Below are 113,984 nucleotides of genomic sequence, written 5' to 3'. Positions count from 1 at the left end.
AGCGGGCCTCCTGTGCGTGGCGGCATTGGCATGCCCCAGCGCATCAGCTTATCTCGGTTTCGGCTCCTGTTACGGTCCATCGGCGTCGCGCAGGGGGCCGCGCGGGGGTAGGATGGAAGTCGGGCTTTGTCCGCCAAGATGCGAGGGTCTTGACACATCCGCCGGGTTCGCTTTCCGAACGGGCGCGCCGATTATTCGGACCACCTCGATCAAGAGGAAAGGTTCAGAACGCCGCGGCTTCGGGCGGAACATGGCGTCAGGCGAACGCGGTGAGCGTGCCTATCCCCTCGGTGCGCTGGCTGCCGAAAGTCCCGCGGCTTCGGCGAAAGCGAGGAACAGTTCCAGAGTTCCAGGCTTCGTAAGCGAGCCGGTCTGCATGTTTTCGCGCTTTGTGACCGCGCCGCACCGCGCGCCAATACGGCGCGCTGGGGGCTGAAATCGCCGCTGAAAGCTCTTCCGGTTCAAGGTAGCGCTTAGAACAGGAACGTCGCGCGCCCGCCACTGTTGACCCCTGCACGAGCCGCGCCCACGCCGCCATACCCGTCATTGCCCGCGGCGGCAATCGGAGCCGGCTCGTCGCAGACGTTGCACAGGCTTACAATCAGGGAAGTGCTCCATGTTCAAGATTGCGTTAGCAGCCATGATAACCGCTGCCGCTCTATCGGCCCCGCTCGCCGTTCCGGCCAGCGCGGCCCAGGGCCTTCAGATGGCACAGGGCGTCGACGTTCAGGTCGGACGTGACCGGGACCACTCAAGTGATCGCTACCGCTACGACCGCGACACCACGGTCGGCGTCAGTCCAGGTGGCGTTACTGTTGGTCCCCGCGAGCGCTGTCGCACAGTAACGACGCGAGTGGAGGGCGATAACGGCCGCATGGTAATGCGGAAAGAGCGGCGCTGCGACTGAGATGCCGACCTTTCCCATTGAGCAAAAACCGGCGGGCGGCGTCTTTGCGCTCGCTCGTCCGCAGAGGCCGGCCTGAGGCGTCCCGAAACGGTGTCGCGCCGAGCGCACCGTCGAGAAGATCGTCGGCGCCGCCGCCGAGAAGGACGCCGACCTCAAGACCTGCGTTACGCTCTGGCGAGCGCGTCAATGCGCGGACACGCTTGATGGGAATAGGGCCGACGAGTTGCACGGTGCCGGCTGCGGGCACGCCGACCTTTTCGCTCGCCGAGGACGAGATGGAGATCGGAGTGGGCATTCGCGGGGAGCCCGGGCGTCGTCAACCTGGAGCGAGCCGATGCGATCGTCTTCGAGATGACGACCGCGATCACGGAGGATCTCGACCCGCGCGAAGGCACTGATGCCTTCTTCTCGTCAACGGATTTGGCGGCATGCCCGCGATCGAGCTTTGTCTGATGTACAACGCGGCGCGCAGGGCGCTCGAGAAACGCGGCTTGCGCATCGCCCGCTCGCTGGTCGGCAGCTACGTCACCTCGCTCGACATGGCCGGGTGCTCGCTCATATTAAGCTTGCTCGATGCCCAGACGACGGCGCTCTCGAACCATCCCGTGTGTACCGCCGCGTTGAGGTGGTGATCGCGTTATGATCGGCGAGCAATCGCGTTCCGCCCGGACGCGACGTCGGCCTGGGCGACGGTGCACTCAAGCTCCAGGTCCTTTCCTCCCTGAAATTGGCCGTGTTCCTTGGACGCGGCATTTCTTTTGCCCCGGTTGTGAAGCGCCAACGCGAAGATCGCGTTTTTGCGCGGTGGAGCCGCCGGATCTACGAAAGCGAAGGTGAGACCATGGTCAGATCGGATGTGGCCCCGTAACCGACGTTGATGGCCCGATCGACGGTCGGCGATGGGGTCGATCGGCCCTGGTCGGTCCACATCCTCTCATTCAACGATTCGCAGAGCAGCTTGTCGGCCTGACGGATGAGAGCCTCGCGCCTTTGGTGCGGCTTCGGCGGCCCGGCCCGCGAGAATCGTCGTCATCGTGCGCGCCCTCTCCAATTCCTTGGTGAGCGCCTTGCGGTCGCTGCCGCTAAGAGGCATCGGGTGATGCTTCGCTGCCATGACAGCATCCAGTTCCGGCCGCGCCGGCGACCACTTGAAACGCAGGCCAGCAGCCGTCTTCCTCGTGGCGCCCGGTCCGCTGCGCGCAGGTATTGTCCAAAAGTCGTCTGACATCCTTCCAGAGCGCCTCTCGACCATAGAGGCGGACGGCATCGACCTTCTGAATCTGCAGGATCCTGGCGCAGCGCCGGCACCCCACCCTCAGAATATGTTGAGGAATTTGGCTCAGCCGCAGCACCCCTACGGAGGGGCCCGACCTGCTCTCTGCGCGAGGTCGTCCAGAAGCGCCTGCCAGTATTCCGCCAGCAGCCGCCATGTCGCGGTCGAACATAATAAGAACAAAAGAGTCGATAGCCGGCGTGAAAAAGTATCCTCTTTTGGCCGCGTCCATGCTGTCGGAACGATGACCTGCCGTTCGTTCTTGAATCCGAGCCGCCGCGAGCTGGAGTTCTGCGTACCATGGCCCCGAGAGCCAACTGGAAAGGCTTCTTGCGTCTGTCGCTCGTCACCTGTCCAGTGGCTCTCTACCCAGCGACATCGGAATCCGAAAAGATCTCGTTCAACCAGCTCAATCGCGCGACCGGTCACCGGATCAAGTACGTGAAGGTCGACGCCGATACCGGTGACGAGGTCACCAACGAGGACATCGTGAAAGGATACGAACTCGAAGGGCAGTTCATCGAGGTCACTAAGGAGGAACTCGAGGAGATCGCGTTGGAATCAACGCGCACCATCGAGATCGACGAATCCGTCGACAAGTCCGACATCGACCCTCGTTATCTGATCCGGCCCTACCACCTGCGCCCTGATGGCAAAGTCGGCCACGACGCCTTTGCCGTAATCCGCGAGATGGACAAGGTCGCGATCGGCCGGGTGGTGCTGACCAACCGCGAGCATATCATTGCGCTCGAGCCGATGGACAAAGGCCTGGTCGGCACTCTGCTGCGCTATCCGTATGAGGTTCGCAGCGAGCAGGAGTATTTCCATGAGATCCAGGACGTGAAGGTCACCAAGGACATGCTCGATCTCGCCAAGCATATCGTGAACCAGAAGGCGGGCGCGTTCGACCCCGATAAATTCGAAGACCACTATGAGGCCGCGCTGATCGACCTGATCAATCAGAAACGGGCCGGCAAGACCATTCGGCCGAAGGAGCGACCAAAGGGCGAGAACGTGGTCGATCTGATGGAGGCGCTGCGGCAGAGCGTCGGTCGGGAGGCTGTGCCGGCGAAAGCAGCAAAGCCCGCCAAGAAGCCGCGCAAGGCGGCGGCGGGCCAGAAAGAGATGTTGATGCCGATCCAAGGCAAGAAGCCGGCCAAGGAAGCAGCGGCGAAGAAGCCGGCGATGGGCCAGCGGCGGAAGTCGGCTTAGGCGGTTGATGTCCGGGGCAGCGGCGGTGCATCAGGAAGACGCGGCCCAACGCGCGATAAAGTGCGTCAACCGGACGCTTCGATGACCTTCACCATCGGCATCATCTCGGATACGCACGGTCTACTTCGGCCGGAGGCTCTTCGCGTGCTGGCCCAGGTCGACCACATCATTCACGGCGGCGACATCGGTGATCCCGAGATCATCACCGCGCTGCGAAGAATTGCTCCCGTCACGGCGATCAGAGGGAACGTGGACACGGACGAGTGGGCCACCAAATTTGCCGAAACCGAGTTCGTGCGGCTCGCGGGACGGCTGTTCTACGTTCTGCACGATCTCAACAGTCTGGAAATCGACCCCGTAGCTCAGGGCATTGACGTCATTGTTTCCGGCCACTCCCACGTGCCGAAGATCGCTAACGTCGACGGCTTACTCTACGTGAATCCCGGCAGTGTCGGGTGCCGACGCTTCAAGCTACCGATCACGCTTGCGAGCCTCGAGGTCACGCCCGACGGATTGCAACCGATCATGCACGATCTTGAAGTCGGATAGGCCGCGCCGCAGCACGTGCAGCAGGCGAAGCTTTCGGCGTCATCTCGGCCGCCAGGCTGTAAGTCACATCGAAGGGCAGCGCCAGATAGGCAGATCGAGCTGTGGTTCGACATCGTCGTTCCACTGCGTTTGCAGCGAGGACAGCGACGCGCCTAGCAGGCGAACCGACTTCGGGAAAGGTATCTCGGCCTGCAGCAGGGATATCGCCAAACTCTCCAAATCGTCCCGGCTCGACACGATCGTCGGGACAGAGCCGGCTCCGAGTGATGATCTCGAAATCGAAGAACTTGACCTTGAGAGTCACGGTCCGTCCCTGGTTGCCGGTGCTCTCACAGTGACGCCAGACCTTGTCGATCAGTGGCCGGAGCTCGGCGGCCATCACGTCGAGGTCCGCCGAGAACGTGTTCTCGGCGCCGATGGACTTGCAGATGCGGTTGGTGCGGACGGGGCGATCATCGATGCCGCGCGAGATCCAGTAGTAATAGGCGACGGACTTGCCGAAGTTGGCATTCATGAACTCGAGCGTCTGGTTGCGGATTTTCATTCCGGTGAAGATGCCGAGGCCATTCATCTTCGCGCTCGTCGCCGGACCGATGCCTTGGAATTTGCCGACCGGCAGCGACTCCACGAACGTGGCGCCGTGCGGCTTCCGGTGATCCGAAGCGAGCTTCGACAGGAATTTGTTGTAGCTGATGCCGGCCGAAGCGTTGAGGCCCGTCTCCGCCGTGATCTTCTCGCGGATCCGAAGTGCCACGTCGCGGGCGAGGGGATGCCCTGAAGGTTTTCGGTGACGTCGAGACAGGCCTCGTCGAGCGACAAAGGCTCGATGATTGGCGTGTGTTCGGCGAAGATCTCGCGGATTTGCCGGCTGATGACCTTGTAGAACGCGGCTTGACGAAGATCAGATCGGGGCACTGCCGCTTCGCCGTGACCGAGCGCACGCCGAACGTCCTGGCTTCGTAGCTGGCGGCCGCCACGACGCCTCGTTGCGCCGAACCTCCCACGGCGACTGGCCTACCGCGAAGCTCTGCTCTGGGTTGTCGCGCTGTTCAACCGATGCAAACGCATCCATGTCGATATGGATGATCTTGCGACAGGGCGCCGTCTAGACGGCTTGCTCCGGATCGGGTCTCGCCATTCGCAAATTATAGACCCGCCAGGACGTCGCCGTCGTTAGACTTCGGTGGCGGGCGGGCACTGCGGGCAGGTATCGCCGATCGAATTCAGGACCTCCGCCATCGCGGCCACGGCCGCCTCCGACGATGCGCCGGGCGGCGGATCCGCCGCGCGATCTCCAAGACGCGGTCACGTGCGTGTGGATCGGCGCGATCCTGCATCCAGCCGTGCGCCTCGCACTCGCGGGATGGCGCCAGCCTCCTGCAGCACCGAGATGACCCAGCCGCGAAGCGTTCGAATCGCGGACCGTTTCTCCTTGAACATCAGCATTGAATGGTTCCTGCCAGGGCGAATCCGAGAACGCCATGGTCCGTTCCGGTCGGTTAGCGCAGGCCAGCAAATTGCGAGAGCTGCGGTTCGTCCCGATGTTCACGTTCGCCTGTGCAAAACGCTAGGCGCGGAGGGTCTTCCTTCTCGCCGCTCACAACGATCTGGAGTGTGCCGTCCGGCAGAGGGCGCTACAGCGCTTTGGCCTCGTCCCAGGCGGCGCGTAGCCAGACGTCGTACTCTTCGCTCGTCGTAAGGATTGCCGGCATCGCCCTGGGATTGATGCGCTTCAACTCGACGATTGGGATCGCAGTCAGAAAACCGAAGACGTCGGCGGTAACTTCGTCTTCGCCTTGCGGACACTGGTCCAGTCGGTCCAGAGGCGGGCGATGGCGAGAAGGGGCAGGACTCGTTGGGTGCGAACCAGACCGGCGTCTTCTTGCCGCGTACTCGCCGAACGAGGTGAGCGTTTGTGCGGCCCGAGCCATCGCTTCCAATGTTTGCTCGCCACGTTGCGAATATCGTGATCCTGCTATCGGGCTCCGCCCGCAGAAATTCCCTGAAGTCGACCGGTTTGCCTTGGCCTCGAGCTTCTCGGCTCGCTTTTTTTGTTGCGTCCACTAACGCCCGCTGCGACGACGGCATGCCCCATCGCGCCATGGCGATCTCGCGGCCGTCCTGACTATTGCGAATGATCGGTGCCGGTAGTCAGGAAAAATGCCGGGCACGGAAGGCAGGTTGGCAACTCGGTTGTTGAGAGCATCGAACAGGCGGCGGATCGCATCGACGTTGCGAAGCGATTCACAAATCCTTCCGCCCGGGCGGCAATTCGACGATTGAAACTGTTCAAAAGGCGATCAGGGTGCTGGACCTGAAACTGCAACTCGCGCCGAAGTGACCTGATTGAGGTCTCCTACAGGTCAGTGGCGCAGGGTCGCACCACACCGACGACCTCTTAGTCCGAGGGCAATTTAGCACGAAAATCCGGATGGTCGAAAAGCTTGGACCGCTGCTTCCTCGATGTTCTGAGCGGCGTCGATCAGGCGGCGGAGGCGGTGCGACCCATTTTGCAAGCGGTTCGCCGCGTCGAGAGAGGCTCTCGCCCTCCGCAAGTCGGCGAGCCATACAAGCGGAACGTTGGGTCAACGATGGGTTGGCCATCATCGCCTCGAGTTCGGCGCGCGGTGGAATGCCGGTCGAACGATGTCGGATTGATGCATCATGTCGGGATCGCGAGACACAATTTGATTCCAGTACCTGTCTATCCCGATTCGCGGGGGCCGCGGCGGAGATGGGCGCCTCTCGTTGGCGCGAGGCGAGAAGTTGTCCGCGAGCCACCCCGGCGGCCGCTGTTTCTTGTGATCAGGACACGTCTTGACGTATTTAACACTTTAAAGCGTGTTTTGTTCCTGCCAGCGGGATGCATCATCCTGCCGGATGAGGCGGCGAGAGCGAGATCCGGAACGCACCAGGCGCTTGCTTGCGCGCAACCTTCGACAACTTCGTCTGGAGCGATCATGGTCCCAGTACGATCTCGCCGACGAGACCCGTTTGCGCCAGGCGCTGATCAGCGCTCTCGAGCTTGCGACCGCAAATCCAACGTTGGAATCGCTAGACAAGATCGCGTTCGCACTCAATGTGGAGGTCGCGGCACTGTTCGCTGCGCCGCCAGTGAAGTCGCGGTAACGCATCCGCCGACGCGCCCTTTTGGCGGCCGCTCGTCGGCCCGGCGCGCTTCCGGTGGTTTGGCCAGCATCTTCGTCGTGATTCTCGGATGGGTCGGCGCGCGACCACGCGCGTCCTGACCGTTCGCGCTTCGGTAGAAAGGCGCATTTTTGCGGCCGAGTGAATACTCCTTGGAAAGTATGATCGAATCCTTTGGACAGGAGTTGCGGGTCCGATTGCAGGACTGCGCGGCTCCCGCCGGGAGCGGGGGCGGCGGCGCGCGTTCCGATCGGGGCGCGAATCCTTGTGGCGACGCACACATTGCCACAATGGCGCGCCGCGATGCGGGCCAAGGATTTGAAAGCGGCCGGCGTGCCGGCCCGAGGGTTTGGCTGCGGCGTGGTCGGCGCGAAGGTCGGCGCAGCGCCTCGCATCGGCCGCGCGAACGCGGCTCTGCGCGAAGCGTGGCAACACCGACAACGGCTTCGACCGCGGGCCGTGCTGAGCGTTTTCCCGTTAACGCGGTGCGTAGGCACCCTAGACGTCGCGGCCGGCAATTTTTTGGAAATCAAGAAGTGTAGGGGGGAACCGGAGCTCGTCACAAATGCGTGAACCGAACAAAACGGCCGATAAGGGACGCGGTCTTGCGCCGCATCGAACGCCTCGGCTCGTGCCATCGCGCGCACGCTCGGAGCCGGCACGGACTAAGCTGAGTAAAGCCGCTCTCGTGTGCTCCCGTGACCGATCAACGAGAAGTTCCGTCGATCCGAGCACCGCAGCGAGGCCAGTGCGCGTTTTGCCGAGCTCGATGCCAAGTGCTCGCCTGTAGGCTGGACGTGTCGCCTCTCTCGAGAGGCCCGCGGATGCACGGGTGTTGCAATCTGGTTCGCACGCACAGTCCACCAAACGGATCTGACTATACTCGACGAGGTGGGCGACTGGAGCGTGAGGTGGTTGAGTGTGAGCGGCAGCTTGCAGCAAGGGAAGAAAGAAGGACAGCACTGTTCCGATCAGAAATGCTGCACCCTCGGCGGCCCCGGCTCACGATCCCTAAAACCCCCAGCCGCGGCAGCCTCATCGATCTGGCGCTCGTCACGGGCCGCATACGGGAGAAATGAAGCGCTCGTTTAGAAGTTCCAAGGTGGGCGCCGGCGGAGCCAAGACACGGAGCGACCTTTACCTTTTGAGACGGCTCCGCCTCGAACTGCATCCAGATTTACCTTTCGTCGGAGCTTGCTCCTAATGGCCTACTGGTCATCGGTACCTTGCGGGATGGCCTAGCGCGAACTTGCTTGCCGCACGGCGATGCTACTTCCAGGTCTTCGACGGTTCGGATCTGCCGGGCACGACGAGCTAAATCGTCGTAGGCCTGCGCCACCTTGCGTAAGCTGTCCTTGGTCTGGCGATGCTCGCAGTTGTCTGCCTTGGCATGGAATTCTTCGGCGCGCATCTGCCAGTATTTCGGCCGGTGCATACGCTCAACTCCCATGGGAGTCCTCCACGGCCGGCTGATTGATTAACAATCCGAAGCCCGTAGGGTTCGAGCGTAATTTGTACTGTCCTAGTTTAGAGCGCGCAAATTTGCATTTAGGATATTGCGGATTCACGTATGTATACGCCGGAGCCGGGCGAGACTGCCACTCCGTGCCCCAATGAGCTGGATCCAATTGAAATGAAGGCAATTCCACTTCACCAGCATGTCGCCGAGACAAGAGTGGAGTCGCGAGCTGTTTCTGCCTAGGTGCTAAAACTGGAGCCAGCAAGCATCACCTCGATTCCGCGCGGATCGATCCCAAGTTCGCGGAATCCTGAACTGCCGGGCGAGGGAACATTGTCTGACCGCATGAGCTCGACCTGGTTTCGCGTGATAGGCGGCTGAGGCAGAAGCTCGGCGCACGAGGCCAGGATCTGCCAAACGGTAAACGGCACGGGAAGCAGAACGCGTCGTAGATTGAGATGATTGCTGATTGTCTCCAGCAGGCTCTTGTAGGAGTAAGCCATGGGGCCGGCGAGTTCATAAACGGTCGCGGGATAACTCGCTTCGAACGCTCGCGTGATTGCCTCTGCCACATCTTCAACGTAGGCCGGTTGCAGCACAGTTTGGCCCAGGCCGAACACCGGAAAGACAGGAAAGCTCCGCAGCAGTCCGCTCAGAGGAGTGAGAAACGAATCGTCGGGTCCAAACAGGACGGCGGGGCGAATGATGGTCGCAATCGGGAATGCGGCGCGTACGGAATCTTCGCCCCGCCCCCGGCTGCGGATATATCGCGAAGACGAATTGGCATCGGCGCCGATGCCCGAGACGTGTACCAGCCGGGCCACGCCCAAATCGTGCGAACGCTTCGCGAGCCTGGCGGCGGCATCGACATGAACGGCATGGAACGTGCGGTTGGGACGCTCGGTGTAGAGACTTACGGCGTTTACGACCCCGAATACGTCTGCCAAGGTGGCACTGATCGATCCGTCATCGTCCACGTCCGCCCGGATTTGCTCCAGGCCGGGCGGTCCCTCACCAAAGACCGACTTGCCGGTTTCGGGATGTCGAGAGGCGGCCCGCACCGCAAAGCCTCATCGAGGCCGTGGAGGCGTAGTGGGCTACGTGCGAGTAATCGTTTCCAATATTACAAAGGAAGAGTTGCGGCGGCCGTTCGCTTATCGCGAGCTAACGACGCGCCTGCTAAGGATCGACAGACACTTCTTCACCATCATCCCACGTGGCGGTAGCTGACGCTACAGCCTGGAGCCCGGCAGTTCTTCGAAGCAGAAATGGTTAATCTTACATGTCGTCGCGCTGGCTTTCGCGCTGGCGCGACATTGGCCGAAGGTCTGGAGCAATGCCGTGGATCCCGGTTGGGCGCGCACGAAGATGGGCAGCCCGGGAGCCCCGGTGGACCTCGACACCGGACCCAGATCTGGCTGGCGGTCAGCGACGACGCCGCCGCCTTGGTAAGCGGCGGCTGCTACTGGCACCACCTTCGACAGGAGCAGCCGGCCAGTGAGGCCTCCGATCCCGAATCCCAGGATCACCTCATCGCCAGATTGGGCGAGCTGACGAGCGTTGCGCTTCCTCTTGGTTAGAGATCACAGCCTGTCGAGCCGAAGAAGCGGAGAGTGCCAAGGTCAAGCGATGCGAGTCCTGCCTGCCGCCGCGGAAGATGGATTGAGGGGCAGCACTGATGAAGCGCCCCTCTGCCGGTGTATTTCTAACCTGGGCTTGGCCGCGCGGACGAAGTTCGCTTCAAGCGCGCCACAGCGCTCAGCCTAGTTTGGCGATTGCTCCGCAGGCTCGGCCGATGATGGGGATTCCCTCTGAAACGGGCATTGCTGCGGAAGAAGGCGCCATGGACAAACCTTCTTGATCTGGCCGTGGCTACAGGATCTCGAGTCCGAAGCTGGGACGCGTTGTGGCCCGATCTCCATATCGTCCGTCTCTACGGCAAGTTGCCCGTCGACGAAATGGACGACCGAAAGATGAGTTTCGTCGGAGGCGCCGGCTTTCAGAGCGGCAGTCGAGCCAATGTGCAGGTGTTCGGACCCGTACTCTATCGTCATCTTTCCAAATTGGCCTCGAGCGCTCCAACATTCGCGCCATGCACTGACCGAGTGCCAGCAACCTTCGGCGAGCCGAAAGGCACATTTCGCCTCGGCCACAAACAACGTACGGCAAGCTCCCGTGTGCGTGCATCGGTGGTGCTAGATCCACCCTATTTGCAATTGCTTAGGCTGTCCCTTAGAGATCGTTCGGAAATATGTGATAAATCATATGGACTGCATTGACGCGATCGTCTGACCGTGCTGCTCATGGGGCGGTCAGGATTCGATCAGCGGTTTCCCGCTCGGACCTCGCAGATTGCGAAAGCGCTGGGCCGCAACGTCCGGCGGCTGAGGAAGGCGAAGGGCTGGACGCAGGACGAACTGGCCGCCAAGGTGAGAATCGAACAGACGGCTGTGTCGCTGATCGAAAACGCTCGCTCCAATCCCACGCTTCAGACCCTGGAGGCTATCGCAGCCTGTCTGGAGGTGAGATTGGTCGATCTGTTCGAGACGCGCGTCACGAAATGAGCGCCGGTCGCCGCGCGAACGAGACCCTCGTATTTCAAAGGGACGCCGCGTTTGTTTCGTTGGCGCAGCTCGGCGCTATGGCTTCTTGGGCTTGGAATGGCGAGCGGACGGACCGCAAATTCCCGTTCCGACCGTTCCCTGAAATCGAAAGTCGATCCCCGCCGCCTCGAATGCATTGCGGATGCTGGTCAAGGTGTCGGTGTGAGGGACCGAGCGTTCGAGTTCAAAGCGGGCGATCGACGTCTGTGACACGCCCGATCTGATGGACAAATCTCCCTGGCTCCAGAAGAGCCACGCACGGGCGGCGCGGACCTGGGCTGGAGAAACGGGCGGCGCGTTAACCATAATTCGATCTTGCAATAGTCGCCTGCATCCTTAGGCGGGACAACTGCCCCCAAGTCATGCTACATTAAGCAAATGTTAACCATCGCTTCGGCGCACATCCGAAGTCGGTTCAACATCGGGAGTGACTGCTCCGGTCAGAATGTACAGTTGAATCCTTGAAAAGGATTAAGCTGCCTGCGACCGCGAGCTTGATGCCGCCGAAAGCTAGCGCGGCATTTTCAGGGCTTCAAAACGTTCGCACCTGCATTCCAGTCCTTGGGCTGGAAACCTCGCGCGCGCGACCTTCAGGGCTTCGAAAACCGAGATCGCGACCGGACGCCGTCCGGAAAGGCGGCAGTCCTTCCGCTGGCGCGATCTCATATGATTTATCATATGCCACGAGTCTCCTCCGATGCGTGTTGGTATCTCGCCGAACCCTCCGAAACGATCGGCCGGGCACGCCCGGTCCTCTCCAACGCAAGCCGCCCTGTTCGCGCGTGCGCGCAGGAACGTTCCGGTCGTCCTGACCTTTCCGCACCCGCTGGCCTGGTGGCGAACGCTTCGCGCCGAACAATTCAGGGAACGTCATATCCGAGTTGTTCGGCGCCTCCTCTCGCAGTCCGCCATCATCGGAGAACCACACTGGTTTCTGGCCGCGGCCGGCGATGCAGCCGTGGCTATCGGCGTGGCGCTTCGCGTTCAAAAGAGCGGCACCAGGACACTCGTGCCGCTCGATTTGGCCATGAGCGCCGTCTTGTGCATCGCCCTGGACGGAAACGCGACTGCGGCTCTCGTGATGGCTTCCACTCTCAAGCGGCGAAGCGAGATCGATGCACGTTGCGCGGCGCTTTCGGACAGCTGGCTCGCCCACAAGGGCCGCAAGCGTCCGCCGTGAGCCGACAGGAGCCGAACGACCGTGCATTTCCGAGGAGAGCGAGATGGATTATCGCAAGTACATCACAAGTCCCGCCTGGCGCTGCAATCCCGTCCGGCTGCGCGAATTCGAGGCGGCCGGATTCCAGTGCCGGCTCTGTCCGAACTCACCTGCCCGAGGCTACGCGCTGCAAGCCCATCACAGGACGTATGAACGTGTCGGCTGCGAAATCGACGGCGACCTGACGACACTCTGTCAGCCGTGCCACGACGGCGTCACTTCGATGCTGCGCGCGCGCCGCTACCACGAGCTCGCAGCCATTCCGATCCCTGATGTCGAACCCCCAAATCCGAATGCCCAACCACTTTTCGATCCTGAAGAAGCTGGAGTGAACACATGAGCGTCGAACATATCGCCCTTAGGCTTGTCGGACTAGGTCCAATGTTGATGCATTCCGCGCGACTCGCCGATCCTTGCGATGCGGTGACAAGAGCGCTTGCCGCAATCACCGCAAAGGTCGACAAGACCGAAGCGGACCACGCACGCATCGCGGAGCTCGAGTGGCACGGCGGACTGTGGTTGTTCGACGGCCAACCCTGCTTGCCGGCGCAATGCATCAAGCGCGTGCTGGTCGATGCCGCGAAGAAGCGCAAGAAGGGCCATGTCGCGAAGGCCGCTTTCATGGCAGATCGTCCAGCCATGCTGCAGTATGACGGTCCGAAGTCGGTGGCGGAACTCTGGGCAGATGGACGTTTCCTCCATCGCGAAATGGCACGTGTTCAGGGATCACGGACGGTGCGGACGCGCCCATGTTTTCCCGACTGGAGCGCAACATTCAGCGCAACATTCATTTCCAGCATGATGAGCCGCACTGACGTGATCCAGCTGTTCAAGCTCGCGGGACCATACGGTGTTGGCGATCACAGGCCCGAATACGGGCGATTTCTCGTGGAAGAAGTCGAGCTCGAACCGCAGTAGTTCGCCACGGCTGGGCACGGCGTGGCGGGACGTGGCCCGGCGAGGCATGGCGCGGCCCGGCTAGGACTTTCAATACTGATCGAGAAGTTGTCCCTTCGCACGCGAATCCAGCGTGAGCGATGGAGTCCGTTCGATGCGCAGGAACGATGATGGGCAACTGAGCCGGATCGTTTCGGCAGCGCGTGCCTGAAGCGCTCCCCCAAAAGCCGACTCGGGATCATGAACAGGTGGTGAGAACATGAGTGAAGAGAACATCACAGCGCCAGAACTGCCGGTGCGGCCGCGGCCGCTGCCCAAGATCGGAGCCTTGGCATCACCGCAGCATCCACCCTCCGCGCCGACAATCGGACCTATGGGCTCGCTCGAGTTGGCCGCTTACCGGGCCGACTGGCGGGCCTCTTTACGCTATCGCCTCCACATCGCCGAAGTCGCCGCCGCGCGAGAGCACGAACTGCTGGTCAAGAAGCTTGAAGAGGAGGCGCGTGTTGCCGCCGAGAAAGCGATGCGCGCGGCTCGCAAAAAGACGGCCGTTCGCGCCGAGGTGCACAAGGCAATCGCAGCAAACTCGCGGACTCAGGAAGAGGAGCCGGACGAGGAATTCGGATCGTTCTTTACCCGGCATCGACCTCGGCCACCGTCGCATCCGGTGACCCCGGCGAGAGCGGCGGCGCGGCTCCTGGTCTCCCGCATGTTCGACTCCAGACCCGAGCTATGGCAAGCGATCCGCTCGTCTGCGCCGGTGGTCATCATCGACGTGCCCGATCCGGAGATGCTCGACCGCGCCGTCGCCATTTGGCAAGACACGCTTTTTCCGGCGACAACCCGCGTGATGAAGGTCGGCGCTTCCAATTCCGGAAAGCGGGACGACTATGACATCATCTATCTCGCGGCCAAGGAGCGTCCACAGCCGAAGGACAGGAGCGCGCGGGAAAGCGAGGCATTGTCGGCGCTGTCGCTTGCGCTTCCGTTGATTGCGATATCGCCCAACGCCGACACGCACTTGCCCGAAGTCCTTTTAAAGTCTCAGCGGATCCGCCTCACTTTTCCACCGCTCGATCCGGTCACCATCGGGCGCGTGATTCGCATCGTGACCGGAAAGGGCTGCCGCGAGCTGCTCGACGCCCAGACTGTCGCCCCTGTGACGCTGGTCGACCTGATCGTTGCTATCCGGTTCGATCGCAGCCCATCCGAGTGTCTGGCCGAGCTGCGCCGGCTTGCCGCGGAGAAGTTGGAACGCAAACGCGGACGGGACATCTCCTTGGACGAGCTGCACGGGATGGACGAGGCCGTTGCATGGGCCCGCTCGACCATACGCGACCTCGACGCATGGCGGCGCGGAGAGCTTCCCTGGTCGGCGCTGGACCCCGGTGCCTGCCTCGTTGGCGCGCCGGGCACCGGGAAGACGCTGTTCGCCGAATCCTTCGCCCACGCTGCTGGCCTGCCGCTGGTGGCCTGCTCGCTGGCCCAGTGGCAGTCGGCGGACGAAGGGCATCTCGGCCATCTGTTGCGAGCCATGCGGCGCGATTTTGATTCCGCTCGCGCGCAAGCGCCGTGCGTTCTTTTCACCGACGAAATCGATTCCTTCGCGGACCGCAGCAAGCTCCGCCACGCCCACGCCGACTACGTCGTGGAGGTCGTGAACGCCTTCATCGCGCATCTCGACGGCGTCGCCGGCCGCGAAGGACTCATTTATCTAGCAGCATCCAACGATCTCTCCCGTTGCGATCCTGCCATCGTGAGGTCCGGTCGACTCAACCGGATCATCCGGATCGGGCTGCCCAACGCGTGCGATCTCGAGCGCATGTTTCGCGTCCGCCTCGCGGGCCGGCTCGCGGGCGAGGATCTGGAGGAAATCTGCTTGCTCGCGTTGGGCTCCACTGGAGCCGACGTCGAAAGGATCACGAACGACGCCCTGCGCTTCGCGCGCCACGCCGACCGCGCGCTCGAGCTCGCCGATCTCCGCCGGGCGCTGGTGAATCGGGAGGACCGCGACTGCTCGGAAATCCGGCGCTGCGCTGTCCATGAGGCAGGCCATGTCGTGGCGGAGATCGTTCATTTCGGTCACGAAGCTGACGTACGCGCGTCGATCGTCCGGTCGGGGAACAGGGGCGGGGCGACGGTGAGGAGCAAGGCGCCGCCGTTCGCAGGCACCTATTCGGATTACCAGCACCGTCTTCAGGTGCTGCTCGCTGGCCGCATCGCTGAAGAAATCATGCTCGGCGAGGCGTCGCACGGTGCCGGCGGCACGCGCGGGTCCGACCTGCAGCAAGCGACCGCCCTTGCTGCAGCCATGGTTGGATCGCTCGGGATGGGCGGACCGAAACACCTCCTATTTTTCGCGTCGCACGAGGACACGGATGAACTGCTCTCGTATGTCGACGTGCGGATCGCGGCGCACGCCGAGCTCACGCGGGCTGCCGAAGCATGCCGTTCGACTCTGCTCGAGCACCGGGCCGCGCTCGAGGCGATCGCCTCGACGCTCCTGCGATCCAGCCGGATCGACGGAATTAGCGCGGCCGATATGATTCGCGCGCGCCGCGACATTGAGGAGGGACCGATATGATTGGCGCGATAGGCATTCCGGCTGCTGGTGCGGCGGTCGCCTCCACGCAGCCGCTACAGCACGAGCGCTGCCCGCCCTTGAGGCGGCGGCTCGAGGGCTCTTGGAACAGAGCCACCGGCGCGGATGTTGCCGAGTGCCTGCGGCAGCTCGGAGCTGTGTGCGCGACGCCTTGGCCGGGCCAGGCCGCCAGCAAAACTGCGCCGGACGAGCGATGAACACGCCGAGTAGTGAATCCTTGGTCCCCTTGGCGGAAAGCGGCGTTGCCGCCCCAGGCCTTCTGCGCAACGCCAAACCACGCTCGAGCGCACTCGACAGCGCACGGCCAGCGGATCCGCTCTCGAAGGATCGCGGCGGAATCCTGAAGGTAGGGCGACTGCCTTCGCCCGCACGCGCTCGGGGCAGGTGGGTGGCGGCTCTGCGGGCCGAAACCGAGCCACCGGATTCAGCATGAATATTGTCAAGGTCGGGGACGCGTACAAGCTCGGCTCCGACGAAGTGCGCTTCGTCAGCCCCAAGCGGGTCCGCCGCTCGCAGCCGGAGGCTACGTTTTCCATCCACCCCGCGCAAAAGCGCACGCGCGGCGCGCAGCTCGTTCAGCCCCCATCGCACTCCGTACCCGTCCACGTGCCAAACCGTCCCGCGCGCTTCCCTCCGCTGTGGCCGGAAGAGATGACGGCCGAGACGGCCGCTGCGTTCATGAACTTCGCGACTACGCGGCAGCTCTGCCAGGCGATCGCGCGCGGGGAGGCCGCGCCTCCCACTTCCTATCGGCACAGCGGCGGCAGGATCGAATGCCTCTGGCACATTATCGAGATTAGGAAGTTCGCCGCCCAGCGGCACGGCTCGGGCTAGAGATCGTCGAGTTGAATCTCTTTGGTGACGAAGGGGCCGAGGATCTCCAGGAGTTGCTGAAACTCCGGCTCCTCGCGGAGCTTGTCGAGCTTGTGCGCGGCGATGAGTCCTTGGATCACCTCAGTCCGCTGCGCGATCCGCTTGCGCTGCGCATTGCTGACCATGCGCATCGTTTCCGTGATGTAGACACGCGCCGTTCGCGGATCGAGATGACCACTGAGGCACATCAATTCGTTCTCTGTGCAGCCTGCCTCGGCGGACTCGGTGATGCCACCTCGGCGGAAGCTGGACCACTTCAGCGCGTCGGGCAGTCGGACCTTCTTTTTGACCCGGTCGAACAAACTGTAGAACTCGTGAGTCAGCTGACCGTCGTTCCGCAGCCCCCACGGCGTATCATGTGTTCCATCCCGCGGGATCAAAATCCCCGACTTGCGTTCACCCTTTATGGCATCCACGCGCGCCTCGAGCGCCGGGAAGTAAGGTTCTCGACGTACATCGTGCAGGTCGATCCACCTGGAGTTTCCGACCTTGGGCCGCACCAAATAAACCTGATTGTCCCGGCCCGTGGGCTTCCAGTGTTCGCAGAGCCAGTGGGCGAGCACCGCGGTCGAGCGCAGCTGAAGTTCGAACGTCGCGAGCGCGGCAGTCCCAAGATTCGGAACACCTTCTAGCCTCGCTCCGTAATCGAAATAGGCCAGGTGCAAGATCGAGGCGCCGAGCTTCTTCTGCTTGTTCTTGTCCCGCAGGTGCCGGGTGTGCCTGATAGGATTGTCGAGGGGGACTCCCTCATACTCGCCAACCATGTTGTTGAACACCAGGCGCAGCAGTTCTCGGCATCTGTTGTAGCCCTTGACGTCAAACACCCCGAGGCCCAGGTCGAATAGGTCATACAGGATCGCCTTGGCCGCGGGCACCGTCAGTTCGGCGACCGGTACCTCGCTCAACCGCAGACCGCGGAACCTCTCAACTCGAAGGATTCGTTTTCCGTCGCGATCGAGCTGCTTGCCGTAACCCTTGCAGGTGCTGGGCGTGACGAGCTTGGTGAAGGTCGGATGCTTCTTCTGGGCCTCGAACAGGCCGCCGAGGGTGCCGGGCCGATGGTTGGCAAGCACAATCGCCGAACCCTGGCGCGCCCGGGCCTGCAACAGCTTCTCATACAGCTCCCGCCCCTGCCGAAAAGCGACCTCCCAGTTCGGGTCGAGGATCTGTGTCTTGGGTTCGAAATCGTCCGGTGCGTGCGCGCTGCAATCCCAGCGCAGTCGCAGGCGGCCCTCACGACGCATGTAATAGGGGCGCGTGTAGTACGGTCTCTCGATTTCGATCGTGGCCATACATCAATGTAGCAAATCTGTATTGACATTTACAGCGGTGTCTACGAGCTTGCCCAGCGCGACTCCGAAAAAGAGGCGGGCCGCGGTCTAGGTACGATCGCGGGAAAAAATCGCGGGTCTACGTAGGTTTGTCGGAAAATGGCCGAATCTGGTCGTCGGAAAATTCGGAATTGTTCCGTGATGTCAGATACTTGGAAATTTGGACAGACAAATACGAAGCCCCCGCGGGCGGCGCTCAACCCGAGCGAAATCAATAGGTTGAGGGAAATTTTCCGACACTGGCGCCCGCAATTGGCGCGCGGTTCTCCTTGCGTTTCTGGAGCGGCGTCGGAAAAATTTCCCGTTGAATCAGATGACCGTGCGGGGCCGAACTCGCACCCGCCGGCGACGCTGACCGCGTCCCGTCAGCAATTCGGGCCCATCGACGAGACGGCGCTCGCCGCGATGGAATCGCTGGCCCGCGCGGCAGGCGGCTACGATCCGAAGCTCGTGACCGTTGCGAAGCTCCGACCGCTGCTTCGCCGCGGCCAGGCGCCGGTCACACGTCTGCTGAAGGCCTGGAAGCGGGACCACCGCTGTGCACCGGTCGAGGCCACATCCGACGATTCGGCAGGCCTTCTGTTCCCGACTGCCGAACCGAGCCGCGGGGCCTTCGAAACCAAGCCGTCGGACCTCGATTTTCGCGGCACCGCCGACTTGCTCGCGCCGGCACGAGCGGCTGTCGTCGACGCCAGTGTGGTGAGCCCGGAAACGCGCGATCGGCTCGCAATGCTCCTGCCCTTTGATACCCCAGCAGATAAAGCCGCTGCGCGATGTGCGCTTGAGCGGGCCAGATTCGCGGCGTTCGCCGCCGCATATGTCGAGCTCGTGGGCCGGCCCGCCGGAGCCATGGAGATCTACGACGGCGCGGCCTTGGTGTACGGGCCTGGCCTGAGCCGCGCCTACGCCCGCCAGGCGCTGCAGCGCTCTGCGCCTTCGGACCTGGAGCAGCTCTCAAACGGGCTGTTCTGGCGGCGGGGGAGGCCGGTCCCGGACAAGGCACCCGCTGTGGGCTATCACTCGCGGCAATCCCTCAATCCGCATGCTGGGCGCCGCGGCGAGGGCACCCCGGCCCAAGTCAGGCGCGCGCGCGACAAGGCTCGGCGTGATCTATTCTCGGGGTACGCCGTCGAATATGTCGAGCGGGTCGGACGCCCAGCGGGGCCCACGGAAATCTACGACGCGGCGGTCGAGGCACGGCTGAAGCTCGATTTCCGGCGTCACAACGCGCACGTGGTGCTTGCCAGGGCCGATAACCCCAAATTGCGCAAGCTGGCGGACGGCGGCTACTGGCTGGCAGATCGCCGGCACGTACCCCGCCATACCCGGGGGCGCTACTGGTCGCGCCGGGGCCAGATGGACTACCGCGCGCTCGGCCGCGAACTCGTCGAGATCCTGAGCGCCCGACGGTGTGCCCTCAGGGCCTTTGAACTGCGGGCGAGATTGTCGGAGCCGCTGCGCGCGGCATTGCCGGCGCGCCAGCCCTCCATCCCCTTCATGACGGCCGCCCGGCACTACCCGCAGCTCAGGCACGATAAGGGTTGGTGGTCACTCATCGGCGTCGACGAGAACCGGCCTCGCGGGTTGTCGCTGGACGAGGAGACCGCCGTCTACGCCATCGACATCTGCAGCTTGCGCGGTCCGACCAGCACGGACGAGATCGCGGCGATGCTGCCGAAATATATGCGCGCGCTGGTGGATGTCGCGGAGGTCCTGCCGCGCGTCGCGCCCTCGTTCCCGGCGCTGGTGCGCGCAGGCGAGACATGGTCGTTCAATCCGTACCATCCTGTGTTTGCCCGCCGTGGTTAGGCGGGCAGAGCGGCGAAAGGCGATCCGGGTGGCCGTCAGGAGCGTGATCGCGGCCGAAAGGCGCGCGCTCCAACCCGCACAGATTTACGATCTCCTCGCCGAGCCGCTCCGGAAGGAGCTGAAGCTCAGGCGACGGCGCATGGCGGTCCAACTGTCGCCTGGCGACGGTCTCATCCAGCGCCCCGACGGCCGCTGGACGGTGGACGTGCGCGAGCTCTGGGAAATGGCCGCGCCACCGGATGCGAAAGTCCCGGACGCCGCGCCACCCAAGCCCCGGCTCAGGGGGGTGGAGAAGGATGTGTTCTTGATGGTCGAGCGTTACGGCGCCCAGCTCGTCGCCGACCTCTACGCGGCGCTCGCTCCCGCTGCGCCGTACGACGAATTTCTCGCCTATCTGGAACACGCAGTGCGGCGCTGCGCCGATCAACGCTTCGTCCTCAAGGACGGCATTCTCTTCCGTCGATGAGGCCGACCGGGTCGAGGATCCGCTCACTTGCGCACCGCGCGCCGGCTGAACCCCGCGATCCGTTCCGGCCGTGGCCGGGCGCCCTTCACCGGTTCGCGCAGCGACCCTATCGCAGCGCGAAGAACCCTGCCGCCGACGTGCATGGCGGACAAGGCGCCGCCCTCCGGGCCGAACAACCGGGCGACGTCGAGGTCCCACGGCCCGGACGGCCGCAGGATGGTCCACGTGCTGTAGATGTTGGCGATCTCGCGCGAGGCGGAAGAACTTCTGATCACGGCGAAGCCCCTCGATCTGCTGGCGTCGGCGCCGATTGTCAAAGACAGCCGATCAAGCCAGTCGAAGGGGCTGACCTGGATGCGGTTGTCCGCGTCGGGTTCAGGCGCTTGGTCGTCCGCATCCAGCAGCAGATTTAGCGCCTCGACGAACGAGTGCGGTTGCAGGAAATGGTAGAACCGATGCTCGTGGTCGCGCCCCTTCTCGAAGCCGACCACTGCTGGGCGCAAGGCGTGACGCAGCGGCATCGTCATCAGGCTACGGGTGATCGGCCCGACGTGAGCGGCGGCCGCCCCCGATCCGATTCCGATCAGCAGCGCGCTCGCATCCGTGCTGGACATGGCCGTGGCGCTCGGCCCCCGCCCGCGCGACATAATCAGTCCGGCGGACCGCAGCCCGCCCAGAATATGCATCACGGTCGGGGCCGGAATCCCCAGCGCGGCCGACAGATCCTGGGCCAACTGTATCGAAGTCGCCATGTGTGCTCCCCGTACGCGAGGTCAAGGCCTCGTGAGTCCTTCCGTCCTAACCCCTCGGGGGCGTGAGCCCCAGTTCTGGTCGCCCTGTCGACGACGGTGTTTTTGAGCCAAGCCTTGCGCCTTGCAAGCAAGCCCGATGCCTGCTTGCCTGCTGCGGGATTTGCAAGCGGCATTTCCGCGAATCCAGTTCACCATTCGGTCAATCCTTGCTCCTGTCGTCCCGCGCATGATTGCCCGCAATCCTGGACCACACGGGCGCCGCCGTCCTCCGGCATTCTAATCCTTGGGCGGCCTCTCTTGAAGTCGAACTCGGCGCGTATCCTCCGCGGTGATGACCGCGGCGGGCACGGCTGGCGCCGCCGCGGCGAAACCGCCGCGCGCGCCTCCAAACGAATCCTTTCGCGAGTCCACTTCCCCACGGCCATTGTGGTCGACTGTCGGCGGCGCGCGCGGCGCCTACGCTGCGGCGGCGGCCCCGTCGCCCAGGGTTGTGCTTTCGCGGCGCCACCGTCGCGAGGGTCATTTGATGTACCGGGCCGAACCGCACGATCGAAATCGCGCATCCTCCACGACAGAATGGACCTTCAGCGCCACTCCAATCTGCCCCCGACGAGAGCGCCCATACAGCGGCAGCATCGACCCAGCTAGGCGCGAAGCAGAGCGACTTTAGGTCAAACAGCGACTTACTGGAAACAGCAGCTCATGGCGCAAGGCGCACGGCCGTCGGACACTCATGTCTGAGGGCCAGACGATTCTCCCGTTCACTGTGCCCGGATGCTCCAGAAGCTTTGCATACGTAAGTATACTCGTGACGCGACAAGCTTCGATTGATCATATTGCAAGGTGAGGCTATCGACCGACGGTCAACCGTTCCACGACCGCTGGGGTTATCCGCGGGTTCGTAAGGCGCAACAGCCCGGCACCTGCCGCAAGAATGAGTTGATTGTATCCATTGCTCATTGGCAACAAGGTCGGCCATGCAACATCCGGCTCAAGTACCCTCTGAGATCGTAGAGGCGTTGCGCGAGAGCGAGGAGCGCTTTCGCACCCTTGTGCAATTCTCCTTTGATGTGTACTGGGAAACCGACGCGCAGCATCGCTTCATCCGGCAGGAGTTCGCTGAGATGCTTAGCGAGGCTCCGGTCTCCGAGATTGGTAAGACGCGCTGGGAGGTGCCCTACCTCGAGCCTGATGAAGAGGGCTGGCGTCAGCACCGGGAGACGCTCGATGCCCATCTGCCGTTCCGCGATTTCGAACTCGCGCGGCCTACGCCCGACGGCGGCAAGCGCTACGTGTCCGTCTCGGGGCTGCCCGTTTTTGACCAGACGGGGCGCTTCATAGGCTACCGCGGGGTCGGACGCCACATCACGGAGCGCAAGCGCGCCGAACAGGCGCTGCGCGAGAGCGAGGCCCGTTTCCGCACCTTCGTAGACCACGCGACAGACACGTTCATGCTTCACGACGAAGACGGAACCGTTCTCGACGTGAACCGAAATGCTTGCGAGAGCTTGGGTTACGGCCGCGACGAACTGATTGGGAAGAGGCCGTTCTTCTTCGATCTGGACTTGGATGCAGCGGCTTGGGAGCGTCACCGCCAGCACCTCAAGGGCGGGGGTGTTGCAACGCTGGAGAGACGCTATCGTCGAAAGGACGGCACCGTGTTTCCCGTCGAGGTCCGCATGCGAGCGTTCCAGCAAGGCCGGCAGCGGCTGATCGTATCGCTGAGCCGCGATATTACCGAACGGAAGCGCGCCGCTGAGACTCTGCGCGAGATGCAGGCGGAGCTGACGCACGCCAACCGCGCAGCGGCCATGGGACAGGTCACCGCTTCGATTGCCCACGAAGTAAGCCAGCCGATCGTGGCGATGCTTTGCAACGCGGAGGCCGCACTGAGCTGGCTAGGCTCTCAACCTTCGAATGTCGCGGCGGCGCAGCGGGCGCTCGCGTCCATTGTGACCGACGGCAATCGAGCCGGCGAGGTTATTAATTGGATCCGCGCCTTGATCAAGAAAACGCCAGCACGGAAAGAAACAATTGACGTTAATGATGCGATCCTGAACGTCGTCACCATAGCCCGGAGCGAACTGCTCAGACATCGCGTTTCGCTGCAGACAGATCTGGCCACGGGCTTGCCGCTCATGGAAGGCCATCGCGTCCAGCTGCAGCAGGTCGTTCTCAACCTGATCCTCAACGCAATCGAAGCTATGTGCAGCCTCGACGAGGAGCCGCGGGAGCTGCATATCAGCACGACCGCGAATGCCTCAGGCGGGATTCTTGTCGTCGTGCGCGATAACGGCCCGGGGATTGACCCGACAATGATCAACCGTCTATTCGACCCCTTCTACACCACTAAGCCGGCGGGCACCGGCATGGGCCTAGCCATCTGCAATTCAATCATCGAGGCGCACGGAGGACAGCTTTGGGCGGCCGCGAATGAGACACGGGGCGCTGTGTTTCAGTTCACTTTGCCTCCGGTTCGAGGTTGTCGCGACTGGCCCGCGCCGTCGGTGGACCGATGATGAGAAGCTCAAGATCATTTTGGAGAGTTTGGAGACCCCGAGCGCCGTCTCGTCGACAGCGCGGCGATACGGCATCTCCCGTTCGCTCTTGCTGACTTGAAGTTACGGCCTCTTCCGAGGGCGTCAAGGCGGCCGCCGCGCTGCTTGACCAGCAGATCGGGAAAACCAACGACCACTATCGGACGCAAATGCCGATGGCGAGGTACCCTGTCGAGCTCCCGCGCACGAATCGACGATGGCGCGGACTCATATCTCATTCGCAACGGACGTATTGAAGCGATGACGATCCACTACGGTGCAAAGTAAAGCATAATCGGTCCACATCACCACCGCGGGCTTATTCTTCACTCGGGGAAAGGATGGCAAGGTTTTGCTCGGCTCTGGTCCAAGCCCGCACCTCATACCGCCAACAAATAAAAACGCTCCCGACAAAACCGGTGACACCGCCTAACGTGAACGCCCATGGTGGCAAGCTGATCGTGGCTTTGATTGCCAAGCCTACGAACACGCCAGCAATGACGCTGATGACGTTCACCATTCCGGCCGTAGTCATAAAGGATTGGAAGGCTGTTAGTCTGAGACCGAAGCTGTCGAGCGTGCCTCTGTAGTCGTCGTGAGGCGAATGCATCAAGTATGATCGCACTCCCGGCGATCGTTCGACAAAGTAGTGTCGGATCCGAGCCATCCCCCGTGCGTGGACCATATCTTCGATAGCCACCTGAACTGAACGCACGAAACTGACTATTCCGATAAAGTAGAGGGACGGCAGAATGATGAGGGCGAACACAAGAACGAAGTTGCGGCTTTCATCGACGAAGCCGCCCAAGCCACGACGTGACGGTTGCGCGTCCCTGAGGAAACCCGTGCCTTTGGGGGTTTCCTCAGGCGTCCCGGGAGCATCTGAACTGCGTGGCGAACCGGGACCATGCGGACCGTTCATCACAACGGACGGAACGGCCCCCGAAAACGACAATCCCTCGGATCACCCTCGGAGTTAGCGACATTGGCCCGTTCGTGCTCACGGCGGGGTGATGATGTCGGGCGGATGGCGTCAGCCATCAGGTGTTTCTCTCAGTAGCGCGGGCGCTCAACCTGGTGATCACCGCGTCAAGGACCTGGCGGCGGCTCAAAACCACAAATCAGTTACCGAAGCTCATCGCAGGTTTCAGATTCAACGGCATCGAGGTCAAACTCGACGCGTGCTGGTTTCGACCAAATCCTCCAAGCTTATGCCAAGCTCGGTACCTGCTCGCGCGGTTCAAGCGTCTGCCTCAGGAGCTTGGCAAATTTCGCAGGAATCGATCCAGATCACTCTCGAGCACGAGGGTCCGGTCACCGCATTTCTTGACAATCAAGCGGTTCGCGTCCCTTTCCTTGTAAAGCGTGCTTCTCGACAATCCAGTGCGCTCGGCTATTTCTTCGAGGGAAAATGCGACAGTGTCACGCACGATCTCGGCTTCGTGGCTGGCCGCTCGTTGAGTCGTAACCGCCAGCTGCTTTTCTGTTCCTAGCCAATTCTCGAATGCTTCTTTCGAGAGGAAAATGGGATGTGGAACTCCGTCTAGCTGGCAGTCTGGTCCGAGCATATGGTCGTCGGTATAGTCGCTGTGGAGGCCGACACTCCGTCCCATGCGCCACCAGTCTGGCTTGTAGAGCTCGAGATCGACCCCCGTATGTAAGTGATGGACGCAAGCGCAAAGCTCACCATCGAAGAGCGCCCAACGCAGCATTCGCTCCGCACGGAATTCGATCTCGAGCATATGATGGTACGGATTTCCGCCGAGGTCCTCGTCGCCTCGGGCGATGCGCTCATCCCATTGTACACATAGTTCGGGTAGGTAGGCCCATTCGGGGTCAAGCCGCGCGCACAGGCGGTCGAAGGCTTCACTCAGCCGTATCGCGCCGTTCGGTACCAAGTTAGGTGCTCGCGTTGCGGCGACCATCAATGGCGGTCCTTTTGAGCTGGCGGAGCCTGGGAGCGCCGCGCTCTATAAACTTTCGCTGCTTGTCAGCGAGCAGCTTGGCGTAGGTAATTTCGATCATTCTGATGCTCGTCCCGCAATTTCGAGCGATCACGTTCAACGGGACGTTCTCTTCGATGGACTCGGAGATGTACGCGTGACGCAACAAGTAAAAGCAGCCCTTGGGATCCAATTTCGCCTTCAGAACGGCTTTCTTCATCTTGCGGATCTGGTCCGACGGCTTCCATTTCGATCCGTCGGACTTCACGAAGATGTAGTCATCTCGCGACCGCTTCGCCGTAATCCGCTTCAAGAGCTTCACGGCGCTGGGCTGAAGGATGACATGCCGCGCGCCGGTCTTCCCGGAAACCTTGAGGGTCTTTCCTTTCACATCGAAGTCGCGGATCTTGGCATCCGTCAGTTCCTCATAGCGAGTTCCTGTCGCGTATCCGGCTTGGACCAATTCCTGCAGCTTGCCGTCTTGGCAGTTCTCGATCAGATCGCGCATGTCCGCCGGTGAAAAGCGTATGTCGCGTGGACGACCGACGTTGTGAAACGGTTTAACTCTGCGCCAGGCCTCGTCGCTATGGATACCGTTCTTCTTGTCGTCATAGGCATGATTCAGAAACGCTTTGAACATCGAAAGCACGCGGTTGGCAGAATCTTTGGATTTCCTTACATCTTCCTTGTCTTCGGACTCTCTGACCATTGAAGCTTGCCAATGCTCCATCTGCGTCTTCGTCAAATCCGCGACTTTGGTGTCGCCCAACTTCGAAAGGATATGCTTTTCGACGCGTCCCTCCGTGGTTCGCGCGCTGCGGGCATTTTTGCCCTTCAACTTGGGAAGATAGTCTTTGAATGCCTGCCGGAGCGTTATTGAGCCTCGGATGGCACCGGCGCGATGGGTACCCATCCGCCTGACCTCTTCCAGGGCCCTCCCGTAAGTCAGAACGCGTTCACCGTCTGCTTCCTCATAGTCATCCGCAACCCCGATGACCCTCGTTGCCATCCCTCCCTTGCCGTCAGCCTTTCGAAATACCCATTTGCCGGCGGTCTTGTTGCGCCGATAGCCGACAGACAGCCCTTCTCCGATCGAGACAAAGTAGGGCTTCTTCCGCATGTCTAGCTTCAGCCGCGGCGACCGCGTCCGCAAGTCCCACTTGTCGTCCGTGATGAGTCTTGCCATGGCCATTCAGCCCGAGCTTGCGTCATCGACAGAAAGTGTCTCGCCGGTGTCCAGTAGACGTGTATTTATACAGGTGGACGCGAGCGAACGCCAGCCTACTCGAATCCTTGCTTTAGTTCACATTTACAAAGGCATAGGCGAGCGCAGGCGAATGTCAGCAAACACGTTGTTTGCACGTGCCGAGCCCTCTCAAGGCTGAAACAGGGGTTCGATTCCCCTAGGGAGCGCCATTGCCTTTTAGGCCTCACCTCTTCTTCGATTGATTGTTCGACCTGCCGGGTGAGCCTGTGGCATTGGCGATCAACATCCGGACTGACAACAACTCGGCACTCGAAATTGAGCGCCTGTGGGACCAGGTCGGCGCGTTCGAGGTCGAGCCGTCGATGCGCAAGCTCGGCTACCGACCGCATTTCACGTTCGCGATCTACGACTCGCCCCAAATCGACGAAAAGACTGCGTGGGATGCGATGCTCACGGCCGTCGCTGGCCAGGCGCAAATTGCCGTCGAATTCGGGCGTATCCGCTGGTTCGAAGGCAGCCCTCTTGTGCTCTGGGCGGAGCCGACCGCCAACGACATCCTCAGCCGAATCCACAGCTCGATCAGTGCCGCAATCGATCCCGCGTACTGTCGACCTCACTACAGGCCCGAAGCGTGGACACCGCACTGCACGCTCGGCATGGACATTGCCGATGAACGGCGCGATGACGCCCTCGCGTTTGCACGGTCGTTCGATAGAAAGATCGAAGTGCTGTTCGACGTCGTCGATTGCCTCACTTTTCCGCCGGTGCGTATCATTTCAGAACGGGGATTGCCGCCGTAGCTCGAAGGATGTGTCTCGCCGCCGCCACGGCGTCACTCCCCCTCCGGTTCGGGCGGCTTCTCAACCGCCTCGTCGGCCTGGACCTGCGGAGCGCCTTGCGCGCCGCGCAGACGGATCATCGTCTCGATCACGTCGACGTCGATCTTCAGCATGTCGAGATCGCGGTCATCTCGCGCACCTCCTGGCCCTTGCGCGCCAGCTCTTCCGAGACATCGACCGACGTTGCCCGGCGTGTTGACGAACAGCTTTGCGCGCATCCATTCGAGCCGCGCCCGCTGGGTGTCGCGCTCGAATTTCTTCTCCGCGTAGCGGCGGCGTGCCTCGGCGTAGGCGCCGATGAGGGCGGTTTCCGGCAGGCTCCATAATTGCTCGACCGACATGGTCATGCCGCTTCGGGGGTCCCGAGGCTTCGGAGGGTTTAGTCTACCTCCGCCATCAGAGCCTTCCAGCGGTCAATTCTCAAGGGGCGCGTCGCGGTGGCGTCTTGCGATGATGGCCGTCACGCAAACTGCGCGAGGCCGTGGCCGACGGACCAGTTCTCCTTCGGTGCATCGAGAACGTTCACGAACACGTCCTCGGGCCGGATGCCCGGGCTTTCGCCGAGCAGGTCCGCGATCCGCCGGTACAGCGCCTTCTTCTGCTCGGCGGTGCGCGTGGCGAACACGGTGATCTGGATCAGCACGGCGCTGTCGCTCCGCGTGACGCCGTAAGCGTTGCCGCAGCGGAAGTTCGCTGCCTCAAGCTCGGTGATGGTCATGAACTCGTCGCCCCTCGGGCACGTCGAGCGCCTCGCGCATGGCGCGGTAGAGGCTGTCGAGAATCGCCTGCCGGTAGCTTTGCGGCTTTCCGGCCCGCAGCGAGATGTGAAGGAGAGGCATCGGCGCATTCCTTTCCATGCCGGCTTGAACCGTTGCGGCGCTTGCCGCACGGCGGCTCCGCGCATTGACGAAACCAGTTATCGGCCCCAATTAGTTTTTGACACGGTGTCGAGAAACCATGTTTTTGACGTCCTGTCAAATATTTTGTGTCGCCCCGGCGAACGGGGACCATATCGTCGAGCAGAGGAGAGATGCTTGAGGCCACGCGAGTTCGACCACGACGATGTCCTGCGCATCGCCTTCGATCAGTTCTGGCGTAAGGGCGTGCGCGGCACGTCGCTATCGGACATCGCGCGCGATGCCGGCGTTCAGCGCGGCAGTCTCTACAATGCCTTCGGCAGCAAGGAAGCGCTGTTCCTGCGGGCTTACGAGCGCTACGCAGGCGATTACCTTGGCGCCGTCCAGGCGGCGCTCGGGACCGGCAGCTTGCGAAAACGCCTCACGGCTTTCTTCGATTTGACCATCACCAACTTCCAGTCCGGGACACCGCCGCGGGGATGCCCGACCACGCGCGGACTGATGGAGCTTGGCTCGGTCGAAGGCGAGGGACTGGACGAGGAGGCGCGCCGGACCTTTGCGGATCTGGTGACGCGCATCACTGGACTGGTTGAGGACGCGCTGTCGGCCGGCGCCAAGCGCGGTGAGTTCAGCGGTGCGCCCGAGGCTGCAGCATTGCATATCGTCACCGTGACGCGAGGCCTTGCTGTGCTCGAACGTGCCTTCGGCGACGAAGCCCAGCTTCGCAAGATAGCCGCCCACACCATCGATCTCGTTCTCGGTGCGACCAAGCGCTAGGCGCCCCGGGCATGCCGCATCTCCGCTCCTGGCGATGTCGGGCCGTGCCGACTCGCATCGCGCGCTAGGGGCGCCAATCGAATCCGAATGCTTAATTCTTTGCTAAGGCGTTCGCGATAAACTGGCATATCTGCATTGCCAATTCCTGCGAGCCCCGATGATTTTCTCCCGCATCAGTTTCAAGCTGGTTCTGATCGTCGCCATCAGTCTTCTCGGCATGATCGCGCTGGCGCCGATCGCGCTCTCGACCCTGCGCGCGCAGATGGTCGCCGACCGCCAGGCCCAGACGCAGCAGATGGTCGACGTTGGCTACGGCATCCTGGCGCACTATCAGAAGCTCGAGAGCGAAGGGAAGCTGACGCGGGAGCAGGCGCAGGCGGCGGCTCAGGCCGAGATCAAGAGCCTGCGCTACGACAAGGTCGAGTATTTCTGGATCAACGACATGACCCCAAAAATGGTCATGCATCCGATCAAGCCCGAGCTCGACGGCAAGGACCTCTCCGCGATGAAGGATCCCGCGGGCAATGCGCTGTTCATGGGCTTCGTCGATGTCGTGACCAAGCAGGGCGCGGGCTTCTACGGCTATCTCTGGCCGAAGCCCGGCTTTGACCAACCCGTGCCGAAGATTTCCTTCGTGAAGGGCTTTGCTCCCTGGGGCTGGATCATCGGCACCGGCATCTATCTCGACGACGTAGGCGTCACCTTCCGCCAAAACGCGATGACGTTCGGTCTCGTGTGCCTTGCGGTGCTCGTGCTGGTGCTCGGCGCGTCCTTCGTGATCGGCCGCAGCGTCACCCGGCCGCTCGCCGGGATCACGGCGCTGACCGAGCGTCTTGCATCCGGCGACAGCGCGTTCGAGGTGCCTTACACCAATCGCCGCGACGAGGTCGGCGGGCTCGCCAAGGCGCTCGCCGTGTTCAAGGACAACGCCTCGGCGGTGCGCCGGATGCACGCCGAGCAGGAGGAGCTGAAGCACAAGGCCGACGGCGAGAAGCGCAAGGCGATGGCCGATCTCGCCGGCAGGTTCGAGGCGAGTGTCCAGGCAGTCGTCCGCGACGTCTTCAACGAGGCGCGCGAGATGCAGCAGGCCGCCAAGGGCATGTCGGAGACCGCGAACCGCGCGAGCGAGCGCGCCTCTTTCGTCGCGAGCGCCTGCCAGCAGGCCTCGAGCAACGTACAGACGGTGGCTTCCGCCGCCGGCGAGTTGTCGTCCTCGATCACCGAGATCAGCCAGCGCGTCGCGCAGGCGGCTGAGGTCGCCGACAAGGCGGCCGCCGACGGCCAGCGCACCAACGACACCGTGCAGGGGCTTGCCGCCGCCGCGCACAAGATCGGCGAAGTCATCGACCTCATCAACCAGATCGCCTCGCAGACCAACCTGCTCGCACTCAACGCCACGATCGAGGCGGCCCGCGCCGGCGAGGCCGGCAAGGGCTTTGCGGTCGTCGCGAGCGAGGTGAAGTCGCTGGCGAGCCAGACCGCGAAGGCGACCGACGAGATCGGCGCGCAGATCTCGGCGATCCAGGCCGAGACCCATCAGGTCGTCGGCAACATCGAGAGCATTCGCGCGACCATCATGGAGGTCAACGAGATCTCCTCGTCGATCGCGGCCGCGGTCGAGGAACAGGGTGCTGCCACGCAGGCGATCGCACACAGCGTGCAGGAGGCCGCGTCCGGCACCAACCAGGTCTCGCAGAACATCTCCGGCGTGACCAACGCGACGTCGGAGACCGGCCATGCCGCCGGCCTCGTGCTGCAATCGAGCGGTCGGCTGACGCACAAGCTGCAGTCGCTCCAGGACGAGGTCAGCGCCTTCGTCGCCGGCGTGCGCGCGGCATAACCGAAGCTCTCGGCGCGCCCTGTTGCTTTTTCCGCGTCACGGCATCGGCCGTGATGCGGAAACGCTGTTTTCCTTGACATGAAGTCTGCCGTGCTCGACCTGTAACGATGTCGATCGACGGCATCGCGCGTGCCCTCGCGAAAAGAAAAGCAACACGGGAAGGACGTCATGAGCGCAGGCCTCAACGAGAACGACTACCTCGCCACCTTGCGCGGCCTGTGGGACAAGGCCTGGCCGAAGGGCATGCCGCGCTCGCCGAACTATCTGCACGGCGAAGTTCCGCTGACGGAATATCTGCGCGCCTGGGCGAAGCGCAGCCCGGAGCGGCCCGCGGTGATCTTCTACGGTCACGTCACGACCTACGCGGAGCTCGACCGGCAGAGCGACCGCTTTGCCGCGCTGTTGCAGGCCAAGGGCGTGCGCAAGGGCGATCGCGTCGCGGTGTTCCTGCCGAACTGTCCGCAATTCCACATCGTGTTCTTCGGCATCCTGAAGCTCGGTGCGATCCACGTGCCGGTGAGTCCGCTGTCCCGTGCCTTCGAGCTGTCCTACGAGTTGAATGACACTCAGGCCGAGGTGATCGTGGCGCTGGACCAGCTCGTGCCCGTCGTCGAGCAGGTGAAGGGCGAAGTCCGTTTGCGCGAGATCATCGTGACGAGCTTTGCCGATGTCGTTCCGGCGGCGCCGGCATTCCCTGTGCCGGACTCGATCCGCACGCCGCGCGTGGCGGTGCCCGGCGCCACCGACCTGTTGCCTGCGCTTGCTGCAATGTCTGCACCTACGCCGCTGCCGTCGCCGGGCCTCGATGATGTCGCCGCGCTCAACTACACCGGCGGCACGACGGGCATGCCGAAGGGGTGCGTTCATACCCATCGCGACATGGTCTACACGGCCGCCGCTAATTACGGCATCTCTGTCCAGTCGGACGAGAGCAGCGTGTTCCTGTCGTTCTTCCCGGAGTTCTGGATCGCGGGCGAAAATTTCGGCCTGATTTTCCCACTGTTCTCCGGCGGGACGCTGGTGCTGCTGGCGCGCTGGGACGCGGTCGGCGCCATGGCCGCGATCGACAAGTACAAGGTCACGATCACGGCGATGCCGGTCGACGGCGCGGTCGAGCTGATGGACCATCCGCGGTGGAGCGAGTTCGACCTGTCGTCCTTGAGACAGGTGCGCGTCGTCTCCTTCGTCAAGAAGCTCAACGCCGACTATCGCAAGCGCTGGAAGGATCTCACCGGCACCATCCTGATGGAGGCGGCCTGGGGCATGACGGAGACCCACACCTCCAACACCTTCACGGCCGGCTTCCAGGACGACGATTTCGATCTCAACAACCAGCCGATCTTCGTCGGGCTGCCGGTCCCCGGCGCCGAGTTCAAGATCACCGATTTCGAGACCAGCGCGCTACTGCCGCTCGGCGCGGAGGGCGAGATCCGCGTGCGTACACCGTCGCTGCTCAAGAGCTACTGGAACAAGCCGGAAGCGACCGCGGAGTCGCTGGTCGATGGCTGGCTGCGCACCGGCGACATCGGTACCATCGACAAGGACGGCTTCCTGCACTTCCTCGGCCGCCGCAAGGAGATGCTGAAGGTCAAGGGCATGAGCGTCTTCCCGCCGGAGATCGAAGCGCTGCTCGGGCAGCACCCGAAGGTGCTGGGCTCGGGTGTGGTCGGGCGCGATGATCCCGACAAGGGGCAGGTGCCGGTGGCCTATATCCAGCTCAAGCCGGAGGCGGTCGGTACCATCTCCGCGGAGGACTTGCGCGCCTGGTGCGCCGAGCGGATGGCCGTCTACAAGATTCCGGAGGTGCGCATTATCGAAGCCTTGCCCCTGACCGCGACGGGCAAGGTGAAGAAGCAGGACCTCAGTCCGAACCTGCCTGCTGCAGTCTGAATGAGAGACCTCATGTCGTTCAAAAAACTCCTGATCGCCAATCGCGGTGAGATCGCTATCCGTATCGCGCGCGCGGCGGCCGACGCCGGTATCGCGACGGTCGCGATCCATCCCGCCGACGATGCGCTGTCGCTGCATGTTCGCGTCGCGGACGAGGCGATTGAAATTCCGGGTCGCGGCGCGCGGGCCTATCTCGATATCGAAGCCGTGGTGAATGCGGCCAAAGCGGCCGGCTGCGACGCCGTGCATCCCGGCTACGGCTTCCTCAGCGAGAACGCGGCGTTCGCCAAGGCGTGCGCCGACGCGGGCGTTGTCTTTGTCGGTCCGAAGGTCGCGGCGCTCGAGCTGTTCGGCGACAAGGTTGCGGCGCGCCAGCTCGCCAAGCGCTGCGGCGTGCCGATCATTGCCGGCACCAGCGGGCCGTCCTCGCTGGGGGAGATTTCGGCGTTCTTTGCCTCGCTCGGCAGCAATGCGGCGATCGTGATCAAGGCCATGGCCGGCGGCGGCGGCCGCGGCATGCGCGTCGTCGAGAATGCCGCCGATCTCGCGGAGGCCTATGCGCGCTGCCAGTCCGAGGCCAAGGCGGCGTTCGGTTTCGACGGTGTCTATGCCGAGCGGCTGATCCGGCAGGCCCGCCACATCGAGGTGCAGATCATCGGCGACCACCATGGCGCCATCTCGCATCTCTGGGAGCGCGAATGCACCGTCCAGCGCCGGCACCAGAAGCTGATCGAGGTGGCGCCGAGCCCCTCGCTGAGCGAGCCCCTGCGCGGCCGCATCATCGAGGCGGCGAAGCAGCTCGCGAGCGCTGCCGCTTACGACAATCTCGGCACGTTCGAGTTCCTGGTCGACGGCAACGCTGACGACAGCTTCGCGTTCATCGAGGCCAATCCGCGGCTCCAGGTCGAGCACACCGTCACCGAGGAAGTGCTCGGTGTCGACCTCGTCCGTGCCCAGCTCGCGGCGGCCGCGGGCGCCTCGCTGGCCTCGCTCGGGCTGTCGCAAGAAGCGATTCCGAAGCCGCGCGGCCATGCCATGCAGCTTCGCGTCAACATGGAGACGCTGGACGAGACTGGCGCGACGCATCCGACCGGCGGCGTGCTCGCCGTGTTCGAGCCGCCGTCGGGGCCGGGCGTGCGTGTCGATAGCTTTGGCTATGCCGGGTATAAGACCAGCGCGGCTTTCGACTCGCTGCTCGCAAAGGTCATCGTGCATACGTCAGGTGAAGCCTGGCACGACGTTGTTGCCAAGGCCACGCGCGCTCTGCGCGAGTTCCGGATCGACGGCGTCATCACCAACATCGCTTTCCTCCAGGCGGTTCTCGCGCATCCCGATTTCAGGACCAACCGCATCGCGACCGATTTCATCGATCGCAACATCGGCAAGCTGGTGGAAGCGGCCGATGGCGCGGCAAGGCCGCTCTACTTCGCCGCAACTGAACGAGCTGGCGGCCCTGGCACTGAGGCGCACATCGCGCAGGAGGTGCCCGAAGGCACCGTGATGGTCGCGGCGCCCTTGCAGGGCACGGTCGTCACCATCCAGGTGAAGGAGGGCGAGATCGTCCGCCCGGGCCAACAGCTCGCCGTGATCGAGTCCATGAAGATGGAGCATCTGGTCATGGCCGAGCAAGGCGGACGGGTCACGAAGCTCGTTGCCGGCGACGGCGTCACGCTGATGCACGGCGAGCCGATCATGTATCTCGAGCCGCTCGACGTCGCGGCCGATATGTCGGCGGCGGAAGCGGATGTCGATCTCGACCACATCCGCTCCGATCTCGCCGAGCTGCTCGAGCGCCAGGCCAACACACGCGACGAGAACCGCCCGGCCTCGGTCGAGCGCCGCCGCAACACCAACCAGCGTACCGCGCGCGAGAACGTTGCCCAGCTCGTCGATGACGGCTCCTTCATGGAATATGGCAGCCTCGCCATCGCAGCCCAGCGCCGTCGCCGCAAGCTCGACGATCTCATCAAGAACACGCCGGCCGACGGCCTCATCATGGGCGTCGCCACCGTCAACGCCGACAAGTTCGGCGCCGAGGGCGGGCGTTGCATCGTCGTGGCCTATGACTACACCGTGCTCGCGGGCACGCAGGGCCATATGAACCACAAGAAGATCGACCGCATGCTGACGCTGGCGGAAGACTGGCGCGTCCCGCTGGTGTTCTACGCCGAAGGTGGCGGCGGCCGGCCCGGCGACACCGACCGGCTCGGCATGACCGGCCTCGACGGCCCGTCCTTCGTGCAGTTCGCAAGGCTCTCCGGTCTCGTGCCGGTGATCGGAATCGTCTCCGGCTATTGCTTCGCCGGCAATGCCGCCATGCTTGGCTGCTGCGACGTTATCATCGCGACGAAGAACGCCTCGATCGGCATGGGCGGCCCCGCCATGATCGAGGGTGGCGGCCTCGGCGTCTATCATCCGGCCGAAGTCGGTCCTGTGTCATTCCAGGCGCCGAACGGTGTCATCGACATTCTCGTCGAGGACGAAGAGGAGGCGACGCGGGTCGCGCAGAAATACCTGTCCTACTTCCAGGGCGCAGTCACGGAGTGGCAGGCCGCCGACCAGCGGCTGCTGCGCCGCGCGATCCCGGAGAACCGCCTGCGCGTCTACGACATTCGCAGCGTGATCGACCTCATCGCGGACACGGACTCCGTGCTGGAACTGCGCCGTGACTACGGCGTCGGCATGATCACCGCGCTGATCCGCATCGAGGGCAAGCCGTTCGGCATGATTGCCAACAATCCGCGCCACCTCGGCGGCGCGATCGATGCCGATGCCGGCGACAAGGCCGCGCGCTTCCTCCAGCTCTGCGACGCCTTCGATCTGCCGATCGTCTCGCTCTGCGATACGCCCGGCTTCATGGTCGGGCCCGAAGCGGAGAAGACCGCGATCGTGCGCCATGTCTCGCGCATGTTCGTCACCGGCGCGAGCCTCACCGTGCCGCTGTTCGCCATCGTGCTGCGCAAGGGCTATGGGCTGGGCGCGCAGTCGATGATCGGCGGCGGCTTCCACGCCTCCTTCTTCACCGCGGCTTGGCCGACCGGGGAGTTCGGCGGCATGGGCTTAGAGGGCTATGTCCGCCTTGGCTTCCGCAAGGAGATGGAGGCGATCGCCGACGCCAGCGAGCGCGAGACCTACTATCGCAACAAGGTCGCCGAGCTCTACGCCAACGGCAAGGCGGTCTCGATCGCCTCCGTGTTCGAGATCGACAACGTCATCGACCCCGCCGAGACGCGCCGCTGGATCATGGCGGGCCTGCGCTCCGTGCCGAAGCCGCCGCCGCGGACGGAGAAGAAGCGGCCCTGCATCGATACGTGGTGAGGGCAGCGCAGCAATTTTGATCGCGCCGTCGTCACTTCGAGCTGCCCCCCGGAATGACGGCGCCGAGGGCGTGTTCCCGGTTCCCGATTGACATCCCCGCCCGCGGTGCCAGACTTTGCACAATAATACAGGGTGGAGACGTCCGCGATGGCCAGCCTTTCGGCCTCGAACCATGTCGCCCGTGTCTTGTCCGTCGCCAACCATGTGGCCGACGTCGATGCCTCCTCGCGGATCGCCAACTCCTGGCGGCGCTGCCTGATCAGCCACAAGCTCGATCCCGCCCGCCAGGGCCCGCCGCAGACCCTCACCGAGGCCGAGGTCCGCCACGTCGCAGAGCCGATGGAGGAGACGATCAGGCTGCTTACGCCCGAGCTCGACGATCTCGCCCGCGTGCTGCGCGACGCCGGCTACTGCGTCAATCTGGCTGACGCGAACGCGACCATGCTGTTCAGCCGCCTGCCGGGCCAGGCCGACGCAAAAATGTTCCTGGACTGGAAGATCTACACCGGCTCGAATTTTGCCGAAGCCTTTGAAGGCACTAACGGCCTCGGCACCGCGCTTGCCGAGGAGAAGCCGATCCTGGTGCATCGCGACGAGCACTTTCGCGAGCAATGGCACATGTTCTCCTGCGCCGTGGCGCCGCTGTTCGACCAGGCCGGGCGCCTTGCCGGCGCCGTCAACATCACCTCCTGCCGCAGGGATCTCGAACGCACCGCGCACCAGCTTGCGCTCGCCGTAACGATGGAGGCGACGCGGCGGATGGAGGGTGCGATCTTCCGCGATCATTTCCGCAACGCCTGGATCACGACCGTGCCGGGCGACGGCGGCAGCGGCCTGCTTGCTTATGACCACGACCGTCGCATTGTCGGTGCCTGCCGGTCGGCGCGGGCGATGCTGGGCCTCACCGACGGCATGATCGCATCCGGCATCGATCTGTCGCGCTACATCAATTTCGACCATCACGCCGCGCGCGGAACGGATGACACCGTCGCGCTGCGTCGTGCCGATGGCAGTCCGTTGGGACAGGGCCGAGTCGCGCCGCCATTGCGCGCGCGGTCATCGCCGCGTGCGTCGTCCGCGCGCCGCGACGGGCCGGTCGACCGGTTCGATGCTCTGCGTCGTCTTGCCGGCGGCGATCCCGGCCTGGTCAAGAGCGTGAGGCGGCTAAAGAGCATCGGCGACCACAATCTGCCGGTGCTGCTGCATGGCGAGACCGGCGTCGGCAAGGACGTGTTCGCGCGCGCCATTCACGCGGCGAGCAACCGCGCGCGCAACAACTATGTCGCGCTGAACTGCGCGGCGATGCCGGAGAGCCTGATCGATGCCGAACTGTTCGGCTACGAGGCCGGCGCCTTCACCGGCGCGCGGCGCGAGGGATCGAAGGGGCTGATCGTGCAGGCCGACGGCGGCACGCTGTTCCTCGACGAGATCGGCGACATGCCGATCGCGCTCCAGACCCGGCTGCTGCGCGTCCTGGAGAACCGCGAGGTCTGGCCGCTCGGTGCGCTCAAGCCCGTGCCCGTCGACATCCGCCTGATCAGCGCCACCCATCGCGATCTCGGCTGCATGGCGGAGGAGGGTGCCTTCCGCGCCGATCTCTATTTCCGCCTGCGCGGCATGGAGGTGCGACTGCCGGCCCTGCGCGAGCGCGCCGACAGGGACGACGTCATCCGCCAGATCGCGTGCGAGGAGGCGCCGAATTGCCGCTTGTCGGAGGAGGCCTGGTCGCTGCTGTCGGCATATCCGTTCCCAGGCAACATGCGCCAGCTTCGCCATGTGCTACGGCTTGCCGGCTGCACGGCGGAGGACGGCGTCATCACCGACGCCGATCTCGACCTGCCGCCATTCGGCGGCCGCGCGGCGGAGCCCGATCTCGCGGCGGCTGAACGCGCGACTATTGTCGATGCGTTGCGCAAGCATGGCGGCCGCGTCACCGAAGCCGCCCGCGCGCTGAAACTCAGCCGCGCCACGCTGTATCGCAAGATCAAGGCGATGAAGATCGAGACGGCGCAGTAGGGCTTTCCTTCCCTCTCCCCTTGTGGGAGAGGGTGGCTCGCCGCGATAGCGGCGAGACATGTGAGGGGTCTGCTTCCGCATTCACCTCGCCATCTGCGCACGCTGAAAGAAACCCCTCATCCGGCGCTTCGCGCCACCTTCTCCTACAACAAGGGGAGAAGGGAAGGCAGCGAGAGTGGGGCCCTTACGAAAAATCCGTCCAGCTCAGATGCCGCGCGTCGAGGTCGCCGAGCGAGACCGTGTCGCGAATTTCCTGCGGCGTGTGGAAGTTGCTGCGCAGATAGACCAGCGGCGTGGCCGTCGCCGCATGCGAGACGCCGCGCACCTCGCCGACGAAGATCGAATGCGTCCTGGTCTCAAATTCCTGCGCCAGCATGCAATCGAACGCGGCGACAGCATCCGTCAGCACCGGTGCGCCGGTCACGCCGCGCGTCCATTCGCCGAAAGCAAAGCGATCGTCACCGTTGACGCCCCTCTGGCCGCTGAAGGTCAGCGCCAGCAGCGCGTGATCCTCGTGCAGGAAGTTGATCGCAAACGCGCCTTCCTCGCGGATCCGCGCATGAGCGCTGGCATTGCGGTTGACGCAGACGACCAGCGAGGGCGGATTGTCCGACAGCGAGCAGGCCGAGGTCACCGTCAGCCCCGTACGCTTGCCGTGCTCGGCCCCCACTGTGACCAGCGCAACGGCACCGGCGCATTGGCGCATCGCCTGCTTGAAATCCTTTGCGTCGACCGTCACGCGGAAATCTCCGAAATTGAGGCGGGTGCGGCACGATCGCGCCGCACCCGCTGCGGGTCAAGCCGCCTTCTTTGCGGAGCCGAGATGCTTCAGGCGCGGCATCACTTCGTTCTTGAGCAGCGAGAGCGAGTGGTGCCAGGCTTCCGCCTTGTGCTTGTAGTCGAAGCCGAACACCAGGAGCACGCCGAAGCCGCCGACCTCGTCGTAGATCTTCTCGATCTTCTCGGCCACGGTCGCGGGCGAGCCGACGATCCAGTTCCGCTTGGCGCAATATTCGACGGTGACGTCGCTGTCGGGCACGTCGGGTGCGTGCTTCAGATAGTCCTTGAAGCCGAAATGGCCGAGCAGCGGCAGGAAGTACTCGTGCATCATCCGGCCCATCATGTCGCCGGTCGAGAGCTTCCAGGCCTCCTCGTCGGTGTCGGCGACGAATACCTCGCGCACCAGCCGCCAGTCCTGCCGGTTCGGCTTGCGTCCGGTCTTCGCCGCGCCGATCTCGACCGAATCCCAATGGCTGCCGACATAGGCCGGGTTGAGGTTGAGGCTCATCGGGATGAAGCCGCGTTCGCCGGCGAGCTTCAGCGTGTCCGAGTTCTTCGACAGGCCCGCGACGCCGATCGGCGGATGCGGCGCCTGCAACGGCTTGATGTGGGGTTTGAGGAAGTCGAACATCGTGTCCGGCTTGGTCACCGTCCAGTACTTGCCCTTGTGGGTGAACGGCGCAGGCTCGGTCCAAAGCTTCAAGATGATCTCCAGCGCCTCGCGGGTCATGTCGCGGTTCTGTCCGCTCATGCCGTCGACGTTGAACATCGCCCAGTCACTCGGCAGGCCCGAAGCCGCAACGCCGAAATTGAGCCGGCCCTCGGACATATGATCGAGCATCGCGACGCGGTTGGCGAGCTCGGCCGGGTGGTGATAGGGCAGGAGAAAGCCGCCCGGGCCGATGCGCAGCTTCTTGGTCTGCATCAGCGCCTGCGCGATCAAGAGGTCCGGCGTGGGATTGGGTTCCCAGGGGGCGGTGTGGTGCTCGCCGACCCAGGCTTCCTGGTAGCCAAGCTCGTCGAGCCAGCGCATGACCTGGAGGTCCCAGTCGTTCCCCTCCTTCAGGCCGCACTCCGGCGGATGCGAGGGCATCGTGAAATAGCCGATCTCCATGTGTTTCCTCATCTGATGTTGACGCGTCTTGGCGCGCGTTGATGGACTCGAGTAGCAGAGCTTGAGCAAGCCGTGTGCCAGCACGGCAGTGGTTCAAATCGGCGAGAAAGGACTGGTTTGCCCGCGCAATAGCCGGTATCTCGACGCAAACACGCAAAGCGATCGTCTCATTGTCGCGAGACGGCGTCTTGCCGGTGAGACGAGGACAGATTCGATATGAACGAACCCGCCTATGTCGCGGTGGATTGGGGCACCAGCAGCTTCCGGCTTTGGCTGGTCAACCAGGCCGGGCAGGTCCTGGCCGAACGCCGCAGTGGCGAGGGCATGCTGGCGGCGGCCAAGGCCGGGTTTGCCGCCGTGCTGCAATCGCATCTCGCCGCGGTCGAGGCGCCCGATCATCTCCCGGTTCTGGTCTGCGGCATGGCAGGCGCGCGGCAAGGCTGGGTCGAAGCCGGCTATGTCGACACGCCGGCGCCGCTCGCAGCAATCTTGAAGCAGGCCGCGCGGGTGCCCGGCGAAGCGCGCGACATCCGCATCCTGCCGGGCATCGCGCAGCGCGACGCTGGCGCGCCGGACGTGATGCGCGGCGAGGAGACCCAATTGCTCGGCGCGCTCGGCTTCGATGCCGCAGGTGAGGCGGCGGTCTGCATGCCTGGCACGCATTCGAAATGGGTGCGGGTGAAGGACGGCACGGTCGAGCACTTTTCCACCTTCATGACCGGCGAGCTCTTCAGCGCGGTCTCGCGCGAGACGATCCTGTCGCTCGCGGTCGCCGGCGCCGATGACGCCGATGACGTCGCGAGCTTCAAGTCGGCAGTGACGGCCGCGTTCGAGGCGCCGGCCTTCGCCGCCAACCTGCTATTCGGCGCGCGGTCACGACAACTCCTGTTCGGGGGCACGCCGGCGGCGGCGCGCGAGACCTTGTCGGGCACTTTGATTGGAATCGAGTTGGCAGCGGGGCTCTCCGGCGCCGTGCCGAAAAGTGGCATCATGTTGGTTGCGTCGGGGCGGCTCGCGATGCTGTATCGGCTCGCCTTCGATGCGCTGTCGGTGAACGTGGTGCCGATCGATGCGGATGAGGCTGTCCGTCGCGGCCTGTCGATGGCGGCCTCCGCGATCTGGACGAAGTAGAAGGATTCTTGAGATGAGCGTTCCCTTTCCGCCGATGAAGCGACCGCTGGTCGCGATCCTGCGCGGCGTCAAGCCCGAGGAGACCGAGGCCATCGTCGGCGTGCTGATCGAGGCCGGCATCACCGCGATCGAGATTCCCTTGAACTCGCCGGATCCGTTCCGCTCCATCGCCAGCGCCGTGAAGCTCGCGCCCGCCGGCGTGCTGATCGGCGCCGGCACCGTGCTGACGGCCGAAGACGTCGACCGGCTCGATGACGTCGGCGGCAAGCTGATGGTCTCGCCGAATATCGACACGCAGGTGCTGGGGCGCGCGCATCAGCACGGCATGGTGACGATGCCCGGCGTATTCTCGCCGACTGAAGCGCTGCTCGCGGCGCGGTCGGGCGCATCGAGCCTGAAATTCTTTCCTGCGAGCGTGCTCGGCGCGTCCGGCATTGCCGCGATCCGCGCCGTGCTTCCGGCTGGCGTCATGATCGCCGCCGTCGGCGGCGTCTCCGACCAGAATTTTGCGGAGTATGTCAAAGGCGGCGTGACCGCGTTCGGGCTCGGCAGCAGCCTCTACAAGCCCGGCATGACCGCTGCCGATGTCGCGGCTCGGGCCAAGGCGACGGTCATTGCCTACGATCGGGCGATTCCGAAAGATTGAGCCGGCAATAAACCAGCCGTGATCCCGTCACGGCCGGTCCGTATCCTATCTTGCGGGATCAGCGAGATCAGGAGACCGACATGGCGATCAACAATGTAGCCGACCTGTTCGTGGCCACGCTCGAGCAGGCCGGCGTCAAGCGGATCTACGGAATCGTCGGCGACAGTCTGAACGGTCTTACCGAAGCGCTGCGCCGCCGCGGCACCATCGAATGGGTGCATGTCCGGCATGAGGAGGTTGCGGCGTTCGCCGCCGCCGGCGAAGCCGAGATGACGGGGAGTCTTGCGGTGTGCGCGGGCTCCTGCGGCCCGGGCAATCTGCACCTCATCAATGGACTGTTCGACGCGCATCGCAGCCGCGTTCCCGTGCTCGCGATCGCGGCGCAGATCCCGTCGGCCGAGATCGGCGGCGGCTATTTCCAGGAAACCCATCCGCAAAATCTGTTCCGTGAGTGCAGCCATTATTGCGAGCTGATCTCGGACGCGAGCCAGCTTCCTTACGTGCTGGAGAACGCCATCCGTGCGGCGGTGGGTCTGCGCGGCGTCGCGGTCGTCGCCATACCGGGTGACGTCGCTTTCCGTGCGCCGCCGAAGCGGCCGCTATCGGCGACGCGCGGGCTCGCGCTGTCAGCGCCGAAGGTCGTGCCGAAGGCGGACGAGCTGAAGGCGCTTGCGGAGCTCCTCAACGGCGCCGAGCGCATTACGTTGTTCTGCGGCCGCGGTTGCGCCGGCGCGCACGCGCCGCTGATGCAGCTCGCCGAGACCCTGAAGAGCCCGATCGTGCATGCCCTCGGCGGCAAGGAGCACGTCGAATACGAAAACCCCTACGACGTCGGCATGACCGGCTTCATCGGCTTCTCCTCCGGCTACGCCGCCATGCACGCTTGCGACGCCCTGCTGATGCTCGGCACCGATTTTCCCTACAAGCAATTCTTTCCGACCGACTGCCAGGTCGCGCAGGTCGATATCAGGCCGGAAAATCTCGGCCGCCGGTGCAAGCTCGATCTCGGCCTCGTCGGCGACGTCAAGCTCACCATCGAAGCGCTGCTGTCGCTGTTGAAGACCAAGACGCAGCGCAAACATCTCGACGATGCGATCGCGCATTACAGGAAGGCGCGCGAAGGACTCGACTCGCTCGCCAGGGGGACCCCGGGCAGCAAGCCCATCCATCCGCAATATCTCGCCAAGGTCATCAGCGATCATGCTACGGAAGATGCGGTGTTCACCGCCGACGTCGGTACCCCGACGGTGTGGGCCGCGCGCTATCTCAACATGAACGGCCGCCGTCGTCTGATCGGCTCCTTCGTGCACGGCTCGATGGCCAACGCGATGCCGCAGGCGATCGGCGCGCAGGCGGCGCAGCCCGGCCGTCAGGTGATCTCACTGTCGGGCGACGGCGGCTTCACCATGCTGATGGGCGATCTGATCACGCTCACGCAGATGAAGCTGCCGGTGAAGGTCGTCGTCTTCAACAATGGCGTGCTTGGCTTCGTCGCGCTGGAGATGAAAGCGGCGGGCTTCGTCGACACCAATGTCGATTTGGAGAATCCGGATTTCGCGGCGATGGCGCGTGCGATGGGCATCTTTGCCCGCCGGGTCGAAGATCCCGGCGATCTCCCTGGCGCGATGCAGGAGATGCTGGCGCACAACGGACCGGCGCTGCTCGACGTCGTCACGGCCAAGCAGGAGCTGTCGATGCCGCCGACCATCACGCCCGAGCAGATCAAGGGTTTCAGCCTGTGGGTCCTGCGCGCCGTGATGAACGGCCGCGGCGACGAGGTGCTCGATCTCGCGAAGACGAACCTGTTGCCGCGCTGAAGCGCGATCAAGTTATCGCGCTTCAGTTTCTTGTTTGAGCATGATCTCCGCGCAAACGCCACGCGTTTGTCGCGAGGGAAAACCGATTCACACTTTTCCGGGTCATGCTCTAGCCCCGCTTGATCGAAGGCCAAGCGAACCGCTCGTGGCGGCGCTGGAAGCGCTGCCAGTGCAGGACGAGGCCGACCAGCAGCGCCGGCACGAAGCCGAGCACGATCAGGAAGTGCGGCAGCGGCATCGGCGAAATGAAGCCGATGGCGATGTCCGAGATCAGCCACAACGCAGAGAACAGCACCGCGAAATCCGTGCGCGGACAACGCAGATAATAGAACACGGCGGTGACGACGATGGCGGGTCCGATCGCAATGCCGATCATGACCGCCGTCAGCTCCTTCGGCGTCAGCGCATCGAGCACCATCGACGCCAACAGCCAGAGGGCGGCAAACATGGCGATGATGTCGATCGGATGCCGCAATCCAATACCTCTCGCGCGGAACGCGCTATCGTTGTGGCATAAGCCTTCGCCGTCAAGCCTTGGCCGTCAAGGCTTGGCCGTCAAGTAAATATGCCTATTCCTCGTCGTTCCCAGGCGTCGGCCGCAGCATGAAATGGCCAAAGGCTGTGGCGATCGGCTTGGCGGGATCGTCCTGCCAGGCCCGCGCCTCGAAGGCGACGATGCGCCGTCCCTGCTTCACGATCGAGACATTGGCAAAGCTGTCGAGCGCGCGGCCGGAGCGCAGGTAATTGATCGTCAGCCCGATCGGCTTCGGCAGTGCGGCAGCGCCGAGCTCGCGCGTCACGCCGACGATCGCGGTGGTCTCGAGAAAGGCGCCGGTCATGCCACCATGGATCGCGGGCAGGATAGGGTTGCCAATAATCTTTGGCGAGAACGGCATCACCAGCGTGCCGTCGTCGCTGACGCCGATGCCGAGGCAGCGCGCGAATGGGCTATTGGCGAACGGGCCTGCCGGATCCTCCGGCGCCTCCAGCGTCGGGGCGGCGCGCGTATCCATTCTTCGGTCCGCGAGCATGTTGGTGCGGTTGGCGCCGATCATGAAACAGGCGGTGGCGGTTGCGACCGGATCGTCCTCGGAGTCCTGATAGGCCGTAGAGCGCACGAAGGCGATCGAGCGGGTGGTGCGGTAGCAGACCGAATGTGCCTTGATGTCGAGACCGGGCGTCGCGGGCTTCTGGTAGTCGATGCGCAGATCAAGCGTTGCGATCGCGCGCGTGCCGTCGAGCGCGAGCTGCACCGCCATGCCGCAGCTCTCGTCCAGCATCGCCGTGACGACCCCGCCGTGCAGCACGCCGGTCTCGGTATCGCCGACGAAGACCGGGCGGTAGGGCAGGCTGGACCAGGCCTCGCCCGGCGCAAAGCGATCGAGCTGCAGCCCGCTGATGTGGCCATAGTCGGAGCGGCGGCCCCTGATGGCCTCGGCAAGTTCCTCGAACGGCAGCCCGGTGCTCTGTGAAGTGGACATGGCGAGGTTCTAGACCAGTGGCGCCCGTCGTGCAAAACATCGCACGCGCCGCTGCGGGACAGGTCTGCCGGCCGGTTTGGCCTCGACAGAGGCTGGCCAAGCGCCGATGCTGGCCGTTCCGCTTGTCCACTGCCTGCAGGAGTGCCCATGGCCGACCCCGAAACACCCGCCACCAACCAGGGGCCCGTCACCATTTCGACCTCCAGCGCCGAGCGCGCTCCGGTCATCTATTTCGACGGCGCATCCTGTTTCGGGCACCACAACGGGGCGATCCAGATCGAGCTCGCGGCGAACCTGTTGATGCCGATCGGGGCCGCCGTCAGGGTCGACGTGGTTCAGACCGCACATCTGCGCTGCAGCCCGGCCGCGGCGCTGGCCTTGCGCGAAGCGCTCGACAAGGCGCTCGCCATGTATCAGCAGGGTCAGCAGCAACCGTCCGAGACGATCCCCGACGTGAAGAATTGAGGCCGATGGCGCGATCGCAAGTCGATGCGATCGCGCCCTGCTTAACCGACGTGCACCTTCGGCTTCTTGCCGCCGTTCCACTTGCCGTCGATGGCGCGCTCGATCTGGGCGGCGAGTTGCAGGAGCAAGCCATCATTGGCCTGCTTGGCGATCGCCTGGATGCCCAGCGGCAAGCCGTGTTCGTGCGTGGCCATCGGCAGCGAGATCGCGGGCATGCCGCAGAGATTGGCGAGCGGCGTGAAGGCGAAGTTGCGCCAGAGATTGCCGAACCAGTCCAGTACGTCCGGATTGTCGGAGATGGTGAGATATTCCTTCGTGCCGACCTTCGGCGTCGGCAGCGCGGTGACCGGCGTCAGGATGACGTCCCACTGCTCGAAGAACGCGCCGAAGCTGCGCGATGTCGTGTTGAACACGCCTTGCATCTTCGCCCGCTCGGCGAAGCTCGTGTGCCGCCCGGCTTCCCAAATCCTGATGTTGACGGGCTCGACCAGATCCTCCGGCGGCCGCTCCAGCCCACGTGTGGCGAGCATGTTGGAGATCACAACGGCAAAATTGGAGATGTAGCAGGTCGTCTGCGCATCGAAGGCGGCGCGGAAATCGAGCTCGGGCAGCGCGTAGTCGACGTGATGGCCGAGTCCTTCGAGGAAGCGGCCGGCCTTCTCCAGTTCGGCGGCGATGTGCGGCGTCGCGGTGTAGTCGCCCCAGGTGTGCGACAGCGCGATCCTGAGCTTTGCCGGATCGCGCTTGATCATTTCGCCGTAAGGCTGCGCCGTGGTCCAGAACGGCATGAACTCGCCCGGCGCCGGCCCGCGGGCATGATCGACGAAGGCGGCGGTGTCGCGGACGGAACGCGACTGGCAGCCCTGGATCGAGACGAGCCCGGTGAGATCGGACATCAGCGGCGCGAGCGAGAACACGCCTCGCGAAACCTTGAGTCCGATATTGCCGTTGACGCCGGCGGGAATGCGGATCGAGCCGCCGCCATCGGTCGCATGCGCGATCGGTACCACGCCGGCCGCGACCATCGCGGCGCTGCCCGCTGACGAGCCGCAGGTGGTGTAGTCGGTATCCCAGGGATTGCGCGTCACATAGACCGCCGGATTGTCGGCCGAACTGCACACGCCGAACTCCGGCGTCGTCGTCCGTCCGATCAAGTTGAGTCCCGCCTGGCGAAACTTGCCGGTCAGGAACGTATCTGCCGCCGCGCGATTGCCGCGCATCAACAGCGAGCCCATCTCCTGGAGCCGGCCCTTCATGGTCGGGCCGAGATCCTTCATCAGGAAGGGCAGGCCGGCGAACGGTCCGGAGAGATGGGCACCGTCCTTGGCCGGATCGATGATGACGTCGTCGAACAACTCGACCACGCCGGACAGCGCCGGATTGACCTTGGCGACGCCGGCAGCGGCCTGGCGCGCCAGTTCCTTCGGCGTCAGCTCACCGTTGCGGACGCGCGCCGCCAGCGCCATGCCATCGTGCTGCGCCCATTCACTCCAGCTCATCGGCAAAGTCATGCGATTCAATCCCTCTATGCGGCGCCACCCCGCACGCAGGGCTGCTGCGCTGATTCCGGCATGTTCGCAATTGCGGCGCCTCTGCCCTGGCGTCGCGCTTAGTTTTCCGCGAGCCGCGCGATCACCGCAACCGGCCCGCCGCCGGGCGGACCCTGGTGCTCGGCCCCGCCGGAGACATAGACCGCGCCGGTGCCGGCAAGGCCGCCGATCAGGCCGCCGACCGCGGCGCGGGCGTGGCGGGTCGAACTGATGTCGGTGTCTTCCAGCATGGTGTGGCGAAAGCCGCGTACGCTGCCGTTCGGCGACGCCTCGGCCTTGGCGAAGATGTTGACGAGCTCGCGGCCCGCGGTCGCCTGCGGCGCGATGCCAAGTCCCACGCTGTTGAGCGCTGAGATCACCGCGGTGGAGTCGATGGCGTCGCTCATCACGGCATGGCCGATCTCGAACTCGCTCGCCGATGAGGCCGAATTGCCGAGCACGATGACGACGTTGTGCATCAGCTCGATCCCAGCCGAGGTGGAGGCGACCGACGAGAACAGGTCGTAGCGCCGCAGCACGTCTTCGTCACGGATCTCGGACGCGATCTCGCCGAGCGCGACCGCGACCCCGAGCGCGGAGGCGCCGCGCGAATAGGCCATCGAGCCATAGGCGCTGGTCGTCGCCGTTGTGTTGCCGCGCGCGCCTGCGGCCTCGATGCGGTCGCTGGTGAGCAGCGGACACTTGATCTGCACGAAATGCACATCAGTGGGATCGACGATCCCGGCATCGTCCATCGCGGCTTTCACAGCCTTGGCCGTCTCCGCGATCTGCGCGGAGCGTCCGAGTTCCTCGGGAAGAAAATCCCGCGTGTGCGCCATGCCGATGCTCAGCCGTTTGCTGGACACGCCTGCCGTTCCTTGCTCGGCTTCGCGTCGCGTAAACACAGTGATGTGCGGGCTGAGCACGCCCTCGGTACCGCCGGACATCACGAAGGCGATGCGCTGCTCGACCTCCTCTGGGGACAGGTGGAGACAGGGCGCCAGCGCCGTGCACAGCGCGGCAACCGCATATTCCCGCGTGAAATCGTTGACGCCGCCATTGCCCTCGGTCTTGCCGAGGATCGCCAGGATCGATGTCGGATCGATCGCGCCGGACTCGATCATGGTCATGAGGCCGGAGGCGTCGCCGGGGCCCTTGGTGGCAATCCGAACGACGCCAACCGATGTGGTGCGCATTGCAGTCCTCGCATGCTGTTCTGGTGCCGGCGAGTCAACCAGCCGCGGAACAGAGGCGCCTGTCAAGATGTCGAGAAGATCCCCGACGTTCGTCCTGCCGAAAGCCAGGACGACAGCGGAGTATGTGCGCCGTCTTCGTCCATCCAAACGAATGTGGCGAGATCGCATCAAAGCAACAAAAAAATCCCCTGTCGACGGTTCTGCGCTGTACCTTGATGAATCAACCTCGATTGGTTCATAAGCGGCGTCCCGCGGCCGGTGGTTCGGTTCTGGCCGCGTGCTTGGAGAGGGATTCTCGCGTGGCGAATATCAACCAGAAGATTGCGCAGGAGCTTGGGGTTCGAGCGGAGCAGGTCGAGGCGGCGGTGACGCTGCTCGACGGCGGCGCCACGGTTCCCTTCATCGCCCGCTACCGCAAGGAAGCGACCGGTGCGCTCCACGACACGCAATTGCGCACTCTGGAAGAGCGTCTCGTCTACCTGCGCGAGCTCGAAGACCGCCGCAAGGCCATCCTCGAATCGGTCCGCGAGCAGGGCAAGCTCGATGCTGCACTTGAAGCCGCCATCCTCGCCGCCGACAGCAAGGCGCGCCTCGAAGACATCTATCTGCCGTTCAAGCCGAAGCGCCGCACCAAGGCCGAGATCGCCAAGGAAGCGGGCCTCGAGCCGCTGGCCAACCAGCTCATGGCAGAGCCCGGAGACGATCCGAAGGTCGTTGCGGAAGCCTACGTAAACGCCGAGAAGGGTGTCGCGGATGCTGCCGCCGCGCTCGACGGTGCCCGCGCCATCCTGGTCGAGCGCTTCGACGAGGACGCCGACCTGATCGGAAGCTTGCGTGAAGAGATGTGGACAAACGCGCGCATGGCTTCCACCGTGCGCCAGGGCAAGAAGACCGAGGGCGAAAAATTCGCGGACTACTTTGAGTTCTCCGAGCCGCTGACGAAGCTGCCCTCGCACCGCATCCTCGCGATGTTCCGCGGCGAAAAGGAAGAAATCCTCGATCTCCAGATCCAGGCCGAGGCCGAAGCGCCGCCGCCGGGCGTGCCGAGCGCCTATGAACTGAAGATCATGAAGCGGTTCGGTATCGCCGACCTGAAGCGCGCGGGCGATCGCTGGCTGATCGACACCGTGCGCTGGGCCTGGCGCACCAAGATCCAGGTGCATCTCAACATCGATCTGCGCATGCGGCTGTGGAACGCGGCCGAGACCGAGGCCGTGCGCGTATTCGCCTCGAACCTGCGCGACCTGCTGCTGGCCGCACCCGCCGGCACCCGCGTCACCATGGGCTTGGATCCCGGCTACCGCACCGGCGTCAAGGTCGCCGTCATCGACGCGACCGGCAAGGTGGTCGATACCACCGCGATCTACCCGCACGAGCCGCAGCGGCAGTGGAACGAGTCGCTCGCAACCCTCGGCAGGCTCGCGCTGAAGCATCGCGTCGAGCTGATCGCGATCGGCAACGGCACCGCCTCGCGTGAGACCGACAAGCTCGCGACCGAGCTCGTCAAAGGCCTGGCCGAACTGAAGATGACCAAGATCGTGGTGTCGGAAGCCGGTGCGTCGGTCTACTCGGCCTCCGCCTTTGCCTCGCAGGAACTGCCCGGACTGGACGTCACCCTGCGCGGTGCGGTCTCGATCGCCCGCCGCCTCCAGGATCCGCTCGCCGAGCTGGTCAAGATCGAGCCCAAGGCAATCGGCGTCGGACAGTATCAGCACGACCTCGGCCAGGCCAAGCTCGCCAAGTCGCTCGACGCCGTGGTCGAAGACTGCGTGAACGCCGTCGGCGTCGACGTCAACACCGCCTCCGCGCCGCTGCTGGCGCGGGTGTCGGGCGTGGGCGCTGGCCTTGCACAGAGCATCGTGCAGCATCGCGATGCCAATGGCCCGTTCAAGTCGCGCAAGGCGCTCAAGGACGTCCCGCGGCTCGGGCCGAAGGCATTCGAGCAATGCGCCGGCTTTTTGCGCATTCTCGGCGGCGAGGATCCGCTCGACGCGTCCGGCGTGCATCCGGAAGCCTATCCGGTGGTGCGCAGAATTCTCAGCGCCACCAAGAGCGACATCAAGGCGCTGATCGGCAACAGCGATATTGTCCGCACGCTGAAGCCGAAAGATTATGTCGACGAAACCTTCGGCCTGCCGACGGTCACCGACATCCTGCGCGAACTGGAGAAGCCCGGCCGCGACCCGCGCCCGGCATTCAAGGCGGCGGTGTTCAAGGACGGCGTCGAGGAGATCAAGGATCTGAAGAAAGGCATGATCCTCGAGGGCACCGTGACCAACGTCGCCGCCTTCGGTGCCTTCGTCGACATCGGCGTGCACCAGGACGGCCTCGTGCACATCTCGGCGATGTCGAAAACCTTCATCAAGGATCCGCGCGAGGTGGTGAAGCCCGGCGACATCGTCAAGGTCAAGGTTCTGGATTTCGAGGTCGCGCGCAAGCGCATCTCGCTGACGCTGCGTCTCGACGACGAGGTCGGTGCAAAGAAGGACGCCCCTGGCATGCAGCGCGACAATTCGCGCAACACCGCTCGCATGACCTCGTCGGCGCCGCGCAAGCAGGAGTCTTCCGGCGGCGGCGCGCTCGCCGAGGCGTTGCGCCGCGCAGCCGAGAAGAGCGGACGCGGCAAGCCGGTGTGAGGAGAGCGTTGCTCTCAACCTCGCCCCGTACCACCGGGAGAGGCCGTCGTTTCTGACTTCCGCGTCATAAACTGGCGCATTTGTAATTTGATGGAGACGGCATATTCGCCTCTCCTGATCCTCCTCGTGCGGCGAGGCTACCGCTGCACTGCTAGGAGGATTTTCCGATGAACAACAGGCTTCTCACAGGTCTCGTCGCCGCGGCAGTTGCTGCGACGCTGGCGGTCGCGTCGCCCGTTCTCGCGCGCGGCGGCGGCGGTTTTGGCGGTGGCGGTGGCGGCCATGGCGGCTTTGGCGGTGGCGGCTTTGGCGGCGGCCATGGCGGCTTTGGTGGCGGTGGGCATTTCGGTGGTGGTGGCATGCACGTCGGTGGTATGGGTGGCGGCATGCATGTCGGCGGTATGGGGGGCGGCATGCGAGTGGGCGGTATGGGCGGAGCTCGTTTCGGTGGCGCCCGCTTCGCCGGTGCGCCGATGGCGCGTTTCGCGGGTTCGCCGATGGCCGCCCGCGCCGCCATCGGGCCGCGCTTTGCCGGTGCGCCGTTCGCGACCCGTGCGGCCTTCGGCCCGCGGTTCGCCGGCAGGGCATTTCACGGCAGGCCCTTCATCGGCCGCCACGCCTTCTTCTTCCGCCATCATCGCTTCCACCGGTTCGCCTTCTTCGGCGCGCCCTTCGTCTACGCCAGCTATTACGACGACGGCTGCTGGCGGAGGAGCTGGACGCCCTACGGCTGGCAATGGGTCAATGTGTGCGGGGATTATTTGTACTAACATCGCCGTACCATTGTCGCGATCGCCACCGGGCAGTTCCGCTCAGCCCCAGACCGGGATAGTCTGGTGGCGACCGTCGCGCGGAGTTCGTCATGACCGGAGGTCACCGCCGCATCCTGGTCGTCGAGGACGACCCGGAAACCGCAGGCCAGCTCGCCGAGGAGCTGACGACCTCGGGTTATGAGGTCGATCTCGCCGCGACCGGCCGCGAAGCGCTGAGCCACGGTGCCGCGCGCGACTATGCGGTGATCACGATCGACCGCATGCTGCCCGATATCGACGGCATCACCGTGATGCGGCAGTTGCGCGACGACGGCGTTGCCGCGCCCTTCCTGATCATCTCCGCGCTCGGTGAGGTCGACGATCGCGTGCGGGGCCTGCGCGCCGGCGGCGACGACTATCTCGTCAAGCCGTTTTCCTTCGTCGAACTGCTGGCGCGGCTCGAGGCGCTCGGCCGCCGCAGCGAGACCATCGCCAAGGAGACGATCTTGCGGGTCGGCGATCTCGCCATCGACCTGATTGCGCGCTGCGCCAGCCGCCGCGGCCGGAAGATCCCGCTGCTGCCGCGCGAGTTCCAGCTCCTAGAATATCTCGTCCGTAACGAGGGCCGCGTCGTGTCCCGTGCGATGCTGCTCCAGCACGTCTGGGACCTGCATTTCGATCCCTCCACCAATATCATTGACGTCTATGTCGGCCGCGTCCGCCGCAAGGTCGACGATAGCCAGGCCTATCCGCTGATCCACACCATCCGCGGCATCGGATATTGCCTCCGTGCTCCTGGCTAAGACGCTCCGCTCCTCGACCTTTCGCCTGGCGCTGATCGCGATCGCGGCGTTCGGGCTGATCGTCGCGGCGATCATGGCCTATGTCTATTTCGGAACGCTCGGCTATGTGCGGAGCCGGCTCGGCGAAGTCGGCGATCACGACGGCTTCACGGCGATGATCGAGCTCGCAATGATCGCGGTCGCGATCCTGCTCCTGGTGCTGGCCGGGCTCGCCGCGGTGCTGGTGACGCGGCGCACGGTGGGGCGGATCGAAGAGATCAATGCGACCAGTCGTGCCATCATGCTCGCCGGTCTCGACCGGCGGATTCCCCTGCGCGGCAGCCATGATGAATGGGACCGCGTCGCGGAGAACCTCAATCTGATGCTGGATCGCATCGAGACGCTGATGGGCGAGGTCAAGCAGGTCAGCGACAACGTCGCCCACGACCTGCGCACGCCGCTGACGCGCATGCGCGGCCGGCTGGAAAAGGCCTATCACACCCCGCGTAACAGCGAGGCCGACGCGACGTTGATCGGCGACACCATCGCCGATCTCGACGCCGTGCTCGGCATGTTCGCTTCGATCACGCGAATATCCGAGATCGAGACTCGCGCCCGCAGGAGCGCCTTTCGCGCGCTCAACCTCGCCGAGCTCGCCGGCGAGGTCGTCGAACTCTATGACGCCGCTGCCGAGCAGGTTTCGACGCGCCTTAGCCTGGTCGGTGATCGCGAGGTGTCGGTCACGGGCGATCGCGACCTCTTGTTCGACGCCATCGCAAATCTCGTCGACAACGCGATCAAGCACGGCCGCGCGGGTGGACAGGTGACCGTGACCTGCCGGCACTCCGGCGGCGGTGCGGTGATTGCGATTGCCGATGATGGCCCCGGCATTCCGCCGGACCAACGCGACCACGTTTTCAAGCGCTTCTACAGGCTCGAGCAGAGCCGCTACACGCCCGGTAACGGCCTGGGCCTAAGCCTTGTTGCCGCGATTGCGCGCCTGCATGGCGCCGAAATTGCACTGCGCGACAGTACGCCAGGGCTGACGATCCAGCTTCAGTTCCCGGTACCGTCAGCGCAATAGGTCCCGATGCGCCTACAGATTGATCACGCCGCGGCGCGCTGCATGAGCGACCGCGTCGGTGCGGCCGGTGGCATCGAGCTTGTCGAGCAGCGAGCCGACATGGAATTTCACGGTGTGAACGGAAATGCCGAGCTGGCGCGCGATCATCTTGTTCGAAGCGCCCTCCGCCATCAGCGCCAGTACGGCGAGCTCGCGCTGCGTCAGCGCGAAGTCGTCGGCCATGCCGGGCGCGGTGCGCGCGACCACGGTCGCGGTGGCCTGCTCGCCGGGACCGGCGAGCCGCAGTCCCGCGACGCCACCGAGGATCGCGGCAAGGCGATCGGCGAGGGCGGGATCGTCGATCGCAAGCGCCAGCACGATCTCCGGCGTGATGTCGTCGCTCACGCCTCGGGCCTTTCGCCGACGGTGACCTTGAAGTTGACCGGCTCACCGCCGCGGCGCACCGCGACATCGACCACCGCGCCGACGCTGGCGGGCCCGAGCGTCCGCGACAGCGCGCGCACCCCAGCGAGCTTTTGATCGTTGACGGCCACGATCACGTCGCCCTGGCGGATGCCGGCCGCCGCGGAAGGCCCGGCCTTGTCGACATTCATCACCATCGCACCGATGCCATCGTCGAGCCGCACCGGCTGGAGTCCGAGGCCAAGATATCCGCGGGCGATGTGGCCGCGCGTCTCGAGCTGTGTGGCGACGCGCTCGATCGTTGCCGTCGGGATCACCAGCACGCGTCGCGGGCCGAGCACGGCCATGCCGAAGGCTTCACCCGCCGCATTCAGCGCGAGCCCGCCCTCCTGGCTCGGACGCAGGCGAACGTCGAGCTCGATCCGCGCGTCGATGTCGCCGCCGCGCAGGCTGCGCCAGCCCTGGCCGGCGGCCGACACCAGGCCGAGGCTGGCTGACGGCGCACCGCGGTCGGTTGCGACCACGATCGAGAGCGCGCCAAGCGCCGGGACCGTGGCGGCGAGCTTGACCGGGGCAATGTCTGTGCTGGCGCGGAGCACGGCGATATCGGTCGTATGGTCGCGGCCGGCGATGGTTGCGGCCACCGCGGTGCCGTCGGCCAGCCTGATCTCGACCTCGCCCTCGTCCGCCAGCGCCTCGTCGGCGGTGATGATGAGGCCGGGCTTCCAGACGAAGCCGGACGCGCGAGCGCGATGCGAATGCACGGAGACGATGGAAGGGGTGCAGCGCGCCACGACATCCGCGAGCGCGCACGATAGCGCGGAGAGGGGGGTGACGTCGGTCATGGACAACTCCTGTCTGTTGTCCTCAATCTGGGATGCCGCGGGCGATCCGGAAACTGGCCGGATGGTCAGGACTGGCCTTCGTTGCCGTCTCCCGTATTGCCCCGGTCGACGCAGTTGTGATTGGGACCCGTTCACGGGACCGTGTAGCAATCCGTCCGACATTGTGGCCGACGGCCTCACGGATCTTCAGGGAGAGCCTTAACCCATGACCATCGATCTCACCCGCCGCACCCTGCTTTACCTCGCCGGTGCGACGTCGCTTGCAGCCGCCGCTGCGGGCGCAGCGCGCGCCGAGGGCAATCCGGTGGGCGCCGGACCGACCTATGCCAGCCGCACGCCGATGCGGGTCGGCATGGTGACGTTGCGGGTCAAAAATCTGGATGTGGTTGCGGATTACTACCGCGACGTGCTCGGGCTCACCGTGATGGAGCGCGCGGCGAGCTCGGCTCAACTCGGCACCGCCGGAATCCCGCTGCTCGTGCTGGAGGCCCGTCCCGACGCCGCGATCGAGCCGCGCAACTCGGCCGGCCTCTACCACACCGCCTTCCTGATGCCGACGCGCAAGGATCTGGCGCGCTGGCTGGTCCATGCCGCCTCGCGTCGCGTGCCGCTGTCCGGCTTCGCCGATCATCTTGTCAGCGAATCCGTCTATCTCGACGATCCCGAAGGCAACGGCATCGAGGTCTATGCCGACCGCGATCCCTCGCAATGGCACTGGAGCGAGGGCAGCGTGAAGATGGCGACCGACGAGCTCAACATCCCCGATCTGCTGTCGCTGACCAATCCGCGCGTCAGCGACTATGCCAAGGCGCCGGACGGCCTGCGCATCGGCCACATGCATTTGCGTGTCGGCGATCTCGCAAAAGCCGAGAGCTTCTATCACGGCACGGTCGGGCTCGACCCGACCCGCCGCCGCAACGGTGCATCGTTCCTGTCATCGGGCCGCTATCACCATCACCTCGGCATGAACGTCTGGCAGAGCCAGGGCGCCGGTCGACGCGACGACAGCGCGACAGGCCTCGCATGGTTCTCGCTGGTGACGGAGAAGCAGGAACTGCTCGCCGCGCAGGAGGAGCGTCTGCGCAAGGGTGGTGCGCAAGTCACGGCGCTTGCGAATGGCGTGGAGGCGATCGATCCCTGGGGCACACGGGTGCGGCTCATCAAGGTATAGCCGGCTCGCGCGCGAACGGCTGCTGGCGTTCGCTTGCCGGCCCTTCGGCGTCATGTTAGCACCGCCGGTGTCGCGCGAGCGATGCCCGATCTGCCGGATCATTCCCTGACATGCCCGATTTCCACGGCGTCTTTCCCTATCTCGTCTCGCCCGTTAATGCCGACGGCACAGTTCGCACGAATGTCCTCGGCAGGCTCTGCGACGATTTGATCGGTACCGGGGTGCACGGACTGACGCCGTTGGGATCGACCGGCGAGTTCGCGTATCTCAATGCGGCACAGCGTACCGCTGTGGTGCAGACCACCGTCGAGGCCGCGAAGGGCCGCGTGCCTGTCGTGGCCGGTGTCGCCTCGACCTCGACTGCAGATGCGGTGGCACAGGCAAAGGCGTATCAGATGCTCGGCGCCGATGGCATCCTCGCGATTCTGGAAGCCTATTTCCCGCTCGCCGACGCGCAGGTCGAATCCTACTTCCGCAGCATCGCGGATGCCGTCGACATTCCCGTCGTCATCTACACCAATCCGCAATTCCAACGCTCCGACCTGACGCTCGACGTCATCGCGCGCCTCGCCGAGCACCCGCGCATCGGCTACATCAAGGATGCCTCGACCAACACCGGCCGGCTGCTATCGATCATGAATCGCTGCGGCAATCGCTTGCGCGTGTTCTCGGCCTCGGCCCACATCCCGGCGGCCGTGATGCTGATCGGTGGTGTCGGCTGGATGGCGGGCCCGGCCTGCATCATCCCGCGCCAGAGCGTCGCGCTCTACGATCTCTGCAGGGCCGGCCGTTGGGACGAGGCCATGGCGCTCCAGCGCAGGCTGTGGCGCATCAACGAAGCCTTCGCCCGGTTCAATCTCGCAGCCTGCATCAAGGCGGGCCTTTCGATCCAGGGCTACGACGTCGGCGACCCCATCCCGCCGCAGGCCGCGCTTAATGCCGAGCAGCGCAAGCTTGTGGAAACGGCATTGCGGGAGCTGGCGTAGGTCGTGATCTGGCGACACGTCTACGCTACCCGACCGAGTTATTCATTGCTGACGACTGGGCCCGAGACAAAAGGTCACTGCTCCATCCCAATTCCTGGTCGGACTTGAAACCTCTGCGCGTCTGCAGCGTTGCTGCGAGAGCCACGTTTGGGCGGGCTCAGATGCACCTCGAGTTCAACGATCTTCAATTTTGTTTCCGGTAGCCGGCATGGACCGTCGCCTCGGAATCGCTGCGTCAATATTGGCAATCGTGTTGCTCCTGGCGACCGCCACGAAAATCCATTTTGCGCCATGGACGAGCCCTGTCGCCCGCGCGGTTGAGCCACGCGGTCCACTCTCGGATGCCGAGAGAGCGAGCATCGAAATCTTCGACCGCGTATCTCCATCGGTCGTTCAGGTCGCAGCGAGATCTGCGGCCAGCCCGCTGATGGAAGAGGAAGGGCGCGCCGCCTCCGGCACTGGATTTGTCTGGGACAATGATGGTCACATCGTCACCAATAATCATGTGGTCGAGAATGCCAACGAAGTCGCGGTTCGCTTCGCATCGGGCGAGGTCACGAAGGTCGACCTGATCGGGACAGCGCCGAACTACGATCTTGCCGTGCTCCGCATCAGGAGCGTGCGCCAACTGCCCCCGCCCGTGGCACTCGGCAGCTCGAGCGATCTGAGGGTGGGCCAATCGGCCTTTGCCATCGGCAATCCCTTTGGCCTCGATGAATCGATGACGAGCGGGATCATCAGCGCGTTGAAGCGCCGGTTGCCAACTAGTGCAGGGCGCGAGATCTCCAACGTGATCCAGACCGATGCCGCGATCAATCCCGGTAATTCGGGCGGACCATTGCTCGATTCGGCGGGCCGGCTGATCGGCGTCACCTCGGCCATCATCTCCCCGTCGGGGTCAAACGCCGGCATTGGCTTTGCCATTCCGATCGATGTGGTGAATCGGGTGGTCCCCCAGCTCATCAAGAATGGGCGGGTACCGACTCCTGGCATTGGTATCGTCACGGCGAATGAGGATGTCGCCACACGCATCGGTGTCGAGGGGCTGATTGTGGTTCGCACGTCGCCCGGCAGCCCAGCCGAACGCGCAGGCATACGCGGGGTGAATTTCACGACGGGGGCGCTCGGTGACGTCATCACGGAAGCCGATGGCAAGCCGGTGCGCCGGATGTCCGATCTTACGGACCAGCTCGAGCAGCTCGGGACGGGACGCTCGGTGCGATTGACCGTCAAGCACGGCTCCGAAACGCGCGACGTCAATGTTGACATTGTCGACGTCAGCCGATCCTAGCCGTCCAATCGTATGTTCGCCCGTGCATGGCGCCCATGCACCGCGCGCCCATCGGGCTCATCGAGTTGTCTCGCCGGGGAAATCCGCTAAAACCCGCCCGTCAAATCTGACTTGAGGAATACAACGGAATGAACATTCTTCCCGGCAATTTGCGTTTCGGAGCAGGGCAGCCCGTCAAGCGTTTGGAAGACCAGCGACTGCTTACCGGGAAGGGACAGTTCATCGACGACAAGCCGGAGGATGGCGCGCTGTGGCTGCACGTGCTGCGCTCGCCGCATGCTCACGCCAAGATCGTCTCGATCGACACCAGCGCCGCGGCGGCAATGCCGGGCGTCACAGCCGTTTATACTGGCGCCGACCTCATCAAGGACGACATCGGCAGCATCCCGACCCTGAATATCTTCAAGCGCCCCGACGGCAAGCCGATGACTGTGCCGCCGCGTCGCCTGCTCGCCCATGAGGTCGTGCGCTACGGCGGCGAGGCGGTGGCGGCGGTCGTTGCGTCGTCCCGCGTACTGGCCCAGACCGCGGCCGAAGCGATCGTGGTCGAGTACGACGTGCAGCCGGCTGTGGTCGATCCCGTCGAAGCCGTAAAACCGGGCGCGCCCGTGGTGTGGCCGGAGGCGCCCGACAACATCGTCGGCGCAATGAGCTATGGCGACGCCGCCAAGGTCGACGAGGCCTTCGCGAAGGCCGCGCACACGGTCGAGCTCGACATCGTCAGCCAGCGTCTCGTGCCCTCGGCGATGGAGCCGCGCTCGACCATTGCCGAGATCGACAAGACGTCCGGACGCCTCCTGCTGCACGTGCAGTCGCAGACGCCGGCTTCGACCCGCGACGTGCTGGCGGAAGCCGTGCTCAAGCGTCCCAAGGACAGCGTGCGCGTGCTTGTCGGCGACATCGGCGGCGGTTTTGGCCAGAAGACCAACCTCTATCCCGAGGACGGCATCGTCGCCTATGCCGCGACCAAGCTGAACAAGAAGATCCGCTGGCGCGGCGACCGCACCGACGAGTTCGTCAGCGGCACCCATGGCCGCGACCTCACCTCGACCGCGTCGTTCGCGCTGGATGAGAAGGGCAAGGTGCTGGCCTATCGCGTCAAGTCCATCGGCTGCACCGGCGCCTATTCCTCGGGGGCGGCCAACATCATCCCGCTGGTGCTCGGTCCCTTCGTGCAGACCGGCGTCTACGACCTGCCGCTGGTGCATTTCGAAGTGAAGACGGTGATGACCCACACCGCACCGGTCGGCGCCTATCGCGGCGCAGGTCGGCCCGAGGCCGTCTTCATCGTCGAACGCCTGTTTGACGCTGCCGCCCGAAAGATCGGCATGGATCCGCGTGCGATCCGCAAAGTGAACTACATCAAGCCGGCCCAGCTCCCCTACACCAACGCGGCCGGCCAGGTCTATGATTCCGGCGCCTTCGCGCACATGCTCGACCGCGCCACCAAGCTTGCCGACTGGGACGGCTTTGCCGCGCGCAAGAGGGCCGCGAAGAAGAAGGGCCTGCTCTACGGTCGCGGACTCACCTCCTACATCGAATGGACCGGCGGTCGCGCGCATACCGAGAAAGTCAGCCTGCATGCGACCTCGCAGGGCCGCGTCATCCTTCATTCCGGCACCCAGGCAATGGGGCAGGGCCTGCAGACCACCTACACCCAGATGATCTCCGACACGCTCGGCATCCCCATGGACAAGATCGACGTCGTCCAGGGCGACACCGATCTTGCGATGGGCTTCGGCAGCGTCGGCTCGCGTTCTCTGTTCGTCGGCGGCACCGCGGTCGCCGTCTCCTCCAACGACCTGATCCAGAAAGCGCGCGAGAAGGCGGCCAACGTGCTCGAGACGTCGGTCGAGGACATCGAATATCAGGGCGGCATGCTCACCGTGGTCGGCACCGACCGCCGCATCGGCCTGTTCGAGCTCGCCGAGAAAGAAGGCGGCGCCAAGCTCAGCGTCGATTCGGAAGGTGAGGTCGACGGGCCGAGCTGGCCGAACGGCACGCATATCTGCGAGGTCGAGATCGACCCCGAGACCGGCGTGTCGCGCGTCGTGCGCTACACCACGGTCGACGACGTCGGCGTGGCCGTGAACCCGATGCTGGTGACGGGCCAGATCCACGGCGGCGTCGCGCAGGGCATCGGCCAGGCGCTCTATGAAGGCGTGTCCTATGATGCGGATGGCCAGCTCCTCACCGCGAGCTACCAGGACTACTGCATCCCGCGCGCCGACGACGTTCCGCCGATCGTCGTGACGCTGGACGATTCAGCGCCCTGCCGCACCAATCCGCTCGGCGCCAAGGGCTGCGGCGAATCCGGCGCCATCGGCGGCCCGCCCTGCGTCACCAACGGCGTGATGGACGCGCTCGCCGAGCTTGGCATCACCCAGCTCAACACCCCGCTTACGCCGCAGAAGATCTGGCAGGCGATCAGGGACGCGAAGGCGGGTTAGCTCGTCATTATCAACTCGTCGTCCCGGACTTCGCTGCGCTTGTCCGGGACGACGGTGGAGAACGCAGGGCGACGATACTGCGCCGGGATTTTGTCCAGTCTGGAGTGCCGAGAGTACGCGCAGCTCGGTCATCTCCAGCGCGTCGCGCACCAGCCGGTGATAGGCAAGAGGCTTGCGTCAGTCGGCTGCCTTTTGCGCCTCTGGCGCAAGACATCTGGCGCCTCGCGCGCTTCATCTGATAGTTTGTCCCGGTTTCCATCGGGAGAAATTTGATGCGCAAGATCCTGACAGTGCTGGCGGCGCTGGCTTCGCTCAGCCTGACCAATTGCGGCTACAACGCGATCCAGAGCCAGGATGAGCAGATCAAGGCCAACTGGTCGGAGGTCGTGAACCAGTATCAACGCCGCTCCGATCTCGTGCCCAATCTCGTCAACTCGGTGAAGGGCTTTGCCCAGCAGGAGAAGGACGTCCTGCTCGGGGTTACCAACGCGCGCGCCAAGGTCGGCAGCGTCCAGGCGACGCCCGAGGTGCTCAACGACCCCGCAGCCTTCCAGAAATTCCAAGCGGCCCAGGGCGAGCTCTCCAGCGCGTTGTCGCGCCTTCTGGTGGTCACGGAGAATTACCCGCAGCTCAAATCGGATGCCTTGTTCAAGGACCTGATGTCGCAACTCGAAGGCACCGAGAACCGCATCACGGTGGCGCGCAACCGCTACATCAAATCCGTGCAGGACTACAACGTCACCATCCGCTCGTTCCCGACCAATCTCACCGCGATGGCATTCGGCTACAAGGACAAGCCGAACTTCTCGGTCGAGAACGAGAAGGAGATCTCGACCGCACCGAAGGTGGACTTTAACCCAGCACCTGCGCCGTCGAAGTAGCGCGTTCGGGCTCCGATGCGCGCCACATCCTCCGCCGTCATTCCCCGCGAAAGCGGGGAATCCAGTACGCCGCGGCTTCCCGGTTCAAGCACAACCGTCTCTGGAATACTGGATCGCCCGCCTTCGCGGGCGATGACAGCGAGGTTGCTGCGCGCTCGTTCAGCCCTCTCATCGCACGGCATCCTCCTTCTTGCGCTCTTTTTCGTCTTCCTCACCTTCGCCTTCACCGCCGCAGCCGATGTTGCCGTGCCGCAGCTCACGGGCCGGGTGGTCGACCAGACCGGCACGCTGTCGAGCGGCGACATCGCCTCGCTCGACCGGAAGCTTCGGGATTTCGAGGCAAGGAAAGGTAGCCAGATCGCCGTCCTGATCGTGCCGACGACGCAACCCGAGACAATCGAGCAGTTCTCGATCCGCGTTGCGGACGCCTGGAAGATCGGGCGGAAGAAGGTCGACGACGGCGCGATCCTGCTCATCGCCAAGAACGATCGGCACTTGCGCATCGAGGTCGGCTATGGCCTCGAAGGCGCGCTCACCGACGTTACCTCGCGGCGGATCATCGACGAGGTCATCACGCCAAGGTTCAGGACGGGGGACTTCGCCGGCGGCATCTCCGACGGCGTCGACCGCATCCTCCGCGTGATCGACGGCGAGCCGTTGCCGGCGCCTGCGCGCAACACGAGCTTCAGCAGCGACATCAGCGATTTCGGCCCCGTCATTCCCTTCGCCCTGTTCGCCTCGCTGTTCGTCGGTGGTATCCTGCGCACGATGCTCGGGAGATTGCTCGGCTCGGTCGCGACCGGCGGCGTGCTCGCAGCGTTGGCCTGGTTCATGGTCGGCTCGGTCGGTCTTGCGCTGGCGGTCGGCGCCATTGCCTTCATCCTGGCCTTCATTGCCGATCTCGTTCCGATGGCGACGGGGCCGGGGACAGGTGCTTCGCGCGGCGGCTCCTGGTCGAGCGGCTCGGGCGGCGGCTGGAGCAGCGGCTCGTCGTCCAGCGACAGCGGCAGCTTCAGCGGCGGGGGCGGCGGTTTCGGTGGCGGCGGCGCGTCGGGGAGCTGGTAGTCATGAGCATCAGGCGCATCTCCAGGCATCTCCTTCAGCACCATTGGCGTGCGAAGCAGGTATTTACGCCGGACGTGCTCGCGCGCATCGAGCAAGCGATCAAACGCTGCGAGGCCAGTCACGCCGGTCAAGTCCGTTTCGTCGTCGAAGGCGCACTCGACGGCGCGGCGCTATTCCGCAACCAGCCGGCACGCGAGCGTGCGCTCGACGTCTTCTCGCATTTGCGGATCTGGGACACCGCGCACAACAACGGCGTCCTGATCTATCTCCTGCTCGCCGACCGTGACGTCGAGATCGTCGCCGACCGCGGCATCGATGCGAAGGTCGGGGCTGAAGGCTGGGAAAAGATCTGCCGTGCGATGGAGACCGAGTTCAGATCCGGCCAGTTCGAGCGCGGCGCGATCGGCGGCATCGAGGCGGTGTCGCGGGAGCTGACGAAGCATTTCCCGCCGCAGGGTCCGCATCCGAACGAGCTGCCGGACAAGCCGGTGGTGATCTGATGGGAGGTGATGTGGACGGATGCGCACCGTCGGTTCCGTCATTGCGAGCGCAGCGAAGCAATCCAGACTGTCACCGCGGCGGGATTCTGGATTGCTTCGCTGCGCCCGCAATGACGAGGGGAAGCAGCGCGATCACCTCTACCCAATGTCGTCCTGGCTTTCGCCAGGACGACATTGTGGAAGCGTCTGGGTGTTCTCTTCCTGAGGAGTGCCAGCGGCGCGCTGTCAATCATCAAGCTTGTTCAAATCCCTGACCGACTGCATGATCGGCTCGAAATTCGAGCGTGCATCGAGCGCGTCGAACAATTGCGCGGTGTCCTCCAGCAAGCCATGCGACCTTGCGATCGCAATCCGCACGTCCTCCTGCGGCGTATCCGACAGCCTGCCGTGGCCCGAGAGCAGGATCTTCGAATCCAGCCCCTTGAGGCGTTCCAGCGACTGGATGTAGTCGGCGATGCTGCCGGAGCCGAACACGCCGCCCATGACGCCGCCGGGCATCAAGGTGTCGGCGGCGAACAAGAGGCCCTTGTCCTGATCGAACAGCGTGATGCAGGCCGAGGTGTGGCCCGGCGTGTGCATCACGTTGAGGCGGAACTTGCCGAGGTCGATCAGATTGCCTTCCTCGAGCCAGATGTCGATGTTGATCGGTACGTTCGGCTCATTGAACATCTTGCGCAGCATCGAGAAATCGTCGCGCAGCATGATCTTGTTGGCGGCGAGGCGGTGGGCGGCGATGAAGGTGCGGCGCTTGTTGAAGTGCCAGGCGGCGCCGATATGGTCGAGATGCTCGTGGCTCAGCACCACCATGTCGATCTTCTCCGGCGGACAGCCGACGAAGTCGAGGCACTCCACCATCGCCGGATAGTTGGTGGAGAGCCCGACGTCGATCAGGATGGTGCGCGCCGAGCCGCGCACCAGATAGGCGTTGGCGGCCCGGTTGGCGAAGCGGATCTGGTACACGTCCTCCGCTGCCTGGATCAGCGAGCAGGTGTCGTTCTTCATCAGGATCGGAAAGGCCATCGGCTTGCGGTCGCTCATGATTGTGCTGTCCGATAGGTGACGGCGTTGGAAGCGCGCAGGCGCTTGGAGAGCGCGTCCATCACCATCAGCGCGAAGGCCGGCTGCTGGCTGACGAGATAGACGAAGCGGGCATGGTTGATCTTCATCACCCGCGTGTGCGGTGCCGCCGCGATGGCGGTCGCCGAGCGCGCCGAGCCGTCGATCACGGCCATCTCGCCGAAGAACTCGCCCTTGCCGAGAGTGACGATAGTGGTCTTGCTTGCGCCGGCGACCTTGGCAATCTCGACCTGGCCGTCGAGGACGACGAACAGCTCGCGGCCCGTCGAGCCCTCCTCGAAGATGACGTCACCGACACCAAACTCGTTGATGCACTTCTCGATCGTCATTGTGCCTCCCCTCGGCACCCCGGCCTTCTGGCTGCGGGATATCCCATGTTAGCCGGGGAGCAAGGTACGGCAAACAGGCCGTTCGGCGGAGGACGACCCGCCTGCCGCAGGGCAGCATCGGCTGACAATTTGTTTGACGCCTGCCACGCCGGTTCCACTTTCCGGGCCAAATTCGGCCCCGGATGAGTTCCTAAAATTTCGGTAAGCGGGTCCGAAGGTAAGGATTTCGCAAGCAATGAAAGTTACCAAAAGGTCAATCTTGACTGGAGTATTTGAGCCGTGAGCGAACCAATGCCCGAACAGGCCGGCCAGAACACGGGCGAATCCGCTGGCGTCCTTGATGTCGCTGCCGCGCCGCTGGCCGTTGAGGCTGCCGCCGGCATCGAGGCCCCCTCGATCGCCCCGGACCACGAGGCGCCGCCCAAGCCTGATCGGGAAAAGCCTGATCTGGAAAAGCCTGCTGTCGACAACGTCGAGGCGTCCCGGATCGTGGTGCCGAAGCTCGGCGCCGGACTGGAGGTCGAACCCAAGTCCGAAGTAAAGCCCGAGATGAAGGCCGAGACCAATCCCGGGCCGAAGCCTGGCAAGCTTATCGTGATGGCGCCCTCGGACCGCCCCTGGGAGCGCGAGGATTTCGCTCCGCATGTGAAGGCGGACGAGCCGCGCGAGACCGGCGGCAAGCGGCGCCTGTCGGCGATGGCCGCGATTGTCGCGCTCGCTGCCTGCGTCGGTGCGATCAGCGGCGCGCTGGCGACTGCCGGCGTCATGCACTTCGCCGCCACCCCGGCGCCGGCGCCTGCACAGGTACAGGTGGCCGATACCAGCGCGCTGGAAAGCTCGGTCGCCCGGATCGATGCCGATCTCGTCGCGCTCAAGGCGAGTGTCGAGCACACCTCGAAAACGGGTGTCAGCCAGTTCAACCGGACCAACGACCGCCTCGATAAGCTCGAGAAGGCGCAGGCCGAGCCGATGGCCAAGCTCGCCAAGCTGTCCGAGGCCGTCGATAAGCTCCGCGCCACGCCGCCTGCCGCGCCAGCGCAGGCCGCCGCCGCGCCCGCGAAGGATATCACTGGTTCGATCGCGTCGACCCAGGTTGCCACCGCTGCAGCCGCGCCGGCTGCCGCGCCCAAGGTTGAGGTCGGCAGGCTGCCGACTGTCGAAGGCTGGGTGCTGCGCCACGTCGCCAATGGCGGCGCATTGATCGAAGGCCGGGGAGGTCTCTACGAGGTGTATGCCGGCGATCCCGTGCCGGGTGTCGGCCGTGTCGATGCGATCCGCCGCCAGGACGGCCGCTGGGTGGTCGTCACCAGCAAAGGGCTGATCGTCGCGCGCTGAGCCGCCGGTATCCGACTTTCGAAGAGGCGCTTCACCGCGATGTGAAGCGCCTTTTTGCTTGAATAGGTGTCCTTGCGCGGTGTTAGTGGAGACATGAGCCGCGCGTTGCGAATTCTCGTTGCTGCCGTCGTCTTATTCGCCGGCGTCATTTCGCTCTCGGCCGCGGAGAACGCGCCGCTTGAACGCGGCACCGCGATCACAGATCCTGATGTTCTGCGCAAACTCGATCAGAGCGACACGCTGACGATCTCGCGCCTGTTGTCGCCGGAGCGGAACGCGGATTTTCCACTCACCACCGACCTGCTGTTCTCGTCGCTGCCGCAGCTCAAGGACATTCCGCCGGCGATCGATGCGGAATTCGATCGCTATATAGCGCAGCACAAGGCGGCATCGCCGACCGAGACCATCGGCGTCGGCGAAGGCTTTGACGTCCACTTGTTCGATCGCGCCGTCCTGAAATCCCGTGACACGCGGTTCGTGCTGGTCGGCATCGTCAACCGCATGGACCGCGCCTATGTGTCGCAAGAGTCCTGCGGCGAGATCCGCCTGATCTACCGGCTGGCGCGCTTCGACAGCATTCCCGATGGGGCTAAGACGGCGACGCGCCTGCCGATGACGCTCAACCTGGTGATGAAGGCGAGGGATGCGCGCCAGACCGATTCAAACGGCAAGTCCATCACCTGCGCCGAGGTGGCGCGGCGCTGGCTCGGCAATGGCGACTGGCAGGAACTGATTGGTAGTCGCTTCTATCCCTACGACGCCATGCTCGACCGGATCGAGACCAACATCCAGATCGCAGTCGCGCCCAAATCGACGCTGCACGATTTCCGCGCCGACTATCTCCTGAAGGTCTTCAAGTACAATCACGAGACGAAATCGTTCGAGGAATCGGTGCTGGAGAATCAGATCGACCGCGACCGGATCCTCGCCGACGATGCGCTCCGGCGCGACTTCAAGGCTTGGCTGCTCGAACCCGATCACTTTCGCGAATTCGATCGCGGCATGATCCTGATCCCGGAGAAGTTCCTGGCCAAGGCCGCGGTGGCGCCGACGCCCGCCGGCCTTGACGCTTCTGCGTTGCAGCCGGAGTTCGGCATGATGCAAGGGGAAGGCAAAGGCAACGACAAGGGCGAACCGGTCTTCACTGACAGTGACGTGGTCGGCGCGCTGAAGCAGGCAGCCGCGCGCGGCATTGCCATGGAGAACATCCGCTCGATCGCGGGCTTTCAGCGCCGCCTCAACGACGTCACCTGCGCCGGCTGCCACCAGACCCGCGGCATCGGCGGCTTCCATTTCCCGGGCGTGGATTGGCTCGCGAACAAGCCATCCAATTCCAGCATCGTGCCGGCCTCGCCGCACTTTGTCGGCGACCAAGTCCGCCGCCGCGACATCCTGACTGCGTTTGCAGAGGACAAACGTCCCGATTTTTCACGCGGATTTGCCGGCCGGCCGCAGACCCGCGGCAGCCGTGAGTTGGCCGGCACCGAATATGAGGATGGCTGGGGCGCGCATTGTTCCCTGCAAAATGCGGGATCGGGACCGGCTGACAAGAGTTTTACGTCATGGACCTGCGCCAAAGGTCTCACCTGTCAGGCTGCTTCGGCATCGAGCCGCATCGGCATGTGTTTCATCAAGCCGCGTTGAAGCATCCGCCGGAAGAGTGCGTAGCGGTCTTGCGAGAAGATCATGCGCAAGATGAGATTCGGCGAAAACCGATTCCATGACGGACACCAGCAGGCTGGCTGGCGCTGCGATAGTCGAGGTCGTCACTTCGCGTAGTGCGTCAGTCGCTTTCCCGGCAGCAAATCGTAAGCCGATTTCCAGCCGGGCAGTGCAGCGAGGCGGCGGAGCCAGGCGTGGATGGCCGGATGGCTCTTGGCGAAATCGTAGCCGTGCTCGTCGCTCGGATAGTGCAGATAAGCCATCATCGAAAAATCCGCGACCGTCGGCTTGGCGCCAATCGCGAAGGCGTTGTGCTGAAGATGTCCTTCCAGGATGCCGAGGAAATCGTCGAGCCGACGCTGAAAATGCTTCAGCACTTGCGGGTTGCCGTCCGGGATGAACGTCCGCATGAAGCGGTAGGTCGCCATGTAGCCGGTGAGCTTGTGGTTGTCCCAGAACAGCCAGCGGAGCAGCTCGAACTTCTCCTCCGCGGTCTCGCCGCCGAAGCGGCCATGCTGCTCGGCGAGCTCGAGCAGGATAGGCGCAGTCTGCGTCATCTTCACACCGTCGACCTCGAGCACGGGAATTTCGCCCATCTCGTTCACGGTTTTGCGCCATTCCGGCGTGCGCGTGACGCCGCCGCCGAAATCGGTCCAGACCGGCTCGAACGTCTCCCCGCACAGCGTCAGCATCAGCGCCAGCTTGTAGCTATTGCCGGACTCGGGGAAGTAGTGCAGGCGGTAGCTGGGCATGGGACCTCGCGAGCCAAAAATGTTGTCGTGAGATTATATCGAGATCGTCCCGCATCGTCATTGCGAGCGTAGCGAAGCAATCCAGCAATGCGTCCGCGGAAGCGCGCTATCTCCTACCGTCGGGCACCAGCGTGCCGGCCCTTACCCCACCGCCCCCGACGATCTTAGCTGCTTGATCTGCGCCTCGTCATATCCCGCTCCGCGCAAAATCTCGTCACTGTGCTCGCCGACGGCGGGGGGCTTGCGGGGCTGCACCTTCTTGGCGCCATCGATCCAGATCGGGCTGTTGATGGTGAGCATGGTGTCGTTCTCGAACGGCACCAGCACCTCGTTGTCGAGCATCTGCTTGTCGTTCGGGATGTCGTCGAGGATGCCGACGACGCCGAACACCAGCCCGTTGCCATCGAGGATCTTGCGCCATTCCGCAAGATCCCTGGTCGCGAACACCTCGTCGAAAATCTTGATCAGCTCGACCGAGCGGGCGTGGCGATCAGGCCTGGTGGCGAAGCGCGGGTCGTCGATGAGATCCTCGCGTCCCATGCAGCGCGCCAGCGTCGGCCATTGCCGGTCTTCGTTCAGAAGCGACAGGATGATCCAGCGGCCGTCCTTGCACTGATAGTGGTTGGTCACCGCGTTGAGCGCGCGTTCGCGCGGCCGTCGCTCGCCGAACTTGGCGCCGCAGAGCTTTGCCTGCGCCAGCACGCTCGCCGCCCACACACCGTTCGCCATCAGGTTGGAGGCGACGTGCGAGCCCTTGCCGGTCTTCTCGCGCTGATACAGCGCGGTGACGATGGCGCCGTAGAACGCCATGGCGCAGGGATGATCGCCCATGCCGGCGATCGAGCGGGCCGGCGTCGTGTGGGGGTCGGCGCGCACGAGATCCATCAGGCCGGAGCGCGCCCAATAGGCGTTGCTGTCGAAGCCCGGCTTGTTGGCCTCCTCGCCCTTTTCGCCGTAGCCGGTGAAGGAGGCGTAGATCAGCCGGTCGTTGAGATGAGCGAGGTGATCGTAGGTGATGCCGAGCTTGGTGCGCACCGGCGGCGGCATGTTGGTGATGAAGACGTCGGCCTCTTCCACGAGCTTGTAGAGCACGGCCTGCGCCTCCGGTTTGGAGAGGTCGAGCGCGATGCTCTTCTTGTTGCGGGCCTCCAGCAGCCAGGCGAAATTGTGCTCGCCGGTGGGATAGCCCGGCAGGTTCGGCAGATTGCGGTAGGGATCGCCGGCGCCGGGCGGCTCGATCTTGATGACGTCGGCGCCGAAATCCGACAGCACGGTCGCGGCAGCGGGCGCCGCGATGAAGCTCGCGCAGTCCAGAACCTTCAGGCCCGCAAAAATGCCCTTTTCCATCGCGGCGTTGCTCCCTCGCGCTTGTTGTTTCCCGCGCGCTGGAATTAGCGCGGCCACATCATGCGAAGCATTAGACCGATGTTCTGGCGGGATGCAACGCTCCTCGCGAGCCTCACTCCTCCCCCGCCAGCAACGCAGCATTGCCGCCGGCCGCGGCGGTGTTGATGGTCACGGTCTGCTCGGTCGCGAAGCGCGCGAGGTAGTGCGGGCCGCCGGCCTTCGGGCCGGTTCCTGACAGCCCGTTGCCGCCGAACGGCTGCACGCCGACCACGGCGCCGATCATGTTGCGGTTGACGTAGATGTTGCCGACCTGGGCCCGGTCGATGATCGCCTCGACCGTATCGTCGATGCGCGAATGGACGCCGAGAGTGAGCCCATAGCCGGTGCGATCGATCGCAGCCAACACCTGTCCAAGCTTCTCCGCCGGATAGCGTACGACGTGCAGGATTGGCCCGAACACCTCCTCGGCGAGCTGGCCGGCGTCTTTGAGCTCGAAGATGTGCGGCGCGACGAAGCAGCCGTCCGGTGCCGTGCCGGCAAAGTGCAGCCGCGCTTCCTTCTTCATCCGCGCGATGTGTGCATCCAGCCGCTGCTTGGCCTCACGATCGATCACCGGCCCGACATGGGTTGCGGCATCGTCGGCATCACCGATCTTCAACTCGCGCGCCGCGCCGGCGATCATCTCGATCATGCGGTCGGCGACATCCTCCTGCACGAACAGCAGTCGCAGCGCCGAGCAGCGCTGGCCGGCGGAACGGAAGGCCGAGGTCACGACATCGTCGGCGACCTGCTCGGGCAGCGCCGTCGCGTCCGCGATCATCGCGTTGATGCCGCCGGTCTCCGCGATCAGCGGCACGATCGGTCCCTCCTTGGCAGCAAGCGTCCGGTTGATCGCGCGCGCGACCTCGGTCGAACCGGTGAAGACGACGCCGGCGATATTGGGATGCGCGGTCAAAGCAGCGCCGATGCGGCCGTCGCCGGTGACGAGGCGCAGCGCGCTCGTGGGGACACCGGCCTCGTGCAGCAGCCGCACGGCTTCGACCGCGATGCGCGGCGTCTGCTCGGCCGGCTTGGCCACCACGCAGTTGCCGGCCATCAGCGCCGCCGTGACCTGGCCGAGGAAGATCGCGAGCGGAAAATTCCAGGGCGAGATCGCCACGAACACGCCGCGGCCGCGCAAGCCCAGCATATTGCTTTCGCCGGTCGGGCCCGGCATCGCGGTCTCGCCGCCGAACAGTCGTCGGCCCTGCGCGGCATAGTAGCGGCAGAAGTCCGCGGCCTCGCGCACCTCCGAGAGCGCGTCGTCGAGGGTCTTGCCGCCCTCGCGCTGTAGCAGGGCGATGAAATGCGCGCCGCGGCTCTCCAGCAGATGCGCGGCCTGCTCCAGCATGGCCGCGCGGGCAGCCGCAGGCGTCCGGCTCCAGGCCGCAAAGCCCGCGCGCGCTGCGGCCACCGCGGCGTTGGCCTGATCGGGTGTCGCATCGGCGACCGGCTTAAGGTCGAACGTCTCGGCCTTGATGTCGGCCAGCAGCCGTTCCAGTGCGGCGCGCTCGCCGAACTCGATACCGCGCGAATTGCGCCGGTCCGGCGCGAACAGGTCGCACGGCAGCGGGATTCTGGGGTGCGAAGCCTGTTGCGGCCGAGCGATGGCATCGGCCGGACGTTGCAGCAGCGCCGCGACCGGCACGCGATAATCAGCGGCTTGCGCCACGAAGGAGGAGTTGGCACCGTTCTCGAGCAATCGCCGCACCAGATAGGCGAGCAGGTCGCGATGGCTGCCGACCGGCGCATAGGTGCGGTGGGCGATATCGGGATGATCCTTCGCAAGCTGCTCGTAGAGCGCTTCGCCCATGCCGTGCAGGCGCTGGAACTCGAAGCCGCCGCTCTTGCCCGCGAGCGCCAGCACGGTCGCAACCGTCAGTGCGTTGTGGGTGGCGAATTGCGGGAAGATGCGCGGTCGCAAGGCGAGAAGCTTCCGCGCGCAGGCGACGAAATTCAAGTCCGTCATCGCCTTGCGCGTGAACACGGGATAACCGTCGAGCCCGCGCTCCTGCGCGCGCTTGATCTCGGTGTCCCAATAAGCGCCCTTGACCAGCCGCACCATCAGCTTGCGATCATGTGCATGCGCAAGCTCGTCGACGTAGTCGATCACCGCGCTCGCGCGTTTCTGATAGGCCTGGATGGCGAGCCCGAAGCCGTCCCAGCCGGCGAGCGAGGCATCGGCAAGCGTTGCCGCGATCACGTCGAGCGACAGCTCCAGCCGGTCGGCTTCCTCGGCGTCGACGGTGAAGTTGAGGTCGTACGTCTTGGCGCGCTGCGCGAGATCGAGCAGCAGCGGCACCAGCTCGTGCATCACGCGGTCGCGGCTGATCGCCTCGAAGCGGGGATGCAGCGCCGAGAGCTTGACGGAGATGCCGGGCCGGTCGGGCAGGGAGTGGTTGCCCGCTGCCTTGCCGATGGTTTCGATCGCGCTGGCATAGGCGTCGAAATAGCGCTTCGCATCGGCCGCCGTGCGCGCGCCCTCGCCAAGCATGTCGAAGGAATAGCGCGGCTGGTGGCCGGAGCGCGGCCCGCTCCGCTCCAGTGCCTGTTCGATGGTCTCACCGAGTACGAAATGATTGCCCATCAGCCGCATCGCCTGACGCGTGGCGGCGCGCACTGCCGGCGCTCCGAGCCGCTTCACCAGTCGGCCGATGGTACCCTCGGGCGTCTCGCCGGGCTGGATCACCCGCGCCGACAGGCCGAGCGCCCAGGCCGACGCGTTGACCAGGAAGGCCGTGGACTTGGTCTCGTGATGGATGAAGTCGCCCTCGCCGAGCTTGTCCTCGATGAACTGGTCGGCAGTGCGCGCGTCCGGCACGCGCAGGAGCGCCTCGGCCAGCACCATCAGCGCCAGCCCCTCCTTGGTCGAGAGCGCGAACTCGCGCAGCATATCCTCGACCCCGCCGAGGCGGTCGTCGCGCTTGCGGATCGCCTCGATCAGCCGGGTGGCGGTGCGATCGATCCGCGCCTCCTGCGACGAGCTGAGATGCCCGGCTGGCAGCAGGCGCGCGGCGATATCGGCGTCATCGGGCGCATAAGATGCGGCGAAAGGGGGAGGGATGTTTGGCATGGCAGGGTCCTGTGATCGAAAGCCAAGCTAGTCCGCTCATTGCCGTAGTTCGATAGACAAATACGTCATTTTGCCTTAGGAAATAAAGATTGATGCCCGGCAGGCCGTAAAAAATATGGAACTGGACCGAATCGACCGGAAAATTCTCTCGATTTTGCAGGAGGATGGTCGCATCGCCAATGTCGAGCTCGCCGAACGCATCGGCCTGTCGCCGACCTCGATCGGCGAGAGGCTGAAGCGGCTGCAGCGCGAGGGCTTTGTCGAAGGCTATGGCGCGAGACTCAACCCGCATCGGCTCGGTCTCGGATTCCTGGTGTTCGTCGAGGTGTTGCTCGACAAGACCACGCCGGAGAATTTCGAGCGCTTCGCGCGCGCAGTGAAGCTCGCACCCGAGGTTTTGGAGTGTCACATGGTTGCGGGCGGCTTCGACTATCTCTTGAAGGCTCGCCTTGCCGACATGACCGCGTATCGGCGCTTCCTCGGCGAGACCTTGCTGTCGATGCCGGGTGTGCGCGAGACGCGCACTTATGCGGTGATGGAGGAGATCAAGCGCGACGCACCGTTGCCGGTGGGCTGACATGTGGCGTCGCGATTGTCATTGCTGTGGCGTTGAATAACCGGTCTTCGCAGGCAAAATAGCTATCCGTGCGCAATCGCAACGCCTGTCGTCGAATGCACTGACCGTCTTCTAAAATTTTCTTGGCCTCACTCCCGAAAGACATCCGGGAGGCAGCAAAGGCTGGCGGGCTTATACTTTGAGGTTCTCTGCGGAGGTCTTGCCCCGGTTTGCGATCTCTTCATATTCCACCGTCTGTCCCTCGTTGAGCGTGGACAAACCGGCCTTCTGCACTGCCGAGATATGCACGAACACATCCTTGCCGCCCGACGCAGGCTGGATAAATCCATAACCCTTCGTCGGGTTGAACCACTTGACCGTACCTTTGGGCATCACGTCTTCTCCGCGGGTCTTCCTCCGAGATCACGAACCGCCAGTCCCCGCCAACCGGCCGGTTCGGTCCTAACAGGATACGCGGAATGTTGCGGGCTTGATAGCTCAAACCGCACGAGCATTTTGCCGAAATCCGCTCAACTTCGCGGCGTTTCTGCCGGTTTTGCCCGTTTAGCGATCATTTGGCCCGCACGTGCCGCGACCCGGTCAATACGTCGCGGCCAGATAGTCGACGATCTTGCCGATGTCGGCATCGTCGATCGGCGCGCCGTAGACCTTGATCATCTTGGTCACCTCGGCCTGCCAGAAGGCTTTCTTGTCCTTCATGGGCGGCTGTGTGTTGACGTAATCGGCCGAGTGGCAAGCCGTGCAATTGCCCTGGACGACCTCGAGATTGGGGCCGGGCTTGAAGGCAGCGACCTCGTCCGGGGTTTTGTAGTTGACAGGCGCGGCGGTCACCGTGGCGGGGCTGGTCGCAAGCCAGCCGAGGCCGGCGGCAAGCGCGATGGCGGGGAGAACAGTTCGTTGCATGGTTATTCTCCTTCAGGCCACGGTCACGCGAACGGTTTCGACGACGTTGCGCAAATAGCCTGCCGGGTTCCAGCGCGGCGTGTCCGGCTGCGTCTCACCACCATTGCCGGTTGCGCGAACCTTGAGGTCGTAGGAGCCGGCCGCGAGCTTCACCGGCAGCTTCCATTCGCGGAAGGAATATTTGCCGAGATCCTTGCCGAGCTGCGCGTTGGTCCAGGTCTTGCCGCCGTCCGTGGAGACCGCGACCTCCTTGATGCCCTTGCCGCCGTCGAAAGCGATGCCGCGCAGCATCGTGCGTCCCGCCTTCAGCTTGCCGCCATTGGGCACGCTGGTGATGAAAGAGCGGATGGTGAAGCGGTTGATCGGGATCGTCGCCTTGGGCGTGGTGCCGGGCTCGACCGCGTTGTTCGGCGTGTCCGGAATGCGATAGGCCGACTTCATCCAGAAGCCGTCATAGACATTGTCGATGACGGTGATCTCGTTGAGGTGCTTGACCCAGTAGGTGCCGTAATAGCCGGGCACGATCAGGCGCAGCGGAAAGCCGTTGAGGAACGGTAGGTCTTCGCCGTTCATGCCGTAGGCCAGCATCACCTCGCCGTCAGTGGCATGATCGAGATCGAGCGCCTTAACGAAATCCGGCGTCTTGTCGCTGGTCGGGCCGTCCATGCCGTTGAAGGTGACCTGCTTGGCGCCGGCCTGCACGCCCGCCATCTCGAGCACGGTCTTCAGCGGCACGCCGCGCCAGCGCGCATTGCCCATGGCGCCGTTGGCGAGCTGACCGCCGGCGACGCGCGGATCGAAGAAGCCGCGGCTGTTGCCCGAGCACTGGTTGACGGCGACGACCTCGGTCGCCTTCATCTTCCTTATGTCCTTCAGTGACAGCTTGAGCGGCTTGTCGACTTTGCCCTTGACCTCGAGCGTGAACTTGTCGGGATCGAGATTGTAGGGCAGCTCCGACAGGTGATAGCGGACGAAGAACGCGTTGTTCGGCGTGATCGGGCCGTCGTTGAAGACTGCGAACGGCGTCTCGAGCTGCGGCGGCCGGCTGGTCAGGCCGATCATCGGCCGCTTCTGCGGATATTTCACCAGCGGCCGTTCGCCATTGGCGAAGGGCAGGGTGACGGTGTCCACGGCGAGCGCCTTTGTAGCGCTTGCGCCGAAGCCTGCCGCCAACGCGGCAAGGCCTGCTCCTTTGAGCAGATCGCGTCTGTCGATCATGTGTCTCCCCCCGGAGATTTTTGCGCTTAGGTCGCGGTCATCACCGCAAGCTCGCGATCATCTGTTGCACCGATGGCGGCGAAGTCAATTCGTGCTTTCGCAGCAGGGCCATGCCGCTGCGCTGCAACAACGCGGTGTTACGCCGCGATGCGCTCGCCGCCCGCGACCAGGGCCGCCAACAGCCTGACATCCGCGATGACGCGCACGGTCATCGGCTCGTCGCGGCCGCGGATCGTCGCCTCCTGCTGCGGCAGCGCATCGTCGCGCAGGCCGGCGGTGCGGCGGACCTCCTCCGAGACGATGGCCTCGCAGGCCAGCGTCTTGGTCATGTCCTGGAGGCGGGCGGCGACGTTGACGGCGTCGCCGAGCGCGGTGAAGACGATGTGATCGCGGTAGCCGATGTCGCCGATGATGACCTCGCCGCCGTGAATGCCGATGCCGAAGCGGATCGGCTGGCGCAGATCGTGGCCCAGGAGTTCGTTGAGCTCGTCGACATGGACGGCGATTCCGGCGGCGGCCTTCAGCGCCTGGCGGCAGGCGGTCTGCGGATCCGCTGTGAGCCCGAACAGAGCCAGCATGCCGTCGCCGACGAACTGGTTCGGCTGGCCGCCGTTCTCGATCACGGCCTGCGACACCGCGCCGAGGAAACGGTTGACGATGAAGACGGTGTCGAACGGCAGCCGCTTCTCGGCGAGCTGCGTCGAGCCGCGCATGTCGACGAACAGGCTGACGAGATAGCGCTCCTGGCCGATCCGTGCCGGCGTTGAGGCCTGCGCATTGGCCGCCAGCGTGTGCGGCGTGAAGAGCTGGAAGAAGGAAAGATCGCACGTCGGGCGCAACTGGCAGGCCAGCCTGATCGAGGGATCGGTGGTGCCGACGCGGGTGAGCACGAACGCCTCGCGCTGCGACGGCTCGGGCAGGGCGCCATGATCGCCGATGACGCGGATGCGGCAGGTCGAGCAGCGCGCGCGGCCGCCGCAGACGCTGGCATGTGGCACGTTGTGGCGCAGGCTTGCTTCCAGCACGGAGAGCCCCTTGGGCACGCGCACCGTCTTGCCGTTGCCGTAGGACAACGCGATCATGCCGCCGCGTCGCTCGCGCAAGGCGCGCACCCCGCGTCCGAGCAGCACCAGCCCGAGCAGGCCGAGATAGCTGACGGTAAGGCCGCCGGTGATGCGGTCGAGCGTATCGGCCTCCGCGGCGGTGCCGAGCTGGCGCCGGGTCAGATTGTGCGCGCGCCATTCGCCGTCGTCGCTATCGGCCGCAACGCTGCGGCCGCCCTGGTAGACGCCGAGCAGCGCCAGCGTCGGGATCAGCACGGCGGCTGCGAGCAGATAGGGCGCGGCGCGCGTGAAGAACGATTTGAGCCGAAGCCAGAAATAGATTCCGATGCAGCCATGCACCCAGGCGATCACGAGCAGGATCGTCATCAGCCAGATCCGGTTGGATGACCCGACGAAGAACAGATAGAGCTCCTGCGGATAGAGCTTCTGGTGTCCGTAGAGGGTCTGCCCGAGTCGCACGCCGATGACATGCGCCATGACGAGGGCGGGGATGCTTAACCCCAGCACGAGCTGGAGCGGCTCGATGGTCTTCCAGCGGAACTGCCGGCGTTGGTACAGCGCGTAGACGCCGAGCCCCATATGCGTCAGCGCCGCCGTGTAGAACACGACGGCGACCGGCAGGAACTGCCAGAAGGCCGTGTGGTAGTAGACCCCGGCCTCCATCGCATCGACCGAGATGTTGCCGAGCGCATGGTTGAGGAAATGGCTGACCACGTAAGAGAAAAGGATGAATCCGCAGACCAGCCGCACCTGCCGCAGGCTGGTGCCGCGGACCATTTCGGACATTCGTGCGGAAGCGGTGGCCATGATGCGGTTGTATCAGTTCATGAAGGAGAACAGCCAGCGGAGAGTTTAATTCCGGCGAGGGACGGCTTCTCCGATCACATCCGCGGCAAGCCGCCACACACTCCATCGTCCCGGGCAAGCGTCGCGCAGGAATCGTAGGTGGGCAAAGGCGCTCCTGCGCCGTGCCCACCCTTCCGGCGCTTCCGTGATGGTGGGCGCGCTTCGCTTTGCCCACCCGACAAACCGGCGTCCCGGCGCGAGAAATCCAGGGCACCACTTCGGCGCATTGACTCCCCCTCTCAAGTCGGGGAAAAGCGCGGCCGTGACGACGGCCGCCGACATGACAGGAAAGCCCGACGGTGCCGCGCGCCGAGCCCTTGTCACGGCCGCGCTCGTGATCGCGGCAATGACGCTGCTGCGCATCGTCTACGCCTCTGCAATCGAGCTGCGTACTGACGAGGCCTATTACTGGACCTGGTCGAAGGAAGCCGCGCTGAGCTTCCTCGATCACCCCCCGATGATCGCCTGGTTCATCCGCTTCGGCACCGCGATCTTCGGCGACACCACGCTCGGCGTCCGCTTCGGCGGCATCGTCGCGATGGCGGTCACGCAGCTCCTGCTCTTCGACGTCGTCCGCCGCGTCACCCACGACGTGCGTGCGATCGTGCTCGCGGTGCTGATGCCGGAGGCAGCGCTCTATTACGGGCTCTTGATGTCCAAGGTTGCGCCCGATGTCGCCATGATCCCGTTTGCGATGGCGATGATGTGGTCGCTGGTCCGACTCGCGCAGAGCGGTGACGGCCGCTGGTGGCTCGCGGCCGGCCTGTTCGCCGGGCTATCGCTGCTGTCGAAATTCACCGCGATCATGTTCGCGCCCGCCGTCGCCGCCTTTCTGCTGGTGCCGGATTGGCGGTGGCGCTGGCTGCGCAGCCCTTATCCTTATCTCGCCGTGGTGATCGCGATCGCCGTGTTCTCGCCGGTGCTGATCTGGAACGCCGGGCACGATTGGGCCTCGTTCCGCTTCCAGGGCGTGCGCGCCACGGCCAGTTACGGCATCTCCTTGCGCACCGTCGGCGATTATGTCGGGCTGCAATTCGGCCTCGTCGGTTTCGTGATGCTGCCGGTGGTGCTGTCGGGCCTGGTGCTGGCAGCATGGCGCGGCTATCGCACGCGCGAGCCGGTCGCGATCCTGCTGTCGACCGCGGTGCTGGTGCCGTTCCTCTATTTTCTCGTGAAATCGTTCACGCTTAGGGTCGGCGACACCTGGCCTATGTTCATGTGGCCGGTCGGCTTCGCTGCCGCCGCGATCAACCTCTCGATGCTGTTGCGCGAGCGCTGGTCGGCGCAGATGCTCAAGTCGTCGGTGTTCTGGGCCAATACAGCAGTCGTTTCAGGGATCGCGTTCGTCGTCCTGGTGTTCCTCTACTATGTCGCCGCGCCCTGGAATTTCCTCGGAAAGATCGATCCGATCGGCGCCGAGGCCGGCTACGAGCAGGTTGCGGCGCGGGCGCAGGCTGCGCTGGACGAGACCGGCGCGACCTGGATCGCAACCACGGATTACCGCACCTACGCCATGATGCGCTGGCTGTTCAGGGGGCGCGTGCCGGTGATCGAGATCAACGAGCGCGGCCGTTTCCAGGACTTTCGCGATCCGGGAATGGACAGGATCAGAGGCCATGCCGGAATCTATGTCGGCCGCGAGCCCGACAATCATGCGGCAGTATGGCAATCGATCCCCGCCAAGCGTGAGCCGCTGGCAGAGGTCGAGCGCCGCTGGCGCGGCCGCGTGATGGACACCTACGCCCTGGAAAAGCTCACCGGCTGGACCCCGGACCTCGCGCCGAAAAAGGACTCGCCGCTGTTCCAGTGGCGGGTGCTGGCGGCGGAATTCGAGAAGCGTGCGCTCGCCTAGCGAGGCAAGCTCCGACCTCTTCCCTTCTCCCCTTGTGGAGAAGGTGCCATGAAGAAACACAATTATATTCAGATAGTTAGTTAATTGATGTCCCTATTGGATCCGTTACGGATGACGATCAAACCGCAGTCCAGCCGCGTGGACGAAAGCGTGGTTCCTGAGGCGTGCATCACCTTGTAGCGATGCAGTCCAAACCGATCGATGCCAGTATCTCACCCTTTTAGGCGCTTATTGCACTCGGGATAGTAGCCACCTCCCTGCTGTACCCAGAGCAAGCCGCCGTTCGAGTCAGTTGCTTTGTTTGCGAGTTGGTCTCGACAAGTAAGCATACGAGCTTTGCCCGGCTCCTCCGTGGAATAGGTCGGTGAAACAAGTGAAGGGAATACAGGAGGTGAAGGGCCTCGGTTCGTCTTTGGTGGCGACGGCGCATTAGCCCTGGAACTGGAGTTTGTGGATTGATTCCAACCCGAGAGGGCTGCATCGAAGGCTTGGTTTCCCGAGGCCCCTTTCTCAATGGCTAGAATTCCTCGCCGCTGATTTTCATACACCAATGGGATATCGAACCATTGCCTCTCATTTAGGAGCTGTAAGTTACGTGCGCGGTCCTTCGCAACATTGGACAAGCCTACCAAAAAATAGCCATCACGAACTTTAACAGCTAATCCAGAGAGGGGCTCACCTCGCGCTTGCTCGTTTGATTTGAGCAATATGCCGGGCAAATTCTTGATACCGCCCCCGGCAAAGTCAGACGGGAGGAAAAAGGTTACGTCAATGGTGTGACTTGCAGGGAGCGTCGGATCGATGTTGCGCTTTAGCACAATTGCCGCTGACAACTTGCGCTCGGGGATACTGACATCGCCTCGCACCGCCGTTTCAGTTTGTGCGGAGCCTACATTTTGGGTTCGCCAAGTGACTGAGCCAATGTATTGGCGCCCCTTGGGATCGGCTGGATCCTCATCGTATAAGATTGCTCTTTGCCGAAAATACGTGCTCGGCCTTGCCGCTTCGTTCTGCGACGGCAGAGAAGCAATGACCGGACTTCTCTTCGGGCTTTCTTTCAGTTCTCGCACGCGAGCGCGTGCGAGATCAGCATAGAACGTTTGGGAAAAACGTTGGATGAATGCCTCTAGTACCTCGATGCTCTGGGTATCGGCTACTGCCGTACTCGGCGACACGACCTGGAGTGTGACTGCCAACATAAGTAAGGCTGCGAGTTGCTTCATATGTAGGCCCCCCTCCTACAACCAGAACGGAAATACAATAGTCTTAGGTGAAAGGCGCTGATCTCTCAAGGTGAAGTTGCGCGTCGAGACCGAGTCTCAAAGCGGATGCCCCCATGTCCTCAATCAAGGAATATGCTTTACCTAGGCTCTAGGGAGCCATGCTTGCACTATTGCGAGCACAAGATCGTTCACGCCGGCACTTGCGACTAAGATCTACGCGAACCTCCTGCTTCACGTGGTGCCCTCGAAGCAGTCCGTCATTGTCCCTCGGGCGTTACGCAATTGGTATCTGCCATCCGACCCCATCCAATCTGTAGTTGCAACACAGGCTACAATGGCGGAATATTGCCTTCCGGCAACAGCTTTTGCGCCTGTTGTTCGCGATCCACCCACGGCGCCACAAGGGGAGAGGGGGCAGCGGCAGCGCGGCGAGAGCCGCGCGTTACTCCTCATCCTCTTTCTTCCGCAACAAATCCGTGGCGAGGTCGGACAGTTTGGGCTGCGGCAGCGCCGCGAAGGGCAGCGGCCGCGTGACGTCGATCGCGGCCAATCCCAGCCGCGCGGTCAGCAAGCCGTTGAGCACGCCCTCACCGAGCCGCTGCGACAGTTTTGCCGCGATGCCGTGCCCGAGCATCTGCTGCACCAGGCTGTCGCTCGCGGCCATGCCGCCCGTGATGGCGAGATGGGCGATGACGTGACGTATGAGGCGGATCATGCCGAGCGCGCCGGGCCGCCCGCCATAGAGCCGGGCAAGTTGCCGGATCAGCCGGAGCGAGGCCACGAACACGAACAGCACGTCGATCAGCGCGCGTGGGCTCACGGCGGTCACGATCGAGACCCGCTGTGCGGCTGACGACACCAGCCGCCGCGCCTCCGCATCCAGCGGCGACATCAACTCGCGCTCGGCGAGCCGGATCATGTCGGCGCCGTCGATGATCTCGCCGGCGTGACTTTGGAGGGCGGCGCGGGCGCGCGCGAGTTGCGGGTTCTGGTGCGCGATCTCGAGCAGGTCCTGCACGATGGCGCGGCTCTCGCTGCGATCGTCGCTGGCAAGCACTGCCGCCGCGCGCTGATGCAACTTCTCGATCGCGGCGAGCCGCGCCAGGCCGAACGCCTCGCGGCCGATGACGGCAGCGAGCGCAAGCGCGGTGACGAAAGCAAGGGCAAGGGCGATGATCCCGAGACTCTCGCTGCGCGCAAAGAGATCCTCAATCAGATGGACGACGCCGAGCCCGACCCCGAGCAGCGTCAGGCCAGCGACGCCGGACCAGAACAGCGCGCCCCAGGGCAAGCCGCGCCGCGCAGGAAGCGCGGTTTCGATCTGCACCGGCATTGTCGACGGATCGGGCTCCGGCGTGATCTGGATCGTGCCGCGACTGATCCGTCCCGTCTCGTCAGCTTCGGTGACGACGACGCCGGGATCGTCCAGCCGGAACGTCGCCGGCCGCCGCTGCTGGGGTCGGTCGTTCATAGCAGCTTGTCTCCGATCAGGAACTGCAAGGCACGGTCGAGGCGGATGTGAGGCCGCGCCGGCTCTTCCGTTCCCTCGCGTTCGAGCTTGGGCGGGCGGAAGCGCAGGAAGCGGAAGTCACTCGTTCCGGCGGCGGCCGTCGAGAGGCCGCGAAACGCATCGGTGCCGTTGAACAGCGCCTCGGGATCGGCGGGCAGGTCGCCCGGAAAAGTTGCCACTTCCGTGTTGCCGTCGAAGAACTCGCCACCCGCGCTTTCGCCCGCCGCCGGCGTCCCCAGGATCGACGGCAGCCTGTCGCGGCCACGCGCGACCTGCGCCTCGCGGGTGGCGCGCACGGCGGCGAGTGCCACCACGTCGATCTCCGCGCCGGTGGTTTCGGCGCGCGCCACGGCGCGCATGACCGCGCGGCGCAGCACGGCCTCGAGCCGGTCGTGACTGGAATGATGCAGATGGTCTGCTTTCGTCGCCGCAAACAGGATGCGGTCGATGCGCGGCCGGAACAGGCTGGAGAGGAAAGTGCTGCGCCCGATGCGGAAGCAGTCGAGGATGCCGGCGAGCGCGGCTTCGAGATCGTGCAGCGCCTCGGGTCCGGCGTTGAATGCGGCGAGCGCATCGGCCAGCACGATCTGGCGGTCGAGCCGGGCAAAATGATCGCGGAAGAACGGCCGCACCACGACGTCCTTGTAGGCTTCGAATCGGCGGACCATCATCGCCCACAGCGAGCCGTCCGGCGCCTGCCGGCCGGCTGGCACGTCGAGCGGTGCAAAGGTCAGCGCCGGCGTGTCGGCGAGATTGCCGGGCATCAGGAAGCGGCCGGGCGGCAGCAGGCTCATGGCAAAGCGCTCGTCGCGACAGGCGCGCAAATAGCCGGTGAAGAGCTTGGCGGCCGTCAGCGTCGCCTGCTCGTCCTCGCGCGCCTCCGGCTTCAAGGTCGAAAGATGTGCATGCCATTCGGCGGCGAGATGCGCACGCGGCGCCTCGCGCGAGAGCGCGAGACTCTCCGCCGACCATTGCTCGTAGCTCTTCTGGAGCAGCGGTAGGTCGAGCAGCCATTCGCCGGGATAATCGACGATGTCGAGCGTCAGGGTCCGGTCCGCACCGTTCTGGCGCTGGTAGTCGATGACGAGGCGCAGCTCGCTGATGTCGACGGTCGAGTTCGGCCAGCGCCGCTCCTCGATCAGCGCGCGCAGATGGTTTTCATAGGCGAAGCGCGGCACCGCATCGTCGGGCTGCGGCGCCAGATGCGCCCGCGCGATCCGGCCCGACGCGTAGGCCTCGAACACCGGAAACCGCCCGCCGCGGGTGAGGCCATGGATCAGGGCGGTGATGAACACCGTCTTCCCGGCGCGCGACAGGCCGGTGACGCCGAGCCGCACCGTCGGATTGAAGAAGTGCTCGCCATAGTCCATCAGCGCCCGGGCCGACAGGCGCGCCTCCTCGACCATATCCTGAAAACTGAATGCCATATGAACGAGGGATCTCGGGCGGGGTACGCAAAATGGATTAGTCACAAAAGTGGCAACTGCCTGACGAAAATCAAGCTTCATACTTCCACCGCGTTTGTCGGCGAAGCAGCGCTTGAACTCCCCGCCGAGCCCGCAAGACCCATATAAGAGTGCTATAGCGTCGCCTTCGGATTGCCATGACTGTCTTCAGATTGAAGCTACTCGCGTCCAGCTCGGTTCATGCCGCAGCCGATGCGATCGGCTGGAACTACGATCGCGCCGAGCTGATCGCCGACGGCGTCATCCACGCCATCGGCGTGCTTGCCGGCATCATTGCCGCAACCGTCCTGGTGGTGCTCGCGGCGGTCTATGCTAGCGCGGTCGATATCGTCGGTGTGTCGATCTACGTCGCCGGCCTGCTCTCGATGCTGGTGCTGTCGGCGACCTATAACCTGTGGCCGGTGTCGCCGGCGAAATGGGTGCTGCGGCGCTTCGACCATTCCGCGATCTATCTTCTGATTGCCGCGACCTATACGCCGTTCATCCTGGAGCTGAAGGACAGCGTGTTCGCGCTGGCGCTGCTCGTCTGCGTCTGGTGCGTGGCGATCCTGGGCATCGTGCTGAAGCTCGCCTGGCCCGGCCGCTTCGACCGCGTCTCGATCGGCATCTATCTCGCCATGGGCTGGAGCGGCCTGATGCTCTACGACGCCGTGGTCAAGGCGCTGCCTGCGATGGCGCTGGGCTTCGTCCTCGCGGGCGGTGCGCTCTATTCACTCGGTGTGATCTTCCACGCCTGGCGGCGTCTGCGCTTCCAGAATGCGATCTGGCACGGCTTTGTCTTGGCCGGCGCGGCGTGCCATTATACCGCGGTGCTCGACCTCGTGTTGAGCTGAGCAAGACCAAAAGCGGTATAAGAATAAGAGGAGACGTCGCATGCAGGTGGCCGGCAAGGTCGTGGTCGTCACGGGCGGCGCCAATGGCATCGGCAAGGCGCTGTGCGAGGCCTTTCATCACGCAGGCGCGGCCAAGGTGGTGGTCGCGGACATGGAGGCGGCCGGCGCGCGGGCGGTGGCGGCGACCGTGAACGGCGCCGCCTTCAAGTGCGACGTCGCCCAGGAAAAGGACATCGCCCACGTCATCGAGGAGACCGAGCGACAATTCGGCCCGATCGACCTGTTCTGCTCCAATGCCGGCATCGGTGGCGGCTTCGATCCCCTATCGACGAATGCCGGCGGCACCTCGGACGAGCCGTGGCAGCGGAGCTGGGCGATCCATGTCATGGCCCATGTCTATGCGGCGCGGCACCTCGTGCCGCGGATGAAAGCGCGCGGCGGCGGCTATTTCCTCAACACGATCTCGGCTGCGGGCCTGCTGTCGCAGGTTGGCAGCCCGGCTTATTCGACGACCAAGCACGCCGCCGTGGGCTTTGCGGAAAATCTCGCGATCTCGCACAAGGCGCACAACATCCGCGTCTCGATCCTCTGCCCGCAGGGCGTCGACACCAACATGCTGCGCTCGATCCCGAAGGGCCCGCAATCCGGCGACGGCGACCTCACGCCCGAGCAGGTCGCCAAAGATGCGCTCGCCGGCATCGAGCAGGAGACGTTCCTGATCCTGCCGCATCCGCAAGTGCTCGGTTACATGCGCAAGAAGACCGAGAATTACGACCGCTGGATCGGCGGCATGGCCAAGATCCAGGCGAAGATGCGGGAAGAGTTTGGAACCAAATAGGCGTTGCTGTCGCCAGATTGACGCTGTCATGCCCCGGCTTGACCGGGGCATCCAGTACGCCGCGGCGCCTCCGTATCGAGTCACCGCCGCTGGAATACTGGATCGCCCGATCAAGTCGGGCGATGACGGCTGAGCGTGTGGCGCAAGTTTGCGCCCCTAATGCTTCTGCGCATAGAGCAGCGGCACGGCCGAATCCACCACGACCTCGACGAGGCTCGTGCCCTCGAACGCCATGCCGCGCTTGAGTGCGCCTTCGAGCTCCGCAGCCTTCGTCACTCGCACCGCATCGCAGCCCATGCCTGCGGCGAGTTTGACGAAGTCGATCCCCGGCAGCTCCAGCCCCGGCACGTTGCGCACCTGCATCACCTGGCTGAACGAGCGCATCGCGCCGTAGCCCGAATTGTTGATGACGACGACAGTGAGCGGCAGCTTGCGCTGCGCCGCGGTCCACAGCGCCTGGATCGAATACATCGCCGAGCCGTCGCCGATCAGGCAGACGGTGCGCTGCGCAGGTTTCCCGAGCGCCATGCCGACCGCGGCGGGCAGCGAGTAGCCGAGGCCGCCGCTCGCCATCGTATAAAAGCTGTCCTGGCCGCGCATCGGCATGAATTTCTGCATCGCCGGCCGGTGCGAGGGCACTTCCTCGACCAGCGACGCGCCATCCGGCATTGCCTGCGATAGCGAATGCAGCAGGAATTCCACCGGCAGCGGATCGGCGGCTTGTGGCGCCGGCGGCAGCGTGCGGCCCTTCGGCGCGGTGCGTTTGCTCTGCGGCAGGAGGTCGAGCAGCATGGTGAGCGCGGGCTTCATGGTGGCGATGATGCTGCTGCCGACTGGCGTCACCGCGGCCGTATCCGGATCGTCGGTGATCTGGAAGATTGTGGCGCTGCCATCGAAGATCGATGCGTGGCCCTCGACATGGAAGGTGAAGACCGGCGCGCCGATCACGACGATGAGATCATATTCGCGCAGCGCGTCGGACAATTGCGCCGGCGAAGCGTGCAGGAAGCCCGAAAATTGCGGATGACGTTCGGGGAACGAGCAGCGCGCCGAGAACGGGCTGACCCAGACGCTCGCCTTGGTTTTCTCGGCAACGCGTACCATCAGCTCGACCGCGCCGGCGCGATCGACGCCGGGGCCGACGACGAGGGCAGGGTGCTTGCTCGAACTGAGCGCGGTGACCAGCGCTTTCATCGCCTCTGGCTCGGGGCCCACTTCTCGGCTGACCTTGCGCGCCTCGACCGGCGCGGTCGCATGCGCCCAGTCGTCGATCGGAATCGACACGAAGGTCGGCCCGCAGGGCGGCTGCATCGCCGTGTAATAGGCGCGCGCGATCGCGGCCGGCACGTCCTCGGGCCGCGCCGGCTCGACGCTGTACTTCACATAGGGCCGCGGAAACTCCGACGCGCGCTCGGCATAGAGAAACGCCTGCAAGGGGAGGATCGAACGGGCCTGCTGGCCCGCGGTGATGACCAGCGGGGTCTGGTTGCGGTGCGCGGTGTAGATGTTGCCGAGCGCATTGCCGACGCCGGCCGCCGAATGCAGGTTGACGAAGCCGGCATTGCGCGTCGCTTGCGCGTAGCCGTCGGCCATGCCGACCGCACTCGCTTCCTGGAGCGCCAGCACGTAGTCGATGTCGTCGGGCCAGTCGCTGAGGAACGGCAGCTCGGTCGAGCCGGGATTACCGAACACCTTGTTGATGCCGAAGGATCGCAGCAGGTCGAGGGTGGCCTGCTTGACGGTGACGGATTTGCTCGCCGCTTTGCCGTTTTTGGACATCGTTTCCGTCCCCTGTTGTTTGTTGATGCTGGCGGCCCGGCTCTCGGCCTCGCCCTTGCGAAGCGCGCGCTCCTCAGGGTGAGGGTCCAGATCTATACTTCGCTTCGCTCGCAATGACGAGGAGGCGGCGCCGGATTCGTCACCACACCGCCGTGCCCTTCATCGTCGGCTGCCCTTCGGCGTTCGCGGTCCACAGCTCCATGCTCTCGCCGCTGTCATTGGCATTGATGGAGAACTCCGAGCCCTCGAACAGCGGTTGCACGCCGCGATAGGTGAATTTCTTCGGCGCCTTGCCGTCGCGCAGTTTGGCGGCCATCTCGACGATGAACGCCGCCTGCAACGGGCCGTGGAAGATCAAGCCCGGATAGCCTTCGACCTTGGTGACGTAGTCGCGATCGTAGTGAATGCGATGGCCGTTGAAGGTCAGCGCGGAGTAGCGGAACAAGAGCACGGGATCCGACACGTACGCCTCGCGGTGCTGAGCCTTCGGCGGTGGGGGCGGGGCTTTCGCAGATGCGGCCTGCGTGCTCGTCATCTCGCGATAGACGATGTCCTGCCGTTCGCGGATGGCAACACCGCGCGGCGAACTCACGCTGTGCTCGACCGAGACGAAGCACAGCGTGCCGGTCGAGCCGGATTTCACCTGCACATCGGCAATGCGCGAGCTGCGCGTCGATTCGTCACCGACGCGCAGCGGCTCCAGGAACTCGATCTGGCCGCCGGCCCACATCCGGCGCGGCAGAGGCACCGGCGGCAGGAAGCCGCCGCGGGTCGGGTGGCCGTCGGGCCCGAGCATCGACATCGGAAATACCGGCTGCGCCAGGCACCAGTGCACCGTAAACGGCGCAGCGTCACCTTTTTTGGGCTCGCCGACCTCCTGGAACAGCGTCGCGCGCAGGCCCTTGACGAGCTGCGCGGTGACGGTGTCGGTGGCCTCCTGGGTGCGGCCGATCCACTGCCGCAAGTGATCGATGTCGAGCTTCTCGGTCATGACGCCTCGCTCTCTTGCTTCTTCGACTTACTTCTTCGATTCGTGACGTTCGCCGATGCCGGGAACGGCACCATAGCGCCGCGTCTCGCCGACGATGATCGGCGCGGGCGCGGGATAGCTGACGCGGCCGTTCGGCGTGTCGACCTCGATGCGGCGCAGATGCGGATGGTTGGTGAGGTCGGCCATGGTATTGACCTCGGCAAACGCGATGTCGGCGTCGGACAGCCGCTTCAAGAGCTCGTCGCGCGTCATCTTGGCGAAGGCATCGGCAACCGTCTTGTCGGTGAAGTCACGATTGCGCACGCGCTCGACCATGTTGGCGACGCGGGGATCGCTGGGCAGCGCAGGCTGGTCGAGCACCTCGGCGCAGAGCGTCTTCCACTCGCGCTCGCTCTGGATCGAGATCAGGATGTCCTTGCCGTCCCTGGACGTGAACACGCCATAGGGCGCGATCGAGGGATGGCGCAGGCCCATGCGCTTCGGTGGATTGCCGGCCTCGGAATTGAGCAACGGCACGGTGCACCAGTCGGCCATCACGTCGAACATCGAAATGCGGATGTCGGCGCCCTTGCCGGTGCGGCCGCGCGCGATCAGCGCCTCCAGGATCGCGGCATGCGCCGTGGCGCCGGTCGCGACGTCGACGATGGACATGCCGACGCGCGAGGCGCCGTCGGGATTGCCGGTGATCGAGGCAAGCCCGCTCTCGGCCTGGATCAGGAGATCATAGGCCTTGCGATGCGCGTAGGGACCCTCGTCGCCATAGCCGGTGATGGTGCAGGAGATCAGCTTCGGATAGTCCTTCAGAAGCCGCTCGCGGGAGAAGCCGAGCTTGTCCATCGAGCCGGGCTTGAGGTTCTGCACCAGCACGTCGGCGCTCGCGATCAGCTTTTCCAGCTCGGCGCGGCCGTCCTTGGTGGCGAGATCGACCACCGCCGACTGCTTGCCGCGGTTGAGCCAGACGAAATAGCTGCTCTGGCCCTTGGCCGCCGCGTCATAGCCGCGGGCGAAGTCACCCTCGGGCCGCTCGATCTTGATGACTTCCGCGCCAGCGTCCGCCAGTCGCGACGAGCAGAACGGCGCCGCGACCGCCTGCTCGACCGCAATCACCCTGATCCCGTCAAGTGCTCCCATGATGCGACCTCAATATGAGCGGGGCATGCCGAGCACGTGCTCGGCGATGAAGGACAGCACGAGGTTGGTCGAGATCGGCGCCACCTGGTAGAGCCGCGTCTCGCGGAACTTGCGCTCGACGTCGTATTCCTCGGCGAAGCCGAAGCCACCATGGGTCTGGATGGCCGCGTTGGCCGCTTCCCAGGACGCGTCCGCCGCCAGCATCTTGGCCATGTTGGCCTCTGCGCCGCAGTCGAGCCCGGCCTCGTATTTGCGCGTCGCTTCCTTCACCATCAGCTCGGCCGCACGCATCGACGCATAGGCCTTGGCGATCGGGAACTGGATGCCTTGATTTTGGCCGATCGGCCGGCCGAACACTGCGCGCTCCTTGGCGTAGTTCGAGGCCTTGGCGATGAACCATTTGGCATCGCCGATGCATTCGGCGGCTATCAGGATGCGTTCGGCATTCATGCCGGAGAGGATGTAACGAAAGCCCTTGCCTTCCTCACCGATCAGATTTTCCGCGGGCACCTTCATGTCCGTAAAAAACACTTCGGTGGTGGCGTGGTTCATCATGGTGCGGATCGGGCGGATCTCGAGGCCCTTGCCGCGGGCCTCGCGCATGTCGACGATGAACACGGACAGGCCATCGGTGCGCTTCTTGGCTTTCTCCTTCGGAGTGGTGCGCGCGAGCAGGATCATCAGATCGGAATGCTCAGCGCGGCTGGTCCAGATTTTCTGGCCGTTCACGACGTAGTGGTCGCCCTCGCGGCGGGCGAACGTCTTGAGGGACGAGGTGTCAGTGCCGCTGGTCGGCTCGGTGACGCCGAAGGCTTGCAGACGCAATTCGCCGGTCGCGACCTTCGGCAGATACTTCGCCTTCTGCGCATCATTGCCGTGCCGGAGCACGGTGCCCATCGTGTACATCTGGGCATGGCAGCCGCCGCCATTGCACCCCGCGCGCTGGATCTCCTCGAGGATCGCCGCGGCCGCCGAAAGCTTCAGACCCGCGCCGCCATATTCTTCGGGGATCAGCACCGAGAGATAGCCGGCCTCGGTCAGCGCATCGACGAAGGCCTTCGGATAGGCCATCTCGCGATCGAGCTTGCGCCAGTATTCGCCGGGAAACTGCGCGCAGAGCTTTGCCACGGCTTCGCGGATATCGGCGTGATCTTCGATGTGGTGTTCGTCCTGTTTTTCTCGGCTCATGGCGTTTCCCGTGGGCTTTGGCTGAGAGAATAGCGCCGGCCAATCCTCCGGCGTTGTGAAAACAACGCCAGCCCCCTATGCTCATTTGCTATAGCGTATGGAGTAGCGTTCCAAGATTGGCAAGCATGGATTTCCGGCAGCTCAGGACCTTCAGTTGCGTCGCGGAGCTCGGCAGCCTGAGCAAGGCCTCCGACACCTTGCGCGTGGCGCAGCCGGCGCTGAGCCGCCAGATCAAGCTTTTGGAACACGAGCTGCGCACCGAGCTGTTCACCCGCAACGGCCGCGGCATGGTGCTGACCGAGGCCGGGCGCCTCTTGCTGGCGCGCACCTCCGGCATCGTGCGCCAGATCGACCAGATCCGCGACGATATCCAGTCGGCGAAGGGACCGCCGTCCGGCCACGTCGTGCTCGGTCTGGTTCCGACCGTGAGTTGCGTGCTGTCGGCGCGCTTCGCGCGGCGCTGCGTCGAATCCTTTCCCGGAATCTCGCTGCGTATCGTCGAGAGCTATAGCGGCCATCTCGTCGAATGGTTGCATCGGGGCGAGATGGATCTTGCGATCCTCTATGGCCGCTCGGCCGACCTGCATCTCAATGTGCAGAGCCTCGGCCGTGACAACATCGTCGCTGTCGGCCCGCGCGGCTGCGGCCTGTCGCGCAAGAAGAGCGTCGACATGGGTTGGCTGCTGCGACAGCGGCTGGTCCTGCCCAGTCATTCGCACGGCCTCCGCGCGCTGATCGAGCATGCGGCCGCCCAGCGCAAGATCAAGCTCAATGTCCAGCTCGAGGCGGATTCCTTCCGCGTGCTCACCAGCCTCGTCGAGGAGGGACTGGGCTTCGCGCTGCTGCCGCCCTCGTCGGTGCATGACGAGGTCGCGGACGGGCGGCTGGAAACCGCGGCCGTATCCAAGCCGATGACGCGCGAGCTCATATTCGCTTCTCCGATCGACCGTCCCGCCTCGACGGCATCCCTCGCCATCACCGCGCTCCTGCGCGACGAGGTCGCGGCCTGCCGCAAGGAAGGCCTGTGGGACATCAGGCTCGCTTGAAGGTCGATGCCTTCTTCGCCTCGCCCCGCTTGCGGGACGAGGGGGCGCACCGATCGCTCCGTCAACGAATTCACGCGGGATTTAGAACGGAAGCGCGCCGTCCTCACTTCGCATCTTGTGCGACCTGTCATGCCGAAATTTTATAGCCGGGCAATGAGGGGCAGGAGCGACGCGCTCATTGCCTCACTCTCCGCTGTCATCACCCGCGAAGGCGGGTGATCCAGTATTCCAGAGGCGGTGAGGGCTATGGAGAAGCTGCGGCGCGCTGGATGCCCCGCTTGCCGCCTTCGCTAAGGCTTCGGCGGCCCAAGACCGCAAGCCCGGCGAAGCCTTGGCGTAGCCGGGTCGCGGGGCATGACAGCGGAGATTCAGGCAAATGCTCGCCACTCCTCGCGCACGTCAGCCCGGAATCCTTACCGGCAGCGACTCATATCCCTTGATGAAGCTCGAATAGATCCGCTTGGGCTCGCCGACCACCTCGATGCGGTCGAAGCGCTTCAGCATCTCCTCCCAGACGATCCGGAGCTGGAGCTCGGCGAGGCGCATGCCGACGCAGCGGTGGATGCCGAAGCCGAAGGACAGGTGCGTGCGCGGCCGTGGCCGGTCGATGATGAACTCGTTCGGCTTCTCGAACATCTCCTCGTCGCGGTTGCCCGAGACGTACCACATTACTACGCGGTCGCCCTTCTTGATCTGCTTGCCGCCGATCTCGGTGTCGACCAGCGCGGTGCGCCGCATATGCGCAAGCGGGGTCTGCCAGCGGATCACCTCCGGCACCATGGAATCGATCAGCGCCGGGTCGGCGCGGAGTTTGTCATACTGCTCGGGGTTCTCGTTCAGCGCCAACACCGAGCCGGTCATGGTGTTGCGCGTAGTGTCGTTGCCGCCGACGATGAGCAGGATGATGTTGCCCATGAGGTTGTCGGGGTCCATGTAGCGCGTCGCATCGTTGTGGGCCATCAGTGACAATAAATCGTTGCGCGGCGCGGAGTTGACGCGCTCGTTCCACAGCTTCGACATGTAGGCGTAGCACTCGTCCATCTCGCGGCGACGCTCTTCGGCGGACGCGACGATGCCGCTCTTGGGCAGCGCGGTCGAGACGTCCGACCAGCGCGTCAGCTTGCGCCGCTCCTCCCAGGGGAAGTCGAACAGGGTCGCGAGCATCTGCGTCGTCAGCTCGATCGAGACGCGCTCGACGAAGTTGAAGGTCTCGTTGCGCGGCAGATTGTCGAGCACGGTCTGCGAGCGCTGGCGGATCAGTTTTGCCAATTCGTCCAGATGCGTCGGCGTGAACATCGGCGACACGGTCTTGCGCTGGGCCGAATGCTGCGGCTGATCCATGGCGATGAAGCTCGGCCAGTCATAGCCGGGGGGTACGTCGCGGATCGAGATGCCGCCGAGCGTGGAGTCGGAGGAGAAGATGCCGTGATTGGTGTCGACATGCATGATGTCGTTGTATTTCACCACCGACCAGTAGGGTTCGATCGGCGCGTTGGTGCAGTAGTGCACCGGCTCTTCCTTGCGCAGCCGTTCGAACCACGGCCACAGCGTGTCGTCCTGGAACAGCCGCGGCGCGCCCGGGTGGAATTGCGCCAGCGGCGTCGCATAGGCCTCCTCGCGTGCCCGGCGCATGCGTTTGGCCTTGTCCACATTGACCGGGGTTTGGATGTTCATGGACGGTTGCTCCAGCTCGTTTCTTCTTCGCCTCTCCCCGCTTGCGGGAAGAGGCCGACGCGCGAAGCGCGGCGGGTGAGGGGGGCTCCACGAATCGGCTGTCACCGTGTTCGCGGATGGAGCCCCTCACCCCAACCCTCTCACCGCAAGCGGGGCGAGGGAGATGTTCTCACGCCGCAATCTTCACCGGCAGCGTCTCGTAGCCCTTGATGAAGCTCGAATAGACCCGCTTGGGTTCGCCGACCACGTCGATGTGATCGAAGCGCTTCAGGATCTCCTCCCAGATGATCTTCAACTGCAATTCGGCAAGCCTGAGGCCCACGCAGCGATGGATGCCGAAGCCGAAGGAGAGATGCGTCCGCGGCCGCGCGCGGTCAATGATGAATTCGTAGGGCTTTTCGATCGCCTCCTCGTCGCGGTTGCCCGAGACGTACCACATCACGACCTTGTCACCTTTCTTGATCTGCTTCCCGCGGAACTCGAAATCGACAAGCGCGGTGCGGCGCATATGCGCAAGCGGTGTCTGCCAGCGGATCACCTCGGGCACGAAACTGTCGATCAGTGCGGGGTTCTCGCGCAGCTTGCGATATTGCTCGGGATGCTGGCTCAGCGCGTAGATCGAGCCGGACATGGTGTTGCGGGTGGTGTCGTTGCCGCCGACGATGAGCAGGATGAGGTTGCCGAGGAAATTCTTGGCATCCATGTGACGCGTGGCATCGCTATGCGCCATCATCGAGAGCAGATCGCTCTTCGGCGGCTGTTGGCTGCGTTCTTTCCAGAGCGCGGAGAAATACTGCGCGCATTCGAGCAAGACCGCCTGCCGGTCGTCCTCGGTGGGCACGAGCCCATCCGGGCCCGGGATCGTCATGGCAACGTCGGACCAGTGCGTCAGCTTGCGGCGTTCCTCCCAGGGAAAATCGAACAGCACCGCCAGCATCTGCGTGGTGAGCTCGATCGAGACACGATCGACCCAGTCGAACACCTCGCCTTTGGGAAGATTGTCCAGGCATTCCGCCGAACGCTTGCGGATGTTGAGGGCGAGCTCGTCGAGATGCGTCGGCGTGAACATCGGCGCCACGGTCTTGCGCTGAGCGCTGTGGCGCGGCGGGTCCATCGAGATGAAGCTTTCCCGGCGCAGCTCCGGATCGACGTCGCGGATGGTGATGCCGCCGAGCATCGCGGCCGACGAGAACGCCGCGTGGTTGGTCTCGATCTCCATGATGTCGTTGTATTTGGTCACCGACCAGTACGGCCCGAACATCGAGTCCTTGCAGTAGTGCACGGGCTCTTCCTTGCGCAGCCGGTCGAAATACGGCCAGAACGTATCGGTCCTGAACAATTCCGGGTCGCCGGGATCGAACTGCTCCAGCGGCAATGATAAGGCGCGTGCGCGCAATGCATCGTGACTAGCGATGCTCTCGATGGTCCCGTGCATGGCCGTCTCTCCCTGACGTTGCTCCGCGCGACTTTTTCTTGAATTCTGCGCTGCGGTATTTGCCCCTGCAATTACAGCCCGTTGTCTGCGTCGGGGCAAGGGAGAGTTTTGCCACATCCAACCTTCGCGAGAACGTCGGACGGTGGTCACGCTTTCAGGCGAACGTGATCTCCCACACCTTGTCGGGTGGAATCGCGGAAGAAATCGCTTGAAATCGAGCTAAATCGAACCCTGTCGCCTTGGGTATCGACTAACCTCTGATCTATAGTTTGAGCCGACCAGATCCGCATCCCGAGGTTGCCGTCGTGAACGAGCTGCAATGGAGCCCCATTGGCCCGCCCCAACCGGTACCGCCGCCGCTGCCGCCGACGCGGGTCGACTTCACCGGCGACCGCACCGAGTTCCGCAAGATGGCGACGAAGGGCGCCGCGCTCGAACTCGTCACCTTCGGCTTCTACCGGTTCTGGCTCGTTACCGACATCCGGCGGCATCTGTGGTCGAACACGTCGATCGACGGCGATGCCGCCGAGTATACCGGGCGCGGCAAGGAGCTGCTGATCGGCTTCCTGTTCGCGCTCGCGATTCTCGTGCCGATCTATCTCGGCTATTTCCTGATCACGATCGAGGCAGAGCGTTGGCAGGGCTTTGCTTCGACACCGCTGTTCATCAGCTTCTACGCCTTCGGGCAATTCGCGATCTACCGCGCCCGGTGCTATCGCCTGACCCGCACGGTCTGGCGCGGCGTGCGGTTCTGGATGGACGGATCGGGCTGGGCCTATTCGCTCCGTGCCATGCTGTGGGGCTTGCTTGTGTTCTTGACCCTTGGTCTGGCGCTGCCCTGGCGTGAAGCGTCGCTGGAACGCTACAAGATGCGGCACACGCACTATGGCGATCTCACCGGCGATTTCGAAGGCGACGGCTGGGAGTTCTTCAAGCGCGGCTGGTGGCTGTGGCTGCTCACGCCGATCGCGCTCGTGATTTTCCCGCTGGCACCGTTTCTCTATTCCGAGTTCAAGGCGCGAGAGTGGCGCTGGTGGCTCGCGGGTCTCCGCATCGGCGGCGTAAGTCTCTCCTCGGATTTGCCGCACGATGCGTTCTACGGCCTGTACTGGAAGGTGATCGGCTGGTGGCTGCTGCTCTCGACCCTGTTCGGCTTCTATCTTGCCGCGGCCACCGCGCTCATCGTCAAGCTCAGCGGTCTGCCGGTCGAGCAGGCGCTGGGACCCGACGGGCCTGCCAAGAACATCCCGTTGCTCGTGACGATGGTGATCGGCTACTTCGCCCTGGCGCTCGCCGTCAATATCGTGATGCGCGTCTATCTCCAGCGCGATCTCTGGGTGAAAGTGTTAGAGACCGTCGAGATGCATGACATCGGCGCGGCGGCTGACGTGCGCGGCAGCGGCGAGCTCGCCAGCGCGCTCGGTGAAGGCTTTGCCGATAGCCTCGATGTCGCGGGATTCTAGGTCGTGAGTGACGTGTCTGCCGAGGCCCAGCCCGGAAAGCCGACGATCTTCTTCGACGGCGTCTCGAGCCGCAGGCGGCGGGTCACGCTGACGCTCAGTGACGTGCTCGAGATCCTTGAAGAGGGCGAAGCGCAGGACCAACAAACGATCGCGCGCTGGGCCTATGCCGACATCCGCCGCGCCGACAGTCCGGCCGGAGTCCTGCGTCTCGCCTGTACCTCGGCCTCGCCCCTGGCACGCCTCGAGATCCGCGACGCGTCGCTCGCGACGGAGCTGACCGCGCGCTGTTCGCGGCTGGATGAGCACCAGACCACACGCCGCGGCACGGCCAGGATTGTCGGCTGGTCGCTCGCCGCCGCCGTCTCCATCGTCTGCGTCGTGCTATTCGGTGTACCGCTTGCCGCCGATCGCCTCGCACCACTGGTGCCGAAGCCGATCGAGCGGCGCATCGGCGACGCCGCCGAGGTCCAGATGAAGACGATCTTCGGCCGCGGCGCCTGCAACGATGCGGCCGGGCAGGCGGCCTTCGCAAAGCTCGTCAATCGCCTGCGCGACGTCGCCGGTCTCGATGAGTCCATGACGGCTGCGGTGCTGCCGACCGCGGTGCCGAATGCCTTCGCGTTGCCGGGCGGCAAGGTCTTCATGCTGAAGGGCCTGCTCGACAAGGCCGATAGCCCGGACGAGGTCGCTGGCATCCTCGCCCACGAGCTCGGCCATCTCAAGCATCACGACAACATGCGCGGCCTGATCTACAACGGCGGCACGTCGTTCCTGATCGGCCTGTTGTTCGGCGACGTCACCGGCTCCTCCGCCGTGATCTTTGCCTCGCGCAGCGTGGTCGAGGCCTCCTATTCGCGCGAGGCCGAAACCGCCGCCGACACCTTCGCCATCGAGACCATGCACGCGCTCGGCCGCTCGCCCAAGCCCGCGGCCGAACTGATGTTCCGCATCACCGGGAAGGAAGGCGGCTCCGGCTTCACCATCCTGTCGAGCCATCCATTGACCGATGACCGCCTCGCGCGCATGACCAGGGAAGACCGCCCCGCCAGCGGCCCACCGCTGTTGACCGACGCGGAGTGGAAGGCGCTGAAAGGGATTTGCGGCGGCAGCGGTAAGATCTGATCTTCCCGAGGCTGCTATCTCGTTCCGTAAGCGCGGTCGCCGGCATCGCCAAGGCCCGGCAGGATAAATCCGTTCTCGTCGAGACCTTCGTCGATCGCGGCGGTCCAGATCCGGACGTCAGGGTGCAGTCCGCGAACGCGCTCGAGGCCCTCGGGCGCGGCGATCAGGCAGGCGAGGCGGATGTCCTTGGCGCCGCGCTCCTTCAGCCGATCAACCGCGGCAACGGCGGTGTTGGCGGTTGCAACCACCGGCGTCACCACGATCGCAAGCCGCTCGCTGAGGTCGGACGGCGATTTGAAGAAATACTCGACCGCGGCGAAGGTGTTTGGCTCGCGGTAGAGCCCGATATGCGCGACGCGCGCGGTCGGCACCAGGTCCATCATGCCGTCGACGAAGGTCGTGCCGGCGCGCAGCACCGGAACGAAGACCAGCTTCTTGCCGGCGATCTTCGCCGAGTGCATGCGCGCAAGCGGCGTGTCGACGACGACGTCGGCGAGCGGCAGGTCGCGCGTCACCTCGTAGCACAGGAGCATGCCGATCTCTTTGACCAGCTCCCGGAACGACTTGGTCGAGATGGATTTGTCCCGCACCAAAGTCAGCTTGTGCTGGACCAGGGGATGATCGACGATCGTGACGCCTTCCATGAGGGGATGCTCCTGAAATTGCTCGATGCGCAATGCGATACGTTCGAACCCACGCGTTAAAAAACAGTGCCATCGCTGATCACCTTGAGCGGCGGCGCGCCGTCGGCGCGGCGCGCGAAGGCAATGGCGCGGCCCGCGGCCCACGTGCCGCCTTCGAGGATGCTGGCAAGCGGTAGCGATTCCGGACTGCGGCCGAGCTTCGCGCGGACGCTACCTGCCAGACGATCCAGCAGCGCGACCGTGAGCGCCCGCCACTCCACGACGAGCAGCGAATCCACCGCATGCGCGCGGTCGGCATCAGCGGCATCGCGCAGGCGCAGCACCCCGTGATCAACGAACAGGCCGCCATTGCGGTATTCGGCAAGCCCGGTCAGGCCGTCGATGTCGGTCACCTCAAGGCCGGCACGCTGTAGCGGCTCGATCAGCGAATAGCTCAGCCATTGCGACAGCTTGTGCAGGGGAACGAGGCCCGCGGTCGCATCATCGGACGTGATCGCCGGATGGCGCCAGCAATCGCCGAGCGGAAGGCCCGCAAGCTCGAGCCGCGACGGCCAGATCGGCCCGAACTGATTCAAAACTTCGGACAGGATCACGGGCGCAGCGATCGCGCCATTGGTCGCCTGTGCCGCCAGACGATCGAACAGCCCTCCGGGCCGCGGCGTGTCGCGCAAGCCGAAAATCTCCGCGCGCTGCGCCACCAGCCTGCCGAGCCGCCGCAGCAGATCGGCGCGTCCCTCGACACCAAGCAGTGGATTTGCATCCGTGACCTGAAAGCCGGACTGAAGCGAGCCGAGCGGCAGTTTTGCGATCACGTCCGCATCGACCCTGTACGGCGCACGCGCATCGCCGGAGAAGGCGCCGCTTGCGAACATGTCGAGGCTCGCGATCGCAAGCCCTTCGGAGCGGCCGATGTCTTGTCCAGTTACAGCGTCGCGGTAGCGCCAGGTGGCACCGGCGCCGGCATCGAGCAGAACGCTGATGATCGCAAGGTCGAACTCGGCGCGCCCACGCGCGGCGCGATCCGGCCACGCCGCGGCGTCCGCAAGGCGCGTCCAGCGGTCGACACCGCCGAGCACGAAATGCCGCCATCGTGCATGAAAGGGAATATCGAGTGTCGGATAAGCCTTGCGCGTGACCGCAACCACGGCCTCGGCAACGCTGTCCATGCGATCGAGATCGATCGTGAAATGCATGAGCCCGCCACCGAGGCCGAGCTCGAGCATCTGAGCGGCCCGCGCGCGAACCGCTTCTGCGGTCAGCAGCGAACGGGCCTCTCGTTCTGTCGCCGTGGCGTCCGCCATCACGTTGTCAGTACTTCTCCAGCGAACGCCCGACTACGCCATTCACGTCCTGTTCGGGCGCAACGTCGGTCGAGTAATATCCGGCGGCCTTCTTCGCGGCGATTTCGACATAGGCGTCGGCCGGAATCAGCTCCGGCGGGATCGGCACGCGCTCGACGATGTCGATGCCTTGCGAGGTGAGCGCGTCGTACTTCATGTCGCTCATCGACAGGAAGCGGTCGATGCGCTTTAAGCCCAGCCAGTGGATCGTGTCCGGCATAAGCTGCTGGAAGCGCGCGTCCTGGACGCCGGCGACGCATTCGGTGCGCTCGAAATAGGCGGCGGCCGCATCGCCGTCCTCCTGGCGCTTGCGCGCGTTGTAGACCAGGAATTTCGTGACCTCGCCGAGCGCGCGCCCTTCCTTGCGGTTGTAGACAACGAGCCCGAGCCCGCCCTCCTGCGCGCCGCGCGCGGATTCCTCGATGCCGTGGATCAGGTAGGGCCGGCAGGTGCAGATGTCGGAGCCGAACACGTCGGAGCCGTTGCACTCGTCGTGCACGCGGCAGGTGATCTTGGTGCGATGGTCGGGCAGCTTGCTGACGTCACCGAACAAATAGACGGTGGTGCCGCCGATCGGCGGCAGGAATACCTTCATGTCCGGCCGCGTCACGAGCTCGGGGAACATGCCGGCGGTTTGCTCGAACAGCGTCCGCCGCAGCTCGGTCTCTCCGGTGCCGAAGCGGGCCGCAAGGCCGGGTAGATACCAGACCGGATCGATCGCAATCTTCACCACCGACACGCTGCCGTTGGCGTGCACGACCTCACCGTCGGCGCGCAGCCGCTTTGCGGCGAGCGCATCGCGGATCTCAGGCAGGTCCAGCCGCGCACGCGTCACCGCGATGCTCGGACGGATGTCGGCGCCCTCGGCGATTTCTTGGCGGAAATTCTCGGCGACGAGATGCCCCCAGGGATCGAGCGCGACGATCTTGGTCGGGTCGGTCCATTGCGGGAACGGCCCGATCGTCGCCGCTGGAAATGTGTTGGTGAGATCGGGACGCCGGATCGGATCGAGCGCGCCTGCGGAGACAGCGAGCGCCCGGTACACCGCATAGGAGCCGCCATGGCTGCCGATCACGTTGCGATCCAGCGACCGCGACACCGTGCCGATGATCGGCCCGCGCTCGCGTGCTTCCGGGGCACCCCAGTGAATCGGAAAAGCCGCCTTTCTGCCCGGCTCCGGATGGGAGGTGAGGCGGATGTGATCGGTACGGTTCGCTCGGCTCATAACCAAACTCCCAAAAAGCCAACGGCCCGCCTGTCCGACGGGCCTGGCTCAGTCGCATTGCCGGGTCCACCGGCGACGCGCCCTAATCTTTCATATTGTAGCGGCGAGCCACGACGGACAAGTTAATCGTACCGTGTGACGAGCCCGTTCATTTTCGACATTAGACATATAGGTATTGTTGGGCGTGTCCTGAATGCCCCATCCGACGCCGATCAGCCGCGTGACGCTCGGATGCGTTCAGTGCAAGTTATTGAAATAATTAGCATTTTCTAAAAAGATGAATCCTGCGTTGTCATCCTGACCAGCTCGCCGGCAATCTGGACAAAACGTCTATATTCAGACATATCGTTCAGATTCTCGGGAGAACGCCATGTCCGCCAGCTACATCGACCCCCGCAACGGCAAGCTCTATCCGCTGGATCAGCCGCGCTGGTGCTCGGACGAGCGTACGCCGCTGCTGGTCACGCCGGGGGCAGGGCTGTCGCGCGATGAGATTGACGGCCGCACGCGATCGCTGTGGCGCTACCGGGCGGCGCTGCCGGTCGAGATCGCAAAGCCGATCACGCTCGGCGAAGGCTGCACGCCGCTGGTGCAGCAGGCGTGGGGCGAGCTGCGCCCGTTCTTCAAGCTCGAATGGTTCAATCCGACCGGCAGCTTCAAGGACAGGGGCTCGGCGGTGATGCTGTCTTTCCTGCGGCAGATAGGTGTCGACGCCATTCTGGAAGACAGTTCCGGCAATGGCGGCTCGTCCATGGCCGGGCTCGGCGCCGCAGGCAGGATGCGCGTGAAGATTCTTGCGCCTGCATCCACGTCGCCGGCGAAGATCGCGCAGGTGCGCGCCTATGGGGCCGAAGTGCAGCTCGTCGAGGGCCCGCGCGAGGAGTCGGAGGCCGAAGCCATCCGCCAGTCGAGCCAGACCTTCTACGCCAGCCACAACTGGCAGCCTTTCTTCCTCGAAGGCACCAAGTCGCTCGCCTATGAGATCTGGGAGGATCTCGGCTTTCGCGCGCCCGACAACGTCATCGTCCCCGTCGGCGCCGGCAGCAGCCTGCTCGGCTGCGCCTTCGGTTTCCGCGAGCTGCTCAAGGCCGGGCAGATCGCAAAATTGCCGCGCCTGTTCGCGGCCCAGCCGTTGAACTGCTCGCCGATCGATGCGAGTTTTCAGGCCGGCGTCGATACGCCCGTCCCGCGCGAGGTGCACAAGACCATCGCCGAAGGCACCGCCATCAAGCATCCCCTGCGCCTGCGCGAGATCATCGGCGCACTGCGTGAAAGCGCCGGCGGCACCGTTGCGCTCAGCGAGGAGGACATCGTCGCCGCGCTGCGCCGGCTGGCGCGGCAGGGACTGTTCGCCGAGCCCACCAGCGCGAGCGCCGCGGCCGCGCTGGACAAGCTGTCGAGCGCCGGAGCCATCAAGGCGAGCGAGACCACCGTGGCGGTCCTCACCGGCACCGGGTTGAAGGCCGCAACGACAGTTGCCGAGCTGGTGCAGTAGGAGCACGGCGATGAGCCGCCGCAAGCCCGCCACGTCGCGTAGCGCCGCTGCAGACCGCAAGGCGCTGTTCGAGCAGTTGGAGCAGATCGCGAAGGGGCTCGGTGACACCTTCGCGCCGTTCTGCGAAGTCGTGCTGCACGACCTCACCCATCCCAAGAATGCGATCCTCGCCATTCACAACAACCTGTCGGGACGCAAGGTCGGCCAGCCCGCCACCGAGCTTGGGCTGGCTCGCATCGCCGATCCCGACTACGCGCAGGTGATCGCGAATTACGCCAACGCTTTTGCCGACGGCAGGCAGGCCAAGAGCACCTCGATCGGCATCAAGGACGCGGACGGTGCCTACGTCGCCGCGCTCTGTCTGAATGTCGACCTGACGCTGTTCCAGGGCTTGCAGAGTGCCATCGGCCAGTTCGTCAGCGTCGGTGCGAAAAACAGCCCGCGCGAGTCGCTGAGCCCCGTCGGCGCGGAGGCGATCCGCGCGCATATCGACCGGTTCGCCGCCCGCCGCGCCACCACGCCGCGTGCATTGACGACGGAGGATCGCCGCACTCTGCTGCGCGAATTGCGTCAGGCCGGCTGTATGCAGGTCCGCCGCTCCTCGGACATCATCGCGGCCCATCTCGGCGTGTCGCGCGCCACAGTGTACGCGGACGCGAGATGACGTGAGCTGCCGTGGGTGTCGCAGGCACGCATTGAACCTTCGGTATCCGTCGCTTGCCTCATGGAGGAGGGAGTCAAGCGAAGGGAGAGTTCCATGTCCGACCCGTTTGCAGGTTTCAAGGCGATCCAGAAAGAAGCCTGGTCGCTGTTCACGCCGATTGAGGTGTTCACGACGCCGACCGCGGCCAAGCTCGTCAGTTTTGCCGGCGTTGCCGCCGGTCAAAGGCTGCTCGACGTCGGATGCGGCACCGGGGTCGTCGCGATCACGGCGGCGCGCCGCGGCGCGAAGGTGAGAGGGCTCGACCTGTCGCCGGTCCTGATCGAGCGCGCCCGCGAACATGCGCAGCTCGTGAACCTCGATGTCGACTTCAAGGAGGGCGACGCCGAAAGCCTGCCCTATGGCGACGCCGAGTTCGACGTGGTTCTCAGCCAGTTCGGCCACATGTTCGCGCCGCGCCCCGACGTGGCCATCGCCGAGATGCTGCGCGTGCTGAAGCCTGGCGGCACCATCGCCTTCTCCACCTGGCCGCCGCATCTCTATGTCGGTCGGATGTTCGCGCTGATCGCGCGCCATGTGCCGCCGCCCGAGGGCGTGGCCTCGCCGGTGCTGTGGGGCGATCCGAAGATCGTCGCCGAGCGTCTTGCCGGCAAGGTGAAGGATGTTTGCTTCGAGATGGACATGATGACGCCCTCCGCGCTCAGCCCGCAACATTTCCGCCGCCTGATGGAAGCAACCATCGGCCCCGTGATCAAGCTCGTCGCCCAATACAAGGACGAACCGGACAAGCTGCGGAGCTTCCGCGCCGAGTTCGACGCGCTGACCTCGGAGTATTTTGACCGCAGCAACAACGTGATGCGCCAGCAGTTCTTGATGACGAAGGCGAGGAAGGTGTGAGGGGTCTCTCTCCACGACCTCATCTCGCGACGAAGTGCTCGCGGAGAGATCCCCTCATCCGGCGCTTCGCGCCACCTTCTCTTCACTCCTTCAGTTCGTTCACCCGCTTCACCCAGGCCCTGACATCGGCGAGCACGTCGGGCAGCAGCGCCCTGACCTCCTGCACGGTCATGCCGGGCCTGATGCGGGGGTCGTAGAGCAGGTTGAGGATGTATTGGTCGTAGACGTCGAAATAGCCCATCGAGACGTTGTCGTTGAACATGGTCCAGGGCACGCTCGTGGTGTCGTTGATCGGACCGAGCGACTGCAAGAGCTCCTCATAGGCGCAGTCGAGAAAGACGAAGTCGCCGTTGTCGACGGTCAGGATGACGTCGGAATGCTCGATCTCGAAATTGTCGTTCTTGCGGAAACCGGACAAGCATTGCGGATCGAGCGAGGAGCGGATCTCGCGCGCCTTCTCCGCACCGTAGAAGCTTGAAATGGTCCGATAGAGGTCGCGGTCGCGCACGAGCTTGACGCGCACATTCGCAGCCTCGCTGGCGTCGGTCATGGCGATGTCGAGATGCTGCACGCGGGCGCCGATATCGGCCACGATTCTGGCGAGCTGCGCCTTGCGGTCGGTGCGGTCGCTCTCGGCATAGACGCGCACCGGCCCGTCGAACTTGCGGATGCGGTCGACGCGGCCGGCGAGATGGTATTCGGCGCCGAAGGCGGTCTTGAAAAAGCCCTCGACGATCTCGCCGTCGGTAAAGCTCTTCTTCTCGGTGCGCTGGCGCGAGGCGATCGCGGGCAATTCGCCCGCGCTCGCGATGGTAGCGATGTCACCGGCGAGCGCTAGGGCTGCGAGCGCCACGAGGGCGATGCGTGTGACAGGCGAAGGCGGGAGAGGGGCGCTCATCGTTATCCGACGCTGCCGTATTCGCAAGCCGCACACAAGACCGCAAATCCACGCGGCGAGCGGGTTCCCGCCGCGCGCTTGCGCCTAGTTATTCAGCACCACGACGGTGGTGCCCACCGAGACGCGGCCGTAGAGATCGGTGACGTCCTCATTGGTCATGCGGAAGCAGCCGGAGGAGACGGCCTGACCGATCGTCTCCGGCTCGTTGGAGCCGTGGATGCGGTAGAGCGTCGAGCCGAGATACATGGCGCGCGCGCCGAGCGGATTTTCGATACCGCCCTTCATGTGGCGCGGCAGGTCGGGCCGGCGCGCCAGCATCTGCGCCGGCGGCGTCCAAGCCGGCCACTCCTTCTTGGCGGTGATCCTGTGCACTCCGCCCCAGCGGAAGCCATCGCGGCCGACACCGATACCGTAGCGTAGCGCCTGGCCGTTCGGCAGCACCAGGTAAAGCCGCCGCTCCGCAGTGTTCACCACGATCGTGCCGGGTGCGTAAGTCCCGGTATAGACCACGGTGGTGCGCGGGATTGCACTCACGCCGGCGCGGAAGAAGTTCGGGCCGCCGCCCATGATGTCGCGGGAATCGAACTCTTCCGCGAGCGCGCCGCTCATTCCGGCCGTCAGGAATGCGACGGCTGCAATCGGCGCGGCAAACAACCGGTTCATGGTATCCCCCCAGCAAAATGAAAATCGTTCCAATACAACCAGAGGCCATATTTGCGCCCGTTCCGCAAGCCACGGCCCCGTGAGCGGTGCCGCCCTTGACGATTGGCGTTACCAAATCGCAACCCGCGCCAATTTGCCGAAAAGCATTAGCCAAGACGGCGCATCGTCGCGCGGGGCAGGGCCGCCATCCCCGCTATTGCTTTGACGAGACGCGCAAACAATGATTGATCGGGGCGTAACGCTGGAAATTACCGGCTGCTGGAGCTGAATGATGAACGGTGCGGAAAGTCTAGTACGGACGCTGGTCAAGGGCGGGGTCGACATCTGCTTCACCAATCCCGGCACGTCCGAGATGCATTTTGTCGCGGCGCTGGACCGCGTGCCGGGCATGCGTTGCGTGCTCGGCCTGTTCGAAGGCGTGGTGACGGGGGCCGCCGACGGCTATTTCCGCATGAAGGGCATGCCGGCCTCGACGCTGCTGCATCTCGGCCCCGGCCTCGCCAACGGCCTTGCCAACCTGCACAACGCCAAGAAGGCGAATTCCGGCATCGTCAACATCGTCGGCCAGCATGCCACCTACCACATCGGCTACAATGCGCCGCTGACCTCCGACATCGAGGGCCTGGCGCGGCCGATGTCGTCCTGGGTCCGCACCTCGCCGGACTCCAAATCGGTTGCCGCCGACGGCGCCGCGGCGATCGCCGCCGCGAAAAGCGCGCCGCCGCAGATCGCGACCCTGATCCTGCCCGCTGACACTGCCTGGAACGAGGCGGATGCAGTCGCCGAGGTGCCGGCCGAGAAGCAGCGGGCGAGCTACTCGCCGCAGGCGGTCGAGAAGGCCGCCAGGATCCTGCACGGTGACGGCGAGGGCACGCTGTTGCTGATGACCGGCAGCGCGCTGACCGAGCACGGGCTGGCGCTGGCCCAGCGCATCGCCGGCAAGACCGGCTGCTCCGTGATGGGCCCGACCTTCCGTCCGAAGATGGCGCGTGGCCGCGGCCGCTTCTCGATCGATCGCATCCACTATGTGATCGAGCAGGCGCTGCCGATGCTGGAGAAGTTCCGTCACATCGTGCTGGTCGAGGCGGACGATCCCGTGGCGTTCTTCGCCTATCCGAACAAGCCGAGCATGCTGAAGCCCGAGGGCTGCGAGGTTCATCGCATGACCTCCTGGGGCGAGAACTCGGTCGTGGCACTGGAAGCGCTCGCCGGCGCACTGCATGCGAGCACCAAGGACGTCAAGCCGCAGCCCTTGCAGGAACTGGTCAAGCCGACGGGCGCGCTGACCTTCGCCTCGATCGCGCAGGCGATCGCATGCGCGATCCCCGAGAATGCCATCCTGGTCGACGAATCCCTGACCACCGGTCGCGGCTTCTTCCCGCCGACGGCGGCCGCGGCTCCCCATGACTGGCTGCAGAACATGGGCGGCTCGATCGGCTTCTCCACGCCGCTGTCGATCGGCGCTGCGATCGCCTGTCCGGACCGCAAGGTGATCTGCATGGTCGGCGACGGCAGTGCGATGTACACGATCCAGTCGCTCTGGACCCAGGCGCGCGAGAACCTGAACATCGTCACCATCGTGTTCGCCAACCGCATCTACCAGATCCTGCGCGGCGAGTTCGACAATGTCGGTGCGGGCGAGCCCGGCCAGCGCGCGAACGACATGCTGCGGCTCGACCGGCCGACCCTCGATTTCGTAGCGATGGCGAAGGGCATGGGCGTGCCCGGCCGCGCCGTGACCAATGTCGACGAGTTCAACAAGGCGCTGGCCGAAGCCGTCGCCGAACCCGGACCGCGGCTGATCGAAGTGCAGATGTAGGGACAGCTAGAGGAGAGCGCCGGGGTCGAGGAGCGCGATGCAGACCGAGCTGAACAAGATGGTGGCGGCGCTTCGGGACTTCTACGCGCAAGAGACCTTTCTGCTCGACAAGGACGTCGGCGAGCGCACCATCACCCACCGCTTCGCCATGCATCTGGAGAAGCAATTTCGGGGCTGGGCGGTCGACTGCAATTATGACCGGCTCGGCGAACGCACGCTGCTTCTGCCGCACGGCACGATCATCTCGACCGACGACCATCTCGGCAAGTCGATCTATCCCGACATCGTCGTGCATCAGCGCGAGATCCCGAACAACCTGCTCGCCATCGAGGTGCGTAAGGCGAGCAATCACACGTCAATGGAGCACGATCAGCAGAAGCTGAAGGCGATGACCGATCCGCTTATCTGGTTCGCATACTGGGCCGGCGTCTTGCTCGTGCTGGCAAAGCGCAACGTGACGATGTCGGAGGTCTATGTGGGCGGCGTCATCGATCCGCCACTCTCGCTCTGGCTCGCCGCGCGGCTGGAGGAGGTCGGCCTGAGTGGGAGTGACTAAGGCGGCAAGACGTGTGGCGCGCGCGAAGGCTCGCGAGCGCACGCCGCTGCATCATCAGTAGGAGTAGCGCTGCGCGAACGCGTAGTGCGGATTGATGCCGCAATAGGAAGACGTACCGGAGGCTGCGGCGAGACACTGCTGATAGCTGACAAACTGGCAGTTACCGGGATAGCCCCAGCTACGGCCCTGCAGGCAGTATCTGTCGTTTGCGGCTTGTGCCGGCGCCGAGAATGTCGCGGCAAGCAGCGTAGCGAATGACGCGAGGGTCAGGACGGTACGACGCATTTCAATCTCCTTCGGGTACGGGTTGGCGGGCCATGTCAGCGTTTCCGGGGCTCGCCCGATGCACGGTCTTACCTTCTTTGTTGCGCGCGGAGCCCGGTGCGTTCAGATGTGACGCCCATCATGACGCAGGCGGGGCCCGGCTATGTGATCTCGGGCACAGTTCGCGTGCGGGTTCCGGCCCATCCTGACCCGGCTTGCACTTGCTGATCCCGCGGGACTACGCTTCCCTCACTCGGATCAGGCATTTGGAGGCTCTGATGCAAAAATCATATTTGTTCGCCGCGACGGCAGCGCTGGCCCTCGTTCTGCAAGCCCCGATCGCGCTGGCTCAGAGCGCACCTGCCGCGGGCGGTACTGCACCGGCAGATGCGGCCACCACGGCACCGGCGGCGACCTCCGCGCCGGCGGCAGCGACGCCGCCGAGCGCAACCACTGACTCTTCAAGCCCTTCGACCGGTGCGAAGAAAAGCGCCGAGAAGAAGCCGGCGAAGAAGAAGATGACGCTGCGGCAGGAGATCGATCATTCGATCGACACTGGCACCGTTCCGGCGCGCTATCGCAGCTCGGTACCGAGGCAGTACCAGCACTACATTCCGTTCGATAAGCGGTAGCGGATCGTGCAACGGCGCCGGCGCGATCGAGCGTCAGAGCGCGGGTTTGGAGAGCTTTGTCAGATGCAGATCTGCATACCTTGCGGCGGTCTACGCTCGCGGTGCTAAAGTAGGCCAAAGCCCAGGGGACGGTTATGAGTGATGATGCGAAGGATGCTGGCCTTGTGGCGATGATCAGCAGCATCCTGGGGGGCGGCAAGCGCGCGGACAACGTCGAACCGCCTCCTCTCGACGAAGCCCCGCCAACAGCGCCGACGAATGGCCTGGAAGCGGTGGCGGCGCAAATCGCTGACGCGGTGCCACCGAGGCGCGAGGATGCGTCCAATGGCGCAGTTGCGCCCGCGAAACTGATCGAGCCGCCGGCTCAAATCGTGACGCAACCGGGCGGCAAGCGGCGGCTGCCTGCGGAAGCGATTGCCGATCTCGTGCTCGGCGAGTTGCGCAAGATAGAAGGTTTTCCGGCGTCCGGTGTCTCCATCACGGTCTACGGCTACCGGAACTGGAACGCCATGATCACGTTCGCGCCGTTCTCGACCACGTTCCGGGACGCGACACGGTTCCGTCAAGCGCTGCCCGATATCGTCTTCAAGCTGCGCCGATACGTCGACCTCGAGATCTAGGTTCGCTACAATCCCCAAAAGCAGTCGATGGGGTCTTGGAATTGAGCGTCGCCTTTACCAAAGAAGAGAGTGCCGAAACCGCGTCCGAGACGCTGTTGCCGGATCGCCCGATTTCGCCTCATCCCAACCTGGTGACGCAATCGGGATTGCAGGCCTTGGAGCTGCAGCTTCGCCAAGCACGCGAGGCCTATGAGGCCGCGCAGCAGATCGAAGACGTCAATGAAAAACGCCGGCAGTCGGCGGTCCCCTTGCGTGACGTGCGCTATTTCGTCGAGAGGCTCCGCACCGCCCAGGTGATTCCCCATCCAGCGTCGACCGATACCGTTGCCTTCGGAAGCACGGTGACGTTCAGCCGGGCTGACGGCCGCGTGCAGACGTATCGCATCGTCGGCGAGGATGAAGCGGACCCAAAGGCCGGGTCGATCTCCTTCGTCTCTCCGGTCGCAAAATCCCTGATCGGCAAAGCCGTCGGCGACGTCGCCGGTTCGGGCAATCAGGAGGTCGAGATTCTGTCGATTGCGTAGCGATGCGCTTGCGGTGATTGCCTTGCGCGGACGATGACGACGCCGGCGTTAAAGAGCTGGTCAGGAATGGTGGGCGCACAAGGGAGCAAAGCTGGCGCCATTACCCGATGCCGACAGTCTCGTCTCCTGTACATAGTTGGCCCAAGGCCGGGATGCAGCCAAGTCGGCTTCAACGTCGCCGTCTGAGAGCAACGCCGACGCGAGACGTGCAAGGGTTCCTTCACCTTGATCTAGAGATACATCCGAATGGGCAATAGCCGAAGATCGCTTCGCGCTGAAGAGTGAGACCACCACTGCTGGGGGCCAACCGGAGATGTCCGATGGGTGCGGCAGGCTGGCGCTTTGCGCATATGAAGAGAACTCTCCGCGTCCGGGCGGTCGTTATTGGCGTGCTGGAAGAGCTGCCGTTTATCTGTCCGGTGGCGGTCGCAATCGGCTCGCTGATCATGATCGGCATCACGCTCTACAAGGATTGGCCGCAGTGAGGCTCGTTGAGAGTGAGGCTCGTTGAGGTCCGCTGTTGCGGGTGAAGGGGATCCAACCCGCTGGGTTCCTCGATGCGCCTTTGACCCCCGAAGCCGCCATCCTCCTCCAGAGAACCTACTGAACATTTTGTCAGCTTGTGCCGCCTGAGCGGACTTCCCCAAGTTCCCGGAAACTGAAGTGCTCGATCACATCGGTTTGAGAAGCGGCGCGGAACATCCGTCGGTCCTCGGTGCTTGCCTCGGTCACAAATCACAGAAAAGGGAGCGTCCAAATGACAGGACTGAAGACTGCAAGTCTTGCCATCCTCGGCACCGCGGCCATTGTCGTCTCCGCGCTCGCGAGCCCGGCGATGGCCGAGGGTACAATGGCCAAGGGTGCGAGGCATACTCAGGCCCAGACCACGGGATCCCAAACTCTCGCTAAAGGCCAGCGCCACGTTCAGCGTCACGCGACCTACCGCAGCCAGCGGATCCGTAACGCCAACGCTGCCTTGCCGAGCGGGACAGTGTATCGCAGGCCTGCCGGGCCCGCTGCGGTAGCCGGCAATGTCGTGGGCGGCGCCGTCGCGACCGCGGGGGCGATCGCAACTGCCCCCTTCCGAGCCTTCGACAATAGCAACTACAACTACTATGGCTACGGCTATGGCGGTCGCGACTGGAAGACCTACGCCGCCCACAACAGCCTTGCCTGCACGCCCGGCACCATGTTCAAGGGTCCGGACGGCCGGCTACATCCCTGCCAGTAATCCCTTTCGACGCGAAGACGAGGAAAAAGGCGGCCCGAGCGGCCGCCTTTTTGACGTGCGCGCCGGCAGGACGTAGCCGCAGAAGATGATGCGGCCAGAGTCGCTACGGCGTAACCTTGAAACGCCAGCGCCATTACGCCAACCAGCCAACGGCGCTTTCTCCTTGTGTGAGGTCCAGCGATGCCCGCAGATCATGATACGCGGCCCTTGGGTCGAACCGGCATCCATGTGCTGCCCTTGGGCATCGGCACGAACAAGTGGCGGCGTGCCGATCGTGGGGCCGTGTTGGAAACATACAGGACCATTCACGACGCTGGCCCGTGCATGATCGACACCGCTGAGATCTATTTCTCGGAGCGCGTCGTGGGCGACTGCTTGCGCGCAGGTCCCACACGCGCGGTGATAGCATCGAAATTCCTTCCCTTTCCGGGCCGAACCTCGCCGCGCCGCCTGATGAGCGCGCTGGACGGTTCGCTTGCGCGCCTGGGCCTCAAGACAATCGATCTGTACTATGTCCATTATCCGTTGCCCCTGATCGACGTGGGAGGGTTCGCCGAAGGGCTCGTCGAAGCGGTGAAGTCCGGCAAGGCACGCGCGGTCGGCGTGGCAAACTTCAATGCGGACCAGATGCGCCGCATCGCCGATCACCTCGCAAGGGCAGGCGTTCCGCTCGCCGCCAATCAGGTCAACTACAGCCTGCTCCGACGAGGAGCGGAAACAAATGGCGTGCTCGAAGCCTGCCGTGAGCTCGATGTGGCACTGGTCGCGTATTTTCCCCTTGCGTCTGGCCGCCTCACGCGGCCGTCGGACAGCAGGGGCACGAAAGCGCTGCTGACGTGTCTCGCCGAAATTGCCCGCGCGCACGACGCCAGCATCAGTCAGGTCGCGCTGAACTGGCTGTTGGCGCGCGACAGTCGCGTGATCCCCATCCCCGGCGCGACCAAACCTCATCACGCCAGGGCCAATCTCGATGCACTCGCCTGGCGCTTGAGTGAGACCGAGTTTGACGCGATCGACCGAGCCTCAGCAAACAGTGGAACATGAATCCGGCGCCCATCAAGCCCGTCAGTAAGGCCGTTAGCATGCGGCGTTGAAATTACGCAGGGCGACCAAGACGGCATTGGGAGCAATGCTCGATCTCTTTGGGACAGCTTGCCCCGATGCCTACTGCAGATTTTCAAAGCATTGATTTGGAGCATATCGAAAGAGAGAGATTGCTCGTGGTTCAAGCATTTTAGGTATTCCCATGGCCTGGCTCTTTCTGCTCATTGCTGGCCTGTGCGAAATCGCCTGGGCGATCGGCCTCAAATTCACGGAAGGCTTCGCGCGCCTTTTGCCAACAATCGGCACGGTCGTCGCTATGGCGGCCAGCCTTGGGTTCCTCGGACTCGCCCTTAAGTCGCTGCCGGTCGGTACGGCCTATGCGGTGTGGACGGGCATTGGCGCTGTTGGCACCACGGCGCTCGGCATCTATCTATTTAATGAGCCCCTGACGTTGCTTAGGTTAGCCTGCATCGGCTTTATTCTTTTGGGCATCATCGGACTGAAGATGCTGCGATGAGGCCTGTTGGAAGTCGGCTCAGAAGTAGCTTTCCAACGTGCCACGCCGTCGGACGTCGAGAGCAGCGCAGTGGAAGGCACCACCAAACGCCGCATAGTGTAAGAAGTTGCAGGGAATCGGTTCGAATCCCCAATTTTCAAACGCACGCATCGTTGCGGTATGATGCGGATCTACGATGACGCGCTTCTCATCGACCATCAATACGTTCATGTTGAGCCATTTCCCGCATAGTGAAGTGATCCTGAGTACAGGATCGGTGATTGGGTCGGACTCGGGAGCTACGAGGATGTCCCACCCTTTCAAGACAGCCGGAAGATGGTCGACGTCTATGTACTCGGGATTGATCAGAATCTTGCCGGGCCCAAGCGGCAATATGGTGGTGTCGATGTGCATTGGATTCGGACAGCGGCTCTCAATCTCATGGATGCGATAACCGTCGCCAAGGTGACGACGCAGCCATTCAATGCCGGACGCATTGGTGACGTTGCTGCGGGTCACGAACAAGTCGCGCCCGCAGCGAAAGAAGTCGGCAGCGTCAAAGACCGGTTCGAATTCGGTGAGAATGTATGAGATCGGCTCGCCTTTCTTCGGAACGCGAAAGTCAGGGTCGAACAGTTCGTCCGACAGTTGCGGCCTGGGCGCACTCGTCCACCGCGCGCCACGTTGGAAATAGTCTTTCAGGATCGGACGATAAGACTGCGTCTCGAAGTAGCGACAGGGCCAAACCATTGGGGTTTCGATGATCTCGTCGCCGATCACGAGCATGCTGTCGCGCGGGCAGGAATTGCAGAAGCCGCGCGAGGACCATCCCGGTGTGCTGAAGCGCTTCCTGTGGTCGACAGCGTCCGGCCGTCTTACGACGATGCCCAGCGACTGTAGCAGCGCAACAAAGCCATCAAGTTCACGCTGCGCCGGTTCGATCATGATCCTTGGGTAACGAAAGCCTGCGAGCAGCGACTGAGCACGCGCTGCCATGCCCGGAATGTTGCAGGTGACGACCGGATGATCGGATGGGATGACCGCACCCTCAAGCCTTCCGACGATCACTTCCTCCAGCGTGTCCCACTCGTTGTGTGAGTTCACGGGAGAAATTCGGCCCGATGGAGCGGCATCCAAACCGCGAACGTGCGCGACCACGTCCATGCACGAGACCCTCTGTGCGCTACAACAGCCTCCGGTCGCGGAAGTTCCAGGCGACCAGCCCCCCGGTTGTGGGTCGATCGCAAATCCCTGGTGTCGACTCTTGGGCCCTTAGCTGACTATGTCGGTCGGCTGCTTGATTTCTGCCCGCGGGGGTAAAGCGGACGTCGGCACGCCTCGGCAGGGAGCCTTCAACGACTCTTGAAATCTAAGCTGAATGATGGGCGCACATGGGATCGAACCATGGACCCTTCCGTGTGAAGGTGGAGGCGTATTCAAAACGGCCTATAGTAATAGGCTATTTTGATGATCGGGCGACGACTGCACACGTTTTGCACACCGTGATTTTTGGAAATTACTCAAGGAGTGAGCGCTCCCTTAAATGAGGAGAGGTCCACCAGCGTTCTCGTTATGTCTGTCCGCACAGCATGATCATGCGGCCAAAAATAGGCGATTGAGCTATCGAGTAAGCCAACTGATGCGCACTATATTCCGGATTTAGGAATGAATTAACAGCCTCCCGCGAAGGTTGAATAATGAACTGGTCACGCAAGAATATCGTCCTTTCAATTCTGCTCGCGCTTCCAATTGCCGGACTGATTACCATCATCTTCTCTTCAGTCATACCATTGCATCATGAGCAGGATGAGTGTTCGTTCGGATCAGTAACTAACGCCGAATATCGGGGGATGCTTTCTGCCGCTCGATCGCTGA

The 113,984-nt window shown here is 64.2% G+C and carries 98 protein-coding genes and 6 pseudogenes; 57 read left to right on the top strand and 47 right to left on the bottom strand.

The window, feature by feature from the left end:
- Positions 1-1,110: 1,110 nt before the first annotated feature.
- Positions 1,111-1,539, top strand: a pseudogene (locus MTR72_RS33675) (dihydroxyacetone kinase subunit DhaK).
- Between the two features lie 232 nt (positions 1,540-1,771).
- Here the strand turns inward: MTR72_RS33675 and MTR72_RS33670 are convergent.
- A pseudogene (locus tag MTR72_RS33670) lies at positions 1,772-2,021 on the bottom strand (hypothetical protein); the annotation flags it as partial.
- A gap of 459 nt (positions 2,022-2,480) precedes the next feature.
- On the opposite strand from MTR72_RS33670, the gene ku reads away from it, so the two are divergent.
- The gene (gene ku, locus MTR72_RS33665; protein WP_341511910.1) at positions 2,481-3,392 is read left to right on the top strand and encodes a non-homologous end joining protein Ku; all 912 of its coding nucleotides are present in this window, start codon (positions 2,481-2,483) and stop codon (positions 3,390-3,392) included.
- Between the two features lie 81 nt (positions 3,393-3,473).
- On the top strand, positions 3,474-3,941 hold the full coding sequence (locus tag MTR72_RS33660) for a metallophosphoesterase family protein (protein ID WP_341511909.1): 468 nt from the start codon (positions 3,474-3,476) through the stop codon (positions 3,939-3,941).
- Here the strand turns inward: MTR72_RS33660 and MTR72_RS40565 are convergent.
- The 4 genes and pseudogenes from MTR72_RS40565 to MTR72_RS33645 all read right to left on the bottom strand — a co-directional run bounded on the left by MTR72_RS40565 (position 3,916) and on the right by MTR72_RS33645 (position 5,881).
- Positions 3,916-4,320: a DinB/UmuC family translesion DNA polymerase gene (locus tag MTR72_RS40565; protein ID WP_445819656.1), complete on the bottom strand. Its 405-nt coding sequence runs from the start codon at positions 4,318-4,320 to the stop codon at positions 3,916-3,918. The genes MTR72_RS33660 and MTR72_RS40565 overlap by 26 nt on opposite strands.
- A gap of 351 nt (positions 4,321-4,671) precedes the next feature.
- Positions 4,672-4,918, bottom strand: a pseudogene (locus MTR72_RS40560) (Y-family DNA polymerase); the annotation flags it as partial.
- 196 nt (positions 4,919-5,114) lie between these two features.
- Positions 5,115-5,387: pseudogene (locus MTR72_RS33650) on the bottom strand (hypothetical protein).
- Between the two features lie 188 nt (positions 5,388-5,575).
- The gene (locus MTR72_RS33645) at positions 5,576-5,881 is read right to left on the bottom strand and encodes a hypothetical protein (protein WP_341511908.1); all 306 of its coding nucleotides are present in this window, start codon (positions 5,879-5,881) and stop codon (positions 5,576-5,578) included.
- A 940-nt stretch (positions 5,882-6,821) separates the two neighbouring features.
- Between MTR72_RS33645 and MTR72_RS33640 the strand changes: the two genes are divergently transcribed.
- Positions 6,822-7,070 carry a helix-turn-helix transcriptional regulator gene (locus MTR72_RS33640; RefSeq protein WP_280966416.1) on the top strand — a complete coding sequence of 83 codons (249 nt, stop codon included), beginning with the start codon at positions 6,822-6,824 and terminating at the stop codon, positions 7,068-7,070.
- A 1,195-nt stretch (positions 7,071-8,265) separates the two neighbouring features.
- Here the strand turns inward: MTR72_RS33640 and MTR72_RS33635 are convergent.
- Both MTR72_RS33635 and MTR72_RS33630 read right to left on the bottom strand, forming a co-directional pair.
- Positions 8,266-8,538, bottom strand: coding sequence for a hypothetical protein (locus MTR72_RS33635; RefSeq protein WP_280966415.1), 273 nt, complete (start codon positions 8,536-8,538; stop codon positions 8,266-8,268).
- Positions 8,539-8,786: 248 nt separating this feature from the next.
- Complete coding sequence (locus MTR72_RS33630) at positions 8,787-9,608, bottom strand: complex I NDUFA9 subunit family protein (protein ID WP_280966414.1); 822 nt, start codon at positions 9,606-9,608, stop codon at positions 8,787-8,789.
- 217 nt (positions 9,609-9,825) lie between these two features.
- Between MTR72_RS33630 and MTR72_RS33625 the strand changes: the two are divergent.
- The 7 genes and pseudogenes from MTR72_RS33625 to MTR72_RS33595 form a co-directional block, all read left to right on the top strand.
- Positions 9,826-10,127, top strand: a pseudogene (locus MTR72_RS33625) (SDR family NAD(P)-dependent oxidoreductase); the annotation flags it as partial.
- Positions 10,128-10,850: 723 nt separating this feature from the next.
- Complete coding sequence (locus MTR72_RS33620) at positions 10,851-11,111, top strand: helix-turn-helix domain-containing protein (protein ID WP_280966413.1); 261 nt, start codon at positions 10,851-10,853, stop codon at positions 11,109-11,111.
- A gap of 736 nt (positions 11,112-11,847) precedes the next feature.
- Positions 11,848-12,330 (top strand): hypothetical protein, encoded by a 483-nt coding sequence (locus tag MTR72_RS33615; RefSeq protein ID WP_280966412.1) that lies wholly within the window; start codon positions 11,848-11,850, stop codon positions 12,328-12,330.
- A gap of 43 nt (positions 12,331-12,373) precedes the next feature.
- Positions 12,374-12,709, top strand: a complete 336-nt coding sequence (locus MTR72_RS33610) for a hypothetical protein (protein WP_280966411.1) — start codon at positions 12,374-12,376, stop codon at positions 12,707-12,709.
- 179 nt (positions 12,710-12,888) lie between these two features.
- The gene (locus MTR72_RS33605; protein ID WP_280966410.1) at positions 12,889-13,287 is read left to right on the top strand and encodes a hypothetical protein; all 399 of its coding nucleotides are present in this window, start codon (positions 12,889-12,891) and stop codon (positions 13,285-13,287) included.
- 238 nt (positions 13,288-13,525) lie between these two features.
- The gene (locus tag MTR72_RS33600) at positions 13,526-15,850 is read left to right on the top strand and encodes an AAA family ATPase (RefSeq protein WP_341511907.1); all 2,325 of its coding nucleotides are present in this window, start codon (positions 13,526-13,528) and stop codon (positions 15,848-15,850) included.
- 447 nt (positions 15,851-16,297) lie between these two features.
- Positions 16,298-16,702 (top strand): hypothetical protein, encoded by a 405-nt coding sequence (locus tag MTR72_RS33595; protein ID WP_280966408.1) that lies wholly within the window; start codon positions 16,298-16,300, stop codon positions 16,700-16,702.
- Here the strand turns inward: MTR72_RS33595 and MTR72_RS33590 are convergent.
- A complete protein-coding gene (locus MTR72_RS33590; protein WP_341511906.1) occupies positions 16,699-18,033 on the bottom strand; it encodes a hypothetical protein in 1,335 nt (444 codons plus the stop codon). The genes MTR72_RS33595 and MTR72_RS33590 overlap by 4 nt on opposite strands.
- Before the next feature lie 258 nt (positions 18,034-18,291).
- Between MTR72_RS33590 and MTR72_RS33585 the strand changes: the two genes are divergently transcribed.
- Positions 18,292-19,881, top strand: coding sequence for a hypothetical protein (locus MTR72_RS33585; RefSeq protein ID WP_280966406.1), 1,590 nt, complete (start codon positions 18,292-18,294; stop codon positions 19,879-19,881).
- A gap of 28 nt (positions 19,882-19,909) precedes the next feature.
- Positions 19,910-20,347, top strand: coding sequence for a hypothetical protein (locus tag MTR72_RS33580; protein ID WP_341511905.1), 438 nt, complete (start codon positions 19,910-19,912; stop codon positions 20,345-20,347).
- A 23-nt stretch (positions 20,348-20,370) separates the two neighbouring features.
- On the opposite strand, the gene MTR72_RS33575 is transcribed toward MTR72_RS33580, so the two are convergent.
- Positions 20,371-21,099 carry a hypothetical protein gene (locus MTR72_RS33575; RefSeq protein ID WP_280966404.1) on the bottom strand — a complete coding sequence of 243 codons (729 nt, stop codon included), beginning with the start codon at positions 21,097-21,099 and terminating at the stop codon, positions 20,371-20,373.
- A gap of 977 nt (positions 21,100-22,076) precedes the next feature.
- Here MTR72_RS33575 and MTR72_RS33570 point away from each other — a divergent pair.
- Together MTR72_RS33570 and MTR72_RS33565 are read left to right on the top strand one after the other, a co-directional pair.
- Complete coding sequence (locus tag MTR72_RS33570) at positions 22,077-23,618, top strand: PAS domain S-box protein (protein ID WP_280966403.1); 1,542 nt, start codon at positions 22,077-22,079, stop codon at positions 23,616-23,618.
- On the top strand, positions 23,533-23,718 hold the full coding sequence (locus MTR72_RS33565) for a transposase (protein WP_445819655.1): 186 nt from the start codon (positions 23,533-23,535) through the stop codon (positions 23,716-23,718). The genes MTR72_RS33570 and MTR72_RS33565 overlap by 86 nt, the downstream gene beginning before the upstream one ends.
- Before the next feature lie 237 nt (positions 23,719-23,955).
- On the opposite strand, the gene MTR72_RS33560 is transcribed toward MTR72_RS33565, so the two are convergent.
- The 3 genes from MTR72_RS33560 to MTR72_RS33550 all read right to left on the bottom strand — a co-directional run bounded on the left by MTR72_RS33560 (position 23,956) and on the right by MTR72_RS33550 (position 26,765).
- The gene (locus MTR72_RS33560; protein WP_280966402.1) at positions 23,956-24,444 is read right to left on the bottom strand and encodes a hypothetical protein; all 489 of its coding nucleotides are present in this window, start codon (positions 24,442-24,444) and stop codon (positions 23,956-23,958) included.
- Positions 24,445-24,889: 445 nt separating this feature from the next.
- The gene (locus MTR72_RS33555; RefSeq protein WP_280966401.1) at positions 24,890-25,561 is read right to left on the bottom strand and encodes a helix-turn-helix domain-containing protein; all 672 of its coding nucleotides are present in this window, start codon (positions 25,559-25,561) and stop codon (positions 24,890-24,892) included.
- Positions 25,536-26,765, bottom strand: coding sequence for a tyrosine-type recombinase/integrase (locus MTR72_RS33550; RefSeq protein WP_280971400.1), 1,230 nt, complete (start codon positions 26,763-26,765; stop codon positions 25,536-25,538). The genes MTR72_RS33555 and MTR72_RS33550 overlap by 26 nt, the downstream gene beginning before the upstream one ends.
- Positions 26,766-27,052: 287 nt before the next feature.
- Between MTR72_RS33550 and MTR72_RS33545 the strand changes: the two genes are divergently transcribed.
- Positions 27,053-27,586, top strand: a complete 534-nt coding sequence (locus MTR72_RS33545; protein ID WP_280971107.1) for a 2'-5' RNA ligase family protein — start codon at positions 27,053-27,055, stop codon at positions 27,584-27,586.
- 32 nt (positions 27,587-27,618) lie between these two features.
- Here MTR72_RS33545 and MTR72_RS33540 read toward each other — a convergent pair whose 3' ends face one another.
- Both MTR72_RS33540 and MTR72_RS33535 read right to left on the bottom strand, forming a co-directional pair.
- A complete protein-coding gene (locus MTR72_RS33540; RefSeq protein WP_280966399.1) occupies positions 27,619-27,972 on the bottom strand; it encodes a hypothetical protein in 354 nt (117 codons plus the stop codon).
- Positions 27,973-28,085: 113 nt separating this feature from the next.
- Positions 28,086-28,464: pseudogene (locus MTR72_RS33535) on the bottom strand (tautomerase family protein).
- A gap of 195 nt (positions 28,465-28,659) precedes the next feature.
- Here MTR72_RS33535 and MTR72_RS33530 point away from each other — a divergent pair.
- The 5 genes from MTR72_RS33530 to MTR72_RS33510 all read left to right on the top strand — a co-directional run bounded on the left by MTR72_RS33530 (position 28,660) and on the right by MTR72_RS33510 (position 38,323).
- On the top strand, positions 28,660-29,259 hold the full coding sequence (locus MTR72_RS33530) for a TetR/AcrR family transcriptional regulator (RefSeq protein ID WP_280966398.1): 600 nt from the start codon (positions 28,660-28,662) through the stop codon (positions 29,257-29,259).
- A 157-nt stretch (positions 29,260-29,416) separates the two neighbouring features.
- On the top strand, positions 29,417-31,099 hold the full coding sequence (locus MTR72_RS33525) for a methyl-accepting chemotaxis protein (RefSeq protein ID WP_280966397.1): 1,683 nt from the start codon (positions 29,417-29,419) through the stop codon (positions 31,097-31,099).
- A 168-nt stretch (positions 31,100-31,267) separates the two neighbouring features.
- Positions 31,268-32,989, top strand: coding sequence for an AMP-binding protein (locus MTR72_RS33520; RefSeq protein WP_280966396.1), 1,722 nt, complete (start codon positions 31,268-31,270; stop codon positions 32,987-32,989).
- 12 nt (positions 32,990-33,001) lie between these two features.
- Positions 33,002-36,307, top strand: a complete 3,306-nt coding sequence (locus MTR72_RS33515; RefSeq protein ID WP_280966395.1) for an acetyl-CoA carboxylase family protein — start codon at positions 33,002-33,004, stop codon at positions 36,305-36,307.
- A gap of 147 nt (positions 36,308-36,454) precedes the next feature.
- Positions 36,455-38,323, top strand: a complete 1,869-nt coding sequence (locus tag MTR72_RS33510) for a sigma-54-dependent Fis family transcriptional regulator (RefSeq protein WP_341511904.1) — start codon at positions 36,455-36,457, stop codon at positions 38,321-38,323.
- A 184-nt stretch (positions 38,324-38,507) separates the two neighbouring features.
- Here the strand turns inward: MTR72_RS33510 and MTR72_RS33505 are convergent, their stop codons facing one another.
- Positions 38,508-39,062 (bottom strand): flavin reductase family protein, encoded by a 555-nt coding sequence (locus tag MTR72_RS33505; protein WP_280966393.1) that lies wholly within the window; start codon positions 39,060-39,062, stop codon positions 38,508-38,510.
- Positions 39,063-39,119: 57 nt separating this feature from the next.
- Complete coding sequence (locus MTR72_RS33500) at positions 39,120-40,217, bottom strand: LLM class flavin-dependent oxidoreductase (protein WP_280966392.1); 1,098 nt, start codon at positions 40,215-40,217, stop codon at positions 39,120-39,122.
- Positions 40,218-40,433: 216 nt separating this feature from the next.
- Here MTR72_RS33500 and MTR72_RS33495 point away from each other — a divergent pair, with 216 nt between their 5' ends.
- The 3 genes from MTR72_RS33495 to poxB all read left to right on the top strand — a co-directional run bounded on the left by MTR72_RS33495 (position 40,434) and on the right by poxB (position 43,811).
- Positions 40,434-41,348 (top strand): 2-dehydro-3-deoxygalactonokinase, encoded by a 915-nt coding sequence (locus MTR72_RS33495; protein WP_280966391.1) that lies wholly within the window; start codon positions 40,434-40,436, stop codon positions 41,346-41,348.
- Between the two features lie 13 nt (positions 41,349-41,361).
- Positions 41,362-41,994: a 2-dehydro-3-deoxy-6-phosphogalactonate aldolase gene (locus tag MTR72_RS33490; RefSeq protein WP_280966390.1), complete on the top strand. Its 633-nt coding sequence runs from the start codon at positions 41,362-41,364 to the stop codon at positions 41,992-41,994.
- 80 nt (positions 41,995-42,074) lie between these two features.
- Entirely contained in the window at positions 42,075-43,811 is a 1,737-nt protein-coding gene (gene poxB, locus MTR72_RS33485) for a ubiquinone-dependent pyruvate dehydrogenase (protein WP_341511903.1), read from the top strand.
- 109 nt (positions 43,812-43,920) lie between these two features.
- Here the strand turns inward: poxB and MTR72_RS33480 are convergent, their stop codons facing one another.
- Positions 43,921-44,286 (bottom strand): hypothetical protein, encoded by a 366-nt coding sequence (locus MTR72_RS33480; protein ID WP_280966388.1) that lies wholly within the window; start codon positions 44,284-44,286, stop codon positions 43,921-43,923.
- A 94-nt stretch (positions 44,287-44,380) separates the two neighbouring features.
- Entirely contained in the window at positions 44,381-45,292 is a 912-nt protein-coding gene (locus tag MTR72_RS33475) for a PaaI family thioesterase (protein ID WP_280966387.1), read from the bottom strand.
- Between the two features lie 147 nt (positions 45,293-45,439).
- On the opposite strand from MTR72_RS33475, the gene MTR72_RS33470 reads away from it, so the two are divergent.
- Positions 45,440-45,757: a hypothetical protein gene (locus MTR72_RS33470; protein WP_280966386.1), complete on the top strand. Its 318-nt coding sequence runs from the start codon at positions 45,440-45,442 to the stop codon at positions 45,755-45,757.
- A gap of 41 nt (positions 45,758-45,798) precedes the next feature.
- Here MTR72_RS33470 and MTR72_RS33465 read toward each other — a convergent pair whose 3' ends face one another.
- Together MTR72_RS33465 and MTR72_RS33460 are read right to left on the bottom strand one after the other, a co-directional pair.
- Positions 45,799-47,268 carry an amidase gene (locus MTR72_RS33465; RefSeq protein WP_341511902.1) on the bottom strand — a complete coding sequence of 490 codons (1,470 nt, stop codon included), beginning with the start codon at positions 47,266-47,268 and terminating at the stop codon, positions 45,799-45,801.
- Between the two features lie 98 nt (positions 47,269-47,366).
- Positions 47,367-48,482, bottom strand: coding sequence for a ring-opening amidohydrolase (locus MTR72_RS33460; protein ID WP_280966384.1), 1,116 nt, complete (start codon positions 48,480-48,482; stop codon positions 47,367-47,369).
- A 299-nt stretch (positions 48,483-48,781) separates the two neighbouring features.
- On the opposite strand from MTR72_RS33460, the gene MTR72_RS33455 reads away from it, so the two are divergent.
- The 4 genes from MTR72_RS33455 (at position 48,782) to MTR72_RS33440 (ending at position 53,736) form a co-directional block, all read left to right on the top strand.
- Positions 48,782-51,118, top strand: coding sequence for a Tex family protein (locus MTR72_RS33455; RefSeq protein ID WP_341511901.1), 2,337 nt, complete (start codon positions 48,782-48,784; stop codon positions 51,116-51,118).
- 167 nt (positions 51,119-51,285) lie between these two features.
- Positions 51,286-51,888 (top strand): hypothetical protein, encoded by a 603-nt coding sequence (locus MTR72_RS33450; RefSeq protein WP_280966382.1) that lies wholly within the window; start codon positions 51,286-51,288, stop codon positions 51,886-51,888.
- Between the two features lie 92 nt (positions 51,889-51,980).
- Positions 51,981-52,673 (top strand): response regulator transcription factor, encoded by a 693-nt coding sequence (locus MTR72_RS33445; RefSeq protein ID WP_280966381.1) that lies wholly within the window; start codon positions 51,981-51,983, stop codon positions 52,671-52,673.
- Positions 52,660-53,736, top strand: a complete 1,077-nt coding sequence (locus MTR72_RS33440; protein WP_280966380.1) for a sensor histidine kinase — start codon at positions 52,660-52,662, stop codon at positions 53,734-53,736. The genes MTR72_RS33445 and MTR72_RS33440 overlap by 14 nt, the downstream gene beginning before the upstream one ends.
- A 12-nt stretch (positions 53,737-53,748) precedes the next feature.
- On the opposite strand, the gene MTR72_RS33435 is transcribed toward MTR72_RS33440, so the two are convergent.
- Together MTR72_RS33435 and MTR72_RS33430 are read right to left on the bottom strand one after the other, a co-directional pair.
- Complete coding sequence (locus tag MTR72_RS33435) at positions 53,749-54,120, bottom strand: response regulator transcription factor (protein WP_280966379.1); 372 nt, start codon at positions 54,118-54,120, stop codon at positions 53,749-53,751.
- Positions 54,117-54,983, bottom strand: coding sequence for a S1C family serine protease (locus MTR72_RS33430; protein WP_341511900.1), 867 nt, complete (start codon positions 54,981-54,983; stop codon positions 54,117-54,119). The genes MTR72_RS33435 and MTR72_RS33430 overlap by 4 nt, the downstream gene beginning before the upstream one ends.
- A 205-nt stretch (positions 54,984-55,188) precedes the next feature.
- On the opposite strand from MTR72_RS33430, the gene MTR72_RS33425 reads away from it, so the two are divergent.
- From MTR72_RS33425 to MTR72_RS33395, 7 genes are all read left to right on the top strand, one after another.
- Complete coding sequence (locus MTR72_RS33425) at positions 55,189-56,154, top strand: VOC family protein (protein WP_280966377.1); 966 nt, start codon at positions 55,189-55,191, stop codon at positions 56,152-56,154.
- Between the two features lie 110 nt (positions 56,155-56,264).
- Positions 56,265-57,140, top strand: a complete 876-nt coding sequence (locus tag MTR72_RS33420; protein ID WP_280966376.1) for a dihydrodipicolinate synthase family protein — start codon at positions 56,265-56,267, stop codon at positions 57,138-57,140.
- 208 nt (positions 57,141-57,348) lie between these two features.
- On the top strand, positions 57,349-58,431 hold the full coding sequence (locus tag MTR72_RS33415; protein ID WP_280966375.1) for a S1C family serine protease: 1,083 nt from the start codon (positions 57,349-57,351) through the stop codon (positions 58,429-58,431).
- 128 nt (positions 58,432-58,559) lie between these two features.
- Positions 58,560-60,881, top strand: coding sequence for a xanthine dehydrogenase family protein molybdopterin-binding subunit (locus tag MTR72_RS33410; RefSeq protein WP_280966374.1), 2,322 nt, complete (start codon positions 58,560-58,562; stop codon positions 60,879-60,881).
- A 272-nt stretch (positions 60,882-61,153) separates the two neighbouring features.
- On the top strand, positions 61,154-61,762 hold the full coding sequence (locus MTR72_RS33405) for a LemA family protein (RefSeq protein ID WP_280966373.1): 609 nt from the start codon (positions 61,154-61,156) through the stop codon (positions 61,760-61,762).
- Between the two features lie 132 nt (positions 61,763-61,894).
- Positions 61,895-62,827, top strand: a complete 933-nt coding sequence (locus MTR72_RS33400; protein ID WP_445819654.1) for a TPM domain-containing protein — start codon at positions 61,895-61,897, stop codon at positions 62,825-62,827.
- Positions 62,828-62,829: 2 nt separating this feature from the next.
- Complete coding sequence (locus MTR72_RS33395) at positions 62,830-63,327, top strand: TPM domain-containing protein (protein WP_280966372.1); 498 nt, start codon at positions 62,830-62,832, stop codon at positions 63,325-63,327.
- A gap of 225 nt (positions 63,328-63,552) precedes the next feature.
- Here the strand turns inward: MTR72_RS33395 and MTR72_RS33390 are convergent, their stop codons facing one another.
- Positions 63,553-64,365, bottom strand: a complete 813-nt coding sequence (locus MTR72_RS33390; RefSeq protein WP_341511899.1) for an MBL fold metallo-hydrolase — start codon at positions 64,363-64,365, stop codon at positions 63,553-63,555.
- Entirely contained in the window at positions 64,362-64,733 is a 372-nt protein-coding gene (locus MTR72_RS33385) for a Crp/Fnr family transcriptional regulator (protein WP_280966370.1), read from the bottom strand. Before MTR72_RS33385 ends, MTR72_RS33390 begins: the two co-directional genes overlap by 4 nt.
- Positions 64,734-65,024: 291 nt before the next feature.
- On the opposite strand from MTR72_RS33385, the gene MTR72_RS33380 reads away from it, so the two are divergent.
- Positions 65,025-66,068 (top strand): hypothetical protein, encoded by a 1,044-nt coding sequence (locus MTR72_RS33380; RefSeq protein WP_280971105.1) that lies wholly within the window; start codon positions 65,025-65,027, stop codon positions 66,066-66,068.
- Between the two features lie 93 nt (positions 66,069-66,161).
- Positions 66,162-67,712, top strand: a complete 1,551-nt coding sequence (locus MTR72_RS33375; RefSeq protein ID WP_280966369.1) for a hypothetical protein — start codon at positions 66,162-66,164, stop codon at positions 67,710-67,712.
- A gap of 122 nt (positions 67,713-67,834) precedes the next feature.
- Here the strand turns inward: MTR72_RS33375 and MTR72_RS33370 are convergent, their stop codons facing one another.
- From MTR72_RS33370 to putA, 3 genes are all read right to left on the bottom strand, one after another.
- Positions 67,835-68,482 (bottom strand): glutathione S-transferase family protein, encoded by a 648-nt coding sequence (locus MTR72_RS33370; RefSeq protein ID WP_280966368.1) that lies wholly within the window; start codon positions 68,480-68,482, stop codon positions 67,835-67,837.
- A 141-nt stretch (positions 68,483-68,623) separates the two neighbouring features.
- A complete protein-coding gene (locus tag MTR72_RS33365; RefSeq protein ID WP_280966367.1) occupies positions 68,624-69,829 on the bottom strand; it encodes a CaiB/BaiF CoA transferase family protein in 1,206 nt (401 codons plus the stop codon).
- 112 nt (positions 69,830-69,941) lie between these two features.
- Positions 69,942-72,941 carry a bifunctional proline dehydrogenase/L-glutamate gamma-semialdehyde dehydrogenase PutA gene (gene putA / locus MTR72_RS33360; RefSeq protein WP_341511898.1) on the bottom strand — a complete coding sequence of 1,000 codons (3,000 nt, stop codon included), beginning with the start codon at positions 72,939-72,941 and terminating at the stop codon, positions 69,942-69,944.
- A gap of 115 nt (positions 72,942-73,056) precedes the next feature.
- Here putA and MTR72_RS33355 point away from each other — a divergent pair, with 115 nt between their 5' ends.
- On the top strand, positions 73,057-73,518 hold the full coding sequence (locus MTR72_RS33355) for an Lrp/AsnC ligand binding domain-containing protein (protein ID WP_280966365.1): 462 nt from the start codon (positions 73,057-73,059) through the stop codon (positions 73,516-73,518).
- Between the two features lie 171 nt (positions 73,519-73,689).
- Here the strand turns inward: MTR72_RS33355 and MTR72_RS33350 are convergent, their stop codons facing one another.
- From MTR72_RS33350 to MTR72_RS33335, 4 genes are all read right to left on the bottom strand, one after another.
- Entirely contained in the window at positions 73,690-73,890 is a 201-nt protein-coding gene (locus tag MTR72_RS33350) for a cold-shock protein (RefSeq protein WP_027527932.1), read from the bottom strand.
- 207 nt (positions 73,891-74,097) lie between these two features.
- Positions 74,098-74,421, bottom strand: coding sequence for a SorB family sulfite dehydrogenase c-type cytochrome subunit (sorB, locus tag MTR72_RS33345; RefSeq protein WP_280966364.1), 324 nt, complete (start codon positions 74,419-74,421; stop codon positions 74,098-74,100).
- A 12-nt stretch (positions 74,422-74,433) separates the two neighbouring features.
- Positions 74,434-75,639 (bottom strand): SorA family sulfite dehydrogenase catalytic subunit, encoded by a 1,206-nt coding sequence (sorA, locus tag MTR72_RS33340; RefSeq protein WP_280966363.1) that lies wholly within the window; start codon positions 75,637-75,639, stop codon positions 74,434-74,436.
- Between the two features lie 137 nt (positions 75,640-75,776).
- Positions 75,777-77,510, bottom strand: coding sequence for an adenylate/guanylate cyclase domain-containing protein (locus MTR72_RS33335; protein ID WP_280966362.1), 1,734 nt, complete (start codon positions 77,508-77,510; stop codon positions 75,777-75,779).
- A 319-nt stretch (positions 77,511-77,829) separates the two neighbouring features.
- Between MTR72_RS33335 and MTR72_RS33330 the strand changes: the two genes are divergently transcribed.
- Positions 77,830-79,401, top strand: a complete 1,572-nt coding sequence (locus tag MTR72_RS33330; RefSeq protein ID WP_280971104.1) for a glycosyltransferase family 39 protein — start codon at positions 77,830-77,832, stop codon at positions 79,399-79,401.
- A gap of 212 nt (positions 79,402-79,613) precedes the next feature.
- On the opposite strand, the gene MTR72_RS33325 is transcribed toward MTR72_RS33330, so the two are convergent.
- The 3 genes from MTR72_RS33325 to MTR72_RS33315 all read right to left on the bottom strand — a co-directional run bounded on the left by MTR72_RS33325 (position 79,614) and on the right by MTR72_RS33315 (position 83,561).
- Positions 79,614-80,624: a hypothetical protein gene (locus MTR72_RS33325; RefSeq protein WP_341511897.1), complete on the bottom strand. Its 1,011-nt coding sequence runs from the start codon at positions 80,622-80,624 to the stop codon at positions 79,614-79,616.
- Positions 80,625-81,066: 442 nt separating this feature from the next.
- The gene (locus MTR72_RS33320; RefSeq protein WP_341511896.1) at positions 81,067-82,095 is read right to left on the bottom strand and encodes a YcjF family protein; all 1,029 of its coding nucleotides are present in this window, start codon (positions 82,093-82,095) and stop codon (positions 81,067-81,069) included.
- The gene (locus tag MTR72_RS33315; protein WP_341511895.1) at positions 82,092-83,561 is read right to left on the bottom strand and encodes a YcjX family GTP-binding protein; all 1,470 of its coding nucleotides are present in this window, start codon (positions 83,559-83,561) and stop codon (positions 82,092-82,094) included. Before MTR72_RS33315 ends, MTR72_RS33320 begins: the two co-directional genes overlap by 4 nt.
- Before the next feature lie 176 nt (positions 83,562-83,737).
- Between MTR72_RS33315 and trhA the strand changes: the two genes are divergently transcribed.
- Together trhA and MTR72_RS33305 are read left to right on the top strand one after the other, a co-directional pair.
- Complete coding sequence (gene trhA, locus MTR72_RS33310) at positions 83,738-84,433, top strand: PAQR family membrane homeostasis protein TrhA (RefSeq protein WP_280966358.1); 696 nt, start codon at positions 83,738-83,740, stop codon at positions 84,431-84,433.
- Between the two features lie 40 nt (positions 84,434-84,473).
- On the top strand, positions 84,474-85,271 hold the full coding sequence (locus MTR72_RS33305; RefSeq protein ID WP_280966357.1) for an SDR family oxidoreductase: 798 nt from the start codon (positions 84,474-84,476) through the stop codon (positions 85,269-85,271).
- A 156-nt stretch (positions 85,272-85,427) separates the two neighbouring features.
- Here MTR72_RS33305 and mdlC read toward each other — a convergent pair whose 3' ends face one another.
- From mdlC to MTR72_RS33285, 4 genes are all read right to left on the bottom strand, one after another.
- Positions 85,428-87,050 (bottom strand): benzoylformate decarboxylase, encoded by a 1,623-nt coding sequence (mdlC, locus tag MTR72_RS33300; RefSeq protein WP_341511894.1) that lies wholly within the window; start codon positions 87,048-87,050, stop codon positions 85,428-85,430.
- A gap of 139 nt (positions 87,051-87,189) precedes the next feature.
- Positions 87,190-88,041, bottom strand: a complete 852-nt coding sequence (locus tag MTR72_RS33295) for an FAS1-like dehydratase domain-containing protein (RefSeq protein ID WP_280966355.1) — start codon at positions 88,039-88,041, stop codon at positions 87,190-87,192.
- Positions 88,042-88,068: 27 nt separating this feature from the next.
- Positions 88,069-89,172 (bottom strand): CaiB/BaiF CoA transferase family protein, encoded by a 1,104-nt coding sequence (locus MTR72_RS33290; protein WP_280966354.1) that lies wholly within the window; start codon positions 89,170-89,172, stop codon positions 88,069-88,071.
- 9 nt (positions 89,173-89,181) lie between these two features.
- Complete coding sequence (locus tag MTR72_RS33285) at positions 89,182-90,360, bottom strand: acyl-CoA dehydrogenase family protein (protein WP_341511893.1); 1,179 nt, start codon at positions 90,358-90,360, stop codon at positions 89,182-89,184.
- Positions 90,361-90,485: 125 nt separating this feature from the next.
- Here MTR72_RS33285 and MTR72_RS33280 point away from each other — a divergent pair, with 125 nt between their 5' ends.
- Positions 90,486-91,406: a LysR family transcriptional regulator gene (locus MTR72_RS33280; RefSeq protein ID WP_280966352.1), complete on the top strand. Its 921-nt coding sequence runs from the start codon at positions 90,486-90,488 to the stop codon at positions 91,404-91,406.
- 399 nt (positions 91,407-91,805) lie between these two features.
- Here MTR72_RS33280 and MTR72_RS33275 read toward each other — a convergent pair whose 3' ends face one another.
- Together MTR72_RS33275 and MTR72_RS33270 are read right to left on the bottom strand one after the other, a co-directional pair.
- Positions 91,806-93,080, bottom strand: coding sequence for a cytochrome P450 (locus tag MTR72_RS33275; protein ID WP_280966351.1), 1,275 nt, complete (start codon positions 93,078-93,080; stop codon positions 91,806-91,808).
- 169 nt (positions 93,081-93,249) lie between these two features.
- Positions 93,250-94,515: a cytochrome P450 gene (locus MTR72_RS33270; RefSeq protein ID WP_280966350.1), complete on the bottom strand. Its 1,266-nt coding sequence runs from the start codon at positions 94,513-94,515 to the stop codon at positions 93,250-93,252.
- Between the two features lie 305 nt (positions 94,516-94,820).
- Between MTR72_RS33270 and MTR72_RS33265 the strand changes: the two genes are divergently transcribed.
- Positions 94,821-95,978 carry a YjgN family protein gene (locus MTR72_RS33265; protein WP_280971103.1) on the top strand — a complete coding sequence of 386 codons (1,158 nt, stop codon included), beginning with the start codon at positions 94,821-94,823 and terminating at the stop codon, positions 95,976-95,978.
- A 3-nt stretch (positions 95,979-95,981) separates the two neighbouring features.
- Entirely contained in the window at positions 95,982-97,100 is a 1,119-nt protein-coding gene (locus tag MTR72_RS33260) for a M48 family metallopeptidase (RefSeq protein WP_280966349.1), read from the top strand.
- A gap of 14 nt (positions 97,101-97,114) precedes the next feature.
- On the opposite strand, the gene upp is transcribed toward MTR72_RS33260, so the two are convergent.
- The 3 genes from upp to MTR72_RS33245 are packed head-to-tail and all read right to left on the bottom strand — an operon-like array spanning position 97,115 to position 100,309.
- Positions 97,115-97,744 carry a uracil phosphoribosyltransferase gene (upp, locus tag MTR72_RS33255; protein WP_280966348.1) on the bottom strand — a complete coding sequence of 210 codons (630 nt, stop codon included), beginning with the start codon at positions 97,742-97,744 and terminating at the stop codon, positions 97,115-97,117.
- Between the two features lie 56 nt (positions 97,745-97,800).
- The gene (locus tag MTR72_RS33250; protein WP_280966347.1) at positions 97,801-99,045 is read right to left on the bottom strand and encodes a URC4/urg3 family protein; all 1,245 of its coding nucleotides are present in this window, start codon (positions 99,043-99,045) and stop codon (positions 97,801-97,803) included.
- Positions 99,046-99,052: 7 nt separating this feature from the next.
- The gene (locus MTR72_RS33245) at positions 99,053-100,309 is read right to left on the bottom strand and encodes a GTP cyclohydrolase II (RefSeq protein WP_280966346.1); all 1,257 of its coding nucleotides are present in this window, start codon (positions 100,307-100,309) and stop codon (positions 99,053-99,055) included.
- A gap of 370 nt (positions 100,310-100,679) precedes the next feature.
- On the opposite strand from MTR72_RS33245, the gene MTR72_RS33240 reads away from it, so the two are divergent.
- From MTR72_RS33240 to MTR72_RS33230, 3 genes are all read left to right on the top strand, one after another.
- A complete protein-coding gene (locus MTR72_RS33240) occupies positions 100,680-101,804 on the top strand; it encodes a threonine synthase (protein ID WP_280966345.1) in 1,125 nt (374 codons plus the stop codon).
- A gap of 10 nt (positions 101,805-101,814) precedes the next feature.
- Positions 101,815-102,468 carry a helix-turn-helix transcriptional regulator gene (locus MTR72_RS33235; protein ID WP_280966344.1) on the top strand — a complete coding sequence of 218 codons (654 nt, stop codon included), beginning with the start codon at positions 101,815-101,817 and terminating at the stop codon, positions 102,466-102,468.
- A 93-nt stretch (positions 102,469-102,561) separates the two neighbouring features.
- Positions 102,562-103,362 carry a class I SAM-dependent methyltransferase gene (locus tag MTR72_RS33230; protein WP_280966343.1) on the top strand — a complete coding sequence of 267 codons (801 nt, stop codon included), beginning with the start codon at positions 102,562-102,564 and terminating at the stop codon, positions 103,360-103,362.
- 82 nt (positions 103,363-103,444) lie between these two features.
- Here MTR72_RS33230 and MTR72_RS33225 read toward each other — a convergent pair whose 3' ends face one another.
- Positions 103,445-104,260 carry a DUF2927 domain-containing protein gene (locus MTR72_RS33225; RefSeq protein ID WP_280966342.1) on the bottom strand — a complete coding sequence of 272 codons (816 nt, stop codon included), beginning with the start codon at positions 104,258-104,260 and terminating at the stop codon, positions 103,445-103,447.
- An 84-nt stretch (positions 104,261-104,344) separates the two neighbouring features.
- The gene (locus MTR72_RS33220; RefSeq protein WP_280966341.1) at positions 104,345-104,923 is read right to left on the bottom strand and encodes a L,D-transpeptidase; all 579 of its coding nucleotides are present in this window, start codon (positions 104,921-104,923) and stop codon (positions 104,345-104,347) included.
- Between the two features lie 271 nt (positions 104,924-105,194).
- Here MTR72_RS33220 and MTR72_RS33215 point away from each other — a divergent pair, with 271 nt between their 5' ends.
- The gene (locus MTR72_RS33215) at positions 105,195-106,742 is read left to right on the top strand and encodes an acetolactate synthase large subunit (protein ID WP_280966340.1); all 1,548 of its coding nucleotides are present in this window, start codon (positions 105,195-105,197) and stop codon (positions 106,740-106,742) included.
- A 37-nt stretch (positions 106,743-106,779) separates the two neighbouring features.
- Positions 106,780-107,298 (top strand): hypothetical protein, encoded by a 519-nt coding sequence (locus MTR72_RS33210; protein WP_280966339.1) that lies wholly within the window; start codon positions 106,780-106,782, stop codon positions 107,296-107,298.
- Between the two features lie 54 nt (positions 107,299-107,352).
- Here the strand turns inward: MTR72_RS33210 and MTR72_RS33205 are convergent, their stop codons facing one another.
- Complete coding sequence (locus tag MTR72_RS33205) at positions 107,353-107,583, bottom strand: DUF3551 domain-containing protein (RefSeq protein ID WP_280966338.1); 231 nt, start codon at positions 107,581-107,583, stop codon at positions 107,353-107,355.
- A gap of 257 nt (positions 107,584-107,840) precedes the next feature.
- On the opposite strand from MTR72_RS33205, the gene MTR72_RS33200 reads away from it, so the two are divergent.
- The 7 genes from MTR72_RS33200 (at position 107,841) to sugE (ending at position 112,130) form a co-directional block, all read left to right on the top strand.
- Positions 107,841-108,194: a hypothetical protein gene (locus MTR72_RS33200; RefSeq protein ID WP_280966337.1), complete on the top strand. Its 354-nt coding sequence runs from the start codon at positions 107,841-107,843 to the stop codon at positions 108,192-108,194.
- 134 nt (positions 108,195-108,328) lie between these two features.
- Complete coding sequence (locus MTR72_RS33195; protein WP_280966336.1) at positions 108,329-108,814, top strand: hypothetical protein; 486 nt, start codon at positions 108,329-108,331, stop codon at positions 108,812-108,814.
- A gap of 41 nt (positions 108,815-108,855) precedes the next feature.
- Positions 108,856-109,338 carry a transcription elongation factor GreA gene (greA, locus tag MTR72_RS33190; RefSeq protein WP_280971102.1) on the top strand — a complete coding sequence of 161 codons (483 nt, stop codon included), beginning with the start codon at positions 108,856-108,858 and terminating at the stop codon, positions 109,336-109,338.
- Positions 109,339-109,658: 320 nt separating this feature from the next.
- A complete protein-coding gene (locus MTR72_RS33185) occupies positions 109,659-109,823 on the top strand; it encodes a hypothetical protein (RefSeq protein ID WP_280966335.1) in 165 nt (54 codons plus the stop codon).
- 272 nt (positions 109,824-110,095) lie between these two features.
- Positions 110,096-110,569, top strand: a complete 474-nt coding sequence (locus tag MTR72_RS33180; RefSeq protein WP_280966334.1) for a hypothetical protein — start codon at positions 110,096-110,098, stop codon at positions 110,567-110,569.
- Positions 110,570-110,749: 180 nt separating this feature from the next.
- The gene (locus MTR72_RS33175) at positions 110,750-111,613 is read left to right on the top strand and encodes an aldo/keto reductase (RefSeq protein ID WP_280966333.1); all 864 of its coding nucleotides are present in this window, start codon (positions 110,750-110,752) and stop codon (positions 111,611-111,613) included.
- Between the two features lie 202 nt (positions 111,614-111,815).
- Complete coding sequence (gene sugE / locus MTR72_RS33170; RefSeq protein ID WP_280966332.1) at positions 111,816-112,130, top strand: quaternary ammonium compound efflux SMR transporter SugE; 315 nt, start codon at positions 111,816-111,818, stop codon at positions 112,128-112,130.
- A gap of 18 nt (positions 112,131-112,148) precedes the next feature.
- On the opposite strand, the gene MTR72_RS33165 is transcribed toward sugE, so the two are convergent.
- Positions 112,149-113,273: an amidinotransferase gene (locus MTR72_RS33165; RefSeq protein ID WP_280966331.1), complete on the bottom strand. Its 1,125-nt coding sequence runs from the start codon at positions 113,271-113,273 to the stop codon at positions 112,149-112,151.
- Positions 113,274-113,984: the final 711 nt, after the last annotated feature.

The sequence above is a fragment of the Bradyrhizobium sp. ISRA442 genome (assembly GCF_038085055.1).
Taxonomy (GTDB): Bacteria; Pseudomonadota; Alphaproteobacteria; order Rhizobiales; family Xanthobacteraceae; genus Bradyrhizobium.
This window is presented reverse-complemented; position numbering and strand designations above follow the sequence as displayed.

Coding starts and splice junctions, on each gene's coding strand:
- MTR72_RS33355 (WP_280966365.1), top strand. CDS start 73,057: ATGGAACTGGACCGAATCGACCGGAAAATTCTCTCGATTTTGCAGGAG.
- MTR72_RS33395 (WP_280966372.1), top strand. CDS start 62,830: ATGAGCATCAGGCGCATCTCCAGGCATCTCCTTCAGCACCATTGGCGT.
- sorA (WP_280966363.1), bottom strand. CDS start 75,639: ATGATCGACAGACGCGATCTGCTCAAAGGAGCAGGCCTTGCCGCGTTG.
- MTR72_RS33430 (WP_341511900.1), bottom strand. CDS start 54,983: ATGACCGACGTCACCCCCCTCTCCGCGCTATCGTGCGCGCTCGCGGAT.
- MTR72_RS33550 (WP_280971400.1), bottom strand. CDS start 26,765: ATGGCAAGACTCATCACGGACGACAAGTGGGACTTGCGGACGCGGTCG.
- MTR72_RS33350 (WP_027527932.1), bottom strand. CDS start 73,890: ATGCCCAAAGGTACGGTCAAGTGGTTCAACCCGACGAAGGGTTATGGA.
- MTR72_RS33240 (WP_280966345.1), top strand. CDS start 100,680: ATGTCCGCCAGCTACATCGACCCCCGCAACGGCAAGCTCTATCCGCTG.
- MTR72_RS33575 (WP_280966404.1), bottom strand. CDS start 21,099: ATGGCGACTTCGATACAGTTGGCCCAGGATCTGTCGGCCGCGCTGGGG.
- MTR72_RS33215 (WP_280966340.1), top strand. CDS start 105,195: ATGAACGGTGCGGAAAGTCTAGTACGGACGCTGGTCAAGGGCGGGGTC.
- MTR72_RS33475 (WP_280966387.1), bottom strand. CDS start 45,292: ATGTCCACTTCACAGAGCACCGGGCTGCCGTTCGAGGAACTTGCCGAG.
- sorB (WP_280966364.1), bottom strand. CDS start 74,421: ATGCAACGAACTGTTCTCCCCGCCATCGCGCTTGCCGCCGGCCTCGGC.
- MTR72_RS33245 (WP_280966346.1), bottom strand. CDS start 100,309: ATGAGCCGAGCGAACCGTACCGATCACATCCGCCTCACCTCCCATCCG.
- MTR72_RS33540 (WP_280966399.1), bottom strand. CDS start 27,972: ATGACCATGTCGGTCGAGCAATTATGGAGCCTGCCGGAAACCGCCCTC.
- MTR72_RS33410 (WP_280966374.1), top strand. CDS start 58,560: ATGAACATTCTTCCCGGCAATTTGCGTTTCGGAGCAGGGCAGCCCGTC.
- MTR72_RS33290 (WP_280966354.1), bottom strand. CDS start 89,172: ATGGGAGCACTTGACGGGATCAGGGTGATTGCGGTCGAGCAGGCGGTC.
- MTR72_RS33200 (WP_280966337.1), top strand. CDS start 107,841: ATGCAAAAATCATATTTGTTCGCCGCGACGGCAGCGCTGGCCCTCGTT.
- MTR72_RS33635 (WP_280966415.1), bottom strand. CDS start 8,538: ATGGGAGTTGAGCGTATGCACCGGCCGAAATACTGGCAGATGCGCGCC.
- MTR72_RS33165 (WP_280966331.1), bottom strand. CDS start 113,273: ATGGACGTGGTCGCGCACGTTCGCGGTTTGGATGCCGCTCCATCGGGC.
- MTR72_RS33445 (WP_280966381.1), top strand. CDS start 51,981: ATGACCGGAGGTCACCGCCGCATCCTGGTCGTCGAGGACGACCCGGAA.
- MTR72_RS33235 (WP_280966344.1), top strand. CDS start 101,815: ATGAGCCGCCGCAAGCCCGCCACGTCGCGTAGCGCCGCTGCAGACCGC.
- MTR72_RS33180 (WP_280966334.1), top strand. CDS start 110,096: ATGACAGGACTGAAGACTGCAAGTCTTGCCATCCTCGGCACCGCGGCC.
- upp (WP_280966348.1), bottom strand. CDS start 97,744: ATGGAAGGCGTCACGATCGTCGATCATCCCCTGGTCCAGCACAAGCTG.
- mdlC (WP_341511894.1), bottom strand. CDS start 87,050: ATGTCCAAAAACGGCAAAGCGGCGAGCAAATCCGTCACCGTCAAGCAG.
- MTR72_RS33415 (WP_280966375.1), top strand. CDS start 57,349: ATGGACCGTCGCCTCGGAATCGCTGCGTCAATATTGGCAATCGTGTTG.
- MTR72_RS33375 (WP_280966369.1), top strand. CDS start 66,162: ATGAGCCGCGCGTTGCGAATTCTCGTTGCTGCCGTCGTCTTATTCGCC.
- trhA (WP_280966358.1), top strand. CDS start 83,738: ATGACTGTCTTCAGATTGAAGCTACTCGCGTCCAGCTCGGTTCATGCC.
- MTR72_RS33495 (WP_280966391.1), top strand. CDS start 40,434: ATGAACGAACCCGCCTATGTCGCGGTGGATTGGGGCACCAGCAGCTTC.
- MTR72_RS33570 (WP_280966403.1), top strand. CDS start 22,077: ATGCAACATCCGGCTCAAGTACCCTCTGAGATCGTAGAGGCGTTGCGC.
- ku (WP_341511910.1), top strand. CDS start 2,481: ATGGCCCCGAGAGCCAACTGGAAAGGCTTCTTGCGTCTGTCGCTCGTC.
- MTR72_RS33315 (WP_341511895.1), bottom strand. CDS start 83,561: ATGGCATTCAGTTTTCAGGATATGGTCGAGGAGGCGCGCCTGTCGGCC.
- MTR72_RS33275 (WP_280966351.1), bottom strand. CDS start 93,080: ATGAACATCCAAACCCCGGTCAATGTGGACAAGGCCAAACGCATGCGC.
- MTR72_RS33380 (WP_280971105.1), top strand. CDS start 65,025: ATGCCCGAACAGGCCGGCCAGAACACGGGCGAATCCGCTGGCGTCCTT.
- MTR72_RS33490 (WP_280966390.1), top strand. CDS start 41,362: ATGAGCGTTCCCTTTCCGCCGATGAAGCGACCGCTGGTCGCGATCCTG.
- MTR72_RS33460 (WP_280966384.1), bottom strand. CDS start 48,482: ATGCGCACCACATCGGTTGGCGTCGTTCGGATTGCCACCAAGGGCCCC.
- MTR72_RS33285 (WP_341511893.1), bottom strand. CDS start 90,360: ATGAGCCGAGAAAAACAGGACGAACACCACATCGAAGATCACGCCGAT.
- MTR72_RS33320 (WP_341511896.1), bottom strand. CDS start 82,095: ATGAACGACCGACCCCAGCAGCGGCGGCCGGCGACGTTCCGGCTGGAC.
- MTR72_RS33185 (WP_280966335.1), top strand. CDS start 109,659: ATGGGTGCGGCAGGCTGGCGCTTTGCGCATATGAAGAGAACTCTCCGC.
- MTR72_RS33230 (WP_280966343.1), top strand. CDS start 102,562: ATGTCCGACCCGTTTGCAGGTTTCAAGGCGATCCAGAAAGAAGCCTGG.
- MTR72_RS33615 (WP_280966412.1), top strand. CDS start 11,848: ATGCGTGTTGGTATCTCGCCGAACCCTCCGAAACGATCGGCCGGGCAC.
- poxB (WP_341511903.1), top strand. CDS start 42,075: ATGGCGATCAACAATGTAGCCGACCTGTTCGTGGCCACGCTCGAGCAG.
- MTR72_RS33390 (WP_341511899.1), bottom strand. CDS start 64,365: ATGAGCGACCGCAAGCCGATGGCCTTTCCGATCCTGATGAAGAACGAC.
- MTR72_RS33280 (WP_280966352.1), top strand. CDS start 90,486: ATGGATTTCCGGCAGCTCAGGACCTTCAGTTGCGTCGCGGAGCTCGGC.
- MTR72_RS33325 (WP_341511897.1), bottom strand. CDS start 80,624: ATGAAGCAACTCGCAGCCTTACTTATGTTGGCAGTCACACTCCAGGTC.
- putA (WP_341511898.1), bottom strand. CDS start 72,941: ATGCCAAACATCCCTCCCCCTTTCGCCGCATCTTATGCGCCCGATGAC.
- MTR72_RS33295 (WP_280966355.1), bottom strand. CDS start 88,041: ATGACCGAGAAGCTCGACATCGATCACTTGCGGCAGTGGATCGGCCGC.
- MTR72_RS33205 (WP_280966338.1), bottom strand. CDS start 107,583: ATGCGTCGTACCGTCCTGACCCTCGCGTCATTCGCTACGCTGCTTGCC.
- MTR72_RS33515 (WP_280966395.1), top strand. CDS start 33,002: ATGTCGTTCAAAAAACTCCTGATCGCCAATCGCGGTGAGATCGCTATC.
- MTR72_RS33365 (WP_280966367.1), bottom strand. CDS start 69,829: ATGGAAAAGGGCATTTTTGCGGGCCTGAAGGTTCTGGACTGCGCGAGC.
- sugE (WP_280966332.1), top strand. CDS start 111,816: ATGGCCTGGCTCTTTCTGCTCATTGCTGGCCTGTGCGAAATCGCCTGG.
- MTR72_RS33500 (WP_280966392.1), bottom strand. CDS start 40,217: ATGGAGATCGGCTATTTCACGATGCCCTCGCATCCGCCGGAGTGCGGC.
- MTR72_RS33370 (WP_280966368.1), bottom strand. CDS start 68,482: ATGCCCAGCTACCGCCTGCACTACTTCCCCGAGTCCGGCAATAGCTAC.
- MTR72_RS33640 (WP_280966416.1), top strand. CDS start 6,822: ATGAGGCGGCGAGAGCGAGATCCGGAACGCACCAGGCGCTTGCTTGCG.
- MTR72_RS33210 (WP_280966339.1), top strand. CDS start 106,780: ATGCAGACCGAGCTGAACAAGATGGTGGCGGCGCTTCGGGACTTCTAC.
- MTR72_RS33250 (WP_280966347.1), bottom strand. CDS start 99,045: ATGGCGGACGCCACGGCGACAGAACGAGAGGCCCGTTCGCTGCTGACC.
- MTR72_RS33510 (WP_341511904.1), top strand. CDS start 36,455: ATGGCCAGCCTTTCGGCCTCGAACCATGTCGCCCGTGTCTTGTCCGTC.
- MTR72_RS33195 (WP_280966336.1), top strand. CDS start 108,329: ATGAGTGATGATGCGAAGGATGCTGGCCTTGTGGCGATGATCAGCAGC.
- MTR72_RS33600 (WP_341511907.1), top strand. CDS start 13,526: ATGAGTGAAGAGAACATCACAGCGCCAGAACTGCCGGTGCGGCCGCGG.
- MTR72_RS33590 (WP_341511906.1), bottom strand. CDS start 18,033: ATGGCCACGATCGAAATCGAGAGACCGTACTACACGCGCCCCTATTAC.
- MTR72_RS33610 (WP_280966411.1), top strand. CDS start 12,374: ATGGATTATCGCAAGTACATCACAAGTCCCGCCTGGCGCTGCAATCCC.
- MTR72_RS33335 (WP_280966362.1), bottom strand. CDS start 77,510: ATGGCCACCGCTTCCGCACGAATGTCCGAAATGGTCCGCGGCACCAGC.
- MTR72_RS33595 (WP_280966408.1), top strand. CDS start 16,298: ATGAATATTGTCAAGGTCGGGGACGCGTACAAGCTCGGCTCCGACGAA.
- MTR72_RS33565 (WP_445819655.1), top strand. CDS start 23,533: ATGAGACACGGGGCGCTGTGTTTCAGTTCACTTTGCCTCCGGTTCGAG.
- MTR72_RS33470 (WP_280966386.1), top strand. CDS start 45,440: ATGGCCGACCCCGAAACACCCGCCACCAACCAGGGGCCCGTCACCATT.
- MTR72_RS33450 (WP_280966382.1), top strand. CDS start 51,286: ATGAACAACAGGCTTCTCACAGGTCTCGTCGCCGCGGCAGTTGCTGCG.
- MTR72_RS33555 (WP_280966401.1), bottom strand. CDS start 25,561: ATGGTCGCCGCAACGCGAGCACCTAACTTGGTACCGAACGGCGCGATA.
- MTR72_RS33465 (WP_341511902.1), bottom strand. CDS start 47,268: ATGACTTTGCCGATGAGCTGGAGTGAATGGGCGCAGCACGATGGCATG.
- MTR72_RS40565 (WP_445819656.1), bottom strand. CDS start 4,320: ATGGCCGCCGAGCTCCGGCCACTGATCGACAAGGTCTGGCGTCACTGT.
- MTR72_RS33520 (WP_280966396.1), top strand. CDS start 31,268: ATGAGCGCAGGCCTCAACGAGAACGACTACCTCGCCACCTTGCGCGGC.
- MTR72_RS33425 (WP_280966377.1), top strand. CDS start 55,189: ATGACCATCGATCTCACCCGCCGCACCCTGCTTTACCTCGCCGGTGCG.
- MTR72_RS33385 (WP_280966370.1), bottom strand. CDS start 64,733: ATGACGATCGAGAAGTGCATCAACGAGTTTGGTGTCGGTGACGTCATC.
- MTR72_RS33305 (WP_280966357.1), top strand. CDS start 84,474: ATGCAGGTGGCCGGCAAGGTCGTGGTCGTCACGGGCGGCGCCAATGGC.
- MTR72_RS33270 (WP_280966350.1), bottom strand. CDS start 94,515: ATGCACGGGACCATCGAGAGCATCGCTAGTCACGATGCATTGCGCGCA.
- MTR72_RS33525 (WP_280966397.1), top strand. CDS start 29,417: ATGATTTTCTCCCGCATCAGTTTCAAGCTGGTTCTGATCGTCGCCATC.
- MTR72_RS33220 (WP_280966341.1), bottom strand. CDS start 104,923: ATGAACCGGTTGTTTGCCGCGCCGATTGCAGCCGTCGCATTCCTGACG.
- MTR72_RS33400 (WP_445819654.1), top strand. CDS start 61,895: ATGACAGCGAGGTTGCTGCGCGCTCGTTCAGCCCTCTCATCGCACGGC.
- MTR72_RS33620 (WP_280966413.1), top strand. CDS start 10,851: ATGGGGCGGTCAGGATTCGATCAGCGGTTTCCCGCTCGGACCTCGCAG.
- MTR72_RS33175 (WP_280966333.1), top strand. CDS start 110,750: ATGCCCGCAGATCATGATACGCGGCCCTTGGGTCGAACCGGCATCCAT.
- MTR72_RS33420 (WP_280966376.1), top strand. CDS start 56,265: ATGCCCGATTTCCACGGCGTCTTTCCCTATCTCGTCTCGCCCGTTAAT.
- MTR72_RS33225 (WP_280966342.1), bottom strand. CDS start 104,260: ATGAGCGCCCCTCTCCCGCCTTCGCCTGTCACACGCATCGCCCTCGTG.
- MTR72_RS33330 (WP_280971104.1), top strand. CDS start 77,830: ATGACAGGAAAGCCCGACGGTGCCGCGCGCCGAGCCCTTGTCACGGCC.
- MTR72_RS33405 (WP_280966373.1), top strand. CDS start 61,154: ATGCGCAAGATCCTGACAGTGCTGGCGGCGCTGGCTTCGCTCAGCCTG.
- MTR72_RS33660 (WP_341511909.1), top strand. CDS start 3,474: ATGACCTTCACCATCGGCATCATCTCGGATACGCACGGTCTACTTCGG.